Raw genomic sequence first — 115,343 nt, 5'->3', positions numbered from 1 at the left:
GAATCCACTGAAAGCCGGTGACATCGCACCGAAATTTAGCTTGCCGGATCAAGACGGAGAACAAGTAAATTTGACCGACTTCCAGGGACAGCGTGTTCTGGTCTATTTCTATCCGAAAGCCATGACGCCGGGCTGTACCGTTCAGGCCTGCGGCCTACGCGATAACATGGATGAGTTGAAAAAAGCGGGCGTGGACGTGCTGGGCATCAGCACCGACAAGCCTGAAAAACTGTCCCGTTTTGCCGAAAAAGAGCTACTGAACTTTACCCTGCTGTCCGATGAAGATCACCAGGTCTGCGAGCAGTTTGGCGTCTGGGGCGAGAAATCCTTTATGGGGAAAACCTATGACGGCATTCACCGCATCAGCTTCCTGATTGACGCAGACGGTAAGGTTGAACACGTTTTCGACGACTTCAAAACCAGCAATCACCACGACGTGGTGCTGAACTGGCTGAAAGAAAACGCCTGATCTTCCGTTGATGATTCTGCCGGATGGCGGCTTCGCCTTATCCGGCCTACCCCCTGCCAGGTTGTAGGCCGGATCGCAGCGCCTTACTCGAAGGTGCCTTTCACGCACGCTCTCTTGTCACGTACCATCGCTTTGCCTTTCGCCCACAGGTGATTGACCTCCAGCGCCTCGTTCAGCACCAGAATGTCGGCATCGCATCCGACGGCTAAGCGGCCTTTCTGTTCCAGACCAAGGAACTCCGCCACCGTACGCGTCAGCGGGCACAGCGCCTCCGCCAGCGGCAGCTGGTGGTGATTGACTAACCGACGCAGGGTTTGCGCCAGCGAATCAAATCCCGCCACGCCAATGCCGATGAGGTTGCCGTGCTCATCAAATTCCGGCTGGCTGCCGTTACCGTCTGAGCTCAGGGTGATACGCGACAGCGGAACGTCATTCTGCAAGGCGGTGATAATCGCCGTTGCGGGATCGACCGGCTCATCAATACTGCTGGTTATGTCGATGTAGCCGCCTTCACGTGCGTATTCCAGCGCTGCATGGAACAGCGGCTCTGCGCGGTTGACATGGGTTGGCAGAAGCTTCGTGATCGGCACGTCGGCGCTGGCGAGGATCTCATACAGCGGCTCGAGCATACGCAGGCTGTTGCCCATGTGAAACACGCTGATGCCCGCCTTCTGACCTAACAGGCCGCCCACCCGCGACTGCGCGGCCATCGTCGCCAGCGCGGCGGCCGTCGGCGCAGAGGAGCGGTGATCCGAAATCGCGCATTTCACGCCGATGATCTTGTCAATCAGCGCCACGTCGCGATCCACGCTGCCGGTAATGGTCGGCGATGGCAGAGAGTAGGCGCCGGTGAGCATCCACGCGCTGATGCCCTCGGTTTCCAGAGCGCGGGTTTTGGCCAGCAGCGACTCCGGATGGCGGGTAATGCCATCGGTTCCCAGTAGCCCAACCACCGAGGTGATCCCGGCCTCAACCAGCCGCGACAAGCGAACCTCCGGCGTGCGGGTATGCGGGCCAGCCTCACCGCCGCCGCCAATCAGATGGACATGCTGGTCGATAAAGCCGGGGCAGACAATGGCACCCTCCAGATCGATACATTGGCAGCCGGGAAAATCGCCGGGGGCGATAGCCGGCGCGATCGCCACAATTTTACCGCCGGCGACCAGAATATCCTGCACGCCGAGATCCTCCGGCGCATAGACATGTCCGCGCTGAAACAGCGTCAGATTGAGAATTGAACAGTTCATAACCTTCCTTGTCAGACAATAAGTTGCATTACCCATATCGACACCAGCGCGTTAATCACGCATACGGCGATAATATGCGGATAATAGCGCGGATGTACCCCCGCCGTCCCGAGGCAGCGCCCCACGTTCTGCACCGGATTGCCCATCAGATAGATGGCGGGCAGCAGAACGGTGGCATCGTGACCGCTAAGAGAACCCGCGACCACCAGGCTCGCGCAAACGCCCACGCCGCCGCCCATACTCATTACCGCGGCCAGCAGGACGGTCGCCGACTCGCCCGGCAGTCCCCACAGCGCCATGACGGGCTCGAATACGCGGCCAACAATATCCAACAGCCCCGTCACTTTAAGCGCCTGAATAATCACAAACGCCATCACCACGTTAGGAAGCAGACTGGTCGTGGCGATGGTAAACCCGCGCCGCGCCCCGTCAATAAACATATCCATCACATTTTTATTTGTCTGTGCGGTCATCTTACGCCTCCCGCTGCAGGCGGCGGTTTTCAAGCTGCGAAATCCACAGCCTGAGCAGGTTCGCCCCCACAAATTTGAAGACTAAAATCACCGCCAGCGGCGTGATCACCGGCACGGTAATGGTGGTAAACAGCGCCGCGCCGGAGGAGAAATAGTTGGTGATACAGGCGCTGCCGCTGGTTTGCCAGGTGACGAAAATGGCGCGTTCCTGTTCAGAAATAATCCCTTCGTCGGCCAGTTCTTTGGTCATCCCCGCCGCGGCATCGGTATTTTGCAGGTTGGCAATCAGCGCCAGTGAGCAGATCCCCGGGATCCCAAGCAACGGGCGCAGGACCGGCGTCATCAGCTGCTGCGCGGCGCGCAATCCGCCTAACCCTTCGGTCACGGAGATAATACCGAGCGACAAAATCACCGATGGCGCCAGTTCAAGGGCGAAAAGAAAACCATCCTTCGCCCCGCTCCCGCCGGTTCCCCGAAACGACAGCGCGCTTTCTCCCGTGGCGCTTATATGACCAAACGCCCCGTTGAGTACGGTGAAATCAAAGACCCGCCACCACTCGGTGGATTTAGAAAACATCCCTGAAAAAAAGATAATGGTAATGAAAAAGGCGAGGTAGCCGCCCCATCCAACCTTTTGCTGCGTGTGCGTTGTGTGTTGCGTGTTGTGACCCATTTTTTCTCCTGTTGGTCTTATCCTTTGGTGACATAAATTCATCACGTGGGTCACGTTAAAGAGAAAAAATCAAAAAAACGACATTTCCGCCGCCAGATTCAGAAAATTTCTATGAAAAAATGATATCCGGCGACGGATTGTCGCCGGCAAGCGGCTTATGATTCGTCAGCAATCTGCGCGTCAGGCCAGGCATGCACCACAGCTTTGATCAATGTAGCCAGCGGAATAGCGAAGAAAACGCCCCAGAATCCCCACAGTCCGCCGAAGATCACGACGGAGAGAATGATCACCAGCGGATGCAGGTTCACCGCTTCGGAGAACAGCACCGGCACCAGCAGGTTGCCGTCCAGCGCCTGAATAATCAGATAGACCGCAAAACAGCTCCAGAACTCCGTTCCCAGGCCAAACTGGAACAGCGCAACGCCCACCACCGGCAGAGTGACCACAAAGGCGCCGATATAGGGGATTAAGACGGAGAAACCAACCAGCACCGCCAGCAGCAGCGAGTAGTTCAGCCCGAACAGCAGGAAGCCCAGCCAGGTCGCCACGCCGACCACCACCATCTCCAGCACTTTCCCGCGAATATAGTTGGTAATTTGCTGGTTCATCTCCTTCCAGACCTGCCCGGCCAGCCCGCGATTGCGCGGGAGCACCCGGCGCACCGCGTTCAGCATTTGCTCTTTGTCTTTGAGCAGAAAGAACACCATCAGCGGCACCAGCACCAGATAAACCGCCAGCGTCAGCAGGCCAACCAGCGAAGCGAGCGAATATTTCACCACCGAATCGCCCAGCGTCAGCATGCGCGTGCGCATATTTTCCGCCATAGCGTCGATGATGCCGGCGTCCATTAACGCGGGATAACGACGCGGCAGGGTGGCGGCAAAATCCGACAGCTTGTTCAGCATACCGGGCATATCGCGGATCAGGTAAATGCCCTGCTGCCACGCCACCGGCATCACCACCAGGGCCATCAGCAGCAGAATCCCCACGAAGACAATCAGCACGACGGAGGTCGCCAGACGGCGTGAACAGCCAATGGCTTCGAGACGAACCGTCGGCCACTCCAGCAGATAAGCCAGCACAATTGAGACCAGCAGCGGCGCCAGGAGCCCGCTAAAAAAGAACAGAATGCCAAACCCGGCAACCAGTATCACCAGCAGAGCAATCGCCTCGGGGTCGCTAAAGCGCCGACGATACCATTGCATTAACATTTCGAGCATAAAACCTTCCCTGAACCTCAATAGCGGGATTGCGATCCCGAATTGTATCCAAATGTCACAAAAAAGACTTCGCTTTTTATTGCTGATTCAGGAAACTGAAAAGTCATTTGTGCGGGGTATTCAGCAGCGGTTTTCACCGTTACACTGCCTTTGCTGGCGGAACGGGAACGATACTGCCCGGCATCGGTCAAATGAACATCTCAAAGAAAACAGGACAGAGGTTATGTTCAGGCAGTTTAAGAAAAACCTGGTTGCTACCCTCATTGCTGCGCTGACTCTCGGTCAGGTAGCGCCCGCGTTCGCAGACGCTGCGGACACATTGCCGGACATGGGAACGTCGGCGGCCGGCACGCTGACCATCGGGCAGGAAATGCAGATGGGCGATTATTATGTGCGTCAGCTACGCGGCAGCGCGCCGCTGATTAACGACCCGCTGCTGGTTAAGTACATCAACGGACTCGGGATGCGTCTTGTCTCTCATGCCGATTCGGTCAAAACCCCCTTTCATTTCTTTTTGATCAATAACGACGAAATTAACGCCTTCGCCTTCTTTGGCGGAAACGTGGTGCTGCACTCGGCGCTGTTTCGCTATGCCGATAATGAAAGCCAGCTCGCGTCGGTGATGGCGCACGAAATTTCCCACGTCACCCAGCGCCATCTGGCGCGGGCGATGGAGGATCAAAAGCGCAGCGCGCCGTTGACCTGGGTTGGCGCGCTGGGGTCGATTTTATTAGCGATGGCCAGCCCGCAGGCGGGAATGGCGGCGCTCACCGGTACACTGGCGGGCACCCGCCAGGAGATGATCAGCTTTACCCAGCAAAACGAACAGGAGGCGGACCGTATCGGCATTCAGGTGCTGCAGCGCGCCGGATTCGATCCGCAGGCGATGCCGACCTTCCTCGAAAAGCTGCTCGATCAGGCGCGCTATTCTTCCCGTCCGCCTGAAATTCTGTTGACGCACCCGCTCCCGGAAAGCCGTTTGTCGGACGCCCGTAACCGCGCCAACCAGATGCGCCCGGTAGTCGTACAGTCCTCGGAAGATTTTTATCTCGCGAAAGCGCGCACGCTGGGTATGTACAACTCCGGACGCAATCAGCTCACCAGCGACCTGCTGGATGAATGGGCAAAAGGCAACGTTCGCCAGCAGCGCGCCGCGCAATATGGCCGGGCGTTACAGGCGATGGAGGCCGGTAAATACGATGAAGCGCGCAAAGCGTTACAGCCTTTGCTCTCTGCGGAGCCTGGCAACGCCTGGTATCTGGACCTGGCCACCGATATCGACCTTGGCCAAAAGAAAGCGAATGAGGCCATTTCCCGGCTGAAAAACGCCCGCGATTTACGGATTAACCCGGTCCTGCAACTGAACCTGGCGAATGCCCTGCTACAGGGAGGTCAGGCGAGTGAAGCCGCATCGTTGCTTAACCGCTACACCTTCAATAATAAAGACGACAGTAACGGCTGGGATTTACTGGCGCAGGCGCAGGCCGCATTGAATAATCGCGATCAGGAGCTGGCGGCGCGTGCGGAAGGCTATGCGCTGGCGGGACGTCTCGATCAGGCGATTTCGCTGCTGAGCAGCGCCAGCTCGCAGGCGAAGCTGGGTAGCCAGCAGCAGGCACGCTATGATGCGCGTATCGATCAGCTACGTCAGCTGCAGGAACGCTTCAAACCCTACACAAGAATGTAGCCCTGAACTATTTGTCGGATAACGATGCTAAGGAGAAGTCATGTCAGAAGCGGTAAAAATTTACCACAATCCGCGCTGTTCCAAGAGTCGCGAAACGTTGAGCCTGTTGCAGGCAAACGGCGTGGAACCGGAAGTGGTGCTTTACCTCGAGACGCCTGCCGATGCGGCAACGCTGCGCCAGCTGCTGCAAATGCTGGGGATGACCAGCGCCCGCGAGCTGATGCGCCAGAAAGAGGATCTCTATAAAGAACTGAACCTGGCGGACGAAAAACTGACGGAAGACGATCTGATCCAGGCGATGGTGGAGAATCCGAAACTGATGGAGCGCCCGATTGTGGTCGCCAACGGACAGGCGCGCATTGGCCGTCCGCCGGAGCAGGTGCTGGACATCATCCGTTAATCATGACGCGCCGCCCTGCGGCGCTTCTTTTTTCACGCTTAACGAATTTTTCCGAGGCGTCTCGCACCCTTAATCTCTCAGTCGTTTATTTCTTTTCCTTTATGGTAGTTTTCAGCATATTAATAAAAGCAGGAAAAGGACGCCATGAAGAAAAAAGCCGCCCCGACACCGCATGATGCCGTGTTTAAACAATTTTTAACTCACCCCGAAACGGCGCGGGATTTTTTAGATATTCATCTCCCGCGCGCGCTGCATAAAATTTGTGACCTGAATACGCTCCGCCTGGAGTCCGGAAGCTTTATTGAAGAGACGATGCGCGCGTATTATTCTGATATTCTTTATTCGCTGACGACCCGCGCCGGTACGGGTTATATTTACGCGTTAATTGAACACCAGAGCTCTCCTGACCGGCATATGGCTTTTCGCCTGATGCGCTACGCCATTGCCGCTATGCAGCGCCATCTTGACGCCGGACACGATGAGCTACCGCTAGTCATTCCGGTACTCTTTTATCACGGTCTGGTCAGTCCCTGGCCTTACTCCATGCGCTGGCTGGATGATTTTACCCTCCCGTCGCTGGCGGAATGGTTTTATAACAGCCCATTTCCTTTAGTTGATATCACCGTGATACCCGATAGCGAAATTATGCAGCATCGCCGGGTTGCCCTGCTCGAATTACTGCAAAAACATATTCGCTTGCGCGATTTAAATGAATTAACAGATAAATTAATAATATTAATTAACCATAAGAACATTACACACTAGCAGCTCAAAACGATATTGCTTTATATTTATGAAAATGGAAAATTAGACGATCAGCACGCTTTTTTCAGACACTGGCAAATCAACCATCAGAATACAGGGAGACGATTATGACGCTGGCGGATTATCTGAGAAACGAAGGACATGAAAAGGGTATAGAGGAAGGTAAAAAGCTGGCGGCGCTGCGTATCGCAAAAGAACTGCTGAAAAACGGCCTTGCGCTGTCGCTGGTGCTCAACGTGACGGGACTCAGCGAAGCTGAATTAGATCGGCCCGAAACCGGGGACGGTGCCGCTAAAGCTTCAGGATCTCTTTAACAAAAGGAATGGTGAGCTTGCGCTGCGCCGTAATGGAGGCGTGATCGAGCTGATCCAGCGTCATAAACAGCGTACGCATTTCGCGATCCAGCCGCTTAAGCAAGAAACGTCCCACGTCTTCCGGCAGTTCAAAGCCACGCAGGCGCGCACGCAGCTGTAGCGCCTGAAGTTTGTCTTCATCCGACAAGGGCTGCAGCTTATAAATTTGTCCCCAGTCCAGACGCGAGGCCAGATCGGGCAGCCCCAGATTCAACTGACGCGGCGGACGATCGCCGGTGATCAGCAAACGCGTTTTGCCGGATTCAAGAATACGGTTGTAGAGATCGAAGATCGCCATTTCCCACAGTTCATCCCCGGCGACGCATTCGATATTGTCGATACAGACCAGCGACAGCTGTTCCATACCATCAAGCACTTCCGGGACAAACCAGGTACGTTTGTCCAGCGGCACATAGCCCACCGCATCGCCGCGTTGCGACAGTTCAGCGCACGCCGCGTGCAGCAAATGGCTGCGGCCCGCGCCTTCACGCGACCAGAGATAAATGTATCCGCTATGCTCCTGGCGCAGCACGTTTTGCAGTGCGGCCAGTAAAGAGGCGTTATCCCCCGGCCAGAAACTTGCGAAAGTTTCGTCGTCGGGAAGATAAAGTGGCAAAGAGAGCTGTGCCGGTGTGTTCAGAGATACCTCAACCCAGATTTCATAAAATCGCGATGAGTTTACCACAGAATTCTGTCGTGATAGAACCGGGCAGCATCACTGCCCGGTTTCTGCATTACTGCTGCGGCGTATCCGCGTCTTCTGCATCCAGCACCACTTCTTCCGGACGCAGGACGGAGATCAACTTGAAGATCAGGCTCAGACCGATGCCGACAATGGTCGCCAGCGCCATGCCTTTCAGCTCCGCGGCGCCGATATGCACCTTCGCGCCGCTGACGCCGATAATAAGAATGACCGAGGTCAGGATCAGGTTCTGCGCTTTGTTGTAGTCGACTTTCGACTCGATCAGCACGCGGATACCGGAAGCGCCAATCACCCCGTACAGCAGCAGTGATACCCCGCCCATCACCGGCAGCGGAATGATCTGGATCGCCGCCGCCAGTTTACCGACGCAGGAGAGAAGAATAGCGAAGATCGCCGCACCGCCGATCACCCAGGTGCTGTACACGCGGGTGATCGCCATGACGCCGATATTTTCGCCGTAGGTGGTGTTCGGCGTGGAACCAAAGAAGCCAGAGATCACCGTCGACAGGCCGTTAGCGAACATCGAACGATGTAAGCCCGGATCGCGCACCAGATCTTTTTTGACGATATTCGCCGTCACCACCAGGTGGCCGACGTGTTCAGCAATCACCACCAGCGCAGCAGGCAGAATGGTGAGGATGGCAAACCATTCAAAACGCGGTGTGTAGAAGGTCGGCAGCGCAAACCAGTGCGCCTCGGCGATCGGCGTGGTATCGACAACGCCCATCGCGAACGACAGCGCATAACCAGCCAGCACGCCGATGAGGATCGGGATAATCGCCAGGAAACCACGGAACAGAACGGAGCCAAACACCGTTACCGCCAGCGTCACCATAGAGATAATAATGGTTTTCGCCTCCGGTGACTGTCCTTCCGCCGGCAGCAATCCGGCCATTCCGGCGGCGACGCCCGCCAGTTCCAGACCAATCACGGCAACGATTGCGCCCATCGCCGCTGGCGGGAACATGACGTCCAGCCAGCCGGTTCCCGCCTTTTTCACAATGAAAGAGACCAGGCAGAACAGCACGCCGCACATAATGAAGCCGCCTAACGCCACTTCGTATCCCAGCGGCAGCAACAGCAGAACCGGCGAAATAAAGGCAAAGCTCGACCCTAAATAGGCCGGGATCTTCCCTTTACAGATAAACAGATACAGCAGCGTACCGATCCCGTTGAACAGCAGGACGGTAGCCGGGTTAATATGAAACAGAACGGGCACCAGCACGGTTGCGCCAAACATGGCGAACAGGTGTTGCAAACTCAGCGGGATTGTCTGTAAAAGCGGCGGTCGTTCACTCACCCCGATAGCGCGGCGTGTCATAAGTTTTCCTCTGAACAGGTTTTGTTATTAGCAGTTGAGTTGTTTTATTCAAAAAAAAGCCGACTCTTAAAGTCGGCTGATGATTAATTATTCATTTATTTAGTACCGAAGATCTTATCGCCGGCATCGCCAAGCCCCGGAATAATGTATCCGTGCTCGTTCAGCCCCTGGTCGATAGATGCGGTGTACAGTTCCACATCCGGATGCGCTTTCTCCAGCGCGGCGATACCTTCCGGCGCCGCCACCAGCACCAGCACTTTTATACTGCTGCAGCCCGCTTTTTTCAGCAGGTCGATGGTAGCGATAACCGACCCACCGGTCGCCAGCATCGGGTCGACGATCAGCGCCATACGCTCATCGATGTTGGAAACCAGCTTCTGGAAATAAGGGACCGGCTCCAGAGTCTCTTCATTGCGGTACATCCCGACCACGCTGATGCGCGCGCTCGGTACATTTTCCAGCACGCCTTCCATCATCCCCAGACCTGCGCGCAGGATAGGCACGACGGTAATTTTTTTCCCTTTGATCTGGTCGACTTCAACCGGGCCGTTCCAGCCTTCAATGGTGACCTTTTCGGTTTCCAGGCCCGCAGTCGCTTCGTAGGTCAGCAGACTGCCTACTTCCGAGGCGAGTTCACGAAAGCGTTTGGTACTGATGTCGTTTTCACGCATCAGACCCAGCTTGTGTTTGACGAGTGGGTGTTTGACTTCCACGATCTTCATACTCTTCTCCTTTCCTCAGACGAGTGGCAACCACAAAAAAATCGCCGGATTATACCGCTTTTCCCCCTGGGCGCAACATAACGTATGCATGATATGGATCAAGCAAAGCGATATACGTCTGGGTAATGAGTATAAAACACGCCCGCATTCTGTGCGGGGTGAACAGAAAAGCGGAGAGAAAAGCAGGCTCGCAAACGTTTGCTTTCCCTGCTAGAATTGCGCCGAATTTTACTTTTACCGCAAGAAACAACGTGGGGAACCAGGCAGTGACCGATAAAACCTCTCTTAGCTACAAAGATGCCGGTGTTGATATTGATGCGGGCAATGCCCTGGTGGATCGAATCAAAGGCGTAGTGAAGAAAACTCGTCGCCCGGAGGTCATGGGCGGGCTGGGTGGCTTCGGTGCGCTGTGCGCGTTGCCGCAAAAATATCGTGAACCGGTACTGGTTTCCGGCACTGACGGCGTGGGCACCAAGCTGCGTCTGGCGATGGATCTGAAACGTCATGACACCATTGGTATCGATCTGGTGGCGATGTGCGTCAACGATCTGGTGGTACAGGGCGCGGAGCCGCTGTTTTTCCTCGACTACTACGCGACGGGCAAACTGGACGTCGACACCGCTGCCAGCGTAATTAACGGTATCGCTGAAGGCTGTCTGCAATCCGGCTGCGCGCTGGTAGGCGGTGAAACCGCAGAAATGCCGGGGATGTATCACGGTGAAGATTACGATGTCGCTGGTTTCTGCGTCGGAGTAGTGGAAAAGTCAGAAATTATCGACGGCTCTAAAGTTGCCGATGGCGATGTGCTGATTGCGCTGGGCTCCAGCGGCCCGCACTCCAACGGCTATTCGCTGGTGCGCAAAATTGTGGAAGTCAGCGGTTGCGATCCGCAAACAACCGATCTCGACGGCAAGCCGTTAGCCGATCACCTGCTGGCGCCGACCCGCATCTATGTGAAATCGATTCTCGAACTGATCGAGAAGGCCGACGTACACGCCATTGCGCACCTGACCGGCGGCGGCTTCTGGGAAAATATTCCGCGCGTTCTGCCGGACAGCACCCAGGCGGTCATCAACGAATCGTCATGGCAGTGGCCAGCCGTCTTTAACTGGCTGCAAAACGCCGGCAACGTCAGCCAGCACGAAATGTATCGTACCTTTAACTGCGGAGTCGGGATGATTATCGCCCTGCCGGCAAGCGAAGTGGATAATGCGCTGGCTCTGCTGCGGGCAAAAGGTGAAAATGCGTGGAAAATCGGTCATATCAGGGCATCTGATGCCGAACAGCGCGTGGTTATCGAATAATGAATATTGTGGTGCTTATTTCCGGTAACGGAAGCAATTTGCAGGCGATCATTGATGCCTGTAAAGAGAAGAAGATCAAAGGCACCCTCCGGGCAGTATTCAGCAACAAGGCCGACGCGTTCGGCCTTGAGCGTGCCAGAACAGCGGGTATTGCGACCCATACGCTGACTGCCGATCGGTTTGCCAGCCGCGACGCCTACGATCGCGAACTGATGCTGGAAATTGACGCCTACGCGCCTGATGTGGTGGTGCTGGCCGGCTTTATGCGTATTCTGAGCCCGGCGTTCGTTGCCCATTACGCTGGACGCCTGCTGAACATCCACCCTTCCCTGCTGCCGAAATATCCCGGCCTGCATACCCATCGCCAGGCGCTGGAAAATGGCGATGAAGAGCACGGCACCTCGGTGCATTTTGTGACTGACGAACTGGATGGCGGCCCGGTCATTTTGCAGGCCAAAGTACCGGTATTCGAGGGCGATGATGAAGATGAGATCACCGCTCGCGTTCAGGCGCAGGAACACACGATTTATCCGCTCGTCATCCGCTGGTTTGTGGAAGGACGTCTGAAGATGCGCGACAACGCCGCCTGGCTCGACGGCCAGCCGCTGCCGCCGCAGGGATATGCGTCTGACGAATCATAACTTCTCTTCACAGGCCGGAAGTCAGCCCTCAACCCTCCGGCCTACTCTTCTTCCCTTCTTTATGTTATCAAACAGTTTATCGTCATACTTTTCTGGCACAGTTGGACATCTGAGAGCATTGCTCGCCATAATGATCAGGCAGTGTCCCGTGAATAAAACGGAGTATAGGTATTAATGGGTCAGGAAAAGCTATACATCGAAAAAGAACTGAGCTGGTTAGCGTTCAACGAGCGCGTGCTCCAGGAAGCGGCGGATAAATCAAACCCGTTGATTGAAAGGATGCGTTTCTTAGGCATCTATTCCAATAACCTTGATGAATTCTATAAAGTACGTTTCGCTGAGCTAAAGCGGCGCATTATCATCAGCGAAGAACAGGGCTCAAATTCGCACTCTCGCCATCTGCTGGGCAAAATCCAGTCCCGGGTGTTAAAGGCCGACCAGGAGTTCGACGGCCTGTATAATGAGCTCCTGCTGGAGATGGCGCGCAATCAGATCTTCCTGATCAACGAACGTCAGCTGTCGGCCAATCAGCAGGTCTGGCTGCGCCACTACTTCAAGCACTATCTGCGCCAGCACATCACGCCGATTTTGATTAACCGCGAAACGGATCTGGTTCAGTTCCTGAAAGATGACTATACCTACCTGGCGGTGGAGATTATTCGCGGCGATTCGATTCGCTATGCGCTGCTGGAAATTCCTTCGGATAAAGTACCACGCTTCGTGAACCTGCCGCCGGAAGCGCCGCGCCGCCGCAAGCCGATGATCCTGCTGGATAATATTCTGCGCTACTGCCTGGATGACATCTTCAAAGGCTTCTTCGATTACGACATGCTGAACGCCTATTCAATGAAGATGACCCGCGACGCCGAATACGATCTGGTGCATGAGATGGAATCAAGCCTGATGGAGCTGATGTCATCCAGCCTGAAACAGCGCCTGACCGCCGAACCGGTACGCTTTGTCTATCAGCGCGACATGCCTAATGCGCTGGTGGAAGTGCTGCGCGAGAAGCTGACCATCTCGCGCTATGACTCCATTGTGCCCGGCGGACGTTACCATAACTTCAAAGATTTCATAAACTTCCCTAACGTAGGCAAAGCGAACCTGGTGAATAAGCCGCTGCCGCGCCTGCGTCATCTCTGGTTTGATAAAGAGACGTTCCGTAACGGCTTTGAGGCGATTCGCGAACGCGACGTACTGCTTTACTACCCCTATCACACCTTTGAGCACGTACTGGAACTGCTGCGTCAGGCCTCATTCGACCCGAGCGTGCTGGCAATCAAAATTAACATCTATCGCGTGGCGAAAGATTCGCGAATTATTGATGCGATGATCCACGCAGCCCATAACGGTAAAAAAGTGACCGTTGTGGTGGAGCTGCAGGCGCGATTTGATGAAGAGGCCAACATCCACTGGGCGAAGCGCCTGACGGAAGCGGGCGTGCACGTCATCTTCTCCGCGCCAGGGCTGAAAATTCACGCCAAGCTGTTCCTCATCTCGCGTAAAGAAGGCGATGAGGTGGTGCGTTACGCCCATATCGGCACCGGCAACTTCAACGAAAAAACTGCGCGCCTGTATACCGACTACTCGCTGTTGACCGCCGATGCGCGGATCACTAACGAAGTGCGCCGGGTGTTTAACTTTATCGAAAACCCGTATCGCCCGGTAACCTTTGATTATCTGCTGGTATCGCCACAAAACTCGCGCCGCCTGCTGTATGAAATGGTGGACCGTGAAATCGCTAACGCCCAGCAGGGGCGTCCCAGCGGCATCACGCTGAAGCTGAATAATCTGGTGGATAAAGGGCTGGTCGACCGCCTGTATGCGGCTTCCGGCTCCGGCGTAACGGTGAATCTGCTGGTTCGCGGCATGTGTTCGCTGATTCCATTTCTTCCGGGCATCAGCGATAATATTCGTGTTATCAGCATTGTTGACCGCTACCTTGAGCATGACCGGGTCTATATCTTTGAAAACGGCGGCAACAAGCAGGTTTATCTTTCTTCCGCGGACTGGATGACGCGTAATATCGACTACCGCATCGAAGTGGCGACGCCGGTGCTCGACCCGCGCCTGAAGCAGCGGGTGCTGGATATTATTGACATTCTGTTCAGCGACACGGTAAAAGCCCGCTATGTCGATAAAGAACTGAGTAATCGCTACGTGCCGCGTGGAAACCGCCGTAAGGTGCGGGCACAGCTGGCGATTTATGACTACATCAAATCACTCGAGCAACCAGATTAACGCTATGCCAATACACGATAAGTCCCCACGACCGCAGGAATTTGCGGCGGTCGACCTTGGCTCAAACAGTTTTCACATGGTGATCGCCCGCGTGGTGGACGGCGCCATGCAAATTATCGGCAGGCTCAAACAGCGCGTGCATCTGGCTGACGGTCTTGGTGAAGATAACCGGCTGAGCGAGGAAGCCATGGAACGCGGGCTGAGCTGCCTGTCGCTGTTTGCCGAGCGTCTGCAGGGCTTCTCTCCTTCCAGCGTCTGTATCGTGGGCACCCATACGCTGCGCCAGGCGCTGAACGCCACCGATTTCCTGAAGCGCGCGGAAAAGGTCATCCCCTATCCGATCGAAATTATTTCCGGTAACGAAGAAGCGCGCCTGATCTTTATGGGCGTTGAACACACGCAGCCGGAAAAAGGCCGCAAACTGGTTATTGATATTGGCGGCGGCTCAACGGAGCTGGTGATTGGCGAAAACTTCGAACCAAAGCTGGTCGAAAGCCGCCGGATGGGCTGCGTCAGCTTTGCGCAACTCTATTTCCCGGGCGGGGCCATTAACAAAGAGAATTTCCAGCGCGCCAGAATGGCGGCGGCGCAGAAGCTCGAAACCCTGGCGTGGCAGTTTCGCATTCAGGGCTGGAACGTCGCGCTGGGCGCATCCGGCACCATCAAAGCCGCCCACGAAGTCCTGCTGGCGATGGGCGAAAAAGATGGCTTCATCACGCCGGAACGTCTGGACAGGCTGATTGCGGAACTGTTGCAGTACCGCAACTTTGATGAACTGAGCCTGCCGGGTCTGTCAGAAGAGCGAAAAGTGGTGTTTGTGCCGGGGCTGGCGATTCTCTGCGGGGTATTCGATGCGCTGGCTATCCATGAACTGCGCCTTTCCGACGGCGCGCTGCGCGAAGGCGTACTGTATGAAATGGAAGGCCGCTTCCGCCATCAGGATGTTCGCAGCCGTACCGCCAGTAGCCTGGCGAACCAGTACAATATCGACAGCGATCAGGCAAGACGCGTGCTGGAAACCACCATGCAGATGTACGATCAGTGGCAGACGCAGCAGCCGAAGCTGGCGCATCCGCAGCTTGAGGCCCTGCTGAAATGGGCGGCCATGCTGCATGAGGTGGGACTGAATATTAACCACAGCGGCCTGCATCGCCATTCAGCCTACATTCTGCAAAACAGCGATTTGCCCGGTTTTAACCAGGAGCAGCAAACCATGATGGCGACGCTGGTTCGTTATCACCGTAAAGCGATTAAGCTTGACGATCTGCCCCGCTTTACGCTGTTCAAAAAGAAACAGTATCTGCCGTTGATCCAGCTGCTGCGTCTGGGCGTCCTGCTGAATAACCAGCGCCAGGCCACCACCACGCCGCCCAGGCTGACGCTCATCACCGACGACAGTCACTGGACCCTGCGCTTCCCGCATGACTGGTTTAGCCAGAACGCGCTGGTGCTGCTCGATCTGGAAAAAGAGCAGCAGTACTGGGAAGCCGTAACCGGCTGGCGCCTGAAAATTGAAGAAGAACGTTCGCCGGAGATTGCCGCCTGAAGCATGCTCAGGCGCGGGTAACAGGCGCCGGAGTGTCCAGCGTCTCCATTAACGACTGAGGTTCGCCGATCAGGAATCCCTGCATATAGTCAATGCCCAGCGAGGCGACCGCGCTGCGGATCTCCTCGCTTTCGACAAATTCAGCCACCACCTGCATTTTTTTCATTCGCGCCAGATGGCAAATAGAAGCGACGATCTGGTAGTCGAGGCTATTCGAAATCATATTGCGGATAAAGCTGCCATCAATCTTCAGGATGTCAGCATTAATATCCTTCAGCCTTGCATAACTGGCGTAGCCAGTACCGAAATCATCAATTGCGATGCGACAGCCCAACTGCTGTAAATCTCTAAGCGTCGCCTGTGCCTGTTCGGCATTTAACAGCGCATAGCTCTCCGTAACCTCGAAGATCAGCTGCCATGCTTCAATCTGGTATTTGCTCAGTAGCTTACTGACTTCGCGAGAAAAATTAGCCCGACATATCGACGGCGCCGACAGATTCAGCGCGAAGCGGCGGGCCGGCATCGCGGCGCGATGTTCCGCCATAAAACGCAGCGTATGTTCAATTACCCACAGATCGATGCGCGAGGCTAAGCCAAATTCATGCGCGACGGGTAAAAAGACCTCAGGCTGGATCACCTCTCCTTCCTCGTCCTGCAAACGCAGCAGGACCTCATGGAAGATGTCGCCCCGGATCCCCTGGATGGGCTGGGCCACCAGGCAAAAAAGATCGTGCTCCAGCGCGTGTTGCAGATGATTCATCATCTTCACTTTGTCTTTCAGATTGCGCTGCAGGTTCATCGCGCCGCGACGCTCCAGATTCTCCGGCGAATTGGTCATAACGGACAGTTCAGCGATGGTGCTCATTTCGCCCAGCAGCAGAGAGATATGGCTGACCGGCGAACGAACATAGCAGTAGCTGACCCCAACCTGCGGCTGGAAGGACATGCCGTCCCAGATAAAACGAAACTGCTTAATATACTCGTCGAGGGCTTCAATACGCTGCTGGTGCGACTCTGTATTTAAGCGCAGCAGCAGATCGGGACCGGACATCTGGTAAACGCTCTCTCCCGGCCCGAGCTTTTCGGTTATCCAGTGCGAGAGCTGCTGCTTGTACTGGATGCGCAACATTATGCCGTAATGCTTTACCAGAATTTCCAGTTCAGGAACATGCAGGAAGCACAGCGCTGACCAGGGCGCGCTTCTCAGATCACGATTCAGGGCGCGCAGATTCGGAAGATGGACCACAGGGTCAAGAAAAGCAAGACGCCGGGCGCGGCCATTTACGGTTCGCTGACGCGTTGCCAACACCGCAATGTAATTGACAATAAAGGAAAAAACCAGAAAGCTTGAGGAGGTAATCGCCAGCTGCACGTCGTAACCGGCATAATAAGGGGTGTAGCTCTGATAATGGCAAATCGCAATAATCAGAACCGGCGTCCAGACCAGCGAAATAAAGCGATAACCATAGCGCATCGCCCCCCATAACATCACCGGCAGTAATAAAGATAATGTATAATTTGTACTAAAGATGGAGCTGTTGACATTCAGCGGCATGCATAACAAGGTCATTAAGACGGTAAGCACCAGCAGCCAAATAACCACTTCGGTTTTTGTCACTTTGCGATCAAACTGTAATTTCAGCTGCGAATAATAACCACGCAAATGAAAAGGGTTACGAATAACGCGCAGGATGAAATAAAAGATCGGCACGCCAATTAAATTCCCCACCAGTATCCCCTGGTAGTTAATTAATGCGTTGATATTAAAAGGGCTTCCGCCCATCAGACTCAGTCTGCTTTCATACATCCCGACAAAAGCGGCAAACTGAAACAGCAGCAGAAACAGGGTGGCGGAACAGAATACCTGCCAGAAAATGCGCTGAAAAACCAGCCGTGGTACCCCGTGCGAGACAGCGTTGCGCCGGGGATTAAAAACGCGATAGCCCCCCCAACTGAGCACGATAGCAAACAGGAAATGGGCAATGGCGGGCAGGGTTTCCGCCAGACCAATCTGTGGATATTTGCGAATGAATATCGCCAGCACGATGCCGGGAAGGGCCGCCCAGCTGAAAAAGACCATCATACTCATCATTAACGCTAATGAGAGATAGATCAGCGCCACATCTCCGGAAGCGACATGGGCATAAGTATTAAGTTGGCTCACTATCGGCAGCATGAGCGGGGGTAAAATCAGAGGAAGTCCCCACCACTTATCTCTGAACGCGATATATTTTTTATTCAGTCTCATAGGTGCTCAGCAGAAACCCTATAATCCCGGCAGGGTTTTATCAGACAGGCATCCCACCTGACTCTAGAAATATGATGAAAAATTCATCCAGCATGTAGCACCGATTTTAGTTGCCAGTGGAAAGCAAATTTTGACACACATCAAATAATTCCTCCCCTACTAATCAAAAACCACCTTTATTTCCTTCCGTTATCATTAAGTTATTATTAATGTAAATAAGGAAATTAACTTCCATAACAATGCTTCATAGTACGATTGACGCTTTTTTACATAATCAAGAATTGACCATTGTGGCGCAGTGTGCCTTAATGAGCCTGTCGCCCGCATGGGCTTCTTCTAAGGAACCTTTTGTGAGTCAGGCAACCAGTATGCGAAAACGACATCGATTTAACAGTCGCATGACCCGTATCGTATTGCTTATCAGCTTTATCTTCTTCTTTGGACGCTTCGTCTACTCTTCTATCGGTGCCTGGCACCACCATCAGGATAAAAAAGACGCTCAGCAGTCCAGCCTCTCTGTCGAAACACCTGCACAACGTTAATGCTTCGAATGCCTTTCGCTTTCAGGCCCGTGCTGAACGTTTGGCTTTATGATTACGCTACCAAGCCGGCGATAGCCTGACGGTCTGCCCGACAGCTTTAGCGGCATTACCTGTAGTTTCACCAGAGAACAGCTAAGATTTTTGCAGCATTGACTGGAAATAGCCTGTTTCAATACCAGCGATAAATATCTCCTGCCGTTAGCCGCTCCCTGACAGTTCATCATGGTCATAAAGAAAAAACCCCTGTAAAAACAGGGGGCTGATACTATTTTGCCTTATCTCGAACAGCAGGAGAGTAACTGCTTACTCCCACTCAATGGTCGCTGGCGGCTTACCGCTGATGTCATACACCACCCGGGAGATACCGTTGACTTCGTTAATGATGCGGTTAGAGACACGGCCCAGGAAATCATACGGCAGATGCGCCCAGTGGGCGGTCATAAAGTCGATGGTTTCCACGGCGCGCAGGGAGACAACCCAGTCGTATTTACGACCGTCGCCCATCACGCCAACGGAGCGAACCGGCAAGAAGACGGTAAACGCCTGGCTGACCTTATTGTAGAGATCCGCTTTATGCAGTTCTTCAATAAAGATAGCGTCGGCACGACGCAGCAGGTCGCAATACTCTTTCTTCACTTCGCCCAGTACGCGAACGCCCAGTCCCGGCCCCGGGAACGGGTGACGGTAGAGCATGTCGTACGGCAGACCCAGCTCAAGGCCAATCTTACGCACTTCGTCTTTGAACAGCTCTTTCAGCGGCTCAACCAGCCCCATCTTCATCTCTTTCGGCAGGCCGCCGACGTTATGGTGAGATTTGATGACGTGCGCTTTACCGGTAGCGGAGGCGGCAGACTCGATAACGTCCGGATAAATAGTGCCCTGCGCCAGCCATTTAACGTCTTCCAGCTTCAGCGCTTCTTCGTCGAACACTTCCACAAAGACGCGACCGATGATCTTACGCTTCGCTTCCGGATCGTTCTCACCTTTTAGCGCCGCCAGGAAGCGTTCTTCAGCCGGAACGTGAACGATGTTCAGGCCAAAATGGTCGCCAAACATATCCATTACCTGCTGGGCTTCGTTGAGGCGCAGCAGACCATTATCAACGAAAACGCAGGTCAGGTTTTTACCGATGGCGCGGTGCAGCAGCATCGCGGTAACGGAAGAGTCAACGCCGCCGGAAAGACCGAGGATCACTTTGTCATCACCGACCTGCTGGCGAATACGCTCAACGGCGTCGTCAATGATTTTAGCCGGGGTCCACAGCGCTTCACACTGGCAGATGTCGCGCACGAAGCGCTCCAGCATACGCATCCCCTGACGGGTGTGGGTCACTTCCGGGTGGAACTGTACGCCGTAGAAGCGTTTTTCTTCGTTGGCCATAATGGCGAACGGGCAGCTTTCAGTGCTGGCGACGGTAACGAAGTCTGACGGAATAGCCGTCACTTTGTCACCGTGGCTCATCCAGACGTCGAGCAGCGGTTTGCCGTCGGCGGTCAGGGAGTCTTCAATGCCGCGAACCAGCGCGCTGTCGTTCACGACTTCCACCTGCGCGTAGCCGAACTCACGCTCGCTGGAACCTTCAACATGGCCGCCAAGCTGCATAGCCATGGTCTGCATACCGTAGCAGACGCCGAAGACCGGTACGCCAGCCTCAAAAACGTACTGCGGCGCGCGCGGGCTATTTTCCTCGGTGGTGCTTTCCGGTCCGCCGGAAAGAATAATACCGCTGGGATTAAATTCACGAATCTGTGCTTCAGTCACATCCCATGCCCACAGCTCGCAATACACTCCCAGTTCACGCACGCGACGTGCGACCAGTTGAGTGTACTGCGATCCGAAATCAAGGATGAGAATGCGATGCTTGTGGATATTGTCTGTCATTGACGCTAATTCCGAGGCAAATGAAACCAAAAAAAGCGCCCGTCAGGGCGCGTAAACGAATCAGGAGCCCAGACGGTAGTTCGGGGACTCTTTGGTGATGGTGACGTCATGAACGTGGCTTTCCTGAATCCCCGCTCCGCTGATACGAACGAATTCCGCCTGCGTACGCAGCGCGTCGATAGTACCACAGCCGGTCAGCCCCATACAGGAGCGCAGGCCGCCCATCTGCTGGTGAATGATCTCTTTCAGGCGGCCTTTATAAGCGACGCGGCCCTCGATACCTTCCGGCACCAGCTTGTCAGCGGCGTTATCGCTCTGGAAGTAGCGGTCGGATGAACCTTTCGACATCGCGCCCAGCGAACCCATACCGCGGTAGGATTTGTAAGAACGGCCCTGATAAAGTTCGATTTCACCCGGAGATTCTTCCGTACCGGCCAGCATTGAGCCGACCATCACCGCGCTGGCGCCTGCGGCGATCGCTTTTGCGATGTCGCCAGAGAAACGGATGCCGCCATCGGCGATAACCGGAATGCCGGTGCCTTCCAGCGCTTCAACCGCGTCGGAAACGGCGGTGATCTGCGGAACGCCGACGCCGGTGACGATACGGGTGGTGCAGATGGAGCCAGGACCGATGCCCACTTTCACCGCGCTGCAACCCGCTTCAGCCAGCGCGCGAGCGCCCGCGCCGGTCGCCACGTTGCCGCCGATGATTTGCAGATCCGGATATTTTGCCCGGGTTTCACGAATACGTTGCAGAACGCCTTCGGAGTGACCGTGCGAGGAGTCGATCAGCAGCACGTCGACGCCTGCCGCCACCAGCGCGTCAACGCGTTCTTCGTTGCCCGCGCCCGCGCCAACCGCCGCGCCCACGCGCAGACGCCCCTTCTCATCTTTACAGGCGTTCGGTTTACGTTCTGCTTTCTGGAAATCTTTCACGGTGATCATACCGATCAGATGGAAGTTGTCGTCGACAACCAGTGCCTTTTCGACACGTTTTTCATGCATTTTCGCCAGCACGACTTCGCGGGATTCGCCTTCGCGGACGGTTACCAGACGCTCTTTCGGCGTCATGTAGACGCTTACCGGCTGGCTCAGATCGGTCACGAAACGCACGTCACGACCGGTGATAATCCCCACCAGTTCGTTGTCGGCAGTGACAACCGGATAGCCTGCAAAACCGTTGCGCTCGGTCAGTTCTTTTACTTCGCGCAGAGTGGTGGTCGGCAGAACGGTCTGCGGGTCGGTCACCACGCCAGATTCATGTTTCTTCACGCGCATAACTTCTTCCGCCTGGCGCTCGATGGACATGTTTTTATGGATAAAACCGATGCCGCCTTCCTGTGCCAGAGCAATTGCAAGGCGCGCTTCAGTCACGGTATCCATCGCTGCGGAGAGCATCGGAATGTTCAGGCGAATGGTTTTCGTCAACTGCGTGCTGAGATCGGCAGTATTCGGCAGAACGGTGGAGTGAGCGGGAACGAGGAGGACGTCGTCAAACGTCAAAGCTTCTTTAGCGATACGTAGCATGGCAATATCTCTGACCTGGGGGTGGATAAATATTGCCGTGGCATTATACAGAGCGTAACCGATTGCATCCACACTTTTTTGCAAAAAAACCTTGCGATCCCCGGTAAGCGGGTTACTATCGACTGAATAACCTGCTGATTTAGAATTTGATCCCGCTCACATGTTATCCTCGCCGAACTCCACCATTTTTACCGTAAGCCGCCTCAATCAGACGGTTCGTCTGCTGTTAGAACAGGAGATGGGTCAGGTCTGGATCAGCGGCGAGATCTCTAATTTTTCGCAGCCTGCCTCCGGCCACTGGTATTTTACCCTGAAAGATGACGCCGCCCAGGTGCGCTGCGCAATGTTTCGCAACAGCAACCGCCGGGTGACCTTCCGTCCGCAGCACGGACAGCAGGTGCTGGTACGCGCCAGTATTACGCTCTACGAACCGCGCGGCGATTACCAGATTATCGTAGAGAGTATGCAGCCGGCGGGTGAAGGTCTGCTCCAGCAGAAATATGAACAGCTCAAAGCTAAACTTCAGGCGGAAGGGTTGTTCGACCAGCAGCACAAGCAGCCGCTCCCCTCCCCCGCGCACTGCGTTGGCGTGATCACCTCGAAAACCGGCGCTGCGCTGCATGATATCCTGCAGGTGCTCAAACGGCGCGATCCGTCACTGCCGGTGATAATTTATCCGACCGCCGTTCAGGGCGACGACGCGCCGGGGCAAATCGTGCGCGCCATCGAACTGGCGAACCGGCGCAGTGAGTGCGACGTACTGATCGTCGGGCGCGGCGGCGGCTCGCTGGAAGATCTGTGGAGCTTTAACGACGAGCGGGTGGCGCGGGCTATTTTTGCCAGCCGCATTCCGGTGGTCAGCGCCGTCGGGCATGAAACGGACGTTACGATTGCCGATTTCGTCGGCGATCTGCGCGCCCCGACCCCTTCCGCCGCCGCCGAAATGGTCAGCCGCAACCAGCAGGAACTGTTACGACAAATTCAGTCCGTCCAGCAGCGCCTCGGGATGGCGATGGATTATTTCCTCGCCAGCCGCCATCGTCGCTTTACGCAGCTGCATCACCGTCTGCAACAGCAGCATCCGCAGCTGCGCCTGGCGCGGCAGCAGACGGCGCTGGATCGGCTGCGCCAGCGGCTGAATGTCGCCATAGACAGCCAGCTTAAGCGCACCAACCAGCGCCAGCTCCGTCTGTTGCAACGACTGAACCACCATCATCCCCAGCCGCGTATTCATCGGGCGCAGAGCCGGATCCAGCAGCTGGAATACCGTCTGGCGGAAAACATCCGCGCGCGCCTGAGCGCAACGCGCGAACGTTTCGGCAACGCGGTGACGCACCTCGAAGCGGTCAGCCCGCTCTCCACGCTGGCGCGTGGCTACAGTGTATCCACCGCCACCGATGGCAAGATACTGAAAAAAGTCAACCAGGTAAAAGCGGGCGATGTGATGACCACACGGCTGGCGGATGGCTGGGTGGAAAGTGAAGTCACCGCCGTCAAAGCAGCGAAAAAATCCCGTCAGCGTAAAAGCGGCTAATTTTCACACTATACTGCTGTTATTGCTTTTTTATTTGGCCTTGCCAGAATTAAGGAGAGCAGCATGACCCACGGTTACAGTGTTATTCCCCCCTATATCCTGCGACGCATTATCGAGACGGGATCCGCACCTCAGCAGCAGTGCGCCCGGCAAACCTTAAGCCATGTGCAAACGCTGATGGCGCATATGCCGGGCAAGCCCGCAGCGCCGCATGTCAATAAAAGCGGGCAGCTTGAGCGCGATATCTATGATGCACAACAGACCCAGGAGCTACCCGGTAAGCAGGTGCGCTATGAAGGCCACCCTTCCAGTGGCGATGTGGCGGTAGATGAAGCCTATGACTATCTCGGCATAACGCATGAGTTCTTCTGGAAAAACTGGCAGCGCGACTCTTTAGACAATAAAGGACTCATTCTCACCGGCACGGTACATTACGGACGCGAATATCAGAATGCCTTCTGGAACGGTCAGCAGATGGTGTTCGGGGACGGTGATGGCGAAATTTTTAACCGTTTTACGATTGCCATTGACGTCGTGGCCCATGAGCTGGCGCATGGGATCACCGAATCGGAGGCCGGGCTGATCTACTTTGAGCAGGCCGGAGCGCTGAATGAATCAGTTTCGGATGTGTTTGGTGCGCTGGTGAAGCAATACCATCTGGGACAAACTGCCGACCAGGCCGACTGGCTGATCGGCGAAGGGCTGCTGGCGGAAGGTATCAACGGCCAGGGATTGCGCTCCATGTCGGCTCCGGGCACCGCCTATGACGATCCGCTGCTCGGTAAAGATCCCCAGCCAGCGCACATGCGCGATTTTATCAAAACCCGGGAAGATAACGGCGGCGTTCACCTCAATTCCGGCATTCCTAACCGGGCGTTCTATCTGGCGGCAACGGCGCTGGGCGGTTACGCGTGGGAAAAAGCGGGCTATGCCTGGTATGACACCGTCTGCGACCGGCAGCTGGCGCAGGACGCCGACTTCATTGATTTCGCGCGCTTAACGATTCATCACGCTGAAAAACGCAGCGGCAGGGAAGCGGCGCAGGCGATTGAAGAGGCGTGGAAAGCCACAGGAGTGATGTGAATGGACATGCCTGAATTCACCGATGATACGGTGGTGGAAGTGGCGCGGGAAGGCGGCGTCGCGTATATCCCAAGCCTGAGCAGACAGCGCAGGATCGCGCTGGCAAGGCTCTCTGAAGCCCAACGCCAGCGCGTCGCGGATATTCTCCGCCAAAGCCTCTCCGTCGGCACACCGCTAGGCCAGAAAGATTCGCCGGGCCGTGGCGATCAGCGCTACTTTCGCGTTCAGATCGTCTGGACGCAGCATAATCAGGCGGGTTATGCCGATATTATCGTGCTGGTGCCGGAAAACGATGCGCCGCCTTCGCTTATTGAACTCTGGCAAAAAGGGGAAGGCTGCGTCTGCGATTAATTGCGCGTGAGAACAAACTCAACGCGTTTTTTCGAGATCAGTCCGTGCCCCTGCTGGCAGAAATAGTCCACCGCGCCGCAGGCTTTCAGGACCTGTAACGGCTGTTGACAGTCCGGGCATCGCGCCTCAAGCGCATAGTCGGCATTACACGCGGGGCAGTGCGCGATGTCGCCGTTGCGTTCCAGCGAATTTTGACACTCCGGACAGGTGAGTTCCATAGCAGTCTCCGTATCTGGATATGCGCCCTCTCAACAGAGAGGGCTTTGGTGATTACTTACTTTTTTTAATATGTTTAATCAAACGCTTGCGCTTGCGCATCTGCGTTGGGGTCAGCGTATTGCGCTTGTTGGCGTACGGGTTTTCCCCTTCCTTGAACTGGATGCGGATCGGCGTCCCCATTACCTCCAGCGACTTACGGAAGTAGTTCATCAGATAACGCTTGTAGGAATCCGGCAGGTCTTTAACCTGGTTACCGTGGATCACCACAATCGGCGGATTATAGCCACCGGCGTGGGCATATTTCAGCTTCACGCGGCGTCCGCGCACCAGCGGCGGCTGGTGATCTTCCACCGCCATCGTCATGATGCGGGTCAGCATTGCGGTGCTGACGCGGCGGGTGGAGCTGTCATAGGCTTCACGTACGGATTCAAACAGGTTGCCGACGCCGCTGCCGTGCAGGGCGGAAATAAAGTGAACGCGCGCAAAATCGATGAAGCCCAGACGGAAGTCCAGCGTCTCTTTTACCTGCTCCTTCACTTCCTGGCTCAGTCCGTCCCACTTGTTCACAACAATCACAAGTGAGCGCCCACTATTGAGAATGAAGCCCAGCAGCGACAGATCCTGGTCGGAAATCCCTTCGCGGGCGTCAATCACCAGCAGCACGACATTAGCGTCTTCAATCGCCTGCAGCGTCTTGATAACCGAAAATTTCTCTACCGCATCGGTGATCTTGCCGCGCTTACGCACGCCTGCGGTATCAATCAGCACATACTCACGCTCATCGCGCTCCATCGGGATGTAGATGCTGTCGCGGGTGGTGCCGGGCATGTCATAAACCACCACGCGATCTTCGCCGAGAATACGATTAGTGAGCGTAGACTTACCCACGTTCGGGCGACCGACTATCGCCAGCTTAATCGGCAAATCCTGCGGATTGAAGTCATCTTCCGGCTCTTCTTCGCCGTTCTCGTCGGCCTCAAACTGCGCCCAGTATTCAGCGTCTTCGTCCACCTCTTCCTGCGGCGCGACATCGTCCATCCACGGCAGCAGCACATGTTCCAGCAGGCTGAGAACGCCGCGGCCATGCGAGGCGGCAATCGGGTGAATTTCCCCCAGACCCAAGGAATAGAAGTCAACAACCGCCTGATCCGGATCGAGTCCGTCAGTTTTGTTGGCAACGAGGAAGGTCGGTTTCTCACGGGAGCGTAAATGCCGGGCAATCGCTTCATCCGCCGGCATCAGGCCCGCGCGCGCATCCACCATAAACAGCACCACGTCCGCTTCTTCAATCGCCAGCAGCGACTGTTCCGCCATCCGGGTTTCCACCCCTTCTTCGGTGCCGTCAATGCCGCCGGTATCAATACAGATAAACTCGCGGCCTTCAACTTCCGCACGACCGTACTTACGGTCACGAGTCAGACCCGGGAAATCCGCAACCAGCGCATCCCGGGTACGGGTTAGACGGTTAAATAACGTGGATTTTCCGACGTTAGGGCGCCCGACAAGCGCGACCACAGGTACCATGTTTAAAGCCTCATTTTATAAATCATCAGACAGCGAACGCGATTTTTGCGCCGCTGTTAAAAACAGGAAAACGGCCCCTGCGCCAGGAGCCGTTTTTTAAAGCGTACGACCGGGACGATTAACGCGTAATCGAGTACACGGTCCCGTCTTTTGCCTGGATCAGCAGTTTACCATCGGCAGAGACCGGTTCGGTCTGGAAGCCGGAGCCGTCAAGCTCCTGCTGGGCCACAAAGCGGCCATCGTCAACGTTAATCCAGTGCAGGTAGCCTTCGCTGTCGCCAACGACCAGGTTGCCGTTATACAGCACCGGAGAGGTCAGCAGACGGTGCAGCAGATCGCTTTGCGTCCACAGCGTCACGCCGCCGTCAGTGGTCAGCGCCAGAATGCGATCATTCTGATCCACCAGATAAATGCGATCGCCTTCCACGATAAAGTCGTTCACTGAACCCAGTTCACGCTTCCACATAATCTGGCCGCTGCGCAGATCCAGCGCCGTCAGGTTACCATTATACGCCAGCGCGTAAACGACGCCGTTAACGATAACCGGAGTGGTATCCACATCGCTCAGGCGGTCGATTTCCGTCGAGCCGGTGGCCTGAGAAATACGCTGCTGCCAAATCATCTGCCCCTGCTGCATCAGCACGGCGCTCACGCGGCCATTATCGCCGCCGACAATCGCAGCGCCGAAAGCCGTCGCCGGCGCGGATTCACCGCGCAGTGACAGGGAAGGCATGTCCAGGTTGACGGTCCACTTAATCGCGCCATCCGCTTCGTTCAGCGCCTGTAGCTGACCGTTGCTGGTGTGAACCAGCACCAGGCCATCGCTGACCACCGGACGCGACAGCGCTTCGCCCGCCACTTTGGTTTGCCATGCAACGGTGCCATCCGCGGCGTTCAGCGCATACACCTGCGCTTTTTCACTGCCGAGGTAAACATGACCGCCGGCAACGGTGACGCCACCGGACAACAGCGCAGGCGTGCGGGAGAACCAGCCATCTTTCTCGTTCAGATTAACCGACCAGATCTCTTTGCCGTCATCGGCATTCAACGCTTTCACCACGCCCGCGCGATCGGCGGCATAAACCACGTTATCCGCCAGCGCAGGATGCAGGTTGGAATAGAAATCACCGATACCATTGCCTACAGAAGCGCTCCAGGCAGTAGACGGGGTAAACTGATTTTCAACCACCGGTAAGGGGGACATTTTAACAACGTCTTCTTCGCCGCTAAACAGTGAACAGCCGCTCAACAGGGTAACGGAAAGCAGTCCTGGCAGAAGTAATTTACGCAATTGCATCGGGTCCCTCTCAGATGGACAAATTATTGATTTTCATCTGCAACATTTCGCTCAGCGCCGGGGAGGCTTTGCTGTTAACGCCCGCTTCCCATGCACTACGCGCACCTTGCTTGTCGCCTTTGCTCAGCAACGCTTCGCCACGCAGATCGGCAACAATGGCTGCCCATCCTTCCCCCTTGATGGTATCAAGGGTTTTCAGCGCGGTATCCGCCTGCTTAAGCTGCACCTGGACGCGAGCCAGACGCAGTGAAATCACCGCCTTCAGGTTCTCATCACTGGTGGCGGCCAGCCCTTGCTGAAGCTGAGCGACGGCTTTATCAAGCTGACTGCGCTCGACAAACTGCTGCGCCAGCTCCATCGACGCCAGCGCGCCGTAGGTGTTTTTATTCTCTGCGGCAAATTTTTCCGCCGTCGTCAGATTTTCAGCTTTGCCCGCATTGAGCGAACTGACGACGTTCTGGTATGACAGAGAAGCAGAGCGTGCGGACTCTGTCTGATGGCTGGTCCAGTAGCGCCAGCCAATCAGCGCGCCAACCCCTAAAATCACCCCAACGGCCAGGGCTTTGCCGTTCTCAGCAAAGAAGCGTTTAATCGCCTCAACCTGGTCGTTTTCGTTCTCGTACATTTCCACGCTGTCCTTCTCCTTAAGCCATTAACGTGCGCAAATGCGTTGCAACGCTATCCTGGGCAACCGCAGTTTGCTCACCGGAGCGCAAATCTTTCACTACCACCGTACCGGCAGCCACTTCGGACTCGCCAAGCACCAGCGCAATGCGGGCGCCCCACTTATCAGCACGGGCAAACTGTTTCTTAAAGTTACCGCCGCCGTGGTTGGTCATCAGCTTCACGCCCGGAAGTTCATCACGCAGACGCTCCGCCAGCGTCATCGCCGCAGACTGCGTATCCGCGCCTGAAGCCACCAGGTATATATCGACAACAGGATCGGCAGTAAATTCCGGATTAACTGCCTGAACCAGTAAAACGAGGCGCTCAAGGCCCATCGCGAAACCTACCGCCGGCGTTGGGCGACCGCCGAGCTGCTCCACCAGGCCGTCATAGCGGCCCCCGGCGCAGACGGTTCCCTGGGAACCCAGGCTGCTGGTGACCCATTCAAACACGGTACGGTTGTAATAGTCCAGGCCGCGAACCAGCCGCTGATTAACGGTATAGGCAATGCCTGCGGCTTCCAGCAGCCTGCACAGACCGGCAAAGTGTTCGCGGGAGTCATCATCAAGGTAGTCGCCAAGCTGCGGCGCATCGTTGAGCAGCGCCTGCACCTGCGGATTCTTGGAGTCCAGCACGCGCAGCGGGTTGCTGTACATACGGCGCTTGCAGTCTTCGTCCAGCTTGTCGACGTGCTGCTCAAGGAAGGCCACCAGCGCATCGCGATAGTTAGCCCGCGCCTCCTGCGAACCGATGGAGTTCAGTTCCAGACTGACATGCTCCGCAATCCCCAGCGCACGCCACCAGCGGGCGGTGAGCATGATCAGCTCGGCATCGATATCCGGCCCCTGCAGACCAAAGGCTTCAGCGCCCAGCTGATGGAACTGGCGGTAGCGCCCTTTCTGCGGACGCTCGTGGCGGAACATCGGCCCGATGTACCACAGACGTTGTTCCTGATTGTACAGAAGACCATGCTCGATGCCGGCGCGTACACAGCCTGCCGTTCCTTCAGGACGCAGGGTCAGGCTGTCGCCGTTGCGGTCCTCAAAGGTGTACATCTCTTTTTCAACGACGTCAGTGACTTCACCAATCGCGCGTTTGAATAACGGGGTCTGCTCTACAATCGGCAAGCGGATCTCACTGTAACCGTAGCTGCCGAGCACGTTTTTGAGTGTGCCTTCAATGCGCTGCCAGATGGCGGTTTCGCCAGGCAGGTAATCGTTCATGCCGCGAATGGCTTGAATGTTTTTTGCCACGTTTATTCTCTTTCTGAATATAAAAATGAACCCTCAGCGCTTCCCCGAACGAGACGGGAGCCATGCGGGTTCAATCATACACGGGAAGCTAAGCGCTTCCCATCACGTTATTATTTTTCAACCTGCTGCACGTTAATGCGCTGCGCTTCATCGAGGATGGTCGCTTTGGCGCGAATGCGGGCTTCAAGCTGGTTAATCATATCGCTATTATCCAGACGATCCTTCCGCACGCCATCTTCATACAGACCACTTTTCTTATTGCCGCCGGTTACGCCCAGGGTGGAAACCAGCGCTTCGCCCGGACCGTTAACCACGCAGCCGATGATCGACACATCCATTGGCGTAATAATATCTTCCAGCCGCTGCTCCAGCGCGTTCACCGTGCCGATCACATCAAACTCCTGGCGTGAACAGGTCGGACAGGCGATAAAGTTGATGCCGCGCGAGCGAATGCGCAGGGATTTGAGAATATCAAAACCGACCTTGATCTCTTCCACCGGATCGGCGGCCAGCGAGACGCGCAGGGTATCGCCAATCCCTTCGGACAGCAGCAGTCCGAGGCCAATCGCCGATTTCACCGCGCCGCTGCGCGCGCCGCCGGCTTCGGTAATCCCCAGATGCAGCGGTTGTTCAATCTGGCGCGCCAGCAGGCGATAAGACTCAACGGCAAGAAAGACGTCGGAGGCTTTCACGCTGACCTTGAACTGGTCGAAATTCAGGCGATCGAGGTGATCCACATGGCGCATCGCTGACTCCAGCAGCGCCTGCGGCGTCGGTTCGCCATATTTTTCCTGCAGATCTTTTTCCAGCGACCCGGCGTTTACGCCGATACGGATAGGGATATTTTTGTCGCGCGCGCAATCCACCACCATGCGGATACGCTCTTCATTACCAATGTTGCCGGGGTTGATACGCAGGCAGTCGACGCCGTATTCCGCCACTTTCAGCGCAATACGGTAGTCGAAGTGAATGTCGGCCACCAGCGGCACAGAAACCTGTTGCTTGATCAGTTTGAACGCTTCTGCGGCATCCATCGTGGGGACGGAGACGCGAACGATATCAGCGCCGACGCGTTCCAGCGCTTTAATCTGATTGACCGTCGCTTCCACGTCCGTCGTCCGCGTATTGGTCATCGACTGTACGGCGATGGGAGCGCCATCGCCAATCGGCACATTCCCAACGTAAATACGCTTTGATTTTCTACGTTGAATTGGAGCCTGGTTATGCATGAAAAATCTCCCGCGTTACTCGTCTGTCACTGCGCCGGTGATTGTTCGGCATTCAGGGTCAGACGCGCAACCTGGTTAGTTCTGATAAAACGGCTCAGATCGACAGGTTTTCCTTGATACTGGATCTGCACCGCGGCCGGAGCGCCAATTTTAAGCTTATAAGGCGCCTGGCCGGTTAGGTTTAAATTGCCATCTTTGCGCTGCATGCCGCTGAATAATTTTTTGCCGGTCGCATCAGTCACTTCCAGCCAGCAGTCGGCGGTGAAGTTCATCACCAGCGCATTGGGATCGGCGGCAGGCGTCGTGGTGCCGGCCGGGTCGGTTGGCAGCGCGGTAGCGCCATCGGCAGGAGCTGGCGTAGCCGGGGCTGTCGTCGCGGTATCAACGTTAGCCTGTGAAGGCGGAACGACCGCATTCTGTTGCGCGCTGGCCGCAGGTGCTGTCGGCGTCGGTGCTGGCGTCTGCGCCGTTTCAGCCGGACCGGTAGAGGCTGGCGTATTATCCTGGCTTGCCGCGGCGCTGGTATCCAGCGGGACGCTCTGCCCATTGCCGCCGTTCGCGTTCAGTTCGGCGGAGGTTTGATCGGCCATCGTGGTGATCTCCTCCTGCTGGGCCTTATGGTTTTGCCACCACCAGGCGCCCGTCAGCCCGACAACCACAAACAGCACCAGCCAGGTAAAGGTCATTAACCAGCCATCGCGCTTTTTACGGCGTTTGCCTAAAGAGAAGCTCTGCATCGGCGCCACCTTCGCGGCACGGACAGGCGCCTGCTTTTCCAGGCCCGGCAGCAATTCTTCTTCAGGGATATGCACCAAACGCGCATAAGAGCGGATGTAACCGCGCAGGAAGGTTGAAGCGAGATCGGCTGGCGCCTTATCTTCTTCGATATCACGTACGGTAGACACCTTCAGGCAAAGTCGCTCAGCGACAGCCTGCTGGCTGAGTCCGAGTTGTTCACGGGCATTGCGCAGACGAACGCCGGTGGATTGTGCTTCATGTTGGTCGTGAGTGGCTTCAGTATTCATTCGCTACAGCTGCTGGTGAAAATTTGGGTTCTGGCGCCGGCGAGTCACAATGCTCACCCACACCGCGAAACATCTGGTCAGTTAACCTTAGTCAGACAGTATAAACCTGTCAGGTTACGCTTAACAAAAACAGCGCAGGCCCAAGGGCTAAACGCTTGTTGCGTCGTACATACTGCCTCAAAGTCGACAAAAACGCACCGTTATTATTGACCGCAGGAGTACAAGAAACGCCCTCATTCGAATTACCTTGCGCCACTGCACAAAAAAAGGGCAGTGGCGCATTGCCAGTCAGATAGCTTTAACCTCGATAGCCTCACCCTGCATGCGTTTGCGCAGGGTACGTTTGGTGCGGTCAATGACGTCGCCAGCCAGCTGTCCGCAGGCGGCATCAATGTCGTCGCCGCGGGTTTTACGCACAATGGTGGTAAAACCATAGCTCATCAGCACCTTCGAGAAACGATCGATACGGCTGTTGGAGCTACGTCCGTAAGGCGCGCCCGGGAACGGGTTCCACGGGATCAGGTTGATCTTGCATGGCGTATCTTTCAGCAGCTCCGCCAGCTGATGCGCATGTTCGGTCCCGTCATTAACGTGGTCGAGCATGACATATTCAATGGTGACGCGCCCCTGGTTGGCGTTGGATTTCTCCAGATAGCGGCGAACCGCAGCGAGAAAGGTTTCGATATTGTACTTCTTGTTGATAGGGACAATTTCGTCACGAATTTCGTCATTCGGCGCATGCAGCGAGATAGCCAGCGCGACGTCGATCATATCGCCCAATTTATCCAGCGCCGGCACCACGCCGGAAGTCGACAGGGTAACGCGACGTTTTGACAGGCCGAAACCGAAGTCGTCAAGCATGATTTCCATCGCCGGCACGACGTTGGTCAGGTTGAGCAGTGGTTCGCCCATCCCCATCATCACCACGTTGGTGATCGGACGCTGGCCGGTGACTTTCGCCGCGCCGACAATTTTCGCCGCGCGCCATACCTGGCCGATAATCTCGGAGACGCGCAGGTTGCGGTTAAACCCCTGCTGGGCGGTTGAACAGAACTTGCACTCCAGCGCACAGCCAACCTGTGAAGAGACGCACAGCGTGGCGCGATCGTCCTCCGGGATGTACACCGTTTCCACGCGCTGATCGCCAACGGCAATCGCCCATTTGATGGTGCCATCGGAGGAGCGCTGCTCTTCAACCACTTCGGGCGCGCGGATCTCCGCCACCTCTTTGAGCTTGTTACGCAGCACTTTGTTGATGTCGGTCATCTCATCAAAGTTGTCGCTGCAATAGTGATACATCCATTTCATCACCTGATCGGCACGAAACGGCTTCTCGCCCATCTCTTTAAAGAATTCGCGCATCTGCTGACGGTTCAGATCCAACAGGTTGATTTTTCCATTTTTATTGGGAACCGCAGGGGTGACGATTTCGGAGGTGTTAACTAATTCAGACATAATTTTTTCCGGCCTCGTTGTTACACGTTATGGCCCATGGGAGGTTGAAAAGAAACGCCCCGGTAAGCAGTGGCTCGTCCGGGGCGTTGCATTGTACAAAGTCTGGCGCAAGGATGCCACGTTTGCACGCGGCATTTAGAGAAAAATTATCCCCGGAAGAATTAACGTGTGCGAGCGCACACTTCGCCTTCGCCAAAGAAGAAGGCGATTTCACGTTTCGCCGACTCCAGCGAATCGGAGCCGTGGGTGCCGTTTTCAGTAAAGCTGTCCGCGTAGTCAGCACGCAGCGTACCTGCCAGCGCATTGGCCGGATTGGTGGCGCCCAGCAGATCGCGATGACGCTGTACCGCGTTTTCGCTTTCCAGTACGGAAACGACGATCGGGCCGGAGGTCATAAACTCAACCAGACCATCAAAGAACGGCTTGCCATCGTGCTCGGCATAAAAACCGCGCGCCTGCTCAACGGTCAGGTGCAGCATTTTGGTGCCGACAATTTTGAACCCTGCTGCTTCAAAGCGCGCAAAGATATTACCAATAACGTTTTTTGCCACCGCGTTTGGCTTGATGATGGAAAAAGTACGTTCAATAGCCATTATTAACCTCTGATTAGTGTTCTGTTGTTGTTTACCTGGCGCGGATTATAAAGAGCAAGCAGACTATTGCCTATGGATAAAGGTAACATTTTTTTAAAATAAGATGAGTATTAGCAACAATGCCCATAAGCTGGAGGCCGAAGAGCACTGAAAACGCCCTGTCCGGCTTACAGTAAGCTAAAATTCACCGTCGCAATCTGCCCCGCTTCATCCATCACTAACAGTTGATAAGCTCTTTTTTCCTCCAGCCGCAGGGTAATATTGTCCCCACGCTCCGCCAGCGGTTCGCCATTAAGAAACCACCAGCGCGCTCCCGCCCCGCCCGTACTGTGAATCGATAAGCTCGCGCCAGCGCTTCCCGGCAGTCGCTTAACGATAGCGCCGTCGCGAATGCCGGAAAGCTGTAGCGGAAGGAGCGCATCCTGCCCCAGCGGCGGACAGCTCGCCGAAGCCGCAGGAAGTCGCGCGCCGCGTCGTTCCTGGAGAGGCAGCCACGGCTCCAGCGGCAGCGGCCAGACGATCAACGTCTGCTCCCGCGCCTGCGGACAGTCGGCGGCGACGCGATTTCCCGCCGCATCCAGCCAGACCGGGAAGCGTATGCCGTTAATTCCCTCCTGCTCCGGCAGCAGCAACGTCGGCGGCTCTGCGCCCTCCAGCAGCCAGCTTGCCAGTCGGCGGCGACAGTTAGCATCCCCGGCGGGAAGCGCCTGGCCTCCCGGCCAGCAGATGGTGCCGCGCGTCACCGATGGCGGCCGCGGATCCGCCACCAGCGATGCGCCACGGGCCAGCAGCAGATTATTCACCTGGTTGAGCAGCGGAATGGCGCTGGCAAAACCAAACTGACCGGCGACCGGCGTACCGTCAGGCCTGCCCGTCCAGATTCCGATAACGTAACGACCATTCAGGCCGATAGCCCAGGCATCGCGATAGCCATAGCTGGTGCCGGTTTTCCACGCCAGCGGCGCAACGCGCTGTCCGGCAACGGCTGCGCTTCGTCCGCCATGATTCGCCGGACAATCCACGCCGCGCCCGCAGAGAACAGAGGACGCTCCACGAGCGGATCGCCCGGCTGCAGGCGCAGTTTCCCGGCCCTGCCGTGACGGGCGAACGCGCTGTAGGCCGCCGCCATATCTTCAAGCCGCGCCCCTGCGCCGCCCAGTATCAGCGACAGATTGGGCGCCGCGCCTGTAGGCAGGTACAGCGGCAGACCGGCATTGCGCAGTTTCGCCGCAAAGCGTTTTGGCCCGTAAGCTTCCAGCACCTGAACCGCCGGCAAATTCAGCGATCTGATCAGCGCTTCGCTCATGCTGATCGGCCCATGAAAACCGCTGTCAAAATTACCTGGCCGGTAATCGCCGGTTCTCCGCGGCACGTCCTGTAATAAAGAGGCGGGATGAATCAATCCGTCATCCAGCGCAAGGCCATAAACAAACGGTTTCAGCACCGATCCGGGCGATCGGATCGCGCTGACCATATCCACATGCCCGAAGCGCGCATCGTCGTTCAGGTCCGCCGACCCCACCCAGCCGCGCACGCTCATATCCGTATGATCGATGACGATCATCGCCAGCGAACTGCGCGCCGGCAGCCTGCCCTTCCAGTTATCCGCCAGTTCTTCAAGCTGGCGTTGCAGCCCGGCATCAAGCGTGGTGACGATTTTGTCGCTTTTGCTTTTATTCAGCATCATGCGCGAAAACAGCGGCGCCAGCTGCGGCATTTGTCGGGGCGCCAGCCAGATCGGTTCTTCGCGCGACTCCCTGACCTGCTTTTGCGACCATACGCCCTGCGTCGCCATCCGTTCCAGCACCTTGTTCCGCGCGGCCTGCGCGCGTTCCGGCCAGCGATCGGGGCGCAGACGGCTCGGCGCCTGCGGCAACACCGCCAGTAAAGCCGCTTCAGAGTAACTTAACCGCGCAGGCGGTTTACCAAGATAGGCCCAGCTCGCCGCGCCAATGCCCTGTAAGGTGCCGCCAAACGGCGCGCGGTTGAGATACAGCGTCAGGATCTGACGTTTGGAGAGATGCCACTCCAGTTGAAAGGCGCGCCACAGCTGACGAAACTTACCGCCGAAAGTGCGGGGATGCGGATCGAGCAGGCGCGCCACCTGCATGGTGAGCGTACTGCCGCCGGAGATAACGCGTCCGGCAGTCAGATCCTGCCAGGCCGCGCGTAGCACTGAAAACGGATTTACGCCCGGATGTTTCCAGAACCAGCGGTCTTCATAGTGGATGAGCGCTTCAAGATAGCGTGGAGAGACCTCCTCAATGGTCACCGGATAGCGCCAGATCCCCTCGGCATCGGCGAAGCGCCATAACGGCGTGCCGTCATGGGCCACTACCACGCGCGCAGGCTCCACTTCCCGCAACGGCAGCGGCCAGATTTTGTCAGCCGCCAGAACCGCCAGAACAGTGACAACAAACGCGGCAGCCAGCCAGAGCCAGCCGCCGCTTTTGGCGCGCAAGCGAACCATTTACGGCTTAACGATCAGTAAATCTTCCGCCGCGCCGGTAGCCCGCCATTGCGGCACATACATCGACTCCACCAGCGGCATCGGCACCTGATAGGCGCCAGGCGTCACCGCGCGCGCCAGATAGACCAGCGTCACGGGTTGTCCTGCATTCACCGCAACGGCGGCGACAAAGCGGTCGTCACGAAACTCGATATGCTGAATATCCGCCTGCTGCATCTGATTAAGCAGGTTCTGCACTTCACTGCCGCTCTCCTGCAAACTGGCGCTGCCGTTAGCCAGATTCTGGTTCTCAAGCTCCAGTCCGGCGGGAAGCAGATCCACCACCAGCGCATCCGGCACGTTCTGGCTGGCTTTGACCTCCAGCCAGACCAGCACCAGATCGCCGCTGCGCAGCGATTCCAGCGACTTACTCTGCCCGTCCGTACCCAGAATATGGCGCTCAATGCTCAGCACATTGCTGGCCGGAGCAGGCGCGCTCTGCGGATAGCCGCTGACGTCAAGACGCAGCCACATCGGCTGGCTGCCGCTGTTGGTCACCTGCAGCGCGGCAAGCTGATCGGCGTCCAGATTGCGGGTTTGCGCTTTATTCCCCGTTAACGGCAGGGCGTCAAGCGTCGTCTGCGCCTGCCAGCTCCCCGGCAACGTCTGCAACGTGCGGGCGGCGAGGAACAGCGCATTGTTTTCCTGCGTTGACAGCCAGCGCTGACCAAACGCCTGTTCTGAAAGAGTATTCAGCAGGCTGTTCTGCGCTTCCGGCTTCAGTTTGTTCTCTTCCAGCAGCGCCAGCATCAGCGCATTATCGCGAAGCGGACTGCCGTAATCGGCCATCCACTGACCTTTATCGTCACGCGGCGTATTCAGCGCCAGCGTAATCGCTTCGTCACTGCGCGTCGCATCGCCCATATTTTTCAGGGCAATCCCCAGCTGGAGCAGCGGTAAACCGGACGCCGCCCGATCGCGCCGCTCCCAGATTTCCCGCAGCGCGCCGAGCGGCGCTTTCTGCTGACGCGCCAGCACCAGCGCGGCGTAGGCCTGGACGGCAAACCGGCTCGCCTGCGCATCTTCGGCGTAGCGAATCGACATCATGGCCGGATCCTGCAAATAGCGCAGCAGACGCGCATTGCCCTGGTTGATACCTTCCGCCGGAACGCTGTAGCCCTGTTCGCTGGCGCGGACAAGGAAGTCCATCGCGTAGGCGGTCAGCCAGTATTCTTCCGCTCCGTTTTTATCCCACAGCGCAAAGCCGCCGTTGTCGCGCTGCATCTGCAACAAACGCGAGATCCCCGTTTCTATCGCCGCGCGACGTTTTTCGTCGCTATCGCCGGCGATGCCCAGCGCTTTAAGCTGCGCGGCATTAGTGTACAGCGACGGGAACAGACCGCTGGTGGTTTGCTCAAGGCAGCCGTACGGGTAGGCCTTCAGTTCGCGTATATAGCGCGCCAGATTCAGCGGCGGTTTACCGCTGAACAGCAGTTGGCCCTGAGTGGTCGCCGGTGAGAAATTAACCAGCGCATCGCTGGGGGCTGACCAGCTTTCACCCGGCTGCAGCATAATGCCGCTATTCACGGTTTGCGCCGGGAATGCCGGACGCACGCCAATCTTCCACTGTTTGTGCAGCTCGCCGGGCGCTTCGTCCGGCAACGACAGCCCGCTGAGAATGGCCTGCAGTTCGCCGTCGCCAAAGCCCTCGTTCGCCCGCACGGGAATAAACAGCGTGGTGCGCACGCCCGGCGCAAGGTTGAGCGGCGCAGGCTGCTCGCCAATCAGTTCGATAAGCCCGCTGGCGCGCAGGTCGACCTTCAGCGACTGCGGCTGGTCGGTGAGATTAGTGACGTCCAGCACCAGACGCGAGGTGTCGCCGCTGGCCATAAAGCGTGGCATATTCAGCTCAGCAATAACCGGCGCGGCAACGATGGTTTTACTTTCATTGCTGCCAAAATCTTCCGCCGTCCACGCCTGCGCCATCACCCGCAGTTCGCCATTAAAATCGCCAATCGGCAGCGTCACCGTGCCTTCGCCCTGCTCGTTGAGCGTAACCGGCTGCGCCTGCTGCGCGACGATATTGACGTGGTTGACCGGCGGTTTGCCGCCGCGTTTCAGCTCATCGCCGTCACCCCCGAAGCGGAGCGCCGCCAGACGGCCCTGCCCCTCGATGACCTGACCATAAATATCATAAATATCCGCGCCATAGCGTTTCTGACCAAAGAACGCCTGCCACGGATCCGGGGTGAGGTAGTCGGTTATATTCAACACGCCGCTGTCCACCGCGGAAACCAGCACGTTGACCTGTTTTGGCAGCGCGCCATTTTTGCGGCTAGCCTTAATCTTCACGGTTAGCGGCTGGTTCGGACGCATTTTCGCCGGACTTTCCAGCGCCAGCTCCAGACGACGGTTTTCGTCGCCTGTCGGCAGATGCAGGAGGCCCACGGCGCGTTTCGGCGTCGCCGAGCGCGATTTATCGCCAGGACGCACCACCAGCGTACTCAGGTACAGATCGTGACGATTCCACGATTTATCGACCGGAATTGACAGATCCAGCCCCTGCGCCGGAACGTCGATTTCCTGCCACCACAGCGGACCATCGCTGGATTCCACCATCGCATAGCCCTTACCCGCAGCCGGTGCGGCAATGTGCAGCTTAATGGTGTCTCCCGGACGGTAGGCGGGTTTATCCAGCTTCAGCGTCACGCGATCCGGACGCACCGCGCCGCCGCCGTCGCTGTTATCCTGCCAGCTGTACCCCGCCCAGAAGCGGACGCTGCTGACGGCATCGTTCGGCGCTTTCACCTCCAGACGGTAAGCGCCCCATTCCACCGGGAAGGTTACTTTACCGGTTTCTTCCGCCTGCAGATCCAACGTCTGCTCGCCTTCAACCAGATCTTTTTGATCAAAACGCGACTGCCAGCCTTCATTTTCCAGCCAGTCCCAGTAGTAGTCGCGACGTTCGCGAATCAGCCGCACCTGCAAACCCGACACCGCTTTTTTTGCCCCCTGGGCATCGGTATAAACAATGTCAAACGTGGCGTTGCTGTCCTCATCGACAATCGGCTGGTTGACGGTGGTGTCGGTACGGTAGTCATAGACCGCCCTGGCGGCGAACTGCGGTCGGATGCCCGGCAGAGTATCCGCAGGCCAGATCGCCTGCTCCGCCCGGCGGGTCACCGGACGTCCGCCGGACTCCAGCAGACTGGCCTGTAAGACCACCTGGAGCGGCGAATGGACTTCCCGCCACCGGCTGTCAAAGCTGACTTCGCCGCGTCCCTGTTCGTCAAGCGTAAGCTGCACTTCATCGAGGGTGCGTGAAAGGTTCTCTTCGGCGATATCGCCAAACTGGAAGCCCGGCAGCGCAGGCACCGCTTCGCGTAGCGGACGCAGGAACAGCTGGCCCTGTAAGGCGTTGCCATTGGCCGGCGCGCCGTACAGGTAATAGCCGGTTACCGAGAAATTCACCTCCTCAGAAGGCGTCAGCGGCGTTTTTTGTCCGCTGAGATTCAGCGCCATCCGCTCCGGCATAAAGTCTTCGACGTGGAAATCCCACATCCGGGTCTGGTTATCGCCGGTATTGGCGCGAATATGCCACATGCCGGTCGGCGCGCCGCTGTCCAGCGGATAGTTAAAGCGGTATAAACCGTTTTCCGGCTGGCTGACCGCAGTGCGGATCACCTGGCCGTCCGGTTTCACCACCTCCAGCTTAACGGGTTGATCGGGCAGCGCTTTGCCGTCGCTGTCGCGCAGCAGGCCGTTGAGGATCACCGTTTCCCCCGGACGATACAGGTAGCGCGGGCCAAACATAAAGAACTGCTTGCTGTAGCCCGGCGCGCCGGCAATATCAAACTCGGCTAAATCCAGCGCCGGCAGTTTGAGATCCAGCAGCGTGGTTTGCCCCTCTTTGCGCGCCAGCAGCAGCGCCGCATTTTTGTGATTTTCAAGCTGCACATGGCCTTTGCCGTCGCTGGACGCCTGCGCCAGCGTCTGCCCTTTTTCATCCAGCAGCGCGACGTCAACACCCTGTTGCGCCGCGCCGTTTTCCAGGCTTTGGGTAAAGACATCGAGGCGATTCTGATAGCGGTGCGCCGAAACGCCGATATCGCTTAAGGTGAACAGCGTCGCGGCGTTGCTGTATTCGTACTGCCCGGCTTTGGTCATGACCGCCACATAAACGCCCGCCTGCTGTAGCGGTTTAATGTCGCGCAGCGGCAGCAGGAGCTTCTCGCGGGTATTTCGCGCCGGATTAAGATCGAAACGCCCGGTATAAACCAGGTCCGCCATCTTCAGCAGATTGTCGGATTCCCAGTTCGCCAGCGAACTGCGGTACTCCCACTGGCTGACAAAAGCCGCCAGCGATTCAGGCTTCACGCGGAAAAAGTTAACGTCTACGTTGTTAACGTTCAGCGCCATTACCGGCAAACCCTCCACCACATTTCCCGGCAGCAGCGAACCGCGGCTGGCAAAACCGACGCTCGGATGTACGTCGCGAGTGGTAAGGGCCTTTTCATAGTTGATTTCAAAGATCGCTTTGTTCAGCGCCCTGAGATCGCGCTCCACCGTAACCACCAGATTGCGGTCAGGTTCCAGATGGCGTAAACGCAGTTCTTTCAGGTTGGGCGAAAGCTCCCAGGCGCCATCGACTTTGCCGCTTTTCTTGTCCACCACGTGAACGATGCGGGCAAAGTCCTGTTCCGGGTCTAACGGAATGGAAAAGGTCAGCACCAGCGTGGCGGCGCCGTCCAGCTGTACTTCGGAAATGTCCAGCAGGGTTAATGGCTTGCCTGCGCTGTTCTGCGCCAGCTTTTGCAGCTGCGCCGGATCGGTTCCGGCGGGCGTCGTTGGCGATGCAGTTTTGGTTTGCGCTGTTGGCGCATCGCTTTTCACGGCCGCCGTGGGGTTATCGTTATTGTCGCACCCTGCCAGCGCCAGCAGCATCATGCAGGCGGCTACGCGTATGTGTTTCATTTTTCATCCCTGGCCGACATGGCCCGTTAGCAACGTAGAATGGCTATTATGCGTGAGATTTTTCTTTGTGTAAGCGATGATACGCATTGCGATATCTGAATTTCTTTAAGAACTGTGGTATCGCCTGATAAATCAGCCTCTTTTACTTGCCCCTTCCCGGCAAAGGTCCGAAAATTTAATTTTCTCTGACGCAAAAAAGGGAGACGCCTATGTCCACTGCCTGGTTTGTTGCCGCTGACTGGCTTGCCGAGCATATTGACGATCCACAGATTCAAATTATCGACGCCCGGATGGCGCCGCCGGGACAGGAAGATCGCGACGTGGCGCAAGAGTATCGCTCAGGGCATATCCCCGGCGCGCTGTTTTTCGATATCGAAGCGCTCTCCGATCACACCTCCCCCCTGCCGCACATGATGCCGCGTCCGGAAGCCTTTGCCGTCGCCATGCGCGAACTGGGCGTTCAGCAGGATAAGCACCTGATTGTGTATGACGAAGGAAATCTGTTCTCCGCGCCGCGCGCATGGTGGATGCTGCGCGCCTTTGGCGTTGGAAACGTCTCGATTCTCGGCGGCGGACTGGCAGGCTGGCAGCGCGACGGACTGCCCCTCGAAGAAGGCGACGCGGAACGGAGAGAAGGCGAATTTGACGCCGCGTTTACCCCTGAAGCGGTGGTACGCGTCACCGACGTGCTGTTAGCCAGTCATGAAAAAACGGCGCAGATCGTCGACGCCCGTCCGGCAGCGCGCTTTAACGCAGAGATGGACGAACCGCGACCGGGATTGCGCCGCGGTCATATACCCGGCGCGCTGAACGTGCCGTGGACGGAACTGGTGCAGAACGGCGAGCTGAAAACCACCGACGAACTGGATGCCATTTTCTTTCGCCACGGCGTCAGCCTGGATCGACCCATTATCGCCAGCTGCGGCTCCGGCGTGACCGCCGCGGTAGTGGTGCTGGCGCTCGCCACCCTGGAGGTGCCTGACGTTTCACTGTATGACGGGGCCTGGAGCGAATGGGGTGCGCGCGCTGATTTACCGGTCGAACCGGCACAGTCTGAATAAATTCTGATTATTGCCTGGCTTCGGCCACAAAAAAACCGCTCATTTGAGCGGTTTTTTTGTGCTGGTCCGGTTCGCGGCCTTTCCAGCAGGCTGTGTTGCCATGGCAACGCAGGCACACCATAGTGTCTGAATAGTCCCTTGTAAAAGAATGAATGTCAAATCAGTTAACCAGGAAACTATTCAATATTTAAGGTATTATCCGCACCGGCGCTTTCCGCCGTCTCGCAAACCGTTCTTCAGATAATCCGCTTCTGTTTAAAGTCGCGCAGGAATCCGCCCCAGCGGCGTTCATAGAACGGGGCGATATGTTCGGTAATAAAGTGGCTGATGCCCTGCTCGCCTTTTTTCACCTGGCAGATGTCAATCGGCTCATCGCCGGGGAGCGTGTCGGTCGCCACGCTGCCTGCCGCATGAATAATCTCTTCAATATCACCGTCCGCCTCAATGCCAATCAGCAGATTCGGCGCCGCGTCGGCGCTCTCTTTTATTGCGCAAAGAAAGGCGCGTTTAACCGGTTTGATGGTTTTAAACAGGGTGGTAAGCGAGTCGATCATCTGCGCGGGCGGTTCCGCCACTTCAGAGAGGATCAGTGATTCGCCGCCTTCCAGCACTTCCTGGGTACTGAGCGGATTGCCCTCTTCACCAAGCAACAGGCTGATTTCTCGCGGCATAAATTCTTTGCCGGTCGGCAGTTTGGCGTTGAGAAACAGCGTCTCGCCGAGCGTCATTGCAAACAGCGTGCGCACCGGCATCACCACAAACGCCTGCTCCCCTTCTACCGCCTGCTGCAGCGCTTCCAGGGAAGTAAAGAAAGGGATAACGGACGTGCCGTCCTCTTTTTCCCAGTGCTGGAGATCCAGCGCGCTGTCTTCCACAACCGTCTCGCCTTCAGCAGCGGTACCAGGCACCCAGACGGTCGATTCCAGCAGGGTACGGAAAAAGGCCGGACGGTGCGCGGGTTCCGTTGCGGCTTTCTCCAGCAGGGTTTCTAATTCGTTCTTCGTTTCCGACATAATTATCACTGATTGTAAGACAGCCAGGCCTGATAAGACGCAACGCGTCGCCATCAGGCAAAATGCCGGGTGGCGCTTCGCTTACCCGGCCTACAAAGCAGATTCTAGGCGGTCAGCAGATTCGCAATCGAGCGCACGCCCAGACCGGTCGCGCCTGCGGACCACTGCTCAACCGGCGCTTTGCGATAGGTTGCCGAGCAGTCGATATGCAGCCAGCCCTGCTGGTAGTTTTCGACAAAGTGCGACAGGAAGCCCGCGGCCGTACTCGCGCCAGCCGGATACGCCGCGCTGCCGGTATTGTTCAGCTCGGCAAAATTGGACGGCAGCTGGTTGCGGTGGAACTCCGCCAGCGGCAGACGCCAGAACGGCTCGTTCTCTGCCGCCGCGCTCGCCAGCAGACGATTCGCCAGTTGATCATCGAAGCTGAACAGCGCGTGATAGTCGTTACCCAGCGCCGTTTTCGCCGCGCCGGTCAGGGTGGCGGCGTCAATAATCAGCTGCGGTTTCTGCGCGCAGGCGTCGATCAGACCATCCGCCAGCACCAGACGCCCTTCGGCATCGGTGTTCATTACCTCGACGTTTTTGCCGTTGCGGTAACGGATGATATCGCCCAGCTTGAAGGCGTTGCCGCTGATCAGGTTATCCGCACAGCACAGAAACAGCTTCACGCGTTTGTTCAGGCCGCGGGTTACCGCAAACGCCAGCGCGCCGGTGACCATTGCCGCGCCGCCCATATCGGACTTCATGGAGTCCATAAACGCGCTCTGTTTGATGCTATAACCGCCGGAGTCAAAGGTAATGCCTTTGCCCACCAGGCAGGCATAAACCGGCGCCTCTTTATCGCCGGTCGGGTTGTAATCCAGCGCCAGCAGCACTGGCGGACGTTCAGAACCGCGCCCGACGGTATGTAAACCCGTATAGTTCTGCTCGCGCAGATCTTCGCCCTTAGTGATACGGTAAGAGACGTGATCGCAGGCCACGCTGCACAGCAGATCGACCGCGCGCTGCGCCAGCTGTTCCGGCCCCAGCTCTTCCGCCGGAGCGTTAATGGTGTCGCGCACCCAGTCGATAATGGTCAGGCGGTTGTGCAGCTCCTGGCGCTGCGCATCGTCGAGTTGCGGCCACTCCACCTTGCGGCTGCCTTTCGGCCCTTTGTAGCCCTGCCAGAACGCCCAGCTTCGATCGACATCCCAGCCTTCGCCAGCTAACTGAACATGTCTGATGCCCAGACCGTCAATTTTACGCGCGGCGCGCTGGATCAGGCTCAGGTCGTCTTTACCGTTAAGATGCAGGGAAATGCCGTCGTTATTAATACTCCAGGCGGCTTTATCGCCCCAGCGCGCGTCGGCGGGCTGAGTGGAGAGCGTAACTTTCATCGCTTCGGTCATTTTTTTATCCTTTTTAGCAAACGGGCCGCCCTCTGGCAGCCCGTTATGTTACCTACTCTGCTTCATCTAACCAGACCAGCAGAATCGCTTCCAGAATTTTTTCATTGGATGCATCCGGAGCATCGTCAAAATCCTCTAATTCGCAGATCCACCGGTGCATATCGGTAAAACGAACGGTCTTCGGATCGAGATCGGGATAGGCGTCGTACAGCGCTTCGCCGATTTCGCGGCTATCGGTCCACTTCAGTCCCACAGAACCCCCTGTTAATGCTCGCGCGCATGGTTGATGGTATAACGCGGGATCTCGACCACTAAATCTTCGTCGGTGACGCGCGCCTGGCAGCCCAGACGGCTTTCCGGCTCCAGTCCCCAGGCTTTATCCAGCATGTCGTCTTCTTCTTCCGTGCTTTCCGGCAGAGAATCGAAACCTTCACGCACGATGCAGTGACAGGTGGTGCAGGCGCAGGATTTTTCGCAGGCGTGCTCAATCTCGATACCGTTACGCAGGGCAACGTCAAGAATGGTTTCACCACTGTTCGCTTCCAGAACTGCGCCATCCGGACAGAGGTCCTGATGAGGCAAAATAACAATCTTTGGCATATTAAACCTCGTCCACGGAATGGCCTTTCAGCGCGCTACGGACCGACTGGTCCATGCGGCGAGCGGCGAATTCCTGGGTTTGTTTGTCTACGTTTTTAATGGCTTGTTCGATAGCGTCAACGTCATCGCCCTGCGCCACATCGCGCAAGTGCGCGGCGGCCTCGTCGATAACCTGACGTTCTGCGGCGCTTAGCAGCGCGGCGTCGGCACTCAGCGCACCGGCTAAACTTTCCAGTACGCGCGCCGCTTCGACTTTCTGCTCGGCCAGCATACGCGCTTTCACATCCTGCTCGGCAAAGCTCATCGAATCTTTAATCATTGCGGCGATTTCGCTGTCGGTCAGACCATAGGAAGGCTTGACCTGAATAGAGGTCTCAACGCCGGTCGATTTCTCCATCGCCGTCACGCTCAGCAGACCGTCGGCATCCACCTGGAAGGTGACGCGAATATGCGCCCCGCCTGCGGGCAGCGCCGGGATACCGCGCAGCGCAAAGCGCGCCAGCGAACGGCAGTCCTGCACCAGTTCACGCTCGCCCTGCATAACGTGGATAGACATCGCGGTCTGGCCATCTTTAAAGGTCGTGAAGTCCTGCGCGCGCGCCACCGGGATAGTGGTGTTACGCGGGATCACTTTTTCCACCAGTCCGCCCATCGTCTCAAGACCCAGCGACAACGGAATGACGTCCAGCAGCAGCATTTCGCTGTCCGGTTTGTTGCCCACCAGGATATCGGCCTGAATGGCGGCGCCAATGGCGACCACTTTATCCGGGTCGATGGAGGTCAGCGGCGTACGGCCAAAGAATTCGCCAACGCGCTCGCGCACCAGCGGCACGCGGGTGGAACCGCCGACCATCACCACTTCCAGCACCTCCTGCGCTTCAACGCCTGCATCCTTCAGGGCGCGGCGACAGGCCAGCAGCGTGCGTTTGACCAGCGGGGAGATCAGTTCATTAAACTGTTCACGGGTCACTTCGCCCTGCCAGCCCGCCACGTTAACCGTTACGACTTCGGCGTCGCTGAGGGCGATTTTGGCGGCGATGGCGGCGTCCAGCAGTTCGCGCTGTACGCGGTCGTCGCTGCGATCGGCGATGCCCGCCTGCGCGCGGATAAAGTCCGCCAGCAGATGGTCGAAATCGTCGCCGCCCAGCGCCGAGTCGCCGCCGGTCGCCAGCACTTCAAACACGCCGCGGCTCAGACGAAGAACAGAGATATCAAAGGTGCCGCCGCCGAGATCGTAGACCGCGATCACCCCCTCTTTACCGGAATCCAGACCGTAGGCGATCGCCGCCGCGGTCGGTTCGTTAAGCAGACGCAGAACATGCAGACCGGCCAGGCGCGCGGCGTCTTTGGTGCCCTGACGCTGGGCATCGTCAAAGTAAGCCGGAACGGTAATCACCACGCCGTCCAGTTCGCCGGAGAGCGACTCGACAGCGCGCGCGGCCAGCGCTTTCAGAATGTCTGCCGACACGCGCACCGGGTTCATCATTCCGGCGGCGGTTTCGATCATCGGCAGGCCGTTTTCGCTTGCCTGAAAACGGTACGGCAGATGCGGGTAACGCGCCTGAATATCGGCCAGCGAGCGGCCCATCATGCGTTTTACCGAACTGATGGTATTGGCGGTATCCTGAGCGGCGTTTTCGCGCGCGGCATAACCCACCGTGTGGCCCTGCTGCTGATAGTGAACCACCGACGGCAACAGATGACGACCGTCATGGTCAGCCAGCGTTTCAGCCTGGCCGCTACGTACGGTGGCAACCAGGGAGTTGGTGGTTCCAAGGTCAATGCCCACCGCCAGACGACGCTGATGCGGCGCAGCGCTCAGACCAGGCTCACTAATTTGTAATAAGGCCATAATTGCTTCCGAAAATTAATAATCGAGCAGTTTTTCTTCGAGTTGTTCTGCACTGCTTCGCAGTTTATCGAGAAAACGTAGTTTACGCACGGTATCAGCCGCTGCGTCCCACGCCTCGTTATCGAGCTGTTCAACCATCTGCTGATGGCGGCTGTCGAACATCGCTTTTACGCGCTTGAGGAAGGTGTCCAACCGCGCCTCATCTTTCGCCTGCTCAATCTCGTCAAGCTCTTCGCGCAGTTCCAGTTGTTCCATCAGAAATGCGGTATCGCGCACCGTATGCTGTTCGCTGGCGAGATCGAAACTGTGTAAGGAGAGCAGATATTCCGCGCGCGTTAAGGGATGGCGCAGCGTTTGCCAGGCCTGGTTGATGGTAGCGGACTGCTGTACGGCGGCAAGCTGTTCGGCCTGGGTGCCGCTGGCGAATTTATCAGGGTGATACTGACGTTGCAGATCCTGAAAACGCAGGCTCAGTGCCTGAGTATCGAGCTGATAGCGGGCTGGTAAACCAAAGAGGGTGAAGTAATCCATAACATTCTCAGGGGGTAGCCTGTCAGAACAAACCCCACGCGCAGGCGACCGCGGTGGGGTTATACCTTCCTGCTTCGCGCTGCAGATGCGTTATCTGCGCTTATGCCCCCGGTCACGGACTTAAGTCAGCTTCCGGGGAGTCACTCGCTTGCCGCCTTTCTGCAACACGAATTCATCGGTATAACAGAGAAACGCGGTTATACGTGGAAGCTTTCGCCGCATCCACACTCGTCTTTGACGTTCGGGTTGGTGAACTTAAACCCTTCGTTCAGACCTTCTTTGACGAAGTCTAACTGCGTACCGTCCAGAAATTGCAGGCTTTTGCCGTCGACCACTACCTTAACGCCTTTGTCTTCAAACACGGTGTCTTCCGCCGCCGGTTCATCAACAAATTCCAGTACATACGCCATACCCGAGCAGCCCGAGGTTCTTACGCCCAGACGCAGACCGAACCCTTTACCGCGGTTGGCCAGGAAGGTATTAACTCGCGCTGCTGCACTGTCGCTAAGTGTAATCGACATAACAAAACCTCAACTCTTTTTATTTTGCTTCACGTTTGCTTTTGTAGTCCGCAATGGCGGCTTTGATCGCGTCTTCTGCCAGGATAGAGCAGTGAATTTTCACTGGCGGCAGTTCAAGCTCGTCGGCGATATCGGTGTTTTTGATCGCCTGTGCTTCGTCCAGCGACTTGCCTTTCACCCATTCGGTGACCAGGGAGCTGGATGCGATGGCGGAACCGCAGCCGTACGTTTTAAAACGCGCGTCTTCAATAATACCTTCATTGTTGACTTTAATCTGCAACTTCATCACGTCGCCACAGGCTGGCGCGCCGACCATGCCGCTGCCGACGTTCTCGTCGCTGTTGTCAAAAGAACCCACGTTACGCGGATTTTCGTAATGATCGATGACTTTTTCGCTGTATGCCATGTTGAATTCTCCTTATCGATACCGATTAATGATGTGACCATTCGATGCTGTTCAGATCCACGCCCTGCTTGTACATTTCCCACAGCGGAGAAAGGTCGCGCAGACGACCAATGGATTTACGAACCAGATCGATGGTGTAATCAATTTCTTCTTCGGTAGTAAAACGACCTAAAGAGAAACGGATAGAGCTATGCGCCAGCTCGTCGGTCATCCCCAGCGCGCGCAGCACGTAAGATGGCTCGAGGCTTGCGGAAGTACAGGCAGAACCGGAAGAGACCGCCAGGTCTTTCAGCGCCATGATCAGCGACTCGCCCTCAACGTAGTTAAAACTGACGTTAAGAATGTTGGGCGCGCCCTGCTCAAGGGAACCGTTGAGGTACACTTCTTCCATATCTTTCACGCCGTTCCACAGACGGTTACGCAGACTGCGCAGGCGCGCCATCTCGGTTTCCATCTCTTCTTTGGCGATACGATAGGCTTCACCCATACCAACAATCTGATGCACAGGCAACGTACCGGAACGCATACCGCGCTCGTGACCGCCGCCGTGCATCTGCGCTTCAATGCGGATACGCGGTTTACGACGAACATACAGCGCGCCGATACCTTTCGGACCATAAATTTTGTGGCCGGAGAAGGACATCAGATCCACTTTCAACTGGCTCAGATCGATAGGCAGTTTGCCCACGCTCTGGGTGGCGTCAACGTGATAGATGATGCCGCGCGCACGGCACATTTCGCCGATGGTCGCGATATCCTGCACCACGCCGATTTCGTTATTCACGTGCATAATGGAAACGAGGATGGTGTCGTCACGCATCGCCGCTTCAAGTTCTTTCAGATCAATAATCCCGTTGCTCTGCGGCGCCAGGTAAGTCACTTCGAACCCTTCGCGCTCCAGCTGACGGCAGGTGTCCAGAACCGCTTTGTGTTCGGTTTTGCTGGTGATGATGTGCTTGCCTTTTTTCTGATAAAAGTTGGCTGCGCCTTTGATCGCCAGGTTATCGGACTCCGTCGCGCCGGAGGTAAAAACGATTTCGCGCGGGTCAGCGCCGACCAGATCGGCAATCTGATTACGGGCGATATCCACCGCCTCTTCCGCCTGCCAGCCGAAACGGTGTGAACGGGAGGCCGGGTTACCAAAGGTTCCGTCCAGGGTCAGGAACTGCATCATTTTCTCGGCAACACGCGGATCCACCGGCGTGGTTGCGGAGTAATCGAGATAAATCGGTAATTTCATTGCTCTATAAACTCCGTACATCGCTTCAATGCAAGGAATCAGGCAACCGGCTGGATGTACGACCGAGTTAGCGGGGCAACAGGTCACTGCCCCGGCCTGATTCTGAAATATTTCTACGCGCGTAACTTAACGTCGATCGCGTCTTGAGCGCGATTCGTGCGCGGCGCGTCGTGGGTATGCTGACGACCAGACACATCCAGAACTTCCTGGTTATTCACCAGTTCGCCTAACGTAATGTTATTGAGAAAACCGGTCAGACGGTCGCTCAGATCGCGCCACAGCGCGTGGGTCAGGCATTTATCGCCGCCCTGGCAGCCGCCTTTGCCCTGGCAACGGGTCGCATCAACCGACTCGTCAACAGCGCTGATCACTTCACCTACTGCAATACTGCCGGCGTCTTTACCCAGCAGATAGCCGCCGCCGGGTCCGCGTACGCTGGACACCAGGCCATTTTTACGTAAACGGGAGAACAGCTGTTCCAGATAAGAAAGGGAGATCCCCTGACGTTCAGAAATATCAGCTAACGGCACCGGGCCCGCTTCGGAGTTGAGCGCAACGTCCAGCATTGCGGTCACGGCATAACGCCCTTTAGATGTCAGTCTCATGTCTTACTTAACCTCAAACTCGCCCCTGCCCGGGGTTTTTTATTGTAAAATAGGGGTATTGCATAGCAGGGCCAAGTCTGACATTCCCGACTAAAACAGTCAACTATTTACTTGACTGTTTTACTCAGGTATTTAACCTTCAGTGCCGTTTTCACCTGCCGGATGGCGCTTCGCTTATCCGGCCTACGGCTTCTCTTTCTTTAACTGCTCAATCGACGCCAGCATCCCGCGCAGAATATTCAGTTCCTGACTTTCAGGACGCGCACGGGTAAACAGACGGCGCAATTTATTCATCACCTGCCCCGGATGGTTTTCACGAATGAATCCCGTGGCGAGCAGCGTCTGCTCAAGATGACCGTAAAAACGCTCCAGATCGTCGACCAGCGGGTACGGCGTCTCTTCATGCGCTGCGGCGTCCGGGTTCTCCTGCGTCGCCAGCCAGGCCATGCGCACTTCATAAGCGATCACCTGCACCGCCATCGCCAGATTCAGCGAGCTGTATTCCGGATTAGCGGCAATCGCGACGTGGTAATGGCATTTCTGCAACTCGTCATTGGTCAGCCCCACGCGCTCACGGCCAAACACCAGCGCCACCGGGGTATTTGCCGCTTCTGCCACGCTTTTCAGACCGCATTCGCGCGGATCGAGCATCGGCCACGGCAGGGTGCGCGAGCGCGCGCTGGTGCCGACCACGAGGCTGCATCCGGCCAGCGCGTCGTCGAGGGTATCGACAATCTGCGCATTGCCAATCACATCGCTGGCCCCGGCCGCCAGCGCGATCGCCTGCGAATCCGGCTTCACCAGCGGATTGACCAGCCACAGGTTGGTTAACCCCATTGTTTTCATTGCGCGGGCAACGGAGCCCATATTGCCGGTATGAGACGTCTCAACCAGTACGATTCGTATGTTTTGCAGCATTGTCTTTCTTCGTCTAAAGATTATTCGGCCATATTATCATAAAACCAAGACATATTCCGATCCCGCTGCTATACTCTGCGCCGTTTTCCCGTTCTTTAACATCCAGTGAGAGAGACCGATGCATCCGATGCTGACCATCGCCGTGCGCGCAGCGCGCAAGGCGGGTAATGTAATTGCCAAACACTACGAAACGCCCGACTCAGTAGAAACCAGCCAGAAAGGCAGCAATGATTTTGTGACTAACGTCGATAAAGCCGCCGAAGCGATTATTATCGAAACGATCCGCAAATCTTACCCTCAGCACACCATCATCACCGAAGAAAGCGGTGAACATGAAGGGACCGATCAGGATGTTCAATGGGTTATCGATCCACTGGATGGCACCACCAACTTCGTAAAACGCCTGCCGCACTTCGCGGTGTCTATCGCCGTGCGCATTAAGGGCCGTACCGAAGTGGCCGTTGTTTACGATCCTATGCGTAATGAGCTGTTCACCGCTACCCGCGGTCAGGGCGCGCAGCTGAACGGCTACCGTCTGCGCGGCAGCAACGCGCGCGATCTGGACGGCACTATTATCGCCACTGGCTTCCCGTTCAAAGCTAAACCGCACGCCACCTCTTACATGAATATTCTCGGTAAAATGTTTACCGAATGCGCCGACTTCCGTCGCACCGGCTCCGCCGCGCTGGACCTGGCCTATGTTGCCGCTGCGCGCGTTGACGGCTATTTCGAAATCGGCCTGCGCCCGTGGGATTTCGCCGCAGGCGAACTGATTGCCCGTGAAGCTGGCGCGCTGGTGTGCGACTTTACCGGCGGTCATAACTATATGACGACCGGCAACATCGTGGCGGGCAACCCGCGCGTGGTGAAAGCGATGCTGGCAAACATGCGTGACGAACTGAGCGACGCGCTGAAGCGTTAATCGTTTGCTGCCGGATGGCGGCTAACGCCTTATCCGGCCTACAGAGGGAAATGATCTGTAGGTCTGATAAGCGAAGCGCCATCCGGCAAAATTAAAACGGTCTTAACCCCCTTCCCACTGGCGCCGCACTCGCCCACATCACCACCGCCGCAATGATTAAGAAAGCGCCTCCGGCTAACGCCAGCGTCGACCAGCCTACCTGACGCCACAGCGCCGGCGTTTTACTGCCGCTCAGTCTGACCGCCAGCGTGCGGAAGCTATGCACCAGCAGCGCCAGCGACGTAATGGTCAGCGAGGTGCCCGCCGCCATCGCCAGCGCCGAAGCCATTCCCCAGTAAAAAACGCCGATCACTTTGCTGAACAGCAGCACCATAATCGCGCCGGAACAGGGGCGCATCCCCATCGACAGCATAATCATCAGCCGCGCGCGCCAGTCGTCGCCGCTTTTAAGCTGCTCCGGATCCGGCAGGTGCTGATGCCCGCAGCCGCAGTTAGCATGATGCGTATGATGCGGCGTGAAGGCGGTGAATCCGGGCTTTCGCAGCAGCGCGCGCAGTTTTTTCACCGCCCGCCAGCAGAGCAGCAGGCCCAGCACGCCCACCAGCGCGTAGCTGCCCTTTTCCAGCCAGAAGCTGCTCTGATGCAACTGCCTTGCCGGAAGGTGTAATAAGCCCAGCACCAGCACTACCAGCTCTATCGCCACCAGCCCCTGCAACAGCGAAGAGGCCAGCGTCAGGCCAATAGCCGATTTCAGCTTCGACGGATGGGTCGCCAGCCAGGTCGCGATCACCACCTTGCCATGCCCTGGCCCCAGCGCATGCAGCACGCCATAGACAAAACTGAACAGCAGCAGCGAACCGCCCGCCTGCGCCGGATTCGCCGCAACGGCTTTCAGCAGCGCGCTCATCTGCTGATTGACCTCCCGCTGCCAGACAATGCTCTTGACCATCACCTGCGGCCACGCCTGCCACAGCCAGACGCCGCCGACGGCGGCCAGCAGCATAAACAGCGCCAGCGGCCAGAGGGCGCTCCAGCGTCGCGTGCGTACAGAATTCTGTGAAATTAGCGACATGTCACGGTGACCTTCTGCGCAAATTGTTTACCCAGCTCCATATCTTCCGGCGGCGCGTCCTCTTTATCCAGCGACCGGGCAAAGCTCAGTGACTCTTCGCTCGGCGTCGGGGTATGCAGCGCAATATCACACTGCTTTTTCATCGCCGGAGAGAGCGCGGCGTCGCGGTCTTCCTCATAGCTCATATCGACATAGTAAGAGGGATCAAAAGTGGAAAAGGTAAAGGTTTGTCCGCTGAGCGGCTGCGGTTCGGCCAGAGGCAGGGTAAAAGTCAGCACGGCCTGAAGCGCTTCACGCGCCATACCGTATTCCGCAGGACGATTTTTAAATTTCACCCGCTGCCCGTTGTGCCACATTTCGGTGAAATAGTGCTGTCCCAGCACGTTCGCCATCACCTCCGCCGCCAGCTTCTTCCAGACCTCTGAACCGGGTTTCGCGTCTCCTGCGTCATAGAGCAGATCGGCTGAGGTGAGCTCATCCATGGTCCAGCGCATCTTTAGCGCCACCAGGCGGTCATTCTCACTGATGACTTCCGTTTTCAGGCGGATAAAGCTATGAGGATGCGCGCCCGCCGTAAACGTCATCGAGACGAGCAGTAATAACAACGTACTGCGTTTAACCAGTGACATCTGTTCCTCACGATCCAGGACCGGCCACGAAAATTCCGCGTGGCAAAACTGCCCGGGAGGATAGCAAAAAAACCAGAAAAATTGCGCACAGTTTTCCTGTCTCGATTCAGCTCTCATTTTTGCAATTTTCTCTGCCGCGACTGCTGGCAACCAAAGACAAATTCACTCGTCTGACGTTCTGATTGCTACAAAAATGTTATTTATTTGTTTTATTTTAATTTATTTTTAACAAATATATTTTCCACCAGAAGCCACCTAACGCAAATTAAAACATAAATTTAACTAATTATTACCTAAATAATAACAATTATGGGCAGTGATCACATTTACCAAACTTATGATTCATAGCCTCTTCCCTTCGTTGCTAACCTCGTTTCGTGACATGCCCTGGTCCCATTAAAAGGAACGACAATGAAATTCAAACTCGCATTACTCAGTGCAACCCTGGCTTCTGCATGCATGTTGTCCGGCACGTCCTTTGCGGCAGAAAAATATGAAATCGCTGTAGTGGCAAAAGTGACGGGGATTCCGTGGTTCAACCGCATGGAAACCGGCGTCAATGAGGCGGCTAAAAAGCTGGACGTTAACGCGTACCAGACCGGACCGTCCACGCCCGATCCGGCCCAGCAGGTGAAGGTAATTGAAGATCTGATAGCCAAAAACGTTAACGCGATCATCGTGGTGCCCAATGACGCGAAGGTGCTTGAACCGGTACTGAAGAAAGCGCGCGATAAGGGCATTGTCGTTCTGACCCATGAATCACCGGACCAGCAGATCGGTCAGTGGGATATTGAAACTATCGACAGTGAGAAGTACGCGCAGGCCAACGTTGACGAGCTGGCGAAAAGCATGGGCGGCAAAGGCGGCTACGCCATTTACGTCGGGTCGCTGACCGTGCCGCTGCATAACGCCTGGGCCGACTACGCCATTAAGTATCAGAAAGAAAAATATCCGGAGATGTTCGAAGTTACCTCGCGTCTGCCGGTGGCGGAAAGCATCGACAAATCCTACGCCACGACGCTGGATCTGATGAAAACCTATCCGCAGATGAAAGGGGTTATCGGCTTTGGCTCACTGGGTCCGATCGGCGCCGGTCAGGCGGTACAGAAAAAGCGGGCGAAAGATAAAATCGCCGTCGTGGGTATCGCCATGCCCGCTCAGGCCGCGCCGTATCTGATGCGTGGAGACATCAAAAAAGCGTTGCTGTGGGATCCGAAAGACGCCGGTTATGCGCTGGTAACGGTCGCCGATCAACTGCTGCAGGGCAAAGAGGTGACGCCGGATCTGGCCATCGATGGTTTAGGGAAAGCCGATGTCGACATGGAGAAGAAAGTGATCCGCTTTAACAAGATCCTCGAAGTCACCAAAGACAACGCACAATCGCTCGGTTTCTAAGGCTTTTTGCCAACACCAGGAAAACCCAACGCCGTTCGTCTGAGCGGCGCTACCAATAAAAATTAACACTCAGCGCCCTTCGGGGCGCTTGCAGGGGTATTGTCCATGACAGACACCACCGCATTTATCACTCTTGAGAATATCAGCAAGCAATTCCCGGGCGTGCTGGCGCTGGATAATGTGAACCTGACGCTGAAAAAAGGCGAAGTTCACTGTCTGGCGGGACAGAACGGCTGCGGCAAGAGCACCATTATTAAAGTCATTTCCGGGGTCTACCAGCCGGAAAAAGGGGCGCAGATCCAGCTTGACGGCAAGCTGTTTCACCATCTGTCGCCACAGCTTTCTTCCCATTACGGCATTCAGGTGATCTATCAGGATTTGTCCCTGTTTCCTAACTTCAGCGTGGCGGAAAACATCGCCGTCAACCGCTACCTGCCCGGCGGCGATATCCTGGTGCGCCGCGGCGCCATGAAGCAACAGGCGCTGGCGGCGATGAAGCGCATCGGCGTTACCATCAACCCGGATAAAAAGGTTGAAAAGCTCTCCATCGCCGACCGCCAGCTGGTAGCGATTTGTCGCGCCATCGCCGCCGACGCGCGGTTAGTGATTATGGATGAACCGACCGCCTCACTGACTCGCCAGGAGGTTAACGGCCTGCTACGGGTGGTGAACGAACTGAAAGCCGCCGGCATCTGCGTGGTCTTCGTCAGTCACCGTCTTGATGAAGTAATGGAAGTGGCGGACCGCATCAGCGTGATGCGCGACGGCAAACTGGTCGGCACCTGGCCGGCGAGCGAACTCGACAGCCATGAGCTGGCGTTCCTGATGACCGGCCAGCGCTTCCATTACAGCCCGCTGCCGGAAAAACCGCCGGTCAGCCAGGCGCCGATGCTGGAACTGCGCAACCTGAGCCGTCCGGGAAAATACCAGGACATTAATCTGTCGCTGCGCAGCGGCGAAATCGTCTCCATTGTCGGTTTATTAGGCGCCGGACGCACCGAGCTGTGCCTGAGCCTGTTTGGCATGACCCATCCGCAAAGCGGTGAAATTCTTATCAACGGTAAGCCGGTCAGGCTGCGCAACAATCATGACGCCATTAAACACGGGATCGGCTACGTTTCGGAAGATCGCCTGACGCAGGGGCTGATCATGGAGCAGTCGATCTACGACAACACCATCGTCACCATTTTCGACAAGCTGCGCAGCCGCTTCGGCCTGCTGGATCATGGCAAAGCGCAACGTCTGGTGGCCGATCTGATCCGCGAGCTGAACATTAAGGTGTCTGACCCGCAATTGCCGGTAAAGACGCTCTCCGGCGGCAACGCCCAGCGTATCGCCATCGCCAAATGGGTGGCGACCAGCCCGCGCATCTTAATTCTTGATTCGCCCACGGTGGGCGTGGATATCGCCAATAAAGAAGGGATCTACCAGATCGCCCGCGACCTTGCGGAGCAGGGTATGGCGGTGCTGATGATTTGCGATGAGATCCCGGAAGCCTATTACAACAGCCACCGCGTGCTGGTGATGCGCCGCGGGCGGCTGGTGGCGGAGTTTAACCCGCATCGCTGCTCTGAACAGGATATTGCTGAGGTGGTCGAGGTCATCCATGAATAACATTCGTCTCTCCCGCTTAGTCGGGCACCATGAATTCTGGCTCGGGCTGCTGGTCATTGCGCTGGCGGTCGGACTGAGCGTCAGGACCGATGAATTTCTGTCGCTCGGCAACCTGACCGACGTCGCCACCAGCTACGCCATTCTCGGCATCCTCGCCTGCGGGCTGTTTGTGGTGCTGATCTCCGGCGGCATTGATATCTCATTTCCGGCGATGACCGCCATTGCACAGTATGCGATGGCAAGCTGGGTGATTGCCCACGGCGGCAACTTCCTGCTGGCGCTGGCGCTGGCCTGCGCCGTCGGTCTGCTGCTCGGCCTGATTAACGGTTTTCTGGTCTACTGGCTGCGCGTACCGGCAATCATCATCACCATCGCCACGCTGAACGTCTATTACGGCCTGCTGGTGTATGCCACCAAAGGCACCTGGCTGTACGGCTTTCCGGACTGGTTTATGAACGGCATCAACTGGTTCTCGTTTACCGCCACCGACGGCTATGACTACGGACTGACCCTGCCGCTCCTGTGCCTGGCGGTGGTGATTATCTTTACCGCCGTGCTGATGAACTTCACCCGTCTGGGACGGCAGATTTATGCGATGGGCGGCAACCGCGACGCGGCCTCCCGCCTCGGTATGAATCTGCTGAAGCTGCATTTCTACGTTTACGGCTACATGGGGATTCTGGCGGGCGTCGCGGCGGTGGTGCAGGCGCAGATCACCCAGTCGGTGGCGCCAAACTCGCTGCTCGGTTTCGAGCTGACGGTGCTGGCGGCGGTGGTGCTTGGCGGCACCAGCATGAGCGGCGGTCGCGGCACGCTGACCGGCACCCTGCTGGGGGTGATTCTGCTGGCCTTTTTGCAAAACGGCCTGACGCTGCTGAGCGTCTCATCCTACTGGCACACCGTTTTCAGCGGCGCCATTATCCTGGTCAGCATCAGCGCCACGGCCTGGAACGAAAAACGCAAACTGGCAAGGGAGCTTTAAGATGAAAGCGATAGCACGAGTTTTACCCGGCGATGCCATCATCCGCCTGCAGTGCGTCATCATTATCGTCGTTGCCGTGGTCTTTTCCGCGCTGCTGGGCAGCCGTTTTTTCAGCGTGGCGAACTTCCAGTCCATCGGCTCGCAGCTGCCGATCCTCGGGATGCTGGCGCTCGGCATGGGGATGACCATGCTCACCGGCGGCATTAACCTGTCGATTATCGCTGGGGCCAACGCCTGTTCGCTGGTGATGGCGGCGATCATCGTCACCCATCCGGACAACCCGCTGTTTCTGGCGCTGGCATTGCTGGCGGGCGTGGCGGTAGCGGTGGCGATCGGCGTCCTGAACGGCGCGCTGATCGCCTGGGTCGGCGTCTCGCCGATTCTGGCGACCCTCGGCACCATGACGCTGATTTCCGGACTTAACATTTTACTCTCCAACGGCACGGTGATTTCCGGCTTTCCGACGGCGATTCAGTATCTCGGCAACGCAACCATTGGCGGCATTCCCGTCGCCCTGCTGCTGTTTTTTATCGTCGCCGTCCTGCTGTGGGTCCTGCTGGAGCACACCACGCTGGGACGCAGCCTCTATCTGATGGGCTCCAACGAGCAGGCCACCCGCTACAGCGGCGTCAACACCGTGCGGGTACAGATTTCCGTCTACGTTATCTCCGCCCTGCTCGGCTGGGTGGCGGCGATTTTAATGATGGCCAAATTCAACTCGGCGAAGGCCGGATACGGCGAGTCCTATCTGCTGGTGACCATCCTCGCCTCGGTGCTGGGCGGCATCAACCCGGACGGCGGATTCGGGCGCATTCTTGGCCTGGTGCTGGCGCTTATCGTGCTGCAGATGCTGGAGAGCGGCTTTAACTTGCTGGGGATTAGCAGCTATCTGACGATGGCGCTCTGGGGCGCGGTGCTCATCCTCTTTATCGCATTACAGAATCGTAAAGCCTGATTTCGGGAGAAAAATGATGGCGAGTTATTTTATTGGTGTCGATGTAGGAACCGGAAGCGCCCGCGCGGGGGTATTTGATCTCAACGGCAGAATGGTCGGTCAGGCCACGCGCGCCATTGAAATTTACCGCCCGCAGGCCGATTTCGTCGAACAGTCGTCAGACAATATCTGGCAGGCGGTGTGCAACGCCGTTCGCGATGCCATTAATCAGTCTGATATCAACCCTATCCAGGTGAAAGGATTAGGCTTTGACGCCACCTGTTCGCTGGTGGTGCTGGATAAAGAGGGCAAGCCGCTGACCGTCAGCCCTTCCGGGCGCAGCGAACAAAATATTATCGTGTGGATGGACCACCGCGCCATCACCCAGGCAGAGCGCATTAACGCGCTTCACCATCGGGTGCTGGACTACGTTGGCGGCATTATCTCCCCGGAAATGCAGACGCCGAAGCTGCTGTGGCTGAAACAGCATATGCCGAATACCTGGGCGAACGCGGGCTACTATTTTGATTTACCCGATTTTCTCACCTGGCGCGCCACCGGCGATGACACCCGTTCGCTCTGCTCCACGGTCTGTAAGTGGACCTACATGGGCCATGAGGACAAATGGGACGCCAGCTATTTCCGCGAAATTGGTCTTGAAGATCTGCTGGAACATGACGCCGCCAAAATTGGTCGCTACGTCAAAACGATGGGCGAACCGCTCGGTCACGGCCTGAGCCAGCGCGCCGCCAGCGAGATGGGGCTGATTCCGGGCACCGCGGTCAGCGTGTCGATCATCGACGCCCACGCCGGAACCCTCGGCACCCTCGGCGCCAGCGGCGTCTCTGGCGAAGTGGCCGATTTCGACCGGCGGATCGCGCTGATTGGCGGCACCTCGACCGGCCATATGGCTATCTCTAAAGAGCCGCGCTTTATCGGCGGCGTCTGGGGACCGTACTATTCGGCGATACTGCCGGAATACTGGCTTAACGAAGGCGGACAATCCGCAACCGGCGCGTTAATTGACCATATTATTCAGTCGCATCCGTGCTACCAGACGCTGCTGGCGCAGGCGAAATCGCAGGGACAGACTATTTACGAAGTGCTCAACGCGCTGCTGCGTAAAATGGCTGGCGAACCGGAGAACATCGCCTTTTTAACCCGCGATATTCATATCCTGCCCTACTTCCACGGCAACCGCTCGCCGCGCGCCAATCCGACGCTTACCGGGGCGATTAGCGGACTTAAGCTGTCGCGCACGCCGGAGGATATGGCGTTGCAGTATCTGGCGACCATTCAGGCCATTGCGCTCGGCACCCGCCATATCATTGAAACCATGAATCAGAGCGGCTACAGCATTGACACCATTATGGCCAGCGGCGGCGGCACCAAAAACCCGATCTTCGTCCAGGAGCACGCTAATGCTACCGGCTGCGCCATGCTGCTGCCGGAAGAGAGCGAGGCGATGCTGCTGGGCGGCGCGATGATGGGCACCATCGCGGCGGGCGTGTTCGACACGTTCCCGGAAGCGATGTCGGCCATGAGCCGGATTGGCAAAACCGTCACCCCGCAGACCAACCGCATTAAGCACTATTACGACCGTAAGTATCAGGTGTTCCATGAGATGTATCAGGATCACATGAAGTACCGTCAGCTGATGCAGGAGGCGTTATGAGCAGCGCATGGCAGCAGGCCACCGCCACCTGGCGGCTCTATAGCGAAGCGCTGGCGGGTCTTGGCGAGCATCTGAGCGAGACGCAGTGGCAGGCGTTAATGACGGAGCTGCGCGGCTGCCGGGGAAAGATTGTTGTGACCGGCGTCGGCACCTCCGGCATCGCGGCGCGTAAAATCGCCCATATGCTGGCCTGCGTTGAACGCCCGGCGATCTATCTCAACGCCACCGACGCCGCCCACGGCGACCTCGGTTTTTTAGGTGCCGACGACCTGATGATAATGCTCTCCCGCGGCGGCAACTCTGACGAGCTGACGCGTCTGCTGCCCGGGCTGGAGGCGAAAAAGGTGCCGATTCTCAGCGTGACGGAAAACGCAGACTCCGCCATTGCACGGGCCGCCCGGCTGGTTATTTCGACCGGCGTGCAGCGCGAAGCCGATCCGCTGAACATGCTGGCGACCACTTCGATTATGCTGGTGATTGCTATTTTCGACGCCGCCTGCGCCTGTCTGATGAGCGAAAGCGGATACTCCAGAGAGACGCTGTTGTCCGTCCACCCCGGCGGCGACGTCGGCTTAACGCTGCGCCAGCAGCGTTAATGGCCTGGCCCCGTCCCATAGACGGGGCTTTTTCCGATATGCAGAAAATAAAACAGCAAAAAATTCACTTCTGGCGCTGCGTTTAACTCCCTTCCTGGCCCTTGCAGGCAAAAAATTCTGTGACCTTCCCCTGCAATCCTGACGTTAAAGCATTTCATTCGTAACTATTATGGAAAAACTTTAGCTATTCTTATCAATCATACTTACGGGAGATACCACAGATGATGTCAACGCTCGCTCCGCCATCTGTACTTTCTGCTCCCCAGCGCCGTTGCCAGATTTTACTGACGCTTTTCCAGCCGGGACAGATTGCCACCGCGGAAACCTTCAGTGCGCTGAATGGCGTCGACGAGACGCTTGCCCGCGAAGATATCACCGAGACGGAACGGGAGATCCAGCGCTATCACCGGCTGAACATCATTTCGGCCCCCGACGGCTGCTACCGGATCGAAGGAACTGCGCTGAATCAGCGCCTCTGCCTGCTGCACTGGCTGCGGCGCGGCTTGCGGCTATGCCCGAATTTTATCTCCCGGCACTTCACGCCCGCTCTCAAAGGCGAACTGAAGCAGCGGGGTATTTTGCGCACCCTGTACGACGACACCAACCTCCATGCGCTGATCAATCTCTGCGCCCGTCGACTGCAAAGGGCGTTTGAGAGCCGCGACGTGCATTTTCTGCGTCTTTATCTCCAGTACTGCCTGTTACAGCATCATGCGGGGATTTCGCCGGAATTTAACCCGATCCAGCAGCGCTGGGTGCAGGCCTGCGCCGAATATCAGCTCGCCGAGGAGATTGGCCGACACTGGCAGCGCCGCGTGCGTCAGGATGCGCCGCTTACCGAATCGCTGTTTATGGCGCTACTGTTTTCGATGGTGCGCCTGCCCGATCCCGTGCGCGATAACCACCAGCAGAACCAGCAGCTGCGGCTGGCGATTGCCCGCCTGGTGCTGCGCTTTCGCGAAGCAGGCGCGGTAAAGTTCAACGATGAGCAGGGGCTGAACGATCAGCTGTATATTCACCTTGCCCAGGCGCTGAACCGCAGCCTGTTTTCTATCGGCATCGATAACACCCTGCCGGACGAGTTCGCGCGTCTGTATCCGCGCCTGATGCGCACTACCCGCGACGCCCTGCGCGGCTTTGAGGAAGAGTACAACGTGGCCTTTTCTGAAGAAGAGATGGGGCTGGTGGCGGTGATTTTCGGCGCCTGGCTGATGCAGGACAATGATTTGCATGAAAAACAGATTGTTCTGCTGACCGGCGATAATCAACAGCTGGAGCAACAGATTGAGCAGCAGCTGCGCGAACTGACGCTGCTGCCGCTGAATATCAAACCGCTGCCGATGCAGGCCTTTCAGCAGGAGGGAACGCCGCGCGGCGTTGCGCTGATCGTCACCCCCTACACCACGCCGCTGCCGCTGTTTTCGCCGCCGCTGATTCATGCCGAGCAGGCGCTGACGACGCATCAACAGCAGCAGATCCGCAAAATGCTGGAGTCAGGCTGAGGCGGCCACTTTTGGCCGCAGCACCAGCGCGGGAAGCGCCACCAGCGCCATCACCCAGAAGACGCCGTTACCCAGATGCTGATAGAGGAAGCCAGCGAACACCGTCATGATGGCGATACTACCGCCCATCGCCACCGCCGAATAGACCGCCTGCAAGCGAATCACTTCGCTTCCCTGACGCGCGGCGATATAGCGCATAGCGGCCAGATGACATACGGTAAAGGTGCCGCAGTGCAGGATCTGCGCCACAATCAGCCACGGCAGCGCGGTGGTCCAGCCCATCAGCCCCCAGCGAATCACCCCGCAGACGGCGGAAAGCAACAGCAGATCGCGGGCGCTGAAGCGGCGGAAGAGTTTTTTACTGAGTGCGAAGACGATCACTTCCGCGACCACGCCCAGCGACCACAGATAGCCCACCGCCGAGGCGGTATAGCCTGCTCCCTGCCAGTAAATGGCGCTGAAGCCGTAGTAGGCGGCGTGCGCCCCCTGCAACAGGCAGACACAGGCGAGAAAGCGCCAGCTTTGCACGATCAGCGCGCGCCAGGCGGGCCATCCGGCGCTCTCCTGACGGCGGCTTTCGCCCTGCGGGGCAACGTCCGGGCGCAGCAACATGCCCAGCAGCATCGACGCCACGCCCAGCGTCAGCAGCGCCAGGATCGCCTGATAATCAAAGATGCTGACCAGCTTGCCGGTGAGCGCGGAACCGATGACAAAGGCGATGGAGCCCCACAGCCGCACCCGGCCATAGTCCATGGTGATCTGCTTCTGCCAGGTGTTCGCCAGCGCATCGGTCAACGGCACCAGCGGAGAGAAAAAGAGGTTAAAGCCAACCATCACCACCATCAGCCACGCCACGTGCGCACCCGCCCAGAACGCCAGCGCAAAGATCAGCGTCAGCAGCGCCAGGATACGCAGCGCCGAAATCAGTCGCGACGGGTCGCTGACCCGCGGCGCAATCAGCAGGCTACCGAGAAAACGAGCGATCAGACCAGCGCCGAGCAGCAGACCGATGGTTTCCGGCGTCAGCCCGAGGCCTTTCAGCCAGACGCTCCAGAATGGAAGAAAAATGCCGTAGCTAAAAAAGTAGGTGAAATAACCGAGCGCCAGCCAGCGCGTGGAGTGCAAAACCATGATTCCCTCCCGTTTGGAGGCGATAGTCTGGCGATAAACGCAGGCTGGCGCAAGTGAACATTAACAGCGGGATAACATCCCCTGATGCTCAATCGACGGCTATCTGCATCGAAAAACGGCACGTTTCTCCTCTGGCCAGTAAGCGTAATCCCGGCTGCCCCGGCATGTGGTGAGCATTGACCGGATGCGTCTGGGGTTCAAGGCAAAGAAACGGCTGACCCGGCATTCTGAACAGCATCAGCCAGGGAGTTTGCGCTGATATCGTGACCTTCATCACATCATGCCGGATAACCGCCCGTCCGCCCCAGCCGGAATAGCCCACATTCAGCCAGCGCTCGAAACCATATTGCCCGCGGCTGAAATCGGCCTCAGCGGGTATCGCTGAGCGCCATTCCCGCGGTAAATGGAGTTCACCCTCCGGCCAGTAGCCGCTGGCGGAAAACTGCACCGTACAGTGCGCGTCAAAAGCGAAGAACGGGTGGAATCCGCAGCCGTAGAGCATGGGGCGTTCGCCCTGATGGGTTATCGAAAGCGACGCCGTGAGCGTCGCGCCGTCGAGCGCATAATGCAGCGTTGCCAGATAGTCAAAACCGCAGGCGTGCTGGCTGCGCAGACGTAGCAGACAACCGTGACTTTCGACCCCGATCGCCTCCCAGCGCTTAAGCCAGCCGTCACCATGAAGAAAGAAGCGCTCATCGGCGTGATGCAATGGCAGACACACCGCGCCGTCCGGCTGCTCAAAGCGGTTGCCCGCCACGCGGTTAGCGACCGGCAGCATCGGAAACAGTCCGCACTCCCCGGCTTCTGCCCCTTCGCCTGCGCGCAGGACGGGCTGTTGATGTTGTAACGAAAACAGCGCCAGCAGCGCACCGCCCTGCGGGTCCACGCGCATCCGCAGATGCGCGTTGGCTAAAGTTAACGCCGCCATCAGCACACGCTTTTCTGCTGCGCCGACGGCACGGCTTTGCCGTGCCGGGCCGCCAGCTGTTCTTCCAGCGCTTCGAGGGTAACGCCCTTCGTCTCCGGCACATTACGCAGTATATAAACGAAGCCCATCGCGCAAATAACGCCATAGAGCAGGAAGCTACCCGCCGCGCCGAGGCCGGCATTGAGCAGCGGAAAGGTATAGGTCAGCAGGAAACAGGCGATCCACAGCGCCAGCGTCCCTAGCGACATCGCCAGACCGCGCACGCGGTTGGGGAAGATTTCCGACAACAGCACCCAGGTTACCGGCGCGAGGGTCAGGGCGTAGATCGCAATCGCCGCCAGCACCAGAATCAGCACCGGCCAGCCCAGCATCCCCATGCCATACGCGCCCGCAATCAGCGCGTAGATGACGGTCAGACCGGATGCGCCAAACAGCATCAGTTTACGCCGCCCGATCCTGTCCACCAGCGGCAGCGCAGCGATGGTAAAGACAAGGTTGATAATGCCGGTGGCGACGATCGATTTCAGCGTGCCGTTAATGTCGAAACCGGCGGAAGCGAAGATCTCCTGCGCATAGTTGAAAATGACATTGATCCCGCACCACTGCTGGAATACCGCCAGCACGATACCGATAATGACGATCGGCCTGATCTGCGGCTGCAGCAGCGTTGACCAGGCGACCTGGTGATTATCTTTTTGCAGGGTGTGCTCAATCTCCTTCAGCGTCTGCCCGGCATAGTCTGCGCTGCCAATTCGTTGCAGCATGGCGCGCGCCCGCTCCGGTTTCCCCGCTTTTACCAGCCAGCGCGGCGATTCAGGCACAAAGAACATCAGCACCAGAAACGCCAGCGCCGGAACAAGCTCGGCGCCAAACATCCAGCGCCAGCCGGTCTGACCGTTCCAGCTTTCCACAATAGCCTGCTGCGTCGCGCCCGGCGCGACGGGTTCGGCGATCAGCAGGTTGATCAACTGCGCCGCCAGCACCCCAATCACGATGGTCAGCTGGTTCACCGCCACAAAGCGCCCGCGTTTTTCCGCCGGGCTGACCTCGGCGATATACAGCGGACTCAGCGCGGAGGCCAGGCCGATCCCGACGCCGCCGACGATGCGGTAAATAACAAACATATCGAAATTACTGGCGACGGCGGTTCCCCAGGCCGAAGCGCTGAAGAGAATGGCCGCCAGGATCAGCGGCATTTTGCGGCCAAATTTGTCGGCGCACCAGCCGGAGATTAGCGCGCCAAAAATACAGCCCACCAGTGCCGAACTCATCGCCCAGCCGGACTGCGCCGGATCGGTGATGGAAAAGTACGCTTCGTAAAAGGGCTTCGCCCCGCCGATGACCACCCAGTCATAGCCAAACAGTAATCCGCCGCAGGCTGCCACCAGACAGATGGTCCAGACGTAGCCGATTTTCAGATGTGTCTGCGCGTTATTCATTATGATTCCTCTTTCAGGGAAACGCAGGGAACAGGAGGTTTCCGGCGGCGTTACCGCCACCGGTACAGGGTTCAGTTAAATAACCCCCGGCTGATGGCATGACGCAGAAGGCACGCCTTGTCATGCGCCGGATTCAGTTGCAGAAGCGCGTCAAACGCCTGCTGGCTGGCAGTCAGATTGCCCAGCCCCAGATGTCCCAGCGCGGTAATAAACAGACAGTGCTGCTGATGCTTCGCCGCAGCGGGGGTATCCAGCACCACCAGATCCGGCAACGAGACGGCGAAGAAATCCACCTCCGGCACATTGTCGCGCTGGCTCTCCACCCAGTTAAGGAAGCTCTGAAACAGTCGCGTCGCCTCGTTGTCGTCGCCCAGCGCCTTCAGCGCCATGCCCTGCCAGAACAGATAGTCCACCGGCTGGTCGTTGTAATAGCGACCGGCATCCAGCGAGCTGCCGCCGCACGTTACCCGCGCAAAGTCGCGCTGCGCCTCTTCGTGCTCTCCCTGTCGCTGCGCGCAGTAGCCAAGCAGATACCAGATGTCGTTATCCGTTTGCCCCGGCAAGCGCCCTTCGCCAAGGTTATGCGGGTAGCTCAGCGCCTGTTGTAACAGGCTTGCCGCCTGGGGGAATTGCCCCGCGCCGATGGCCGCCAGCGCGCGATGCATCTGGTTAAGCAGATATTGCCCGGTCGCCTTCCCTTCGCCGCCTTCCCACGGATGGAACACGCGTTCATGCAGCACCTGCGCCGCCGCCTCGTAATGCCCCTGCCCGTTCCACAGGCTCAGCAGCTCGACGGTCAAATCGTCGCGCTGGAATACCACCGCTTTGCGCCTCTCCAGCTGTTGCAGGCGCTGTGGCGCCGGGGTAGCCAGCAGTTTATCGAGGTAATCCAGTTCAAACAGGAAGCGGGCGTTTTCCGGCTCCAGCGCGACGGCCTGCGCCAGATAGCGGCGCGCCTGCCCGGCGTCCTGGTGTTTATTCCACGCGTAGATGCCCAGCAGACGATGCACCGGCGCAAAGGATGCCTCCTGCCGTAGCGTGAACTGCCAGCAGGCCAGCGCCTCATCGTAACGACGCTTGCTGTACCAGAAGCAGCCGAGTAAATACTGCGCGTAAGCGCTTTGCGGCAGCGTTTGCAGCATCTGCACTTCGTCGAGCGTATTCGGAAAGCGCACCCGGTTGCGCAGACAGGCGCGGGCCTGGTCAATTAACGGCTGCGGGTTATCGCTCAGGGAAGCGCGCCAGAGCAGCGGCAGCGTCTCCTGGCTGTCGAGCAGTTCCAGCGCCTCGCGCGCGGCCTCTTGCTGCCCGCAGGAGAGCAGCCAGCCGGCCAGCTCGCAGGCGTTCGTGCCGCGGCGACCGGTAATGGCGATCAGCGCCGCTTTCGCCGCCTCGTCCCGGCCGATCGCCCAGCGCGCGTAGTGCAGCACGTAGCTGAGCGGATAGTCTTTAAGCTGTTGTTCGGCATAGTTCAACGCCTCAGACGCGCGTCCCAGCTTCGCCAGCGCCAGCGCCCTCATCCCCATCGCCAGATTGTTGCTGGCGTTAAAGCGCAGGCTTTGCGTGACTTTTTCCAGCGCGTCAGCGTAATTTTCCCGGCGCATCGCGATACGCGCCAGCGACCAGAAGGCGGCGTCACGGCAGTTTCCGCTCCAGCTCGCTTTGTAATAGTGCTCCCGGGCGTCGTCGTAGTTACCCTGACGCTCCAGCGCGGCGGCAAGCAGCATACTGGCTTCGCCATCGCGCGGGTTTTTATTCAGCCTGTGCGCCCGCTCCAGCGCGGCCCTCGCGCACCGTTCCGCCAGCGTCCAGTCCGCCCGGTTGAGCGCCAGCGTCCCCAGCGCGACGTTATTACGGTAATCAAGCGGGTCCACCTCCAGCGCCCGACGATAATAATCTTCGGCATAGCGGCTGGCATGGTTGTACTGCTCCAGATGCTGGCCGATGAAATAGAGTTCCTCGGTGTTAGAGAGCGCTTCCGGCAGCGCGGGCGCTTTCGCCGCCGAAGGCAACGGCACATCCCCGGCGATATGCTCTTCGTAGCTCAGCAACGCCTGACCATTCTGGCCGGTCACCGTCATGGTGATGCGGGCCGGGCCGTTATCCGCGATGTGCGTCAGCCAGCTCTTGCCGGGCGCCAGCGACAGGGTGGTTTCAAAGAACGGCGCGTCGTTCGCGCTGAGCGTAACCCGCACCGCTTCCAGCGGCGCTATGGCGTAAACGCCAACCGAGAGTTGGCCCTCTTCGCGCACCAGACGCAGCGCCAGCCCGGTGCTGGCATTCTGCACCATGCCCAGTTCGCTGTAGGGAAGGAAGTTTTGCACAAACACTTTCTCTTCATACGGCGCAAGCCAGGTGAAGTCCGGCTGGTTATCAGTGAATACGCCGGTCATCAGTTCGATGTACGGGCCGTTGTCATCGGTCAGGTTGCGATCCCAGGCGACGCCAAAATCGCCGTATCCCCAGGTCCACTGCTTTTTCCCCGGCGAAATATGGTGATCAGCGACGTGCAGCAGACCGCCGCGCTCGCCGTGGTGCCAGGCGCCGACAAAGTCATAGTCCGATTTTTCCGCCATGTAGGAGGTGGGGACCGGCACGTTCTTGTAGCGGGAAATATCCACGCCCGCCGAGTAATCCACTTTATAGTAGGTGCCGGTGGCAATGGGGAAAGCGGAGACGTCGCGCTTGCCGTGGTCGAACACCGCGGTGACATCCGGCGGAAACACGCTCTGATGATCGTCGCCGCCCTTCACCGCCGGGTTTGCCCACCATAAAAAATGGCGCGGTGTGGCGTTGCCGTTGAATACCTTACCGGTGATTTCAATCAGCGCGCGATCCGGATAGAGCGTAAAACCGGCCATCACCTGCAAACCGCGCATCGGCTCCACTTCGCCCATCCACACGGTTTGTTCGCCGTTTTCACCCGCCTGAACGGTAAAATCCACCGGCATAAAGGTGGTGGGACGGTGATGCTGCGGCCAGTTAAACTCAATGCCGCCGGAGATCCACGGCCCCAGCAGGCCGACCAGCGCCGGTTTGACCACCTCGTTGTAATAGACAAAATCGCGCTGCTGCACCTTATCGTAAGCGCGATGAATACGCCCGCCCAGCTCAGGCAGCAGCATGATGCGGATAAAGTCGTTTTCCATCCACACCGCCTGATAGTCGCGCATCTCGCGCCTGCCGGTCAGGGTATCAATAACGCCATAAGGATAAACTGCCCCCGAGGAGCCCTGATAAACCCGTTTTTCGAGAAACATCGGGTTGGGATCTTCTTCACCTGTCGTCCAGGTCGGAAGAGAGAGCGTTTCCTGCCATACCTTCACTGCGCCGTACATGCCGCCTCCACTCAATATCCAAAAGTAAACCTGCGTCTTAAGGCTATTGTGGTACAGTTATCTGGCGTTAAAACGCGCAATGCTCACGCAATATAGTTAAGGGAGTTAAGTGTATGCCGCGTCTGGGTTACAACAATAGCCGGGTGCGCCAGGCCAATAAACAGATTTTCCTGTCGCACCTGTGGCGGGAAAAGCAGCTCAGCAAGTCACGGCTGGCGCAGCTAACCGGCCTGTCAATTCCGGCAGTCAGCAATATCCTTCAGGAGCTACTGGACGAGGGGCGAATTTGCCACTCCCGGGAAACCCTGAGCCAGCGTGGGCTGAGCAACGGCAGTTTCCATTTGCCGGAACAGGGCGCATGGACGCTGTGCATGAACGTCACCCCGACCAGCCTGACCAGCCAACTGGCGGACGCCCGCCTGGTTGCCGTCGGCGACTGGCAGCATGAGGTGATTCGCGCCGCGACGCCGCAGGATCTGCTCGCCGCCATAGCCCGCCACTGGCGGGTTTATCGTCAGCGTTACCCCGAAGTCAGCATTAACCTGGCGCTGGGCGTACACGGCCAGGTCGATCCCGTTACCGGCGCGTCGAAAACCATGCCGCAGGCGCCGTGGAAAAGCTCGCTGGAGATAAAATATCTGCTGGAGGAGAAGCTTGGCGTACAGGTACGCCTCGACAACGACTGCGTGATGCTGGCGCTGGCCGAGAAGTGGCAAAACCCGGCGGCCAGCGACGATTTCTGCGTCATTAACGTCGATTACGGGATTGGCTCCTCCTTCGTCATCAACGACAGCATCTGGCGCGGCAGTCTCTACGGCAGCGGTCAGATTGGCCACACTATTATTAACCCGGACGGCGTCGCCTGCGACTGCGGCCGCTATGGCTGTCTTGAAACCGTCGCCTCGCTCAGCGCGCTGAAAAAGCAGGCCAGAGTGTGGCTGAAAACGCAGCCGATCCCCGCGCTGGATCCAGAGACGCTGACCACGGACGAGCTGATTGCAGCCTGGCGAGACGGCGATGTGCGCCTCCAGGCGTGGGTGGAACAGGCGGCCAGCGCGATCGGCTTAAGCCTGTATAACTTCCTCAATATCCTCAATATTAATCAGATCTGGCTGTATGGACGCAGCTGCGCCTTCGGTGAAGGCTGGCTGAATACCGTGCGGCGGCAGACGGGATTTAACCCTTTCGATCATGGCGATAACCCGCGGGCGAAAACCACGCAAATCAACTTTGGCACCCTCAGCCGCGCGCAGCAGCTCATGGGCATTGGCTATTTATACGTGGAGTCACAGCTGAGTGAAATGGGATAGCGACGCCGCGGCGGCATCAGAATAGCGTTAAAAATATTCAGATAACCGGGCATCAAAGCGATGCCCGCGAGAAGATGGCGTGACCGGCTGGCGGCATCCACCGCCAACCAGCCTCCGATAAGCGTTACGCGTAAACCGGGAAGCGCGCGCAGATGTCCAGCACTTTACCTTTGATACGCTCAATTACCGCTTCATCATTGATATTGTCCAGCACATCACACATCCAGCCCGCCAGCTCTTTCACTTCCGCTTCTTTAAAGCCGCGGCGCGTTACTGCCGGTGAACCGATACGGATACCGGAGGTAACGAACGGGCTCTTCGGATCGTTCGGCACGCTGTTTTTGTTCACGGTGATGTTGGCGCGGCCCAGCGCGGCATCGGCTTCTTTACCGGTCAGGTTCTTATCAACCAGATCCAGCAGGAACAGGTGGTTATCAGTACCGCCGGACACCACGTTGTAGCCGCGGGCGAGGAATACTTCAACCATCGCTTTAGCGTTTTTGGCAACCTGCTGCTGGTAGGTTTTGAACTCTGGCTCCATCGCTTCTTTCAGCGCCACCGCTTTACCGGCGATAACGTGCATCAGCGGGCCGCCCTGGCCGCCAGGGAAGACCGCGGAGTTCAGTTTCTTGTACAGCTCTTCGCTGCCGCCCTTCGCCAGGATCAGGCCGCCGCGCGGACCCGCCAGGGTTTTGTGGGTGGTGGTGGTCACAACGTGCGCGTGCGGAACCGGGTTCGGGTAGACGCCTGCGGCAACCAGACCGGCGACGTGGGCCATATCCACAAACAGATAAGCGCCGATGCTGTCAGCGATTTCACGCATCTTCGCCCAGTCAACCACGCCGGAGTAAGCGGAGAAGCCGCCGATAATCATTTTCGGTTTATGCGTCTGCGCCTGCGCCTGCTTTTCCAGATCCGCATAGTCAATATGACCGCTCTCATCGATGCCGTAAGGAACGATGTTATACAGTTTGCCGGAGAAGTTAACCGGGGAACCGTGAGTCAGATGGCCGCCGTGCGCGAGGTTCATACCGAGAACGGTATCGCCCGGCTCCAGCAGAGCGGTGTAAACAGCAAAGTTAGCCTGAGAGCCGGAGTGCGGCTGGACGTTAGCGTAGTCAGCGCCGAACAGCGCTTTCGCGCGATCGATCGCCAGTTGCTCAACGATATCGACATATTCACAACCGCCGTAGTAGCGCTTGCCCGGATAGCCTTCAGCGTATTTGTTAGTCAGCTGAGATCCCTGCGCCTGCATCACGCGCGGGCTGGTGTAGTTTTCGGAGGCGATCAGTTCGATGTGCTCTTCCTGACGTACTTTTTCCTGCTCCATAGCCTGCCACAGTTCGGCATCATAATCGGCAATGTTCATTTCACGCTTTAACATCCGCATCTCCTGACTCAGCTAACGATAAAATTTTGGCCTGTAACGGCGGTCCTGTTGGACAACGGGCAACAGTATAACTGAATCATTCTGTGATAACAGGTCTTGACAAAGGATTTTACGCAAACGATTACCTTGCCACCAGACAAGGCTTTGGCGAATGAAGGCCTTAGCATTTTCAACGGATTTCTTTTCAGGTTTGTGATGCAGATTTTTCACGATGTAACTTTTAAAACGCAAAGTGGCAAAGAACCATTTACAATGCAGGGGTATTTTTATAAGATGCATTTGATATACATCATTAAAGATTCAGATAAAGGAAGACCGTATGCTTGACGCCCAAACCATCGCCACTGTAAAAGCCACCATTCCGCTGCTGGTGGAAACAGGCCCTAAACTGACCGCTCACTTCTACGATCGCATGTTTGCGCATAACCCGGAACTCAAAGAGATCTTTAACATGAGCAACCAGCGCAATGGCGATCAGCGTGAAGCGCTGTTCAACGCCATTGCCGCCTACGCCAGCAACCTGGAAAATCTGCCGGCGCTGCTGCCAGCGGTGGAAAAAATCGCCCAGAAACACACCAGCTTCCAGATCCAACCGGAACAGTACAATATTGTCGGCACTCACCTGCTGGCGACGCTGGACGAAATGTTCAGCCCCGGGCAGGAGGTGCTGGACGCGTGGGGCAAAGCCTATGGCGTGCTGGCGAATGTGTTTATTAACCGTGAAGCGCAAATCTACAGCGAAAACGCCAGCAAAACCGGCGGCTGGGAAGGGACGCGTCCGTTCCGCATCGTGGCGAAAACGCCGCGCAGCGCGCTCATCACCAGCTTTGAGTTTGAACCGGTCGATGGCGGCGCGGTCGCCGACTATCAGCCGGGCCAGTATCTGGGCGTCTGGCTGAAGCCGGAAGGTTTTCCGCATCAGGAGATCCGTCAGTACTCCCTGACCCGCAAACCGGACGGCAAAGGCTACCGGATCGCGGTGAAGCGCGAAGATGGCGGTCAGGTGTCAAACTGGCTGCATAACCAGGCGAACGTCGGCGACATAGTGCATTTAGCCGCCCCGGCCGGTGATTTCTTTATGAGCGTCGCGACGGATACGCCGGTATCGCTGATCTCCGCGGGCGTCGGTCAGACCCCGATGCTGGCGATGCTGGATACGCTGGCTAAAGCGAAGCATACCGCGCAGGTTAACTGGTTCCACGCGGCGGAAAACGGCGACGTTCACGCCTTTGCTGATGAAGTAAACGAACTGGGAAGCACGCTGGCGAACTTTACCGCTCATACCTGGTATCGCGTGCCGACAGAGGCGGATCGCGCAAAAGCGGTGTTTGACAGTGAAGGGCTGATGGACCTGACGACGATGAAAGCGGCGATCGCTAATCCGGCAATGCAGTTCTATCTGTGCGGTCCGGTCGGTTTCATGCAGTTTGCCGCGAAGCAGCTGGTTGAGCTGGGCGTCAACAGCGAAAACATTCATTACGAATGCTTCGGCCCGCATAAGGTGCTGTAACGGCGGGTTGACGCAGGCCGGACAGGGCTGCCGCCATCCGGTAAGCGCAGTGCCTGATGGCGCTGCGCTTATCAGGCCTTGTATTATCCCTTCAGTGCAGGGAGAACCGGCCAGTTCTCTCTGCCATGCGGTCCGCATGCCGTATCAGGCCTCAGGCTAATAACCTGTGACGTAGATTTATGCAGCGGACCGCCGTTCTCCACAAGTGACAAACCGGACAGTATCATGGACCGGTTTTCCCGGTAATCCGCATTCACAAGGCTGGTCTCACTATGGAACAGGAACTTCATTTTATCGGTATCGATGTCTCTAAAGCTAAGCTGGATGTCGATGTGTTGCGGCCTGATGGCCGTCACCGCAGCAAAAAATTTGCCAACACCCCGAAGGGCCACGACGAACTTCTCCGCTGGCTCAGCGGTCATCGCGTGGCACCGGCACATATCTGCATGGAAGCCACCAGTACGTATATGGAAGACGTTGCCGCTCATCTCAGTGATGCCGGTTACACCGTCTCCGTCATCAACCCCGCCCTGGGTAAAGCCTTTGCACAGAGTGAAGGTCTGCGCAGCAAAACCGATGCAGTGGATGCCCGTATGCTGGCAGAGTTCTGTCGTCAGAAGCGCCCTCCGGCGTGGGAAGCCCCGCATCCGGTTGAACGGGCCCTGCGGGCTCTGGTGCTGCGCCATCAGTCGCTGACGGACATGCACACGCAGGAGCTGAACCGCCTGGAGACAGCGCGTGAGGTGCAGCGTCCGAGTATAGACGCCCATCTGCTGTGGCTTCATGCCGAACTTAAGCGCATCGAAAAGCAGATAAAGGACCTGACGGATGATGACCCGGATATGAAGCACCGCAGGAAGCTGCTGGAAAGTATCCCGGGCATCGGGGAGAAAACGTCCGCGGTATTACTGGCTTATACCGGTCTGAAGGAGCGCTTCACCCATGCCAGGCAGTTCGCCGCTTTTGCGGGTCTGACGCCGCGGCGGTATGAATCAGGCAGCAGTGTGAACAGGGCCAGCCGGATGAGTAAAGCCGGACATGCGTCGCTTCGCAGGGCGCTGTATATGCCTGCGATGGTGGCGGTAAGTAAAACGGAATGGGGAAGAGCGTTCCGTGACCGTCTGGCAGGGAACGGTAAAAAAGGGAAAGTGATAATCGGTGCGATGATGCGCAAGCTGGCGCAGGTGGCGTACGGTGTTCTGAAGTCAGGCGTGCCGTTCGATGCGTCCCGGCATAATCCGGTAGCAGCGTAAAATATGGTGGAAGGGATGAAAAAACAGCGCCTGACGGCGCTGTGACTGGTATGCCTGCAATCCGGTAAGGCGGAAAATAAAAAAGCTTGCAGGCGATAACAGTATCTACAAAACGCGGCTTAAATGGCCGCGTCGTCTTCCTCGCCGGTACGGATACGCACCACCCGCGCCACGTCAAAGACGAAAATCTTACCGTCGCCAATTTTACCGGTCTGGGCGGTGCGGATAATGGTATCGACGCAGGTTTCCACGATGTCGTCCGGCACCACGATTTCAATTTTTACCTTCGGCAGAAAATCCACCATATACTCCGCGCCGCGGTACAGTTCAGTGTGCCCTTTCTGACGGCCAAAGCCCTTCACTTCCGTTACCGTCATCCCGGTGATGCCGACTTCGGCCAGCGCTTCACGCACATCATCCAGTTTGAAGGGTTTAATAATCGCATCAATCTTTTTCATGGTGTTCCTGTTTTAGTCGCGTAACCGGTTGCTAACCGTATCATATCTTGCGGTATGTTGCGGAGCTACTCTTTAAAGTCGTTAGCGTCTAACTCATGACGCGACAGGAGCTTATAAAACTCGGTCCGGTTGCGTCCGGCCATTCGCGCCGCGTGGGTGACGTTGCCCTTAGTGATTTGCAGCAGCTTGCGCAGGTAGTTCAGTTCGAACTGATTACGCGCTTCGACAAAGGTCGGCAGCGCGGTATTTTCCCCTTCCAGCGCCTGTTCCACCAGCGCATCGCTGATCACCGGCGAGGAGGTCAGCGCCACGCACTGTTCAATCACGTTAACCAGTTGGCGCACGTTGCCCGGCCAGCTGGCAGCCATCAGGCGCTTCATCGCATCGGTGGAAAAGGCGCGCACAAACGGTTTATGCCGTTCCGCAGCCTGACGCAGCAGATGGTTAGCCAGCAGGGGAATATCCTCCGCGCGCTCGGCCAGCGCCGGGATTTTCAGGCTCACCACATTGAGACGGTAGTATAAATCTTCGCGAAATTCGCCGCGCGCCATCGCTTTCGGCAGGTCGCGGTGGGTGGCGGAAATAATGCGCACGTTGATGTCGATATCGCGGTTGCTGCCCAGCGGCCTGACCTTACGCTCCTGCAACACGCGCAGCAGCTTGACCTGCAGCGGCGCGGGCATATCGCCGATTTCATCGAGAAACAGCGTTCCGCCCTCTGCCGCCTGAAATAACCCTTCGCGATTGCTGACCGCGCCGGTAAACGCGCCGCGGGCATGACCAAACAGCTCCGACTCCAGCAGCTGTTCCGGCAGCGCGCCGCAGTTAATGGCGATGAACGGCTTACCGCTGCGCGGGCTGGCATTGTGGATCGCCTGAGCGAAGATCTCTTTCCCGGTGCCGCTTTGCCCGTTGATCAGCACGCTGACGTCGGACTGCGCCACCATCCGCGCCTGCTCCAGCAGACGCAGCATCAGCGGGCTGCGGGTGACGATAGACTCGCGCCAGCTGTCGTCTGTCGCGGGCGCGGACTGCTCCAGCGCCTCATCAATCGCCTGATACAGCGCGTCTTTATCCACCGGTTTGGTCAGGAAGCTAAAGACCCCCTTTTGCGTCGCGGCAACCGCGTCCGGAATCGAACCGTGCGCGGTCAGAATGATCACCGGCATTCCCGGCTGCACCTTCTGGATCTCGCTGAACAGCTGCATTCCGTCCATTTCATCCATTCGCAGGTCGCTGATGACCAGATCCACTTTTTCGCGGTTCAGCACGCGCAACCCTTCGGCTCCGCTTTCTGCCGTCACCACGCTGTATCCTTCGCTGGTCAGGCGCATACCGAGCAGCTTCAGCAGGCCCGGATCGTCATCCACCAGCAGCAAATGCGCAGGTTTACGGCTTATCATGGCGATACCTCTTCGTCAGGCGATACCGGCGCGGCGGGGTGGTCATCACCGTGTATCGCGTCAGGCGTGTAGCTCCCGCCTGGCTTACGGCTGGAGAGCCGGCGTTCGATATCCGTCAGGTTTTCGAGCTTACGGGTGGTGAGCTCCAGCTGCGCCTGCATATGCTGTTGCTGCTGGCGCAACGTATCCAGCTCGCTGTCGCTGGTTTGTTGCAGTTTGCTGTAGCGCTGGCGCTCTTCTGAAAGCTGTAATTGCAATGCCTGTCCGTCACGCCAGATTTGATAGAGCGGTCGCACCTGGGTCGGGATCTGCGGGCTTAAGGCGTCCAGACGGGCGATATTATCACGACGCTCGAGCGGGGTGATTCTGGCGTTCGCCAGCAGTACGCCGCGCTTAAAAGCGTTTTGCCAGCTGTCGTCGGCCAGTATCCGGGCTTCATTGCGCGACTGCACCGGCATCAGCCGCTCGGCGCAGTCAATGGCGCGCAGCCAGTACAGCGGATTGGTATCGGTCGCGGGACCGTGCAGCCGCCAGATATCGGTACACTCAACCGACAGATAATCCGCCAGCTGCGTGGTGGGGATCTTTTCCTGCGGTACGGCATGCCTGACGACATGGGGCGTACAGCCGATCAGCGCCAGGCAGGAGATTCCCGCCGCAATGGCCCGGCGGGAGAAAAAGCGTTGAAAAATGTGGGCTAAAACGTGTGGCATATTTACCAGACTTATTTATTTAGTGCCTGTCTCATCAGGCTATTAATCGTTTTCCGATGCAGATAATGGCAGTTCGATACGGAAGCACACCTCTTGTTCCCGCTCATCGACAAGGTAAAGCTCCCCCTGCATACGGCGGATGCAATCCCGGGCGATACTCAGCCCCAGCCCGCTGCCTTTTACCGCCCCTTTTCGTTGCTGGCTTCCCTGGAAAAAGGGCTCGAAAATCATGGATTTTTCCGCTTCCGGGATGGGCGCCCCGGTATTGATGACATCGATATAAACCGTGGTTCCCTGCAAGCGGCTGCAGACACGAATGTTACCGGATTCAGCGCCATAGTGCACCGCATTGGAATAAAGATTGTCCAGTACGCTCATCAGCAGCATCGGCTCGGCCAGACAGCGCTCTGCGGTCAGCGCCACCTCAGTATGCATCATTTTAGCGCGGGCGGGTAAACTGTGGGCGGACACCACCATATCCACCAACGGCGCAATCTCGACGCTTTCCAGCTCGACGGCGCTGTCGGCCAGCTTGCGGTTGTAATCCAGCAGTTGCTCAATCAATTTTTGCAGATTGCGACTGCTGTCATCAAGAATGCCGACCACCTCTTTTTGTTCAGGCGTTAAAGGACCGACGACCCCATCGGCCAGCAGTTCGGTGCCTTCGCGCATACTGGCGAGCGGCGTTTTCAGCTCATGGGAGAGGTGGCGTAAAAACTGATGGCGCTGGGACTCCAGCCAGGAAAGGCGCTCGCTCAGCCAGATAATGCGCTGCCCCACGGAACGTAGCTCCCGCGGTCCGGTGAAGGTGACAGTATTGCCGAGTGAACGCCCCTCCCCCAGCCGGTTGATCATTCGCTCAATGCCTTTTACCGGCCCGATAATCATCCGCGTAAACAGCAGCACCATCGCGAGGCTGACCAGAAACAGCGCCAGCGCCTGCCAGCCAAAGAATTGCCCGCGCTCGGCAATCTCCTGTTGAAGCTGCTGCCCGCGCGAAAAGACCACGGCGCGCGTCGCCTGCACCATTTCGGTATTGGCGCTGGCAAACGCCTCCAGCCGCGCGGCGGCGGCGGTATCCGGCCCGCTATTGCGGCACTGCAATTGCGCCAGATCGTTCAGATCCTGATGCAACGCCTGGTACAGCTTATCGTCCGGCAATACCCCGGCATGGGCGTCGAGCATCTCGCTGTAACGCAGACGCTGGCTCTGATACACCTTCGCCAGCGTGGGGTCGTCAAGCACGCAGTACTGACGGTAGCTGCGCTCCATCTCCAGCGCCACGTTGGTCATCGCCTCGCTGCGACGGGCGTCGATAAGCGTCGTCCGGTTGGTCAGCGCCGCCTGGGCGCTCAGGGCGTTGAGACTCTGCCACGCCTGCCAGGCGAGGACCAGCAGCGGCAACAGGATCAGCAGGAATGCCAGCATCACCAGTTGGCGTAATGAGCGGGGGAAAACAGACCAGCGCTTCAAGGCGTTACTCTCAAAGAAGAAGAATGGAACGATGCTAACCGAGGGAAACGCCAGATACAACAAAGCCGGGCTTAACCCGGCTTTGTTATGGAATAAGGCGGTGCCTAACTCGACGTTTCGCCCGATGGCTGATAAAGCAATGCTGTTATCAGAAGCTGGACGGCAGGCACCTTGTTGTGCGTCATTCGAAGTTTATGTAGCACGTCCCGAAGGGGCTGACATAAGAAGGTGAATGAGCCACTGCTGTTTATTATGCAGTAACTGTGCCAACAAATAAAACAAATCATTAACACCATGAAATGACTCATCTTTATGACAAATCATAGCCGTCAGCGAGCTGACTGATTTTTCATCGCAGTGTCGTCAATTAGCAACACCTTAAAAGCAGACGATACTGCTATATAAAAATCAATAAGTTATATGTCACCTTTTGGCGACATGCCGAGTCCTCTGTTGTCGCGAATTAGCGACAGCCATAAAAAAGCCCGGTGATATTCACCGGGCCGCTGGCATGTGATTCGACCTGCTGTTTACCCCAGCTGCTTACGCGCGTTGCGGAAGATTCGCATCCACGGACCATCCTCGCCCCAGTTTTCCGGGTGCCAGGAGTTGCTGACGGTACGGAACACGCGCTCCGGATGCGGCATCATAATCGTGACGCGCCCGCTTTCCGTGGTGACCGCGGTAATGCCGTTCGGCGAACCGTTCGGGTTTGCCGGATAGGTTTCCGTCACCTTGCCGAAGTTATCGACATAGCGCAGCGCCACCAGGCCTTTACTCTCAAGCTGAGCCAGGTGCGCGTCGTCGCGAACCTCCACACGTCCCTCACCGTGAGAGACGGCGATGGGCATCTGCGAACCGACCATCCCCTGCAGCAGCAGCGACGGGCTTTGCGTCACTTCCACCAGGCTGAAGCGGGCTTCGAAGCGATCGGAATGATTACGCACAAAGCGCGGCCACAGTTCGCTGCCGGGGATCAGCTCACGCAGGTTCGACATCATCTGGCAGCCGTTACACACCCCAAGCGCCAGGGACTGCGGACGGTGGAAGAAGGTTTCAAACTCATCGCGCACGCGGCTGTTGAACAGAATGGATTTCGCCCAGCCTTCGCCCGCCCCCAGCACGTCGCCGTAGGAGAAGCCGCCGCAGGCGACCAGCGCATGGAAGTTACCCAGCCCGATACGACCGCCGAGCAGATCGCTCATATGCACGTCAATGGCGTCAAAGCCTGCGCGGTGGAATGCTGCCGCCATTTCGACATGGGAGTTCACCCCCTGCTCACGCAGAACGGCGACCTTCGGACGCGCGCCGGTGGCGATATACGGCGCGGCGACATCTTCATTGATGTCGAAAGAAAGCTTCACGTTCAGCCCCGGATCGGCATCGTTGGCTTTCGCCTTGTGCTCCTGGTCGGCACACTCCGGGTTGTCGCGCAGACGCTGCATCTGCCAGGTGGTTTCCGCCCACCAGACGCGCAGCGTGGTGCGGCTTTCGCTAAAGACCGTCTGGCCGTCAGCGTCAATCACAAAGCGGTCGCCCGCCACGGCCTGCCCAAGGTAATGTACACAGTCGCCAAGGCCGTATTGCGCCAGCAGCGCTTCCACGGCGTCACGATCCGCGGCGCGCACCTGAATCACCGCGCCCAGCTCTTCGTTAAACAGCGCCGCCAGGCGATCGTCGCCAAGCGTGGCGATATCCGCCTGAATACCGCAGTGGCCGGTAAAGGCCATTTCCGCCAGCGTCACCAGCAGGCCGCCGTCAGAGCGGTCATGGTAGGCCAGCAGTTTACCCTGCGCCACCAGCGCCTGAATCGCATCGTAGAAGCCCTTCAGCTGCGCCACGTCGCGCACGTCTGCGGGCGTATCGCCAAGCTGACGGTACACCTGCGCCAGCGCGGTCGCGCCCAGCGCGTTATGGCCAAGACCCAGGTCAATCAGCAGCAGCGCGTTGTCTTCGGTCGAGAGCTGCGGCGTAACGGTATGACGCACATCCTCGACGCGGGCGAAAGCGGAGATCACCAGCGACAGCGGCGAGGTCATTTCGCGCTGTTCGCTGCCTTCCTGCCAGCGGGTTTTCATCGACATGGAGTCTTTGCCCACCGGAATGGTCAGGCCAAGCGCCGGACAAAGTTCTTCGCCCACCGCCTTCACCGCTTCATACAGACCGGCGTCTTCCCCCGGGTGTCCGGCTGCCGCCATCCAGTTCGCGGAAAGCTTAATGCGTTTGATGTCGCCAATCTGCGTGGCGGCAATGTTGGTCAGCGCTTCGCCGACCGCCAGACGGGCAGAGGCGGAGAAGTCCAGCAGCGCCACCGGCGCGCGTTCGCCAATAGCCATCGCTTCGCCGTAGTAGCTGTCAAGGCTGGCGGTGGTTACCGCGCAGTTCGCCACCGGCACCTGCCACGGGCCGACCATCTGATCGCGGGACACCATGCCGGTAACGGTACGGTCGCCAATGGTCACAAGGAAGGTTTTTTCCGCGACGGTCGGCAGATGCAGAACGCGCTTCACCGCATCGGCAAGTACGATCTCCGTGCGGTTCAGGGCCTCGCCTTTCGCTTTCAGGCTCTGCACGTCGCGAGTCATTTTCGGCGTTTTGCCGAGCAGCACGTCCAACGGCAGATCGATCGGCTGATTGTTAAAGTGACGGTCGTTCAGCGACAGGTGCTTTTCTTCCGTCGCTTCGCCAATCACCGCGTAAGGCGCGCGTTCGCGGCGGCACAGCTCGTCGAACAGCGGAAGCTGGTCAGCGGCTACCGCCAGCACGTAGCGCTCCTGGGATTCGTTACACCAGATCTCCAGCGGGCTCATGCCCGGCTCGTCGCTGAGAATGTCGCGCAGTTCGAACTTACCGCCGCGTCCGCCGTCGCTCACCAGCTCCGGCATGGCGTTGGAAAGCCCGCCCGCGCCAACGTCATGAATAAAGAGGATGGGGTTGGCGTCGCCCAGCTGCCAGCAGCGGTCAATCACCTCCTGGCAGCGACGCTCCATTTCCGGGTTGTCGCGCTGAACGGAGGCGAAGTCGAGATCCGCGTCGGACTGGCCGGAGGCCATTGACGACGCCGCGCCGCCGCCCAGGCCGATGTTCATCGCCGGACCGCCGAGAACGATCAGCTTCGCGCCGACGTTGATCTCGCCCTTCTGGACGTGATCGGCGCGGATGTTGCCTATCCCGCCCGCCAGCATGATCGGCTTGTGATAGCCGCGCAGCTCTTCGCCGTTATGGCTGTTGACCCTTTCTTCATAGGTACGGAAGTAGCCGTTCAGCGCCGGACGGCCAAATTCGTTGTTGAACGCCGCGCCGCCCAGCGGCCCTTCGGTCATGATATCCAGCGCGGTCACAATACGCTCCGGCTTGCCGAAATCTTCTTCCCACGGCTGCTCAAAGCCCGGAATACGCAGGTTGGACACCGAGAAGCCCACCAGCCCCGCTTTTGGCTTCGCCCCGCGTCCGGTTGCGCCTTCGTCGCGGATTTCGCCGCCGGAACCGGTCGCCGCCCCCGGCCACGGCGAGATTGCCGTCGGGTGGTTATGGGTTTCAACCTTCATCAGTATATGCGCCGGCTCCTGGTGGAAGTCGTAGCGGCCGGTCTGATGGTCGGCAAAATAGCGACCAACCTCTGAGCCTTCCATCACCGCTGCGTTGTCCTTATAGGCAGACAGCACGTGGTCCGGAGTGGTTTCAAAGGTGTTTTTGATCATTTTGAACAGCGACTTCGGCTGCTGCTCGCCGTTAATCACCCAGTCGGCGTTAAAAATCTTGTGGCGGCAGTGCTCGGAGTTCGCCTGGGCGAACATATACAGTTCGATATCGTTCGGGTTACGCCCGAGCTTCGTGAACGCATCCTGAAGATAATCAATTTCGTCTTCCGCCAGCGCCAGACCGAGGCGCAGGTTGGCGTCGATCAGCGCCTGACGGCCTTCGCCCAGCAGATCCACGCTTTCAACCGGCGCGGGTTCATGATGAACGAACAGCTTCTGCGCATCGTCTAACGAGGTAAAAACCGTCTCCATCATTCGGTCATGCAGTTCAGCGGCAACCTGCCGCCACTGCTCCGCGCTCAGCGTGGACGCTTCAATATAGTAAGCAAGGCCGCGCTCCAGTCGGTCAATCTGCTTCAGGCCGCAGTTATGGGCAATATCCGTCGCTTTGGAAGACCAGGGAGAGATGGTGCCGGGACGAGGCGTAACCAGCAGCAGTTTGCCTTCCGGCGTATGGCTGCTCAGGCTCGGGCCATACTTCAGCAGGCGGGCAAGCTGCGCCTGTTCATCGTCGTTCAGTGGCGCATTCAGATCGGCAAAATGGACGTACTCGGCGTAAATTGTGTGGACCTGGAGCCCGGCAGCCTGAAAGCGCGCCAGCAGTTTGTTGATACGGAATGCCGACAGTGCAGGCGAACCACGCAGAATTTCCATCATAAGTCTCTCGTCTTCTAAGCTTTCGGTGTGCCCAAGTGGGGAAACGGGCGTCATTATAAAGAATCTGCGTCGCTGACGAAACCGTTTGCGTCGAAATAAAATCGCCGCCGCTTTTTGCCAGACGGTGCGGCCAATTGTTCTAATTAGTTGCCAACTGACGCAACTTTAAGCAAAATGCCGCTCATCAATGAATACTCTTAATTTTCCTGGCATTTTTCCCAAGTCTGAGGCAAAGCACGATACAGAGAATTAACTAATTGAAAAAATTAAAGATTAATTATCTGTTCATCGGCATACTGACGCTACTGCTGGCCGCTGCGCTTTGGCCCTCGATTCCCTGGTTCGGTAAAGCCGACTCCCGTATCGCCGCCATTCAGGCGCGGGGAGAGCTGCGCGTAAGCACGGTCAGCTCGCCGCTGACCTACTCTCAGCTCAACGGCAAGCCCTATGGGCTGGACTATGAACTGGCGCAGCAGTTCGCGAACTATCTTGGCGTAAAGCTGAAGGTGACCGTGCGCCAGAACATCAGCCAGCTGTTCGACGATCTCGATAACGGCAACGCCGACCTGCTCGCCTCCGGGCTGGTCTATAACAGCGAGCGGGTCAAAAACTATCAGCCTGGCCCTACCTACTACTCCGTTTCCCAGCAGCTGGTTTATAAGGTCGGTCAGTATCGTCCGCGCACGCTGGAGAAAGTCAGCGACAGTCAGCTCACTATCGCGCCCGGACATGTGGCGGTGAACGATTTGCAAACCCTGAAAGAGACAAAGTTCCCCGATCTGAGCTGGCGGATCGATAAGAAAAAAGGCACCACCGAGCTGCTGAACGCGGTGATCGCCGGCAAACTGGATTACACCATTGCCGATTCCGTCGCCATCAGCCTCTACCAGCGCGTCCATCCCGAACTGGCGGTTGCGCTGGATATCACTGACGAACAGCCGGTCACCTGGTTTAGCGTGCTGGATAATGACAACACCTTATCCGCCGCGCTGCTCGATTTCTTTAACAGCATCAATGAAGATGGCTCGCTGGCGCGGCTGGAGGAAAAATACCTGGGGCACGGCGATGATTTCGACTATGTGGACACCCGCACTTTCCTGCGCGCGGTGGACGCCATGCTGCCCGAGCTGAAACCGCTGTTTGAGAAATATGCCCAGCAGATCGACTGGCGACTGCTGGCGGCAATCGCCTGGCAGGAGTCGCACTGGGACCCGCAGGCCACCTCGCCGACCGGCGTGCGCGGCATGATGATGCTGACCAAAAACACCGCGCAGAGCTTAGGGCTCACCGATCGCACCGATGCCGAACAGAGCATCAGCGGCGGCGCGCGCTATTTGCAGAGTATGATGAGCAAACTACCGGAAAGTATTCCGGAGGATGAACGCATCTGGTTCGCTCTGGCGGCTTATAACATGGGCTACGCGCATATGCTTGACGCGCGGGCGTTGACGGCCAAAACCAAAGGTAACCCGGACAGCTGGAGCGACGTTAAACAGCGCCTGCCGCTGCTCAGTCAGAAACAGTATTACAGCAAGCTGACCTATGGTTACGCACGCGGCCACGAAGCGTATGCCTACGTCGAAAATATCCGTAAATACCAGATCAGCCTGGTGGGCTATTTGCAGGAAAAAGAAAAGCAGATCGCCGAGGCTCTGAAACTGGCGCAGGCTTATCCGGTGGTATCGCCAGACGAGTTCGATAACGCAACGTTTCCCCTCTCCTCTTTCCTGTCTCAGGCGTCATCGCACTATCTGACGCATACCTCTTTCCTGCTGTTTTCGCCGCCGCAGAAAGAGGAAGAATAACCGCCGGCTAAAAATGCCCGCCATATCACGGGCGTTTCCGCACCAGTGCCAGGTCAAGGCGGTGACAAAGCCTGTTATCTCTATATCCCTGCGGCGCTCATCGTCATGTCAATGCTGCGGATGGGGCGTTTTCTGCAACGCGAAGAGCGCCAGTTTGACTGGCCTGCTTACTGGCATATTGCCGCTGCCTGCGGTTTTTCTTCGCTTCCGCGCCTGACGGACGCCTACAGCCGTTTTTTTCATCACCCGCCGACGGCGGAAAGGATCTGAGGATTACTCAGTGGCGGACGACGCTTTCTTTAGCGCCTTGATTTCCTGGCGGCGCATGCGGAAGAAATCGCTGAGCAGCGTCGCGCACTCGTCGCGCAGCACGCCCTCGGTGATCTCTACGCGATGGTTCATACCCGGATGATGCAGCACGTCGATGAGCGAACCGGCTGCGCCGGTCTTGGCATCCCGCGCGCCAAACACCACGCGGCTGATGCGACTGTGCACCATTGCGCCAGCGCACATTACGCACGGTTCAAGGGTGACGTACAGCGTGGCGTCAATCAGCCGGTAGTTCTGCAATACCAGCCCGCCCTGACGCAGCGCCATGATTTCCGCGTGGGCGGTAGGATCGTGACGGCCAATCGGGCGGTTCCATCCTTCGCCGATGACGCGATTGTTATGCACTAATACGGCTCCGACCGGCACTTCACGCTCGTCCCAGGCGCGCTTCGCGAGGGTTAACGCATGGCGCATCCAGTATTCGTGGCTAAATTCGACAGCTGACAAAGCGTTTACTCCGGTAATCATAGCGGGCGCATTATACATGGTCGCTATGCTTTCAACTATTCCAGCTGCTGAAGTTCTCCCTGCGGCGTGACCCGCCAGCGGTGCTGGCAAAAATAGAGCAGCGGGTTATCCTGGTTACTGTCGCTGTAGCCGCTGTACAGGCGCAGCGGCGTGCCGATTTTCCGCTCAAGCTGCGCCACTTTCTCATGCCCCAGGCAGCGCAGCGTCAGCACCCAGCCGCCGTAGCCGCGTTTCATCTGGCTGGCGATAAGGTTCACCCGCGGCAGCCAGGGCGTATCAAAATAGACCTGCTCCACCAGCGACTGCGGCGAACCGGTAATAAGCCAGATATCCGCATCGGAACTGAGCAGATAGGTCGTCAGACGTTCCTGCACCAGCGGAAACGCCGTCACGCTTTCCCGGAACCAGCGGGCGAAATCAGCGTGCAGCGCCTGTAAACGCGCTTCGCTGTGGCCGAAGGTGCAGCCCCACAGCAGCAGACTCATCGGCCAGCGCGCGGCGCGCCCTTTTATCAGCAGAGCCCCGACAATCACCGGCAGCAGAGGGAGGACGAGCAGCGCATTCAGCGGCTGGCGACGCAACAGATAACGCAGGAAGCTGCCGAACATATCCTGCTGGTGTAACGTTCCATCCAAATCAAAAAATACGACGCGACGCTCGTGACTGGTCAAACTTTACTCCTCTGGATCGTTGAACCCCAACAGCCAGGTAAACAGGAACCCGGCAATAACCGCTACTAAATAGCCTAACAGATAGAGCATCACTTTTCCGGTCACAATCGTTAACGCCAGCGGTAAACCGGAAATGCCGAAAGTGATCACGGTGGCGACCTTCCAGTAGCCGATCAGCGCGCCGCCGACCGCGCCGCCGAGACACGCGCCGATAAACGGTTTACCGAGCGGCAGCGTGACGCCGAAAATCAGCGGCTCGCCAACGCCCAGCAGCCCGACCGGCAGTGCGCCTTTGATCACTTTTTTCAGGCGCGCGTTGCGGGTTTTCATCAGTACGGCAATCGCCGCCCCGATCTGCCCGACGCCTGCCATCGCCAGTACGGGAAGCAGCGCGTTGTAACCATGCGCCTGCACCAGTTCAACATGAATCGGCACCAGCCCCTGGTGTAGCCCGGTCAGCACCAGCGGCAGGAAGGTGCCTGCCAGCACCGCCCCCACCAGAAAACCGCCGCGATCGATAGCCCAGGATGCGCCATGCGCGATAAACTCCGAGATCCAGCCGCCCAGCGGCTGTAGCGCCACGATGGCGATTGTGCCGGTGATCAGAGTGGTGAGCAGCGGATTAAGGATCAGCTCCAGCGAGCCCGGCAATACGTCGCGCAATTTGCGCTCGATCCAGCACATTAACGCCACGACCAGCAGTACGGCGATTACCCCGCCGCGTCCGGGCTGTAGCGCCTCGCCGAACAGCGTGACCTGCGCCAGCTGCGGACTCGAAAGGATACCGGCCATCACGCCGCCTAACGCCAGCGATCCGCCGAACACTTTGGCGGTATTGACCCCGACAAGAATGTTCATGATAGCAAAGACCGCGCTGCCGAAAATGCCCATCAGCGCCAGCACGTTCGGATACTGCGTCGCCACATCGCCAACGATATCCGGGCGCTTAAGGATATTGATAATGCCGGTAATCAACCCGGAGGCGATAAACGCCGGTATCAGCGGAATAAAGACGTTCGCCAGCTTGCGCAGCGCATCGCTCATCGGCGCTTTATATTTCGCTTTGGCCTGCGATTTGGCGCGCTCAATATCCTCCACTGCCGGGCGAGCGCCCCCCTCCGCCAGCAACGCGCGCATGGCGTCGACCACTTTTGCCGCCTTACCGGGGCCAACGATAAGCTGGTGCTGCTCCCCCTGCCTGACGTAGCCGCTGACCCCCGGCAACTGCCTGAGACGCGGAATATCGAGCGCCGCTTCGTCTTTAACCTCGACCCTGACGCGCGTCATGCAATTTTCCAGACGCAGAATATTTTGCTCTCCGCCTATTCCCAGCAAAATGTCGCTGGCAAGAACCGCCGTCTTATCCATCGCTACCTCGGTTAGTCTGCTAACGCCGCCCGTAAGAATCCCTGGTGGACGGCAAGTTTGTCTCTGGCCTCATCTGCGCTAAGGCCGGTCAGCGCCATTAAAATGGCGGGTTTAACGTCAAAATCGGTCTGCTTCAGCAGGAGTTCCGCCTCTTCCCGGGCGATGCCGGTAGTTTCAACCACCATCCGGCAGGCGCGATCGATAAGCTTAACGTTGGTGGCCTTCATATCGACCATCAGGTTCTGGTAAACCTTGCCGAATTTCACCATCGCGCCCGTGGAGATCATATTGAGCACCAGCTTTTGCGCGGTGCCGGACTTCAGGCGGGTTGAGCCAGTGAGCGCTTCGGGGCCCACCACCGGCGAGATGGCGATATCCGCTTCCTGCGCGACGGGAGAGTCAGGGTTACAGGAGACAGCCACCGTCGCGCAGCCGGATGTACGGGCATATTTCAGCCCGCCGATAACGTACGGCGTGCGTCCCGACGCGGCCAGCCCGACCACCAGATCCTGCGGCCTGAGGTTAAGGGCGATAAGATCGTCTTCACCGAGCTGCGGGTTGTCTTCCGCTCCTTCGACGGCCTTGAGCAAGGCTCCGGGACCGCCGGCGATTAATCCCACCACCAGCCCGTGCGGAACGCCAAAGGTCGGCGGGCACTCGGAGGCATCCAGTACACCAAGACGTCCGCTGGTCCCGGCGCCCATATAGATAATGCGGCCACCGGCTTTTAACGCTTCAGCGGCGGCATCGACCGCGCGCGCGACGTCAGGCAAGGTGGCTTTTACCGCCTCCGCCACCAGCGCATCCTGTTGATTAAAACGCTGGACCAGCTCAAGCGTGGATAGCGCATCAAGATCCATCGTCTGTGGATTACGGGTTTCCGATACTAAAGCGCCGAGATTCATATTTGCTCCTCAGGAATTTTTAATTCATATTAAACGTCAGAGATGGAATATAATATTCATACCGGCGAGAGAAAATGTCTTTTTGCTGTCGCCATCACGTTTTTGTCGGGGGAAGCCATGAACTGTTTAACGCATATTCGTCAGCGATATCCGGGATTCGCCCAGAGCGACAGGCGACTGGCGGATTATCTGCTGACGCAGCCGGACGCCGCCAGGCACCTCAGCTCCCAGCAGCTGGCGGAGGCGGCGGGCGTGAGCCAGTCCAGCGTGGTGAAGTTCGCGCAAAAGCTCGGTTATAAAGGCTTTCCGGCGCTGAAGCTGGCGCTTAGCGAAGCGCTGGCAAGCGCGCCTGCGCCGCACTCGGTGCCGGTACATAACCAGATCCGCGGCGACGATCCCCTGCGGCTGGTCGGCGAAAAGCTGATCCAAGAGAATGTGGCGGCCATGCACGCCACCCTCGACGTTAATAGCGAAGAAAAGCTGACGGAAAGCGTGACGCTGCTACGCAGCGCCCGTCGCATTGTGTTAACCGGCATTGGCGCATCGGGGCTGGTGGCGCAGAATTTTGCCTGGAAACTGCTGAAGATTGGCGTTAACGCCACCGTCGAGCGCGATATGCATGCGCTTCTGGCGACGGTACAGGCGCTGACGCCGGACGACCTGCTGCTCGCCATCTCCTACAGCGGCGAGCGCCGCGAGCTGAATCTGGCCGCGGACGAAACGCTTCGCGTCGGCGCCCGGATCCTCGCCATTACCGGTTTCACGCCCAACGGACTACAACAGCGCGCCAGCCACTGCCTGTACACCATTGCGGAAGAACAGGCCACGCGCAGCGCCGCTATCTCTTCCAGCCACGCGCAGACCCTGCTGACGGATCTGCTGTTTATGGCGCTGGTACAGCAGGATCTGGAACATGCGCCGGAGCGAATTCGCCACAGTGAGGCGCTGGTAAAAAAACTGGTCTGAGCAAAGAATGCGCGTATAATGCCCGCCCGGTTTGTGATGTTATGAGAGTTTCCTGATGGCCCTGTTAATCACCAAAAAATGCATTAATTGCGATATGTGCGAGCCTGAATGCCCGAACGAGGCGATTTCAATGGGTGAGAGCATTTATGAGATTAACAGCGACAAATGCACCGAGTGCGTGGGTCATTACGAAACGGCCACCTGCCAGAAGGTGTGCCCGATCCCTAATACCATTGTGCGCGATCCGGCCCGTGTCGAAACGGAAGAACAGCTGTGGGATAAGTTTGTGCTGATGCACCACGCCGATAAGCTGTAACCCGCGTCGCGCCATCAGGCAAGGTATTATGCCGGATGGCGCCAAGTTTAACTCTCGATAATGACCGTAGCGCAGGCGTAATGACGTTCGTCGGCAAGCGTGACATGCATATGCGCCACGCCCAGCGTTTCCGCCAGCGCTAAGGCTTCGCCCCACAGTCGCAGACGCGGTTTCCCCAGCTCATCGTTAAACACTTCAAACTGATTAAACGCCAGGCCATTGCGGATACCGGTGCCGAACGCTTTCGCCGCCGCCTCTTTGACCGCAAAGCGCTTGGCGAGAAAACGCACCGGCTGCTGGTGCGTCTGCCAGATCGCCCACTCGTTGTCGCTGAGCACCCGTCTGGCCAGGCGGTCGCCGGAGCGGGAGATCACCGCCTCAATGCGGCTAATCTCCACAATATCGGTGCCTAAACCGAGGATCGCCATTAGCCGCGCGCTTCCAGCATCAGGCGCTTCATTTCGGCCACCGCCTCTTTCAGACCGCTCATCACCGCGCGCCCGATAATCGCATGGCCGATATTCAGTTCATGCATCTCCGGCAGCGCGGCGATGGCTTTCACATTGTGGTAGGTCAGCCCGTGACCGGCGTTGACCTTCAGGCCGAGGCTGGCGGCAAAGGTCGCGGCCCTGGCGATGCGCGCCAGCTCCTGCGCCTGTTCAGCGTCAGTCTGCGCATCGGCGTAACAGCCGGTATGGATTTCAATATACGGCGCGCCCACTTCAGCAGCCGCTTTGATCTGCGCTTCGTCCGCGTCGATGAACAGCGATACGAGGATCCCGGCATCCGCCAGTCGTTTGCAGGCGTCGCGCATTTTGTCACGCTGTCCGGCCACGTCGAGGCCGCCTTCAGTCGTCACTTCCTGACGCTTCTCCGGCACCAGACAGCAGAAATGCGGCTGAGTCTCGACGGCAATCGCCAGCATCTCTTCCGTGACCGCCATCTCCAGGTTCATTCGGGTATCCAGCGTCTGACGCAGAATACGGACATCGCGATCGGTGATATGGCGGCGATCTTCGCGCAGGTGGACGGTAATACCATCCGCGCCCGCCTGTTCGGCAATAAACGCCGCCTGCACCGGGTCCGGATAAGCCGTACCGCGGGCATTGCGTAACGTGGCAATATGGTCAATGTTGACGCCTAACAGTAATTCAGCCATGACAATCCTCGTTTTTTTATTTTCGCTTTGGCATAAACTGCCGGAATAATTCGCGGCTCTTTAAGGGTTTCCCACCAAGATACGGCTTCAGCGCTATGCGGGTAAAGCGTTTCGCGGCGCGCAGGGTATCGGCATCGGGAAAGTCACGTTCCGCCAGCGCCCGCAGCTCTCTTCCGGTAAAGGTGCTGTTATCGATTACCACGCTGGCGATAAATCCTTTTTCTTCACGGTAGCGGTAGGTCATGGTGTCATCCACCGGCTCACCGCTGCCCGCGCAGTGAAGAAAGTCCACGCCATAGCCGAGGTGACCAAGCAGCGCCAGTTCGAAACGTCGCAGCACCGGTTCCGGCGTGCCGGAAACGCCCGCCAGCGCCTGGATGCAGTGCAGATAATCAAAGAAGAGCGCGGAAAATCGCGTTTCGTGCTCCAGCACGCGGGCGAGTAATTCGTTGACGTACAGACCGCTGTACAAGGTGATGCCGCTCAGGGGCAGCGCCAGCGACACCGCTTCGGCGTTGCGAAGCGTTTTGACTTCGCCGCGCCCGCCAAAACGGACCAGCAGAGGGGTGAAAGGCTGAAGAGCGCCTTTCAGATTCGAACGTTTTGAGCGCGCGCCTTTGGCGACCAGACGCACGCGGCCGGACTCTTCCGTGAAGACGTCCAGCATCAGGCTGGTTTCGCTCCACGGACGACTATGCAGGACAAACGCGCGCTGCCATCCATCCACGTAGCGTTAACTCAGAGGTCGTCGACATAACCGAGACTGCGCAGCGCACGCTCGTCGTCGGCCCAGCCTGATTTCACTTTCACCCACAGCTCAAGGTGAACCGGGGCTTCAAACATCTCCTGCATATCTTTCCGCGCTTCGATGCCGATGGTTTTGATTTTGGCCCCTTTGTTGCCAATCACCATCTTCTTCTGCCCTTCGCGCTCAACGAGGATCAGCCCGTTGATATCGTAGCCGCCGCGTTCGTTCGACACGAAGCGCTCGATCTCGACGGTTACCGAGTAAGGCAGCTCCGCGCCGAGGAAGCGCATCAGCTTTTCACGGATAATCTCGGAGGCCATAAAGCGCTGGGAACGATCGGTGATGTAATCTTCCGGGAAATGGTGAACCGCTTCCGGCAGGTGCTTGCGCACGATACCGGCGATGGTATCGACGTTCATCCCGGTTTCCGCGGACATCGGCACGATGTCGAGGAAGTTCATCTGGCTTGCCAGGAACTGCAGATGCGGCAGCAGATCGGCCTTCTCCTGCACGTTATCCACTTTGTTCACCGCCAGGATCACCGGCGCTTTGCCGTCGCGCAGCTTGTTGAGCACCATCTCGTCGTCCGGCGTCCAGCGCGTGCCTTCAACCACGAAGATCACCAGCTCAACGTCACCGATGGAGCTGCTGGCCGCTTTGTTCATCAGGCGGTTGATGGCGCGCTTCTCTTCCATATGCAGGCCCGGCGTATCGACATAGATTGCCTGATAAGCCCCTTCGGTATGGATGCCGACAATACGGTGGCGCGTGGTCTGCGCTTTCCGGGAGGTGATCGAGATCTTCTGCCCGAGCAGCTTATTTAACAGGGTGGATTTACCCACGTTCGGCCGTCCGACGATGGCGATAAATCCGCAGTAGCTTTTGTCTTCGCTCATTCCAGCTCCAGTTTTTTCAGCGCCTGTTCGGCGGCAGCCTGCTCCGCCTTACGACGGCTCGAACCTGTGCCAACCACCGGTTCACTCAGGCCGCTGACCTGGCAGTGGATAGTAAATTCCTGATCGTGCGCTTCGCCACGAACCTGCACCACCAGATACGACGGCAGCGGCAGGTGGCGACCCTGCAAATATTCCTGTAAACGCGTTTTAGGATCTTTTTGCTTATCGCCCGGACTGATTTCATCCAGACGGGTCTGATACCAGTTGAGGATCAGCTTTTCAACGGTCTGAATGTCGCTGTCGAGGAAGACCCCGCCAATTAACGCTTCTACGGTATCGGCCAGGATAGACTCACGACGGTAGCCGCCGCTTTTCAGTTCACCCGGTCCCAGGCGCAGACATTCGCCCAGATCGAATTCACGGGCCAGCTCCGCCAGGGTATTCCCCCGCACCAGCGTCGCGCGCATACGGCTCATATCCCCTTCATCCACGCGCGGAAAACGGTGATACAGCGCATTCGCAATCACGAAACTTAAAATTGAGTCGCCAAGAAACTCTAAACGCTCGTTATGTTTGCTGCTGGCACTGCGGTGGGTTAATGCCTGCTGCAACAACTCCTGATGAGTAAAAGTGTAGCCCAGCTTCCGTTGAAGCCGATTAATTACGATGGGGTTCATGCGATACCAATAAATAAATGCGTCAACAATTCAGCACACGAAACAGACCTGATATACAGCGTATTCCGCCAGCCGTGTTACACCGGCTGCAATACGTTTACATAGGGGAACCAACGCTGTTTCGTGTGCCGTGGCGACCAACAGCCGCCAGCCTTAAACTTCGGGGGAATATTCTATACACAACGACAGGGGATGTCGTTAGCCTGGACGGAATTATCGAATAAATAATTCACGTTGCCGCCGCCAGGACGACAACGTGAACGATTAACGACGGTTAATGGATACCGCCAATGCGGCTCAGGCGAACGCCGGTCGGCCATTCACCTTCCTGCTTATCGAAGCTCATCCAGATAGCGGTCGCTTTACCTACCAGGTTCGCTTCCGGTACGAATCCCCAGTAACGGCTGTCGGCGCTGTTATCGCGGTTGTCGCCCATCATGAAGTAGTGTCCCGGCGGGACGATCCACGTTGCCAGCTGTTGCCCCGGCTGACGGTAATACATCCCCACCTGATCCTGGGCAATCGGCACGGTCAGAATGCGGTGCGTTACCTCGCCAAGCGTCTCTTTACGCTCGGCAAGACGAATGCCGTTCTCTTTGGTTTCGTTCTGCGGCACCTCGAAAAAGCCGCTGCTGGCCTCGCCGCCGTTACGCCGCTTGAAGGTCTGCACGAAATCGCTCGGCTCAACGTCGCTATAGGTGACCGGCAGCGCGTTGCCGCACGCCTGACCAGAGCGGCATCCCGGCTGAATGGTGACCTCTTTGGCGATCGGATCGTAAGTCACTTTATCGCCCGGCAGTCCAACGGCCCGCTTGATGTAGTCCAGCTTCGGCTCGTCCGGATATTTAAAGACCACAATATCGCCGCGTTTCGGGTGTCCGGTTTCAATCAGGGTTTTCTGGTAGATCGGATCTTTAATCCCGTAGGCGAATTTCTCCACCAGGATAAAATCGCCGATTAACAGCGTCGGCATCATCGAACCTGACGGGATCTGGAAAGGCTCGTAAATGAACGAACGCACCACCAGCACAATCGCCAGCACCGGAAATACCGACGCGCCGGTTTCCAGCCAGCCCGCTTTCGGCGCCACTTTTTTCAGCGTGGCGTTATCCAGCGAATCGCCGGTCGCAGCCTGCGCCGCCGCCTGACGTTCCCGACGTTTGGGCGCGAAAAAGAATTTATCGACGCACCATAAAACGCCCGTTACCAGTGTGGCAATCACCAGAACCAGGGCAAACATATTCGCCATGCCAACTCCTTAAGGATTATTTGCTGTCTTTACCGACATGCAGAATGGCGAGGAACGCTTCCTGAGGCAGCTCGACGTTACCGATCTGCTTCATACGCTTCTTACCTTCTTTCTGCTTCTGCAGCAGCTTTTTCTTACGGCTGATATCGCCACCATAGCACTTCGCCAGCACGTTTTTACGCAGTTGCTTCACGGTGGAGCGCGCAATAATGTGCGTGCCGATGGCTGCCTGAATCGCGATGTCGAACTGCTGGCGCGGGATCAGCTCCTTCATCTTCTCCACCAGCTCACGACCACGACTCTGAGAGTTGCCGCGGTGAGTGATCAGCGCCAGCGCGTCGACGCGTTCGTTGTTGATCAATACATCAACACGCACCATGTCGGAAGCCTGGAAACGTTTAAAGTTGTAATCCAGCGACGCATAGCCGCGCGAGGTGGATTTCAGACGGTCGAAGAAGTCAAGCACTACTTCCGCCATCGGGATTTCATAGGTCAGCGCCACCTGGTTACCGTGGTAGACCATGTTGGTCTGCACGCCGCGCTTCTCTACGCACAGGGTGATGACGTTGCCCAGATAAGCCTGCGGCAGCAGCATATGGCACTCGGCGATCGGCTCGCGCAGTTCATAGATGTTATTCAGCGGCGGCAGCTTGGACGGACTGTCGACGTAAATCACCTCTTTAGCCGTGGTTTCCACTTCGTAAACCACGGTCGGCGCGGTGGTGATCAGATCCAGGTCGTATTCGCGCTCCAGACGCTCCTGAATGATCTCCATGTGCAGCAGCCCCAGGAAGCCACAGCGGAAACCAAAGCCCAGCGCGGATGAACTTTCCGGCTCATAAAACAGGGAGGCGTCGTTCAGGCTCAGTTTGCCAAGCGCGTCACGAAAGCCTTCATAGTCGTCGGAGCTGACCGGGAACAGACCGGCGTAAACCTGCGGTTTCACCTTTTTAAAGCCCGGCAGCGCTTTTTCCGCCGGGTTACGGGCCAGCGTTAAGGTATCGCCCACCGGCGCGCCGTGGATGTCTTTGATGGCGCAAACCAGCCAGCCGACCTCGCCGCATTTCAGCTCGCTACGGTCAACCTGCTTCGGCGTGAAGATGCCCAGACGATCGGCGTTATAGGTCTGGCCGGTACTCATTACCTTCACTTTGTCGCCTTTACGCATGGTGCCGTTTTTAATACGCACCAGCGACACGACGCCGAGATAGTTATCAAACCAGGAGTCGATAATCAGCGCCTGCAGCGGGCCTTCCGGATCGCCTTCCGGCGGCGGAATATCGCGCACCAGACGCTCCAGCACGTCGGTAACGCCGACGCCCGTTTTCGCCGAGCAACGCACGGCGTCGGTGGCGTCAATGCCGACAATGTCTTCAATTTCTTCGGCCACGCGCTCAGGATCGGCGGCTGGCAGGTCAATTTTGTTGAGAACCGGCACCACCTCGAGATCCATTTCCATCGCGGTGTAGCAGTTCGCCAGGGTCTGCGCTTCCACGCCCTGCCCGGCATCCACTACCAGCAGCGCGCCTTCACAGGCGGCGAGCGAACGGGAAACCTCATAGGAGAAGTCGACGTGGCCCGGCGTGTCGATAAAGTTAAGCTGGTATGTTTCACCATCAGAGGCTTTGTAGTCGAGCGTTACGCTCTGCGCTTTAATGGTAATACCGCGCTCACGCTCCAGATCCATCGAGTCGAGAACCTGCGCTTCCATTTCCCGGTCAGACAGGCCACCGCAGATCTGGATAATACGGTCAGACAGCGTCGATTTACCGTGGTCGATGTGAGCAATAATGGAGAAATTTCTTATGTTCTTCATATATATGAACTTTTTAACTCGCTATGCTGATAAGTTGTTCTTGATGGACACAGCGGTGGACATTCCACAATAACTACCCCATCAACGACTGGCGTGCATATTACACTGTAGCGCCGAAATCGTCAGCATACGATGTTGCCCGAATCTTTCCCGATGCGGAAATGGCGACGGGTGCGGGCGAACGGTTTGAACAGAGACATCAGTACGCTTCATGTTTTTCATGACGTCGTATTTGGTTATTGCTATGGCGCTGAAATATCAGTTCAAAAAATTCAGATGATTAAGGATATTCTCCAGAGACGCTCTTTTCTCGCCAGTCAGCGACTGAAGCGGGAATGGCAGGCAGGGAGAAGGCACAACGCCGAGGATTTCTGCAACAGAGGCAATGACCCGCAGACTTCCATAATGACGGTAAAACGTCCACAGAGGTTCAAGGGCCTCATTGAGATGATGCGTTTCGTTGATATCTCCGCTTAATGCAGCCTGAGCCAGACGCTTTGAATAGCGAGGGAACACGCCTCCCAGTACGGAATACCAGACGCTACAGCCTGCCATCATGCCCGCAGCAGACTGCGTATCGCCACTGATCCCAATCGTGACGCCTTCAGATACGCGTTTTTTAAGATTCTCAACTCTGCGCGATGCCGCATTACAGTCCGCAGGGAAATCACCTAATTTTATGGAACCAACCCTGGGCAGAGATGAAAGAGAAACCAGTAACTCATCGGTAAATTCGAAGCCGGTTGTCGCCGCATTATCATAAATACACAGCGGGACGGAGAGTTCAGACGTAATCCGCTGATAAAAATTAAAAACTTCATCAGCACTGAGTTTCTGATAGGAGACCGGGGCAAGTAAGACACCGCTGACTCCTGCTTTTTGCGCATCTTCTGCCAGCAGCAGTACTTCTTCGGCCCGGACGTGCCCGATGCTGGTTATCACCGGAATATCAGCAGCGGCGCTTACCGCGAGCTTAGTCGCTAAGTATCGTTGCTTTCGTGTCAGGTAAGCATAACTTCCCGTGGACCCCAACGCACCTATCGAATCCACGCCTGCGTCCACCAGGTTCTCAATCAATGAAGTAAAGGATTTCTCTTCAATTTCTCCGCCCGAGAGAGGCGTAAGAGGGAATGCGCTCAGTCCCTTAAACATTTCAGACCCCTTATAAAAATCGTTATGGCAATGATTAAGCCAGACTGTCGCATTTTTATACCAGAATGCGAAGTTAGTTATCATTTTTTTAACAAAATATTTTTATGCGGAAAGGCTTAGGGAGCGTCTTAGCGGGAGACATCGGATGAAGTGGCATCGACGCGGACAAGATCGGGCGGGAGCGCGACGCTAAGGATGACCGGCTGCCATGACTCGCGCCCGGCAAGCTTGCGGGAAAAAGCGCGGGCAATCAGAAACCCGCCGACGCCGCCCAGCACCGCGCCGCTCAGGGCAGCGAGATCGCTGCCAAACAGAACCTGAAACAGCGAGGCGATCAAAAATAACCCTGCCAGCGGCGAAAGATAGACGAGCATCGCAGAGCCCAGCAGGCTGCCTTCCGCAATGCCCAGTTCGACCTTTTGTCCGGGAAACAGCGGCTCCGCAGAGGGCACAACGAGCGTATGAGTGGTCTGCGGCCCCAGCTTGTTGAGCACGCGGCTGCCGCAGCCGACGCGTGAAGCGCAGCTGCTGCACGACGCTTTTACATCGCAACTGACCAGCGCCTCGCCCTGTTGCCACGACACGACGGTAGCCCACTCTTTAATCATTGCACGCTTCCAAATTTAATGGTGTCGGCAATACGCTTCGCCGTTTGCGGCGGCAGTTCGCCCACGATGGTAATTTCTGCGTTATCGCGCACGCTGGTGCTGACGGTTCGACGTCCGGTGCGCAGCATCTGATCGGCGCTGGCCGCCGTAGCCCGGTTCACATTAACGGAGAAACTGAACAGACCGTCAGAGTAGAGGCGCGACTCAATCGGCATATTATCCATCGTCGGCAGCGGTCTGCGGCCGCTGGAAACCTCGCTAAAGCCTTTCGGCAGCCAGGTTGGCGTCCAGTTGAACTTCGTCTTTTCACCGGCAGGAACAGAAAGCAGCGGCGGCAGATTGGCCTTTGCCAGCATCTGCATGCTGTTGCCGACGTTCGGATTGACGGTAAAGGCGATCACCCGAAATTGCTCTAACGTTTCGCCATCGCGATCGAGGAGATCGACGCGCATCGGCAGTTTGGTTTCGGTATCCATCCAGACGATATAGCTGTAACGCGTACCGTCACGCGCCACGACGCGAATCACTTCGCACAGGCGATCGGCAATACGGGTGCGGCCCACGGAGATAAAATCATACCAGGGGGCAAGACGCTTGAAGTCGGTATAGATCAGCGATGGCAGGGAGTCGACAATGTAGTCGCCGTTCAGGGTGAACGGTTCGAGTCCGGGTTCGAAATAGCTGATTTCGTTACCACGCTGGACCACTTCGCGACGCGGCCCATCCATTTGCAGCAGCTGCGCAAGCGGGCGATTGTCGAGGCGTGCGTGGCGATAGCGTAAAGATTCAACGCCCTGTTTGGTGATGCTGACGAATGACAGCTCGTAATTGAGTGACTGGCTGGCCACATTCATCTGCTGCAATAACGCCCCGGACGCAGCATTGGCCGAGGCGTTAACAGAGAAGAACAGGCTACCTGCCACAAGTGACATGGCAAACCAAAGTTGCTTCATTACTGCGATTGCGTTCCTAGAGTTTGAATTCCTGGCACCTGCACAGCGGCTTGCTGTGTTTGCGCCTGCTCAAACTGAAGCTGTTCGGAGTGCAGTCGGCGTTGCAGTTCGTAATCCTGCAACATGGCATTGATGCGACGACGCTGCTCCTGTACCTGCTGCTGTTGCCCGCTGTTAGCGGTGGCGTCAGAAGGTACTCCCAGGCTAACCGGGCTGGCTTTGCCCATCATCGGCAGAGTGTTGAATACCGGCGTTTCAGGCTGCTGGGACGTTTCAGATTGCCCATTATAGTGCTGGACACCAACGATAACTGCAAGCGATACGCACGCCGCGACGCCCATTTGGGTAAGCTGCGCCGCCCACGGACGCACTTTTTTCCAGAACGGCATTTTCTGCCACTGGTGCGGCGCGGGCTGGGCCTCTGGAATCAATGGTGCCGTCTGGCGTACCGGCTCATCTGCAATGGCGGCCATAACGCGGGCGGAAATGTCGAAATGAAGCACGTCAGGCGTGTCACCCCGCATTGAATCGCGGATCAGGTGGTAGCCTTCCCAGGTTTTTTGCATTTCCGGGTGGTGAGCCAGCTCTTTGAGCAGTTCACTATCCAGCGTTTCACCATCCATTAAAGCGGAAAGTTGTTCTTTCTGCATGCCTAATACCTTTTCCAGTATCCCGCTATCGTCAACGCCTGATAAGCGGTTGAACTTTATTATCAATAGCTTCCCGCGCCCGGAAGATGCGCGAACGCACTGTACCCACCGGACAATCCATAATGGCGGCTATCTCTTCATAGCTCAAACCATCCAGCTCCCGTAAGGTAATGGCCATACGTAAATCTTCCGGGAGGGACTCGATAGTACGGAAAACTATCTGTCTCAGCTCTTCTGACAACATTAAGTTCTCAGGGTTCGAAATTTCTTTCAGCGCGCCGCCACTTTCGAAGTTTTCCGCTTCATTGGCATCCACATCGCTGGATGGCGGACGACGTCCCTGAGCGACCAGGTAATTCTTCGCAGTATTGACCGCAATACGATACAACCAGGTATAAAAAGCGCTATCTCCCCGGAACGAGTCCAGCGCGCGATAGGCTTTAATAAATGACTCTTGCGCCACATCAGGCACGTCACCTGACGGCACATAGCGGGAAACCAGACTCGCCACCTTATGCTGGTAGCGCACCACCAGTAAATTAAAGGCTTTCTGATCTCCCTTCTGGACCCGTTCAACCAGGACCTGGTCCGTTAACTGCTCGCTCATCCGAGGTAAGGTCTCCCCAAGCCAAATTTCCACGCGTTCGCGAAACGCCACTCCATTAGCTGCACTGTGAGCAAGCAACAGGTTAGAGTGTCTTGTTTTTGTAAAGTTCCGTTACGCATCTGTTTTTTGTGTGTCATGTTGTAGACGGTCATTCTCTCTCATTATAAGTCTACAAGGACTTAACAACGCATTATCTCTACAGAAATGCGCATAAACCGGTTGCAGAGTACCCCAAAGGCCGCTTTATTTCACCCTCTAATCTGAAGCTTACATCCCGTCACGCAAAATATATCCGTAAGTGAACTTTTCGTTGCGCCGCGCGCGATTGTTTAGCCACCTCAACAGCGGTGAAAATAAATCGTGCTGAAACACGCAAGATGGTGCTATGCTGCGCAAACAGTGTTTAGTAAATTAAACAAAGATCATGAAAACCACCCCTGAACTTTCTTGTGACGTGTTAATCATTGGCAGCGGGGCTGCCGGACTCTCTCTGGCGCTGCGTCTTGCCGAAAAACACCAGGTCATTGTCCTGAGTAAAGGCCCGGTCAGCGAAGGCTCCACTTTCTATGCCCAGGGCGGCATTGCCGCCGTTTTTGATGAAACCGACAGCATCGCTTCGCATGTGGAAGATACGCTTATCGCCGGCGCCGGCATTTGCGATCGTCACGCGGTGGAGTTTGTCGCCAGCAACGCCCGCAGCTGCGTGCAGTGGCTGATCGATCAGGGCGTTCTGTTCGATACGCACGTCCAGCCTAACGGGGAAGCGGGCTATCATCTGACGCGCGAAGGCGGCCACAGCCACCGCCGTATTCTTCACGCCGCAGACGCCACCGGCAAAGAGGTGGAAACCACGCTGGTCAGCCGGGCGCAAAATCACCCGAATATTCGGGTGCTGGAGCGCAGCAACGCCGTCGATTTAATTATCTCGGATAAAATTGGCCTGCCGGGTACGCGCCGGGTGGTTGGCGCCTGGATCTGGAACCGTAATAAAGAGACGGTGGAAACCTGTCAGGCAAAGGCGGTTGTGCTGGCGACCGGCGGCGCGTCGAAGGTGTACCAGTACACCACCAACCCGGATATCTCTTCCGGCGACGGTATCGCCATGGCCTGGCGCGCCGGATGCCGCGTCGCGAACCTCGAGTTTAATCAGTTCCACCCTACCGCGCTGTACCACCCGCAGGCGCGTAATTTTCTGCTCACCGAAGCGCTGCGTGGCGAAGGCGCGCATCTGAAACGCCCGGACGGCACGCGTTTTATGCCGGACTTCGACGAACGCGGCGAGCTGGCGCCGCGGGATATTGTCGCCCGCGCCATTGACCATGAGATGAAGCGCCTGGGGGCAGACTGCATGTTCCTCGACATCAGCCATAAGCCGGAAGCGTTTGTCCGCCAGCATTTCCCGATGATCTATGAAAAGCTGCTCGGCCTTGGGATCGACCTGACGAAAGAGCCGGTGCCCGTGGTCCCTGCCGCGCACTATACCTGCGGCGGCGTGATGGTGGACGACTTTGGTCGTACCGACGTTGACGGCCTGTATGCCATTGGCGAAGTAAGCTATACCGGCCTGCACGGCGCGAACCGGATGGCGTCCAACTCGCTGCTGGAATGCCTGGTATACGGCTGGTCAGCGGCGGAAGATATCGACCGGCGGATGCCCTACGCCCGTCGCATCGGCGCGCTTCCGGCCTGGGATGAAAGCCGCGTGGAAAATCCCGACGAACTGGTGGTTATCCAGCATAACTGGCACGAGCTGCGTCTGTTTATGTGGGACTACGTCGGCATTGTGCGCACCACGAAGCGCCTTGAGCGCGCTCTGCGGCGCATTACCATGCTGCAGCAGGAGATCGATGAGTACTACGCCAATTTCCGCGTGTCGAACAATTTACTGGAGCTGCGTAACCTGGTGCAGGTCGCCGAGCTGATTGTGCGCTGCGCAATGATGCGCAAAGAGAGTCGCGGTCTGCACTATACGCTGGATTATCCGGAGCTGCTGGCCGAATCAGGTCCGTCGATTCTCTCGCCGCTAAGCGTTCACATAAACAGGTAGAACGCCTGGGTCAGCGCCGTGTAACTTTCCGAGTAACGCTGGTCTGGCCCACGAATCACCACCCTGTCAGAGAAGCATTCTCCCTTTTTTGGCGAGAAGGCTAACAGTACCCGATGCGGCAAACGCGCTTCGGTTTCCGCAACGTCCGTGCGCAAGCGCAAATGCCAGCCCATTTCGCTCGCCTGCTGTGTAAAGGCGCCGCCGGATTGCTCCGGCAACACCACGCAGAGAAACCCTTCCTCAGTAATCAGTTCCGCCGCGGTCGCCAGCAGCGTGGGATGATCCAGCGAGGTTGTGTAACGCGCCTGCTCCCTCTGCGGCGTGGCGCATTCAACGCCCTGCGCATAATAAGGCGGGTTGCTGATGATCAGATCAAATTTGCCGGTTTGCCGCGCGGCCCAGTGCTGTATAGCTCCGGTATATACCGATACCCGATCCGCCCACGGCGATCCGGCAACATTCTCCTGCGCCTGGGCGGCTGCTTCATCGTCCAGCTCAACGGCATCAATGATGACGCTTTTATCGGTACGCTGGGCCAGCATCAGCGCCAGCAGGCCGCTGCCCGTACCGATATCAAGGATCCGCTTTACCCCGGCCACCGGCGCCCATGCGCCTAACAGAATGCCGTCCGTTCCGACTTTCATTGCACAGCGATCGTGCGCGACAAAAAACTGTTTAAACGTAAATCCATTACGACGCAGAACGGATGTAGACTGGGGCATGAATAAAAACCTTGCACGAAAAACGGCAACAGCGCCGGATGAAAACAATACCTGAGAAGCGATATCCATACAAACAGATGAAGATTACAGCCGTAACGTCTATAATCAGCGCCCCACACAGAGGTAGAACATGACTGTAACGACTTTTTCCGAACTTGAACTCGATGAAAGCCTACTGGACGCCCTCCAGGATAAAGGCTTCACTCGCCCGACCGCCATTCAGGCTGCCGCCATTCCGCCTGCCCTCGACGGCCGTGATGTGCTCGGTTCTGCGCCGACAGGCACCGGTAAAACGGCGGCATATCTGCTGCCGGCGTTGCAGCACCTGCTCGACTTCCCACGTAAAAAATCCGGGCCGCCGCGTATTTTGATCCTCACGCCGACCCGTGAGCTGGCGATGCAGGTGGCCGATCATGCCCGCGAACTGGCGAAGCATACCCATCTGGATATCGCGACCATCACTGGCGGCGTTGCGTACATGAACCACGCGGAAGTGTTCAGCGAAAACCAGGATATTGTAGTCGCCACCACCGGGCGCCTGTTGCAGTACATAAAAGAAGAGAACTTTGACTGTCGCGCGGTTGAAACGCTGATCCTCGATGAAGCCGACCGGATGCTCGATATGGGCTTCGCTCAGGATATTGAACACATTGCCGGTGAAACCCGCTGGCGTAAACAGACCATGCTGTTCTCCGCAACGCTGGAAGGCGAGGCGATTAAAGACTTCGCCGAGCGCCTGCTGGAAGACCCGGTAGAGGTTTCCGCCAGCCCCTCTACGCGGGAACGCAAGAAGATCCACCAGTGGTATTACCGTGCGGATAACTACGAACATAAGTTCGAGCTGCTGAAGCACTTACTGAAGCAGGATGACGCCACCCGTACCATCGTGTTTGTTCGCAAGCGCGAGCGCGTGCATGAACTCGCCGAACAACTGCGTCTGGCGGGGATCAGCAACTGCTATCTTGAGGGGGAGATGGCGCAGATCAAGCGTAACGAAGGCATTAAGCGCCTGACCGACGGTCGCGTGAACGTACTGGTCGCGACCGACGTTGCCGCCCGCGGGATCGACATCCCGGACGTCAGTCACGTGATTAACTTCGATATGCCGCGCAGCGGGGATACCTATCTGCACCGAATTGGCCGTACCGGCCGCGCCGGGCGTAAAGGCACCGCCATCTCGCTGGTCGAAGCGCACGATCATCTGCTGATGTTAAAAATTGGGCGTTACATCGAGGAACCGCTGAAAGCGCGCGTGATTGATGAACTTCGCCCGACCACGCGCGCCCCCAGCGAGAAGATGACCGGTAAGCCGTCGAAGAAAGTGCTCGCTAAACGCGCAGAGAAGAAAAAAGAGAAACAAAAAGACGCGCCGCGCGTGAAGAAACGTCACCGCGATACCAAAAACATTGGTAAGCGCCGTAAGCCGAGCGGTACGAGCGTATCGCCGCAGTCAGGTGAAGAATAAAGCAGTCGTTTCTTCAGCAATTAAAGCCGACATCGTTGTCGGCTTTTTTATTGGCAATAAAAAACCCCGGCAGCGTCTTCTGCTACCGGGGTTGTCGAAGGGGCCTGCGCTAAATTATTACAGGCTTTCAGTAAAGGTACGGGCGATAACGTCGCGCTGCTGTTCCGGCGTCAGAGAGTTGAAACGCACGGCATAACCAGAAACACGGATGGTCAGCTGCGGGTATTTTTCCGGATGCTTAACCGCATCTTCCAGCGTTTCACGACGCAGAACGTTAACGTTCAGATGCTGACCGCCTTCCACACGAACTTCCGGCTTCACTTCCATCGGAACTTCGCGATACTCGATGTCACCCAGTTTGTTAACGGCAACCACTTCGTCTTCGGCAAAACCTGCTTTTGCAACGATGCAGCGTGCTTCGCCTTTTTCGCTGTCCAGCAGCCAGAAGGAATTCAGCAGGTCGTCGTTAGCGGCTTTAGTAATCTGGATACCTGTAATCATGTGATGCCTCCCCGGCAAATTATTTGATTAGGGTTGGCCGACGCGCGGCCAATTGGTAAAACCATTGTTGCTTGAGTGTATATATACCCCCCTGACACCCTTGATTCTTTGATTTAAATCAACAAAAACCACACAGCAAGAAGGGTGACATGGCGAATTTATTGCTTTACATCAACTTACGCCCATTGCAGCGCTAAACTTTTTACATAAATTTTCAACTTTCTTCGCTACAGCGCTCACGCTCAGAGGGATGAGCATTTTGCGCAATGGAAAGAAGCAGTTAAGCTATGTTAATTAAAACCTCGCAGGAGAGCGTGATGACCACAACATTAACCTGGCACGATGTGCTGGCTGAAGAGAAGCAGCAGCCCTATTTCGTGAATACGCTGAAAACCGTTGCCACAGAGCGTCAGTCCGGAATAACGATTTATCCGCCGCAAAAAGATGTGTTTAACGCGTTTCGCTTTACCGAACTGGGCGATGTCAAAGTCGTGATCCTTGGACAGGATCCCTATCACGGCCCCGGTCAGGCGCACGGGCTGGCCTTCTCCGTGCGTCCTGGCATCGCGCCGCCGCCATCGCTGGTCAATATGTATAAAGAACTGGAAGGATCGGTTCCCGGTTTTACCCGTCCCGATCACGGCTATCTCGAAAGCTGGGCGCGTCAGGGCGTACTGCTGCTCAATACGGTGTTAACCGTGCGTGCCGGTCAGGCGCACTCTCACGCCAGCCTCGGATGGGAAACATTTACCGATAAAGTGATTAGCCTGATTAATCAGCACCGTGAGGGCGTCGTTTTTCTGCTCTGGGGATCGCATGCGCAGAAAAAAGGAGCGATTATCGACAAACAGCGCCATCACGTGCTGAAAGCGCCTCATCCCTCGCCGCTGTCGGCGCACCGGGGATTCTTTGGCTGCAACCATTTTGCTCTGACGAATGAGTGGCTGCAACAGCATGGCGAGAAGCCAGTCGACTGGACGCCGGTGTTACCGGCTGAGAGTGAGTAAGTCTGTCAGTTCGCGTACAGGCGGATGACGACGCGAAAGCGTCGTGTCCGCCTGCGATATTCTACCCCAACAACGGCCTGTCGTCGGGTATTTCGCCATTACGCTTTGTTCTGGCGCCACCATTCCGCCAGCAGGATGCCGGTGACAACCGAGACGTTGAGGCTTTCGACGTTGCCGGTGCCGTCAATCTTAACGCACAGATCGTCTGGATCGCGCGCCGCATCCGGCAGACCGTCAGCTTCCTGACCTAACACCAGCACCATTTTCTCTGGCAACGCGGTGGCAAACAGCGGTTTGCCGCGATCGCCGGACGTGGTCACGACGGTATAGCCCGCCTGACGGAAATCATCGAGAACGTTAACAATGCTGTCGCCGGTGATCGGCTGCACATGCTCCGCGCCGCCTTCCGCCGTACGAATCGCCGCACCGGACTCCAGCAGCGCCGCATCCTGCACCACCACGCCTTTCACCCCAAAGTGGGCGCAGCTGCGCATCATGCCGCCGAGGTTGTGCGGGTTGGCGATGTTTTCCAGCGCCAGCACGCAGTCCTGCGCCTGCGCGTTCCCGACCCACTGCTTCACCGATGTTCCGTTACGTTTTTTGATCAGGAAACAGACGCCGCCGTGGTGTTCGGTGCCGGAGGCTTTCGCCAGTTCCGCGTCATCAACCACATGATAGGCTTTGCGGTTTGCGGCCATCCAGCGCAGCGCCTCTTTAAAGCGCGGCGTGACGCTCTGAATAAACCATGCGCGGACAATGGCGTCCGGGCGACTCTGGAACAGCGCCTGACAGGCATTCTCACCGTAAACGCGAGTCTCTTCCGCACGCTGACGGCGCAACACTTCAGGGTCGATAAAACTTTTTCCGCTGATCCCGCCGTGATCGGCTTTTTCCGGCGTTTCGTCACCCGGTGCACGGGAAACGGTGCGCCACGGCGACTCTTCGCGCTGGCGTTCGCGGCTCTGCGCGGTTCTTTCATCGCGGGCGGGGCGACGGCCACCGTCAGCACGAGATTTTCCTGGACGTCCTCCCCCTTTCCCGGTACGCGGGTTATAGGTACGTTTATCAGAATCATCATCACTGCGGACATACATCACTTTGACCTTGCCGCTTTTGTTTTTCAATTCATCGTTCATGCTTTTCTCCACCAGCGCTGCGCGAAGCGCGCAGATTACCCGATGTACACTGAGTTAGCCATTATTTCATTTAAAAGCCTGTGACTATTGTACTCATTGAATAAAACGCATTGTTGTTTAAAACGGCCTCATCAATAATATGTAACATATTGGAAACAAACTGGCGTATCCGCCGTACATTATCCCTACTCATTCCGAGGTTAGTTATGAATACCGTTTGTTCCAGCTGCCAGGCCATCAACCGCATTCCCGACGATCGGGTTGAAGATGCGGCAAAATGCGGACGCTGTGGTCACGACCTGTTTGACGGAGAGGTGATCAATGCAACCGGTGAAACGCTGGATAAACTGCTGAAAGACGATTTACCGGTGGTCATCGACTTCTGGGCGCCGTGGTGCGGTCCGTGCCGTAACTTCGCCCCCATCTTTGAGGATGTTGCGGAAGAACGTAGCGGCAAAGTGCGCTTCGTGAAGGTCAACACCGAAGCGGAACGTGAATTAAGCGCTCGCTTCGGTATCCGCAGTATTCCAACCATCATGATCTTCAAAAACGGCCAGGTGGTCGATATGCTCAATGGCGCCGTGCCAAAAGCGCCGTTTGACAGCTGGCTGAACGAATCGCTGTAATCTCTCCGGGGCGCATCTTGTGCCCCGTTTTCACCTCTGCGACAATGGCGTTTTTTCCACGCACTCTCCCATGACTGAAAACGCTGTTCTTCGGCTTCGCGCTGAACGTCTTGCGCGCGCCACGCGCCCTTTTCTCGCCAGAGGTAATCGCATTCGTCGCTGCCAGCGCTGTTTGCTGCCGCTGAAACTGTGCCTGTGCGACACGCTGTCGCCTTCCCGGGCGAACAGCCGTTTCTGTCTGGTGATGTTCGATACCGAGCCCATGAAGCCCAGCAATACCGGGCGACTGATTGCCGATACGCTACCGGATACCACGGCGTTTCAGTGGTCGCGCACCGAGCCGCCGCAGGCGTTACTGGAACTGGTGCAAAACCCGGCGTATCAACCAATGGTTGTTTTTCCCGCCTCTTACGCCGGAGAAGAACGGGAAGTGATCTCCTCCCCGCCCACAGGCAAGCCGCCGCTGTTTATTATGCTGGACGGCACCTGGCCGGAAGCGCGCAAAATGTTCCGCAAAAGCCCCTATCTCGACCACCTGCCGGTGATTTCCGTCGATCTGTCGCGCCTGTCAACTTACCGCCTGCGGGAAGTCCATGCCGAGGGGCAATATTGCACCGCCGAAGTGGCTATCGCCCTGCTGGATCTGGCTGGCGATACGCAAGCAGCGGGCGCGCTTGGTAAGCATTTTACCCGCTTTAAAACCCGCTATCTGGCAGGAAAAACGCAACATCAGGGAAGCGTCACAGCAGAATCAGCAGAAAGCGTTTAAAATCATTCGGTCACTTCTGTGTAAGGGAAACCGATATGAGTCAGCGAGGGCTGGAAGCGCTACTGCGACCAAAATCGATAGCCGTGATCGGCGCATCGATGAAACCCAATCGGGCGGGTTACCTGATGATGCGCAATCTGCTGGCGGGCGGTTTTAACGGTCCGGTGCTGCCGGTGACGCCAGCCTGGAAAGCAGTATTAGGCGTGCTGGCCTGGCCGGACGTCGCCAGCCTCCCTTTCACGCCGGATCTCGCCGTGCTTTGCACCAATGCCAGCCGTCATCTGGCGCTGCTGGAGGCGCTGGGAGAGAAAGGCTGCAAAACCTGCATTATTCTTTCCGCGCCCGCCTCTTTACATCACGAACTGATGACATGCGCCGCGCGTTACAAAATGCGCCTGCTCGGTCCCAACAGCCTGGGGCTTCTCGCCCCCTGGCAGGGGCTGAACGCCAGCTTTTCCCCGGTACCGATTAAACGCGGCAAACTGGCGTTTATTTCCCAGTCCGCTGCGGTTTCCAATACCATCCTCGACTGGGCGCAGCAGAGAGAGATGGGCTTCTCTTATTTTATTGCGCTCGGCGATAGCCTGGATATTGATGTTGATGAGCTGCTGGACTATCTCGCCCGCGACAGCAAAACCAGTGCCATTCTGCTCTATCTGGAACATCTCAGCGACGCCCGACGGTTTGTCTCCGCCGCCCGCAGCGCCTCGCGCAATAAACCCATCCTGGTCATTAAAAGCGGTCGCAGCCCGGCCGCCCAGCGTTTATTACACACCAGCTCCGGGATGGATCCGGCATGGGATGCGGCGATTCAGCGCGCCGGTCTGCTGCGCGTTCAGGACACCCACGAACTGTTTTCGGCGGTGGAAACGCTGAGCCATATGCGCCCTTTACGCGGCGACAGACTGATGATTATCAGCAATGGCGCGGCCCCCGCGGCGCTGGCGCTTGACGAACTGTGGTCGCGCAACGGCAAACTGGCAACGCTGAGCGAAGCAACCAGCCAGCAGTTGCGGGACGTGCTGCCTTCGCACGTTGAAATCGCCAATCCCCTCGATCTACGCGACGACGCCAGTATTGAACATTACACCAGAACGCTGGATCTGCTGCTCGCCAGTCAGGATTTCGACGCGCTGATGGTTATTCACTCGCCCAGCGCCACCGCGCCCGGCACCGAAAGCGCCCAGGCGCTGATCGAAACCGTGAAGCGCCACCCGCGCGGCAAATTTGTTTCGTTGCTGACCAACTGGTGCGGAGAATTTTCTTCTCAGGAAGCCCGTCGACTGTTCAGCGAAGCCGGTCTGCCCACCTATCGCACGCCGGAAGGCACGATCACCGCATTTATGCACATGGTGGAATACCGGCGTAACCAGAAGCAGCTGCGGGAGACACCGGCTCTGCCCAGTAACTTGACCGCCAATACCGCCCAGGCCCATGACCTGTTACAACAGGCGATTGCGGAAGGGGCGACGTCGCTGGATACCCACGAAGTCCAGCCTATCCTGCAGGCCTATGGTTTGCATACGCTTCCTACGTGGATTGCCAGCGACAGCGCCGAAGCGGTACATATTGCCGAGCAGATTGGCTATCCGGTTGCCCTAAAGCTGCGCTCCCCCGACATTCCGCACAAGTCGGAAGTTCAGGGCGTGATGCTTTACCTGCGCACGGCGAATGAAGTTCAGCAGGCTGCGAATGCGATTTTCGATCGCGTGAAGATGGCCTGGCCACAGGCGCGTATCCACGGACTGCTGGTACAAAGCATGGCGAACCGCGCGGGCGCGCAGGAGCTACGGGTTGTTGTCGAGCACGATCCGGTATTCGGCCCGCTGATTATGCTGGGAGAAGGCGGCGTGGAATGGCATCCGGAAGAACAGGCCGTCGTCGCACTTCCGCCGCTGAACATGAACCTCGCCCGTTATCTGGTGATTCAGGGTATTAAGAGTAAGAAGATCCGCGGGCGCAGCGCGCTGCGTCCGCTGGATATCGCCGGTTTAAGCCAGCTGCTGGTGCAGGTGTCGAATCTGATTGTCGATTGCCCGGAGATCCAGCGTCTGGATATGCATCCGCTGCTGGCCTCCGCCGGGGAGTTTACCGCGCTGGACGTCACGCTGGAGATCGCGCCATTCGAAGGCGATAATGAAAGCCGCCTTGCCGTACGCCCTTATCCTCATCAGCTTGAAGAGTGGGTGGAGATGAAAAACGGCGAGCGCTGCCTGTTCCGGCCTATTCTGCCGGAAGATGAACCTCAGCTTCAGCAGTTCATTTCCCGGGTCACCAAAGAAGATCTTTATTACCGCTATTTCAGTGAGATCAATGAATTTACCCACGAAGATTTAGCTAACATGACGCAGATCGACTACGATCGGGAAATGGCGTTTGTCGCCGTAAGACGCGCTGAGCACTCGGAAGAAATTCTTGGCGTCACGCGGGCGATCTCCGATCCGGATAATATTGATGCGGAATTCGCCGTGCTGGTCCGTTCAGATCTCAAAGGGTTAGGGCTGGGTCGTCGGTTACTGGAAAAGTTGATTACCTATACACGGGATCACGGATTAAGACGCCTGAATGGTATTACGATGCCCAATAATCGCGGCATGGTGGCGCTGGCCCGTAAGCTCGGTTTCAGCGTTGATATTCAGCTTGAAGAGGGTATCGTTGGGCTAACGCTGAATCTCGCGCCGCCTGAGGAATCGTGAGTAAGGTACTGGAAATGTTGACCACTTTAACGGGGACGGTGTTATCATTGCCCGCTTATGTCGTCTGCATAGCACAGAGGACCCTTCAATGAACAGAGAAGAAATGCACTGTGATGTTGTCAAAATTTAAGCGTAATAAGCATCAACAACACCTTGCCCAACTACCGAAAATTTCTCAATCCGTTGCTGATGTCAATTTCTTTTATGCTCCCGCTGATTTCCGGGAGGCTCTGCTGGAGAAAATAGCCAGCGCGAAGCGACGCATTTGCATTGTTGCCCTGTATCTGGAGCAGGATGACGGCGGCAAAGGCGTACTTGACGCGCTTTACGAGGCGAAACGGCAGCGTCCTGAACTGGATGTCCGGGTGCTTGTCGACTGGCATCGCGCGCAGCGCGGGCGCATTGGCGCTGCCGCATCCAACACTAATGCCGACTGGTATTGCCGGATGGCGCAGGAGAATCCGGGCGTGGACGTACCGGTGTATGGCGTGCCGATTAATACCCGTGAAGCGCTCGGCGTCCTGCATTTCAAGGGCTTTATTATTGATGACAGCGTACTGTACAGCGGCGCCAGCCTGAACGATGTCTATCTGCATCAGCATGATAAATATCGCTATGACCGCTACCATCTGATTCGCAATGCCCGAATGTCCGACATTATGTTTGAGTGGGTCAACCAGAACCTGATGCACGGACGGGGCGTGAATCGTCTGGATGATACTCAGCGCCCGAAAAGCCCGGAAATTAAAAACGACATTCGCCTGTATCGTCAGGAGTTACGCGATGCGGCTTACCATTTCCAGGGCGATGCCGATAACGAGCAGCTCTCCGTGACGCCGTTAGTGGGTCTGGGAAAATCCAGCCAGCTGAATAAAACCATCTTCCATTTGATGCCCTGCGCGGAACAGAAGCTCACAATTTGTACTCCCTATTTCAACCTGCCGGCCATTCTGGTGCGCAATATTATTCAGCTGCTGCGCGAAGGGAAAAAAGTGGAGATCATTGTCGGCGATAAAACGGCGAACGACTTTTACATCCCGGAAAACGAGCCGTTTAAAATCATCGGCGCGCTGCCGTATCTCTACGAGATTAACCTGCGGCGCTTCCTGAGCCGTTTACAGTATTATGTGAATACCGACCAGTTAATCGTCCGCCTGTGGAAAGATGAGGATAACTCCTATCATCTCAAAGGCATGTGGGTTGATGATAACTGGATGCTGCTGACCGGCAATAACCTTAATCCGCGCGCCTGGCGGCTGGATCTGGAAAACGCGATCCTGATCCACGATCCGAAGCAAGAACTGGCGGCGCAGCGGGAGAAAGAGCTGGAGCTGATCCGCACCCATACAACGATCGTGAAGCACTATCGCGATCTGCAGAGCATTGCCGACTATCCGGTAAAAGTGCGCAAACTCATCCGTCGACTGCGCCGGATTCGCATCGACAGGCTGATCAGCCGTATACTGTAATGTAAACCCCGTCCTGCACGTAATGCCGTTCACTTAAGCGGTGCGGCATTGCGTTTCACCGGATAACGGGTTTTTGATATCTTAACCGCCCTCGGCCTTGATGGTCGGGGGCGTTTTGTTATGAACACCGCTTCCAGAGCCCCCCGCAGATGCTCCAGCCGTTTCGGGATGGTCCCCGGTGACACCGTATTTCCCAGCACTATCATTTCTGTGGCGATAAACTGGAACGCGAACTTAAAGCTGATTTCCGACGCCGCTTTTTTGTGTTTCTCCGTTGCTTTTGTTGCCTCACGCCGTATCAGATTATAAGCCAGCAACATGCCCCACACCTCCTGTTCCAGCAACTCAACCTTCCGGCTTCTCAGTACCAGAGCGTTATTCAGCAGGCTGCTTTTCAGGTTTCTGAACCCGACTTCGATTTCCCATCTTGAGTGATAAAGCTCTGCCACCTCTCTGGCCTTATAACGGTCTGCCTGAAGTGACGTCAGGACCGTTTTTTCCACTCCGTTCAGTTCATAAGTTACCGCCCGCGCATACCAGTATTCCGGCAGCGAAGGATTCTTTTTCCTTGCCTGTGGTGACACTTTCAGTTTCAGAAGCCGGTCTCCGGGACCGTAACTTTCTTCCGTTTCTGCTGCGATATTCTTCCAGGCGGGCAGCAGCCAGTGGCGGTTACAACCCTGCCGGTTCAGCGACAGCAACAGGTCTGCGCTGTAGAACAGCTTGTCAAACAGCGTAATGGAGTTATCCGGAATGGTGACGAGCATTGAGTGGGCCAGCAGGGTTTCGCTCCGTCGGTAAGGCGCGGTCGCGGCATCCAGCAGAATGTGACTACCCAGGTTCATTAAAGCCACCAGACGCATTACCGGGTATGCGCTTTGCCGCTCAGTGGATGTGTTGGCAGAGCCATAATGTTCACGCAGCTCAGGTTCATCAGGTGTCCTGAACTGTGCGCCATCGATGGCAAAAAGTTGCAGGCCATGCCAGTCATCTTTCTGGTAACGCTCAGTTCCCCATGTCTGCGCGGTCTGGCGGAAAAGCCATTCCACCGGTGCAGCACCCACGCGCTGACGCGCCTGGGTGACAGCGCTGCGGGCCAGCAGGTTCATCCCCGCTTCACCATCCGCGCTCAGGTTCAGACGACGAACCACATCGGTAATCGACTCATTACGGAAGAAGGCCATAGCCACGACCATCCAGATAACCATGTCGCCAGGTAAACGACGGCGGCGAACGGTCGCATGTGCAGAAAGAGTCAGGCAGTGTTGTATCCATTCGACGGGAAGATGCTGAGCAAACAGTTGTGCAGAAGGGGGCGGCATCAGCGGATGGTCGCTGAAATCGAGCAGGTCATTGAGAAGTGGCATAAGAAAACGGCTCCCTGTTGTGGAAGCCGTTATAGTGCCGCAGATTAAGGATCGGTCAACCGATCCTTAACTGATCGGCATTACGTCCTGCACGGGGTTTTCTCTATGAGGGTCACGATGCGCGTTATTCTTCTTCTGAGCGCTTTTCTTCTTTCAGGATGTAGCCATCTGGCTCAGGACAGCTGGCGCGGGCAGGATAAAGCGCAGCATTTTATCGCCTCTGCGATGCTGTCCGCAGCCGGTAACGAATACGCTCACCATCAGGGTATGAGCCGGGATCGCAGCGCCGCCTTCGGCCTGATGTTCTCAATCAGCCTTGGCGCATCAAAAGAGCTGTGGGACAGCCGCCCCGCGGGGAG

98 protein-coding genes and 3 pseudogenes (2 of these 101 only partly in view) are annotated in these 115,343 nt (G+C 57.2%); 36 read left to right on the top strand and 65 right to left on the bottom strand.

Translation table 11 applies throughout. The features are described from left to right. Nucleotides 1-469 carry the 3' portion of a thioredoxin-dependent thiol peroxidase gene (gene bcp, locus K7R23_RS14325; protein ID WP_012906615.1) on the top strand. 2 nt of this gene lie to the left of the window's left edge, so 469 of the gene's 471 nt are visible here — the last part of the coding sequence; the start codon is cut by the window's left edge — 1 of its three bases falls inside, at nt 1; its stop codon occupies nt 467-469. An 83-nt stretch (nt 470-552) separates the two neighbouring features. On the opposite strand, the gene iadA is transcribed toward bcp, so the two are convergent. The 4 genes from iadA to K7R23_RS14305 form a co-directional block, all read right to left on the bottom strand. Next, nucleotides 553-1,716, bottom strand: a complete 1,164-nt coding sequence (iadA, locus tag K7R23_RS14320) for a beta-aspartyl-peptidase (RefSeq protein ID WP_024132763.1) — start codon at nt 1,714-1,716, stop codon at nt 553-555. Between the two features lie 11 nt (nt 1,717-1,727). After that, nucleotides 1,728-2,189, bottom strand: a complete 462-nt coding sequence (locus tag K7R23_RS14315; RefSeq protein WP_012906617.1) for a YjiG family protein — start codon at nt 2,187-2,189, stop codon at nt 1,728-1,730. A gap of 1 nt (nt 2,190) precedes the next feature. Continuing rightward, complete coding sequence (locus K7R23_RS14310; protein ID WP_024132764.1) at nt 2,191-2,862, bottom strand: nucleoside recognition domain-containing protein; 672 nt, start codon at nt 2,860-2,862, stop codon at nt 2,191-2,193. Nucleotides 2,863-3,017: 155 nt separating this feature from the next. Further along, entirely contained in the window at nt 3,018-4,082 is a 1,065-nt protein-coding gene (locus K7R23_RS14305) for an AI-2E family transporter (protein WP_012906619.1), read from the bottom strand. A 223-nt stretch (nt 4,083-4,305) separates the two neighbouring features. Here K7R23_RS14305 and bepA point away from each other — a divergent pair, with 223 nt between their 5' ends. From bepA to K7R23_RS14290, 3 genes and pseudogenes are all read left to right on the top strand, one after another. Beyond that, entirely contained in the window at nt 4,306-5,769 is a 1,464-nt protein-coding gene (gene bepA, locus K7R23_RS14300) for a beta-barrel assembly-enhancing protease (protein WP_012906621.1), read from the top strand. 40 nt (nt 5,770-5,809) lie between these two features. Beyond that, on the top strand, nt 5,810-6,169 hold the full coding sequence (arsC, locus tag K7R23_RS14295; protein WP_012906622.1) for an arsenate reductase (glutaredoxin): 360 nt from the start codon (nt 5,810-5,812) through the stop codon (nt 6,167-6,169). 144 nt (nt 6,170-6,313) lie between these two features. Then, a pseudogene (locus K7R23_RS14290) lies at nt 6,314-7,248 on the top strand (Rpn family recombination-promoting nuclease/putative transposase). Here the strand turns inward: K7R23_RS14290 and K7R23_RS14285 are convergent. The 3 genes from K7R23_RS14285 to upp form a co-directional block, all read right to left on the bottom strand. Continuing rightward, a complete protein-coding gene (locus tag K7R23_RS14285; RefSeq protein WP_217968118.1) occupies nt 7,226-7,927 on the bottom strand; it encodes a DnaA inactivator Hda in 702 nt (233 codons plus the stop codon). The pseudogene K7R23_RS14290 and the gene K7R23_RS14285 sit on opposite strands and share 23 nt — an antisense overlap. A 94-nt stretch (nt 7,928-8,021) precedes the next feature. Next, entirely contained in the window at nt 8,022-9,311 is a 1,290-nt protein-coding gene (uraA, locus tag K7R23_RS14280; protein WP_012906624.1) for a uracil permease, read from the bottom strand. A 95-nt stretch (nt 9,312-9,406) separates the two neighbouring features. Next, the gene (gene upp, locus K7R23_RS14275; RefSeq protein ID WP_003037929.1) at nt 9,407-10,033 is read right to left on the bottom strand and encodes a uracil phosphoribosyltransferase; all 627 of its coding nucleotides are present in this window, start codon (nt 10,031-10,033) and stop codon (nt 9,407-9,409) included. A gap of 266 nt (nt 10,034-10,299) precedes the next feature. Between upp and purM the strand changes: the two genes are divergently transcribed. From purM to ppx, 4 genes are all read left to right on the top strand, one after another. Next, nucleotides 10,300-11,337: a phosphoribosylformylglycinamidine cyclo-ligase gene (gene purM, locus K7R23_RS14270; protein ID WP_012906625.1), complete on the top strand. Its 1,038-nt coding sequence runs from the start codon at nt 10,300-10,302 to the stop codon at nt 11,335-11,337. Beyond that, nucleotides 11,337-11,978, top strand: a complete 642-nt coding sequence (gene purN / locus K7R23_RS14265; RefSeq protein ID WP_012906626.1) for a phosphoribosylglycinamide formyltransferase — start codon at nt 11,337-11,339, stop codon at nt 11,976-11,978. The genes purM and purN overlap by 1 nt, the downstream gene beginning before the upstream one ends. Before the next feature lie 174 nt (nt 11,979-12,152). After that, nucleotides 12,153-14,219: a polyphosphate kinase 1 gene (ppk1, locus tag K7R23_RS14260; protein WP_012906627.1), complete on the top strand. Its 2,067-nt coding sequence runs from the start codon at nt 12,153-12,155 to the stop codon at nt 14,217-14,219. A 4-nt stretch (nt 14,220-14,223) separates the two neighbouring features. Further along, complete coding sequence (gene ppx, locus K7R23_RS14255; RefSeq protein WP_012906628.1) at nt 14,224-15,765, top strand: exopolyphosphatase; 1,542 nt, start codon at nt 14,224-14,226, stop codon at nt 15,763-15,765. A 7-nt stretch (nt 15,766-15,772) separates the two neighbouring features. Here the strand turns inward: ppx and K7R23_RS14250 are convergent, their stop codons facing one another. Beyond that, entirely contained in the window at nt 15,773-18,013 is a 2,241-nt protein-coding gene (locus K7R23_RS14250) for a bifunctional diguanylate cyclase/phosphodiesterase (protein ID WP_012906629.1), read from the bottom strand. Nucleotides 18,014-18,363: 350 nt separating this feature from the next. On the opposite strand from K7R23_RS14250, the gene K7R23_RS14245 reads away from it, so the two are divergent. Then, nucleotides 18,364-18,555, top strand: a complete 192-nt coding sequence (locus K7R23_RS14245) for a YfgG family protein (protein ID WP_012906630.1) — start codon at nt 18,364-18,366, stop codon at nt 18,553-18,555. A 303-nt stretch (nt 18,556-18,858) separates the two neighbouring features. On the opposite strand, the gene guaA is transcribed toward K7R23_RS14245, so the two are convergent. Together guaA and guaB are read right to left on the bottom strand one after the other, a co-directional pair. After that, complete coding sequence (gene guaA / locus K7R23_RS14240) at nt 18,859-20,436, bottom strand: glutamine-hydrolyzing GMP synthase (RefSeq protein WP_012906631.1); 1,578 nt, start codon at nt 20,434-20,436, stop codon at nt 18,859-18,861. 60 nt (nt 20,437-20,496) lie between these two features. Continuing rightward, nucleotides 20,497-21,963, bottom strand: a complete 1,467-nt coding sequence (gene guaB / locus K7R23_RS14235) for an IMP dehydrogenase (RefSeq protein WP_012906632.1) — start codon at nt 21,961-21,963, stop codon at nt 20,497-20,499. A 160-nt stretch (nt 21,964-22,123) separates the two neighbouring features. Here guaB and xseA point away from each other — a divergent pair, with 160 nt between their 5' ends. From xseA to K7R23_RS14220, 3 genes are all read left to right on the top strand, one after another. Beyond that, a complete protein-coding gene (xseA, locus tag K7R23_RS14230; protein ID WP_012906633.1) occupies nt 22,124-23,497 on the top strand; it encodes an exodeoxyribonuclease VII large subunit in 1,374 nt (457 codons plus the stop codon). Nucleotides 23,498-23,560: 63 nt separating this feature from the next. Further along, nucleotides 23,561-24,580, top strand: coding sequence for a M4 family metallopeptidase (locus K7R23_RS14225; protein WP_012906634.1), 1,020 nt, complete (start codon nt 23,561-23,563; stop codon nt 24,578-24,580). Beyond that, nucleotides 24,581-24,931 carry a protealysin inhibitor emfourin gene (locus K7R23_RS14220; RefSeq protein WP_012906635.1) on the top strand — a complete coding sequence of 117 codons (351 nt, stop codon included), beginning with the start codon at nt 24,581-24,583 and terminating at the stop codon, nt 24,929-24,931. On the opposite strand, the gene K7R23_RS14215 is transcribed toward K7R23_RS14220, so the two are convergent. The 11 genes and pseudogenes from K7R23_RS14215 to K7R23_RS14165 all read right to left on the bottom strand — a co-directional run bounded on the left by K7R23_RS14215 (nt 24,928) and on the right by K7R23_RS14165 (nt 41,615). Beyond that, entirely contained in the window at nt 24,928-25,149 is a 222-nt protein-coding gene (locus K7R23_RS14215; protein WP_012906636.1) for a zinc ribbon domain-containing protein, read from the bottom strand. The genes K7R23_RS14220 and K7R23_RS14215 overlap by 4 nt on opposite strands. Nucleotides 25,150-25,201: 52 nt before the next feature. Next, nucleotides 25,202-26,674, bottom strand: coding sequence for a ribosome biogenesis GTPase Der (gene der / locus K7R23_RS14210; protein ID WP_012906637.1), 1,473 nt, complete (start codon nt 26,672-26,674; stop codon nt 25,202-25,204). A gap of 118 nt (nt 26,675-26,792) precedes the next feature. Continuing rightward, on the bottom strand, nt 26,793-27,971 hold the full coding sequence (bamB, locus tag K7R23_RS14205) for an outer membrane protein assembly factor BamB (protein WP_012906638.1): 1,179 nt from the start codon (nt 27,969-27,971) through the stop codon (nt 26,793-26,795). 10 nt (nt 27,972-27,981) lie between these two features. After that, nucleotides 27,982-28,602 carry a YfgM family protein gene (locus tag K7R23_RS14200; RefSeq protein ID WP_012906639.1) on the bottom strand — a complete coding sequence of 207 codons (621 nt, stop codon included), beginning with the start codon at nt 28,600-28,602 and terminating at the stop codon, nt 27,982-27,984. Nucleotides 28,603-28,615: 13 nt separating this feature from the next. Then, complete coding sequence (gene hisS, locus K7R23_RS14195; RefSeq protein ID WP_012906640.1) at nt 28,616-29,890, bottom strand: histidine--tRNA ligase; 1,275 nt, start codon at nt 29,888-29,890, stop codon at nt 28,616-28,618. Between the two features lie 110 nt (nt 29,891-30,000). Beyond that, nucleotides 30,001-31,119 carry a flavodoxin-dependent (E)-4-hydroxy-3-methylbut-2-enyl-diphosphate synthase gene (gene ispG / locus K7R23_RS14190; protein ID WP_012906641.1) on the bottom strand — a complete coding sequence of 373 codons (1,119 nt, stop codon included), beginning with the start codon at nt 31,117-31,119 and terminating at the stop codon, nt 30,001-30,003. 26 nt (nt 31,120-31,145) lie between these two features. Continuing rightward, complete coding sequence (rodZ, locus tag K7R23_RS14185) at nt 31,146-32,144, bottom strand: cytoskeleton protein RodZ (protein ID WP_012906642.1); 999 nt, start codon at nt 32,142-32,144, stop codon at nt 31,146-31,148. 288 nt (nt 32,145-32,432) lie between these two features. Beyond that, complete coding sequence (gene rlmN, locus K7R23_RS14180) at nt 32,433-33,599, bottom strand: dual-specificity RNA methyltransferase RlmN (RefSeq protein WP_012906643.1); 1,167 nt, start codon at nt 33,597-33,599, stop codon at nt 32,433-32,435. Between the two features lie 161 nt (nt 33,600-33,760). Then, nucleotides 33,761-34,192 (bottom strand): nucleoside-diphosphate kinase, encoded by a 432-nt coding sequence (gene ndk, locus K7R23_RS14175; RefSeq protein ID WP_012906644.1) that lies wholly within the window; start codon nt 34,190-34,192, stop codon nt 33,761-33,763. A gap of 167 nt (nt 34,193-34,359) precedes the next feature. After that, nucleotides 34,360-36,662, bottom strand: a pseudogene (pbpC, locus tag K7R23_RS14170) (peptidoglycan glycosyltransferase PbpC). After that, nucleotides 36,663-41,615 carry an alpha-2-macroglobulin family protein gene (locus K7R23_RS14165; RefSeq protein WP_012906645.1) on the bottom strand — a complete coding sequence of 1,651 codons (4,953 nt, stop codon included), beginning with the start codon at nt 41,613-41,615 and terminating at the stop codon, nt 36,663-36,665. It abuts the pseudogene before it with no gap. A 209-nt stretch (nt 41,616-41,824) separates the two neighbouring features. Between K7R23_RS14165 and sseA the strand changes: the two genes are divergently transcribed. Further along, nucleotides 41,825-42,676, top strand: a complete 852-nt coding sequence (gene sseA, locus K7R23_RS14160; protein ID WP_012906646.1) for a 3-mercaptopyruvate sulfurtransferase — start codon at nt 41,825-41,827, stop codon at nt 42,674-42,676. Nucleotides 42,677-42,912: 236 nt separating this feature from the next. On the opposite strand, the gene sseB is transcribed toward sseA, so the two are convergent. The 11 genes from sseB to trmJ all read right to left on the bottom strand — a co-directional run bounded on the left by sseB (nt 42,913) and on the right by trmJ (nt 51,750). Continuing rightward, nucleotides 42,913-43,689 carry an enhanced serine sensitivity protein SseB gene (gene sseB / locus K7R23_RS14155; protein ID WP_024132765.1) on the bottom strand — a complete coding sequence of 259 codons (777 nt, stop codon included), beginning with the start codon at nt 43,687-43,689 and terminating at the stop codon, nt 42,913-42,915. Between the two features lie 104 nt (nt 43,690-43,793). Next, on the bottom strand, nt 43,794-45,077 hold the full coding sequence (gene pepB / locus K7R23_RS14150; protein ID WP_012906648.1) for an aminopeptidase PepB: 1,284 nt from the start codon (nt 45,075-45,077) through the stop codon (nt 43,794-43,796). Between the two features lie 52 nt (nt 45,078-45,129). Further along, on the bottom strand, nt 45,130-45,330 hold the full coding sequence (iscX, locus tag K7R23_RS14145) for a Fe-S cluster assembly protein IscX (RefSeq protein ID WP_012906649.1): 201 nt from the start codon (nt 45,328-45,330) through the stop codon (nt 45,130-45,132). 11 nt (nt 45,331-45,341) lie between these two features. Beyond that, the gene (gene fdx / locus K7R23_RS14140; RefSeq protein WP_012906650.1) at nt 45,342-45,677 is read right to left on the bottom strand and encodes an ISC system 2Fe-2S type ferredoxin; all 336 of its coding nucleotides are present in this window, start codon (nt 45,675-45,677) and stop codon (nt 45,342-45,344) included. A gap of 1 nt (nt 45,678) precedes the next feature. Then, nucleotides 45,679-47,529 carry a Fe-S protein assembly chaperone HscA gene (hscA, locus tag K7R23_RS14135; protein WP_012906651.1) on the bottom strand — a complete coding sequence of 617 codons (1,851 nt, stop codon included), beginning with the start codon at nt 47,527-47,529 and terminating at the stop codon, nt 45,679-45,681. A 15-nt stretch (nt 47,530-47,544) separates the two neighbouring features. Further along, nucleotides 47,545-48,060, bottom strand: a complete 516-nt coding sequence (gene hscB / locus K7R23_RS14130; RefSeq protein ID WP_012906652.1) for a co-chaperone HscB — start codon at nt 48,058-48,060, stop codon at nt 47,545-47,547. 197 nt (nt 48,061-48,257) lie between these two features. Further along, the gene (gene iscA / locus K7R23_RS14125) at nt 48,258-48,581 is read right to left on the bottom strand and encodes an iron-sulfur cluster assembly protein IscA (protein WP_003037681.1); all 324 of its coding nucleotides are present in this window, start codon (nt 48,579-48,581) and stop codon (nt 48,258-48,260) included. 19 nt (nt 48,582-48,600) lie between these two features. Continuing rightward, complete coding sequence (iscU, locus tag K7R23_RS14120; RefSeq protein ID WP_002913991.1) at nt 48,601-48,987, bottom strand: Fe-S cluster assembly scaffold IscU; 387 nt, start codon at nt 48,985-48,987, stop codon at nt 48,601-48,603. A gap of 25 nt (nt 48,988-49,012) precedes the next feature. Continuing rightward, nucleotides 49,013-50,227: a cysteine desulfurase gene (gene iscS / locus K7R23_RS14115; protein WP_012906653.1), complete on the bottom strand. Its 1,215-nt coding sequence runs from the start codon at nt 50,225-50,227 to the stop codon at nt 49,013-49,015. 113 nt (nt 50,228-50,340) lie between these two features. After that, the gene (iscR, locus tag K7R23_RS14110) at nt 50,341-50,832 is read right to left on the bottom strand and encodes a Fe-S cluster assembly transcriptional regulator IscR (RefSeq protein ID WP_012906654.1); all 492 of its coding nucleotides are present in this window, start codon (nt 50,830-50,832) and stop codon (nt 50,341-50,343) included. 183 nt (nt 50,833-51,015) lie between these two features. Further along, nucleotides 51,016-51,750 carry a tRNA (cytosine(32)/uridine(32)-2'-O)-methyltransferase TrmJ gene (gene trmJ / locus K7R23_RS14105; RefSeq protein WP_012906655.1) on the bottom strand — a complete coding sequence of 245 codons (735 nt, stop codon included), beginning with the start codon at nt 51,748-51,750 and terminating at the stop codon, nt 51,016-51,018. Nucleotides 51,751-51,868: 118 nt separating this feature from the next. Between trmJ and suhB the strand changes: the two genes are divergently transcribed. Continuing rightward, nucleotides 51,869-52,672 carry an inositol-1-monophosphatase gene (gene suhB, locus K7R23_RS14100; RefSeq protein WP_012906656.1) on the top strand — a complete coding sequence of 268 codons (804 nt, stop codon included), beginning with the start codon at nt 51,869-51,871 and terminating at the stop codon, nt 52,670-52,672. 91 nt (nt 52,673-52,763) lie between these two features. Here the strand turns inward: suhB and K7R23_RS14095 are convergent, their stop codons facing one another. Then, a complete protein-coding gene (locus K7R23_RS14095) occupies nt 52,764-53,744 on the bottom strand; it encodes a nickel/cobalt transporter (RefSeq protein ID WP_012906657.1) in 981 nt (326 codons plus the stop codon). After that, a complete protein-coding gene (locus tag K7R23_RS14090) occupies nt 53,735-54,373 on the bottom strand; it encodes a DUF1007 family protein (protein WP_012906658.1) in 639 nt (212 codons plus the stop codon). Before K7R23_RS14090 ends, K7R23_RS14095 begins: the two co-directional genes overlap by 10 nt. A 411-nt stretch (nt 54,374-54,784) precedes the next feature. Here K7R23_RS14090 and K7R23_RS14085 point away from each other — a divergent pair, with 411 nt between their 5' ends. The 7 genes from K7R23_RS14085 (at nt 54,785) to csiE (ending at nt 63,071) form a co-directional block, all read left to right on the top strand. Next, nucleotides 54,785-55,768 (top strand): autoinducer 2 ABC transporter substrate-binding protein, encoded by a 984-nt coding sequence (locus K7R23_RS14085; RefSeq protein ID WP_012906659.1) that lies wholly within the window; start codon nt 54,785-54,787, stop codon nt 55,766-55,768. A 105-nt stretch (nt 55,769-55,873) separates the two neighbouring features. Next, nucleotides 55,874-57,382 carry a sugar ABC transporter ATP-binding protein gene (locus K7R23_RS14080; RefSeq protein WP_012906660.1) on the top strand — a complete coding sequence of 503 codons (1,509 nt, stop codon included), beginning with the start codon at nt 55,874-55,876 and terminating at the stop codon, nt 57,380-57,382. Further along, the gene (locus K7R23_RS14075; RefSeq protein WP_012906661.1) at nt 57,375-58,364 is read left to right on the top strand and encodes an ABC transporter permease; all 990 of its coding nucleotides are present in this window, start codon (nt 57,375-57,377) and stop codon (nt 58,362-58,364) included. The genes K7R23_RS14080 and K7R23_RS14075 overlap by 8 nt, the downstream gene beginning before the upstream one ends. Nucleotide 58,365: 1 nt before the next feature. Continuing rightward, complete coding sequence (locus K7R23_RS14070) at nt 58,366-59,319, top strand: ABC transporter permease (protein WP_012906662.1); 954 nt, start codon at nt 58,366-58,368, stop codon at nt 59,317-59,319. Between the two features lie 16 nt (nt 59,320-59,335). Beyond that, entirely contained in the window at nt 59,336-60,973 is a 1,638-nt protein-coding gene (locus tag K7R23_RS14065; RefSeq protein ID WP_012906663.1) for an FGGY-family carbohydrate kinase, read from the top strand. Then, nucleotides 60,970-61,569, top strand: a complete 600-nt coding sequence (locus tag K7R23_RS14060; RefSeq protein ID WP_012906664.1) for a KpsF/GutQ family sugar-phosphate isomerase — start codon at nt 60,970-60,972, stop codon at nt 61,567-61,569. Before K7R23_RS14065 ends, K7R23_RS14060 begins: the two co-directional genes overlap by 4 nt. A gap of 221 nt (nt 61,570-61,790) precedes the next feature. Then, nucleotides 61,791-63,071: a stationary phase inducible protein CsiE gene (gene csiE / locus K7R23_RS14055; protein WP_012906665.1), complete on the top strand. Its 1,281-nt coding sequence runs from the start codon at nt 61,791-61,793 to the stop codon at nt 63,069-63,071. Here the strand turns inward: csiE and K7R23_RS14050 are convergent. The 4 genes from K7R23_RS14050 to K7R23_RS14035 all read right to left on the bottom strand — a co-directional run bounded on the left by K7R23_RS14050 (nt 63,063) and on the right by K7R23_RS14035 (nt 69,907). Next, nucleotides 63,063-64,202: a 3-phenylpropionate MFS transporter gene (locus K7R23_RS14050; protein WP_012906666.1), complete on the bottom strand. Its 1,140-nt coding sequence runs from the start codon at nt 64,200-64,202 to the stop codon at nt 63,063-63,065. The genes csiE and K7R23_RS14050 overlap by 9 nt on opposite strands. An 88-nt stretch (nt 64,203-64,290) precedes the next feature. Next, the gene (locus K7R23_RS14045) at nt 64,291-65,130 is read right to left on the bottom strand and encodes an aldose 1-epimerase (protein WP_024132767.1); all 840 of its coding nucleotides are present in this window, start codon (nt 65,128-65,130) and stop codon (nt 64,291-64,293) included. Beyond that, nucleotides 65,130-66,569, bottom strand: coding sequence for a sugar porter family MFS transporter (locus K7R23_RS14040; protein WP_012906668.1), 1,440 nt, complete (start codon nt 66,567-66,569; stop codon nt 65,130-65,132). The genes K7R23_RS14045 and K7R23_RS14040 overlap by 1 nt, the downstream gene beginning before the upstream one ends. 71 nt (nt 66,570-66,640) lie before the next feature. Next, complete coding sequence (locus tag K7R23_RS14035) at nt 66,641-69,907, bottom strand: DUF5107 domain-containing protein (RefSeq protein WP_024132768.1); 3,267 nt, start codon at nt 69,905-69,907, stop codon at nt 66,641-66,643. A gap of 113 nt (nt 69,908-70,020) precedes the next feature. On the opposite strand from K7R23_RS14035, the gene K7R23_RS14030 reads away from it, so the two are divergent. Further along, nucleotides 70,021-71,217: an ROK family transcriptional regulator gene (locus K7R23_RS14030; protein WP_012906670.1), complete on the top strand. Its 1,197-nt coding sequence runs from the start codon at nt 70,021-70,023 to the stop codon at nt 71,215-71,217. Nucleotides 71,218-71,341: 124 nt separating this feature from the next. Here the strand turns inward: K7R23_RS14030 and glyA are convergent, their stop codons facing one another. After that, nucleotides 71,342-72,601 (bottom strand): serine hydroxymethyltransferase, encoded by a 1,260-nt coding sequence (glyA, locus tag K7R23_RS14025; RefSeq protein WP_012906671.1) that lies wholly within the window; start codon nt 72,599-72,601, stop codon nt 71,342-71,344. Nucleotides 72,602-72,926: 325 nt separating this feature from the next. Here glyA and hmpA point away from each other — a divergent pair, with 325 nt between their 5' ends. Both hmpA and K7R23_RS14015 read left to right on the top strand, forming a co-directional pair. After that, nucleotides 72,927-74,117 (top strand): NO-inducible flavohemoprotein, encoded by a 1,191-nt coding sequence (gene hmpA / locus K7R23_RS14020; RefSeq protein ID WP_012906672.1) that lies wholly within the window; start codon nt 72,927-72,929, stop codon nt 74,115-74,117. A 272-nt stretch (nt 74,118-74,389) separates the two neighbouring features. Then, complete coding sequence (locus K7R23_RS14015) at nt 74,390-75,370, top strand: IS110-like element ISCro4 family transposase (protein ID WP_012904434.1); 981 nt, start codon at nt 74,390-74,392, stop codon at nt 75,368-75,370. Nucleotides 75,371-75,489: 119 nt separating this feature from the next. On the opposite strand, the gene glnB is transcribed toward K7R23_RS14015, so the two are convergent. The 5 genes from glnB to purL form a co-directional block, all read right to left on the bottom strand. After that, nucleotides 75,490-75,828, bottom strand: a complete 339-nt coding sequence (gene glnB / locus K7R23_RS14010) for a nitrogen regulatory protein P-II (RefSeq protein ID WP_012906673.1) — start codon at nt 75,826-75,828, stop codon at nt 75,490-75,492. A gap of 65 nt (nt 75,829-75,893) precedes the next feature. Next, nucleotides 75,894-77,228 (bottom strand): two-component system response regulator GlrR, encoded by a 1,335-nt coding sequence (gene glrR, locus K7R23_RS14005; protein ID WP_024132770.1) that lies wholly within the window; start codon nt 77,226-77,228, stop codon nt 75,894-75,896. Beyond that, nucleotides 77,228-77,944 (bottom strand): two-component system QseEF-associated lipoprotein QseG, encoded by a 717-nt coding sequence (gene qseG, locus K7R23_RS14000; RefSeq protein ID WP_012906675.1) that lies wholly within the window; start codon nt 77,942-77,944, stop codon nt 77,228-77,230. Before qseG ends, glrR begins: the two co-directional genes overlap by 1 nt. Nucleotides 77,945-77,986: 42 nt before the next feature. Beyond that, nucleotides 77,987-79,417: a two component system sensor histidine kinase QseE/GlrK gene (gene qseE / locus K7R23_RS13995; RefSeq protein ID WP_043013941.1), complete on the bottom strand. Its 1,431-nt coding sequence runs from the start codon at nt 79,415-79,417 to the stop codon at nt 77,987-77,989. Nucleotides 79,418-79,947: 530 nt separating this feature from the next. Continuing rightward, nucleotides 79,948-83,835, bottom strand: coding sequence for a phosphoribosylformylglycinamidine synthase (gene purL, locus K7R23_RS13990; protein ID WP_012906677.1), 3,888 nt, complete (start codon nt 83,833-83,835; stop codon nt 79,948-79,950). A gap of 257 nt (nt 83,836-84,092) precedes the next feature. On the opposite strand from purL, the gene mltF reads away from it, so the two are divergent. Beyond that, the gene (gene mltF / locus K7R23_RS13985) at nt 84,093-85,640 is read left to right on the top strand and encodes a membrane-bound lytic murein transglycosylase MltF (RefSeq protein ID WP_012906678.1); all 1,548 of its coding nucleotides are present in this window, start codon (nt 84,093-84,095) and stop codon (nt 85,638-85,640) included. A gap of 45 nt (nt 85,641-85,685) precedes the next feature. After that, nucleotides 85,686-85,910 carry a hypothetical protein gene (locus K7R23_RS13980; protein ID WP_012906679.1) on the top strand — a complete coding sequence of 75 codons (225 nt, stop codon included), beginning with the start codon at nt 85,686-85,688 and terminating at the stop codon, nt 85,908-85,910. A 3-nt stretch (nt 85,911-85,913) separates the two neighbouring features. On the opposite strand, the gene tadA is transcribed toward K7R23_RS13980, so the two are convergent. From tadA to murQ, 4 genes are read right to left on the bottom strand one after another with little or no spacing between them, the layout of a single operon-like run. Further along, a complete protein-coding gene (tadA, locus tag K7R23_RS13975; protein WP_012906680.1) occupies nt 85,914-86,456 on the bottom strand; it encodes a tRNA adenosine(34) deaminase TadA in 543 nt (180 codons plus the stop codon). A 17-nt stretch (nt 86,457-86,473) separates the two neighbouring features. Then, nucleotides 86,474-87,109, bottom strand: coding sequence for a phosphatidylglycerophosphatase C (yfhb, locus tag K7R23_RS13970; protein WP_012906681.1), 636 nt, complete (start codon nt 87,107-87,109; stop codon nt 86,474-86,476). Nucleotides 87,110-87,112: 3 nt separating this feature from the next. Beyond that, nucleotides 87,113-88,477, bottom strand: a complete 1,365-nt coding sequence (locus K7R23_RS13965) for a PTS transporter subunit EIIC (RefSeq protein WP_012906682.1) — start codon at nt 88,475-88,477, stop codon at nt 87,113-87,115. 11 nt (nt 88,478-88,488) lie between these two features. Further along, nucleotides 88,489-89,382 (bottom strand): N-acetylmuramic acid 6-phosphate etherase, encoded by an 894-nt coding sequence (murQ, locus tag K7R23_RS13960; protein WP_012906683.1) that lies wholly within the window; start codon nt 89,380-89,382, stop codon nt 88,489-88,491. 117 nt (nt 89,383-89,499) lie between these two features. Between murQ and K7R23_RS13955 the strand changes: the two genes are divergently transcribed. Together K7R23_RS13955 and K7R23_RS13950 are read left to right on the top strand one after the other, a co-directional pair. After that, nucleotides 89,500-90,348, top strand: coding sequence for a MurR/RpiR family transcriptional regulator (locus K7R23_RS13955; RefSeq protein WP_012906684.1), 849 nt, complete (start codon nt 89,500-89,502; stop codon nt 90,346-90,348). A gap of 55 nt (nt 90,349-90,403) precedes the next feature. Beyond that, nucleotides 90,404-90,664 carry a YfhL family 4Fe-4S dicluster ferredoxin gene (locus K7R23_RS13950; protein WP_012906685.1) on the top strand — a complete coding sequence of 87 codons (261 nt, stop codon included), beginning with the start codon at nt 90,404-90,406 and terminating at the stop codon, nt 90,662-90,664. 47 nt (nt 90,665-90,711) lie between these two features. Here K7R23_RS13950 and acpS read toward each other — a convergent pair whose 3' ends face one another. The 13 genes and pseudogenes from acpS to rseD form a co-directional block, all read right to left on the bottom strand. Further along, the gene (gene acpS, locus K7R23_RS13945) at nt 90,712-91,092 is read right to left on the bottom strand and encodes a holo-ACP synthase (protein ID WP_024132774.1); all 381 of its coding nucleotides are present in this window, start codon (nt 91,090-91,092) and stop codon (nt 90,712-90,714) included. Further along, a complete protein-coding gene (gene pdxJ / locus K7R23_RS13940; RefSeq protein WP_012906687.1) occupies nt 91,092-91,823 on the bottom strand; it encodes a pyridoxine 5'-phosphate synthase in 732 nt (243 codons plus the stop codon). Before pdxJ ends, acpS begins: the two co-directional genes overlap by 1 nt. Before the next feature lie 16 nt (nt 91,824-91,839). Further along, on the bottom strand, nt 91,840-92,550 hold the full coding sequence (recO, locus tag K7R23_RS13935) for a DNA repair protein RecO (protein WP_012906688.1): 711 nt from the start codon (nt 92,548-92,550) through the stop codon (nt 91,840-91,842). Nucleotides 92,551-92,561: 11 nt separating this feature from the next. Further along, the gene (gene era / locus K7R23_RS13930; RefSeq protein ID WP_012906689.1) at nt 92,562-93,467 is read right to left on the bottom strand and encodes a GTPase Era; all 906 of its coding nucleotides are present in this window, start codon (nt 93,465-93,467) and stop codon (nt 92,562-92,564) included. Continuing rightward, entirely contained in the window at nt 93,464-94,144 is a 681-nt protein-coding gene (gene rnc / locus K7R23_RS13925; RefSeq protein ID WP_012906690.1) for a ribonuclease III, read from the bottom strand. Before rnc ends, era begins: the two co-directional genes overlap by 4 nt. A gap of 274 nt (nt 94,145-94,418) precedes the next feature. Then, complete coding sequence (gene lepB, locus K7R23_RS13920; protein WP_012906691.1) at nt 94,419-95,393, bottom strand: signal peptidase I; 975 nt, start codon at nt 95,391-95,393, stop codon at nt 94,419-94,421. A 16-nt stretch (nt 95,394-95,409) separates the two neighbouring features. Continuing rightward, nucleotides 95,410-97,209, bottom strand: coding sequence for a translation elongation factor 4 (gene lepA / locus K7R23_RS13915; RefSeq protein ID WP_012906692.1), 1,800 nt, complete (start codon nt 97,207-97,209; stop codon nt 95,410-95,412). A 258-nt stretch (nt 97,210-97,467) separates the two neighbouring features. Next, entirely contained in the window at nt 97,468-98,361 is an 894-nt protein-coding gene (locus tag K7R23_RS13910) for a dihydrodipicolinate synthase family protein (RefSeq protein WP_012906693.1), read from the bottom strand. A gap of 128 nt (nt 98,362-98,489) precedes the next feature. Beyond that, nucleotides 98,490-98,969, bottom strand: coding sequence for a SoxR-reducing system protein RseC (gene rseC / locus K7R23_RS13905; protein ID WP_024132775.1), 480 nt, complete (start codon nt 98,967-98,969; stop codon nt 98,490-98,492). Beyond that, nucleotides 98,966-99,922, bottom strand: coding sequence for a sigma-E factor regulatory protein RseB (gene rseB / locus K7R23_RS13900; RefSeq protein ID WP_012906695.1), 957 nt, complete (start codon nt 99,920-99,922; stop codon nt 98,966-98,968). The genes rseC and rseB overlap by 4 nt, the downstream gene beginning before the upstream one ends. Further along, nucleotides 99,922-100,572 carry an anti-sigma-E factor RseA gene (rseA, locus tag K7R23_RS13895; RefSeq protein WP_012906696.1) on the bottom strand — a complete coding sequence of 217 codons (651 nt, stop codon included), beginning with the start codon at nt 100,570-100,572 and terminating at the stop codon, nt 99,922-99,924. The genes rseB and rseA overlap by 1 nt, the downstream gene beginning before the upstream one ends. Nucleotides 100,573-100,603: 31 nt before the next feature. Next, nucleotides 100,604-101,179 carry an RNA polymerase sigma factor RpoE gene (gene rpoE / locus K7R23_RS13890; protein WP_012906697.1) on the bottom strand — a complete coding sequence of 192 codons (576 nt, stop codon included), beginning with the start codon at nt 101,177-101,179 and terminating at the stop codon, nt 100,604-100,606. Next, nucleotides 101,176-101,341, bottom strand: a pseudogene (gene rseD, locus K7R23_RS13885) (rpoE leader peptide RseD). Before rseD ends, rpoE begins: the two are co-directional and overlap by 4 nt. A gap of 262 nt (nt 101,342-101,603) precedes the next feature. Between rseD and nadB the strand changes: the two are divergent. Next, nucleotides 101,604-103,226: an L-aspartate oxidase gene (gene nadB / locus K7R23_RS13880; RefSeq protein ID WP_012906698.1), complete on the top strand. Its 1,623-nt coding sequence runs from the start codon at nt 101,604-101,606 to the stop codon at nt 103,224-103,226. Here the strand turns inward: nadB and trmN are convergent. After that, on the bottom strand, nt 103,211-103,948 hold the full coding sequence (gene trmN, locus K7R23_RS13875; RefSeq protein WP_012906699.1) for a tRNA(1)(Val) (adenine(37)-N(6))-methyltransferase TrmN: 738 nt from the start codon (nt 103,946-103,948) through the stop codon (nt 103,211-103,213). The genes nadB and trmN overlap by 16 nt on opposite strands. Nucleotides 103,949-104,078: 130 nt before the next feature. Here trmN and srmB point away from each other — a divergent pair, with 130 nt between their 5' ends. Then, nucleotides 104,079-105,413, top strand: coding sequence for an ATP-dependent RNA helicase SrmB (gene srmB, locus K7R23_RS13870; protein WP_012906700.1), 1,335 nt, complete (start codon nt 104,079-104,081; stop codon nt 105,411-105,413). Nucleotides 105,414-105,530: 117 nt separating this feature from the next. On the opposite strand, the gene grcA is transcribed toward srmB, so the two are convergent. Continuing rightward, nucleotides 105,531-105,914: an autonomous glycyl radical cofactor GrcA gene (gene grcA / locus K7R23_RS13865; RefSeq protein WP_012906701.1), complete on the bottom strand. Its 384-nt coding sequence runs from the start codon at nt 105,912-105,914 to the stop codon at nt 105,531-105,533. A 317-nt stretch (nt 105,915-106,231) separates the two neighbouring features. On the opposite strand from grcA, the gene ung reads away from it, so the two are divergent. Then, nucleotides 106,232-106,921: a uracil-DNA glycosylase gene (ung, locus tag K7R23_RS13860; protein WP_012906702.1), complete on the top strand. Its 690-nt coding sequence runs from the start codon at nt 106,232-106,234 to the stop codon at nt 106,919-106,921. 98 nt (nt 106,922-107,019) lie between these two features. Here the strand turns inward: ung and K7R23_RS13855 are convergent, their stop codons facing one another. After that, nucleotides 107,020-108,057 carry a tRNA/rRNA methyltransferase gene (locus tag K7R23_RS13855; RefSeq protein ID WP_012906703.1) on the bottom strand — a complete coding sequence of 346 codons (1,038 nt, stop codon included), beginning with the start codon at nt 108,055-108,057 and terminating at the stop codon, nt 107,020-107,022. A 206-nt stretch (nt 108,058-108,263) separates the two neighbouring features. Between K7R23_RS13855 and trxC the strand changes: the two genes are divergently transcribed. From trxC to pssA, 4 genes are all read left to right on the top strand, one after another. Continuing rightward, a complete protein-coding gene (gene trxC, locus K7R23_RS13850; RefSeq protein WP_024132776.1) occupies nt 108,264-108,683 on the top strand; it encodes a thioredoxin TrxC in 420 nt (139 codons plus the stop codon). Between the two features lie 70 nt (nt 108,684-108,753). After that, nucleotides 108,754-109,452, top strand: a complete 699-nt coding sequence (gene tapT, locus K7R23_RS13845; RefSeq protein WP_012906705.1) for a tRNA-uridine aminocarboxypropyltransferase — start codon at nt 108,754-108,756, stop codon at nt 109,450-109,452. A gap of 35 nt (nt 109,453-109,487) precedes the next feature. Then, nucleotides 109,488-112,148, top strand: coding sequence for a bifunctional acetate--CoA ligase family protein/GNAT family N-acetyltransferase (locus K7R23_RS13840; protein ID WP_012906706.1), 2,661 nt, complete (start codon nt 109,488-109,490; stop codon nt 112,146-112,148). Nucleotides 112,149-112,261: 113 nt separating this feature from the next. Next, a complete protein-coding gene (pssA, locus tag K7R23_RS13830) occupies nt 112,262-113,617 on the top strand; it encodes a CDP-diacylglycerol--serine O-phosphatidyltransferase (protein WP_012906707.1) in 1,356 nt (451 codons plus the stop codon). Between the two features lie 29 nt (nt 113,618-113,646). Here pssA and K7R23_RS13825 read toward each other — a convergent pair whose 3' ends face one another. Beyond that, entirely contained in the window at nt 113,647-114,984 is a 1,338-nt protein-coding gene (locus K7R23_RS13825; RefSeq protein ID WP_012904641.1) for an IS4-like element ISCro3 family transposase, read from the bottom strand. A 117-nt stretch (nt 114,985-115,101) separates the two neighbouring features. Between K7R23_RS13825 and K7R23_RS13820 the strand changes: the two genes are divergently transcribed. Next, nucleotides 115,102-115,343, top strand: the 5' portion of a protein-coding gene (locus K7R23_RS13820) for a YfiM family lipoprotein (protein ID WP_012906708.1). The gene runs 82 nt beyond the window's last position; the window shows 242 of its 324 coding nt (coding positions 1-242); it begins with the start codon at nt 115,102-115,104; the stop codon falls past the right edge of the window.

It is taken from the genome of Citrobacter rodentium NBRC 105723 = DSM 16636 (assembly GCF_021278985.1).
GTDB lineage: Bacteria > Pseudomonadota > Gammaproteobacteria > Enterobacterales > Enterobacteriaceae > Citrobacter_A > Citrobacter_A rodentium.
This window is presented reverse-complemented; position numbering and strand designations above follow the sequence as displayed.

Bases quoted from the DNA above. Each gene is read 5' to 3' on its own strand.
- iadA (WP_024132763.1), bottom strand. From the start codon at position 1,716: ATGAACTGTTCAATTCTCAATCTGACGCTGTTTCAGCGCGGACATGTC.
- K7R23_RS14315 (WP_012906617.1), bottom strand. From the start codon at position 2,189: ATGACCGCACAGACAAATAAAAATGTGATGGATATGTTTATTGACGGG.
- K7R23_RS14310 (WP_024132764.1), bottom strand. From the start codon at position 2,862: ATGGGTCACAACACGCAACACACAACGCACACGCAGCAAAAGGTTGGA.
- K7R23_RS14305 (WP_012906619.1), bottom strand. From the start codon at position 4,082: ATGCTCGAAATGTTAATGCAATGGTATCGTCGGCGCTTTAGCGACCCC.
- bepA (WP_012906621.1), top strand. From the start codon at position 4,306: ATGTTCAGGCAGTTTAAGAAAAACCTGGTTGCTACCCTCATTGCTGCG.
- arsC (WP_012906622.1), top strand. From the start codon at position 5,810: ATGTCAGAAGCGGTAAAAATTTACCACAATCCGCGCTGTTCCAAGAGT.
- uraA (WP_012906624.1), bottom strand. From the start codon at position 9,311: ATGACACGCCGCGCTATCGGGGTGAGTGAACGACCGCCGCTTTTACAG.
- upp (WP_003037929.1), bottom strand. From the start codon at position 10,033: ATGAAGATCGTGGAAGTCAAACACCCACTCGTCAAACACAAGCTGGGT.
- purN (WP_012906626.1), top strand. From the start codon at position 11,337: ATGAATATTGTGGTGCTTATTTCCGGTAACGGAAGCAATTTGCAGGCG.
- ppk1 (WP_012906627.1), top strand. From the start codon at position 12,153: ATGGGTCAGGAAAAGCTATACATCGAAAAAGAACTGAGCTGGTTAGCG.
- ppx (WP_012906628.1), top strand. From the start codon at position 14,224: ATGCCAATACACGATAAGTCCCCACGACCGCAGGAATTTGCGGCGGTC.
- K7R23_RS14250 (WP_012906629.1), bottom strand. From the start codon at position 18,013: ATGAGACTGAATAAAAAATATATCGCGTTCAGAGATAAGTGGTGGGGA.
- guaA (WP_012906631.1), bottom strand. From the start codon at position 20,436: ATGACAGACAATATCCACAAGCATCGCATTCTCATCCTTGATTTCGGA.
- guaB (WP_012906632.1), bottom strand. From the start codon at position 21,963: ATGCTACGTATCGCTAAAGAAGCTTTGACGTTTGACGACGTCCTCCTC.
- xseA (WP_012906633.1), top strand. From the start codon at position 22,124: ATGTTATCCTCGCCGAACTCCACCATTTTTACCGTAAGCCGCCTCAAT.
- K7R23_RS14225 (WP_012906634.1), top strand. From the start codon at position 23,561: ATGACCCACGGTTACAGTGTTATTCCCCCCTATATCCTGCGACGCATT.
- K7R23_RS14220 (WP_012906635.1), top strand. From the start codon at position 24,581: ATGGACATGCCTGAATTCACCGATGATACGGTGGTGGAAGTGGCGCGG.
- K7R23_RS14215 (WP_012906636.1), bottom strand. From the start codon at position 25,149: ATGGAACTCACCTGTCCGGAGTGTCAAAATTCGCTGGAACGCAACGGC.
- der (WP_012906637.1), bottom strand. From the start codon at position 26,674: ATGGTACCTGTGGTCGCGCTTGTCGGGCGCCCTAACGTCGGAAAATCC.
- bamB (WP_012906638.1), bottom strand. From the start codon at position 27,971: ATGCAATTGCGTAAATTACTTCTGCCAGGACTGCTTTCCGTTACCCTG.
- ispG (WP_012906641.1), bottom strand. From the start codon at position 31,119: ATGCATAACCAGGCTCCAATTCAACGTAGAAAATCAAAGCGTATTTAC.
- rodZ (WP_012906642.1), bottom strand. From the start codon at position 32,144: ATGAATACTGAAGCCACTCACGACCAACATGAAGCACAATCCACCGGC.
- rlmN (WP_012906643.1), bottom strand. From the start codon at position 33,599: ATGTCTGAATTAGTTAACACCTCCGAAATCGTCACCCCTGCGGTTCCC.
- ndk (WP_012906644.1), bottom strand. From the start codon at position 34,192: ATGGCTATTGAACGTACTTTTTCCATCATCAAGCCAAACGCGGTGGCA.
- K7R23_RS14165 (WP_012906645.1), bottom strand. From the start codon at position 41,615: ATGAAACACATACGCGTAGCCGCCTGCATGATGCTGCTGGCGCTGGCA.
- sseA (WP_012906646.1), top strand. From the start codon at position 41,825: ATGTCCACTGCCTGGTTTGTTGCCGCTGACTGGCTTGCCGAGCATATT.
- sseB (WP_024132765.1), bottom strand. From the start codon at position 43,689: ATGTCGGAAACGAAGAACGAATTAGAAACCCTGCTGGAGAAAGCCGCA.
- pepB (WP_012906648.1), bottom strand. From the start codon at position 45,077: ATGACCGAAGCGATGAAAGTTACGCTCTCCACTCAGCCCGCCGACGCG.
- fdx (WP_012906650.1), bottom strand. From the start codon at position 45,677: ATGCCAAAGATTGTTATTTTGCCTCATCAGGACCTCTGTCCGGATGGC.
- hscA (WP_012906651.1), bottom strand. From the start codon at position 47,529: ATGGCCTTATTACAAATTAGTGAGCCTGGTCTGAGCGCTGCGCCGCAT.
- hscB (WP_012906652.1), bottom strand. From the start codon at position 48,060: ATGGATTACTTCACCCTCTTTGGTTTACCAGCCCGCTATCAGCTCGAT.
- iscA (WP_003037681.1), bottom strand. From the start codon at position 48,581: ATGTCGATTACACTTAGCGACAGTGCAGCAGCGCGAGTTAATACCTTC.
- iscU (WP_002913991.1), bottom strand. From the start codon at position 48,987: ATGGCATACAGCGAAAAAGTCATCGATCATTACGAAAATCCGCGTAAC.
- iscS (WP_012906653.1), bottom strand. From the start codon at position 50,227: ATGAAATTACCGATTTATCTCGATTACTCCGCAACCACGCCGGTGGAT.
- iscR (WP_012906654.1), bottom strand. From the start codon at position 50,832: ATGAGACTGACATCTAAAGGGCGTTATGCCGTGACCGCAATGCTGGAC.
- trmJ (WP_012906655.1), bottom strand. From the start codon at position 51,750: ATGCTGCAAAACATACGAATCGTACTGGTTGAGACGTCTCATACCGGC.
- suhB (WP_012906656.1), top strand. From the start codon at position 51,869: ATGCATCCGATGCTGACCATCGCCGTGCGCGCAGCGCGCAAGGCGGGT.
- K7R23_RS14095 (WP_012906657.1), bottom strand. From the start codon at position 53,744: ATGTCGCTAATTTCACAGAATTCTGTACGCACGCGACGCTGGAGCGCC.
- K7R23_RS14090 (WP_012906658.1), bottom strand. From the start codon at position 54,373: ATGTCACTGGTTAAACGCAGTACGTTGTTATTACTGCTCGTCTCGATG.
- K7R23_RS14085 (WP_012906659.1), top strand. From the start codon at position 54,785: ATGAAATTCAAACTCGCATTACTCAGTGCAACCCTGGCTTCTGCATGC.
- K7R23_RS14080 (WP_012906660.1), top strand. From the start codon at position 55,874: ATGACAGACACCACCGCATTTATCACTCTTGAGAATATCAGCAAGCAA.
- K7R23_RS14075 (WP_012906661.1), top strand. From the start codon at position 57,375: ATGAATAACATTCGTCTCTCCCGCTTAGTCGGGCACCATGAATTCTGG.
- K7R23_RS14070 (WP_012906662.1), top strand. From the start codon at position 58,366: ATGAAAGCGATAGCACGAGTTTTACCCGGCGATGCCATCATCCGCCTG.
- K7R23_RS14065 (WP_012906663.1), top strand. From the start codon at position 59,336: ATGGCGAGTTATTTTATTGGTGTCGATGTAGGAACCGGAAGCGCCCGC.
- K7R23_RS14060 (WP_012906664.1), top strand. From the start codon at position 60,970: ATGAGCAGCGCATGGCAGCAGGCCACCGCCACCTGGCGGCTCTATAGC.
- csiE (WP_012906665.1), top strand. From the start codon at position 61,791: ATGATGTCAACGCTCGCTCCGCCATCTGTACTTTCTGCTCCCCAGCGC.
- K7R23_RS14050 (WP_012906666.1), bottom strand. From the start codon at position 64,202: ATGGTTTTGCACTCCACGCGCTGGCTGGCGCTCGGTTATTTCACCTAC.
- K7R23_RS14045 (WP_024132767.1), bottom strand. From the start codon at position 65,130: ATGGCGGCGTTAACTTTAGCCAACGCGCATCTGCGGATGCGCGTGGAC.
- K7R23_RS14040 (WP_012906668.1), bottom strand. From the start codon at position 66,569: ATGAATAACGCGCAGACACATCTGAAAATCGGCTACGTCTGGACCATC.
- K7R23_RS14035 (WP_024132768.1), bottom strand. From the start codon at position 69,907: ATGTACGGCGCAGTGAAGGTATGGCAGGAAACGCTCTCTCTTCCGACC.
- K7R23_RS14030 (WP_012906670.1), top strand. From the start codon at position 70,021: ATGCCGCGTCTGGGTTACAACAATAGCCGGGTGCGCCAGGCCAATAAA.
- glyA (WP_012906671.1), bottom strand. From the start codon at position 72,601: ATGTTAAAGCGTGAAATGAACATTGCCGATTATGATGCCGAACTGTGG.
- hmpA (WP_012906672.1), top strand. From the start codon at position 72,927: ATGCTTGACGCCCAAACCATCGCCACTGTAAAAGCCACCATTCCGCTG.
- K7R23_RS14015 (WP_012904434.1), top strand. From the start codon at position 74,390: ATGGAACAGGAACTTCATTTTATCGGTATCGATGTCTCTAAAGCTAAG.
- glnB (WP_012906673.1), bottom strand. From the start codon at position 75,828: ATGAAAAAGATTGATGCGATTATTAAACCCTTCAAACTGGATGATGTG.
- qseG (WP_012906675.1), bottom strand. From the start codon at position 77,944: ATGCCACACGTTTTAGCCCACATTTTTCAACGCTTTTTCTCCCGCCGG.
- purL (WP_012906677.1), bottom strand. From the start codon at position 83,835: ATGATGGAAATTCTGCGTGGTTCGCCTGCACTGTCGGCATTCCGTATC.
- tadA (WP_012906680.1), bottom strand. From the start codon at position 86,456: ATGTATAATGCGCCCGCTATGATTACCGGAGTAAACGCTTTGTCAGCT.
- K7R23_RS13965 (WP_012906682.1), bottom strand. From the start codon at position 88,477: ATGGATAAGACGGCGGTTCTTGCCAGCGACATTTTGCTGGGAATAGGC.
- murQ (WP_012906683.1), bottom strand. From the start codon at position 89,382: ATGAATCTCGGCGCTTTAGTATCGGAAACCCGTAATCCACAGACGATG.
- K7R23_RS13955 (WP_012906684.1), top strand. From the start codon at position 89,500: ATGAACTGTTTAACGCATATTCGTCAGCGATATCCGGGATTCGCCCAG.
- K7R23_RS13950 (WP_012906685.1), top strand. From the start codon at position 90,404: ATGGCCCTGTTAATCACCAAAAAATGCATTAATTGCGATATGTGCGAG.
- acpS (WP_024132774.1), bottom strand. From the start codon at position 91,092: ATGGCGATCCTCGGTTTAGGCACCGATATTGTGGAGATTAGCCGCATT.
- pdxJ (WP_012906687.1), bottom strand. From the start codon at position 91,823: ATGGCTGAATTACTGTTAGGCGTCAACATTGACCATATTGCCACGTTA.
- era (WP_012906689.1), bottom strand. From the start codon at position 93,467: ATGAGCGAAGACAAAAGCTACTGCGGATTTATCGCCATCGTCGGACGG.
- rnc (WP_012906690.1), bottom strand. From the start codon at position 94,144: ATGAACCCCATCGTAATTAATCGGCTTCAACGGAAGCTGGGCTACACT.
- lepB (WP_012906691.1), bottom strand. From the start codon at position 95,393: ATGGCGAATATGTTTGCCCTGGTTCTGGTGATTGCCACACTGGTAACG.
- lepA (WP_012906692.1), bottom strand. From the start codon at position 97,209: ATGAAGAACATAAGAAATTTCTCCATTATTGCTCACATCGACCACGGT.
- K7R23_RS13910 (WP_012906693.1), bottom strand. From the start codon at position 98,361: ATGTTTAAGGGACTGAGCGCATTCCCTCTTACGCCTCTCTCGGGCGGA.
- rseC (WP_024132775.1), bottom strand. From the start codon at position 98,969: ATGATTAAAGAGTGGGCTACCGTCGTGTCGTGGCAACAGGGCGAGGCG.
- rseB (WP_012906695.1), bottom strand. From the start codon at position 99,922: ATGAAGCAACTTTGGTTTGCCATGTCACTTGTGGCAGGTAGCCTGTTC.
- rseA (WP_012906696.1), bottom strand. From the start codon at position 100,572: ATGCAGAAAGAACAACTTTCCGCTTTAATGGATGGTGAAACGCTGGAT.
- rpoE (WP_012906697.1), bottom strand. From the start codon at position 101,179: ATGAGCGAGCAGTTAACGGACCAGGTCCTGGTTGAACGGGTCCAGAAG.
- nadB (WP_012906698.1), top strand. From the start codon at position 101,604: ATGAAAACCACCCCTGAACTTTCTTGTGACGTGTTAATCATTGGCAGC.
- trmN (WP_012906699.1), bottom strand. From the start codon at position 103,948: ATGCCCCAGTCTACATCCGTTCTGCGTCGTAATGGATTTACGTTTAAA.
- srmB (WP_012906700.1), top strand. From the start codon at position 104,079: ATGACTGTAACGACTTTTTCCGAACTTGAACTCGATGAAAGCCTACTG.
- grcA (WP_012906701.1), bottom strand. From the start codon at position 105,914: ATGATTACAGGTATCCAGATTACTAAAGCCGCTAACGACGACCTGCTG.
- ung (WP_012906702.1), top strand. From the start codon at position 106,232: ATGACCACAACATTAACCTGGCACGATGTGCTGGCTGAAGAGAAGCAG.
- K7R23_RS13855 (WP_012906703.1), bottom strand. From the start codon at position 108,057: ATGAACGATGAATTGAAAAACAAAAGCGGCAAGGTCAAAGTGATGTAT.
- trxC (WP_024132776.1), top strand. From the start codon at position 108,264: ATGAATACCGTTTGTTCCAGCTGCCAGGCCATCAACCGCATTCCCGAC.
- tapT (WP_012906705.1), top strand. From the start codon at position 108,754: ATGACTGAAAACGCTGTTCTTCGGCTTCGCGCTGAACGTCTTGCGCGC.
- K7R23_RS13840 (WP_012906706.1), top strand. From the start codon at position 109,488: ATGAGTCAGCGAGGGCTGGAAGCGCTACTGCGACCAAAATCGATAGCC.
- pssA (WP_012906707.1), top strand. From the start codon at position 112,262: ATGTTGTCAAAATTTAAGCGTAATAAGCATCAACAACACCTTGCCCAA.
- K7R23_RS13825 (WP_012904641.1), bottom strand. From the start codon at position 114,984: ATGCCACTTCTCAATGACCTGCTCGATTTCAGCGACCATCCGCTGATG.